Source organism: Ruegeria sp. D3 (genome assembly GCF_056534465.1).
Map to the genome: position 1 here is coordinate 1 of NZ_JBQFPK010000004.1, position 113236 is coordinate 113236.

Annotated in this window: 113 protein-coding genes, 1 tRNA gene and 1 pseudogene (1 of these 115 cut by a window edge); 61 read left to right on the forward strand and 54 right to left on the reverse strand. The window is 58.0% G+C overall.

The window, feature by feature from the left end; all coding sequences use genetic code 11:
- Positions 1-74 precede the first annotated feature (74 nt).
- A tRNA-Gln gene (locus ACR0DX_RS06880) sits at positions 75-149 on the reverse strand.
- A gap of 282 nt (positions 150-431) precedes the next feature.
- Between ACR0DX_RS06880 and ACR0DX_RS06885 the strand changes: the two genes are divergently transcribed.
- Positions 432-1340: a haloalkane dehalogenase gene (locus ACR0DX_RS06885; protein ID WP_170352254.1), complete on the forward strand. Its 909-nt coding sequence runs from the start codon at positions 432-434 to the stop codon at positions 1338-1340.
- 18 nt (positions 1341-1358) lie between these two features.
- On the opposite strand, the gene ACR0DX_RS06890 is transcribed toward ACR0DX_RS06885, so the two are convergent.
- Positions 1359-1850 (reverse strand): SH3 domain-containing protein, encoded by a 492-nt coding sequence (locus tag ACR0DX_RS06890; protein WP_170353108.1) that lies wholly within the window; start codon positions 1848-1850, stop codon positions 1359-1361.
- A gap of 168 nt (positions 1851-2018) precedes the next feature.
- Here ACR0DX_RS06890 and ACR0DX_RS06895 point away from each other — a divergent pair, with 168 nt between their 5' ends.
- From ACR0DX_RS06895 to ACR0DX_RS06910, 4 genes are all read left to right on the forward strand, one after another.
- Positions 2019-3005, forward strand: a complete 987-nt coding sequence (locus ACR0DX_RS06895; protein ID WP_170353109.1) for a 2-hydroxyacid dehydrogenase — start codon at positions 2019-2021, stop codon at positions 3003-3005.
- A 43-nt stretch (positions 3006-3048) separates the two neighbouring features.
- The gene (gene ggt / locus ACR0DX_RS06900) at positions 3049-4842 is read left to right on the forward strand and encodes a gamma-glutamyltransferase (protein WP_170352255.1); all 1794 of its coding nucleotides are present in this window, start codon (positions 3049-3051) and stop codon (positions 4840-4842) included.
- 24 nt (positions 4843-4866) lie between these two features.
- Complete coding sequence (locus ACR0DX_RS06905; protein ID WP_170352256.1) at positions 4867-6264, forward strand: FAD-linked oxidase C-terminal domain-containing protein; 1398 nt, start codon at positions 4867-4869, stop codon at positions 6262-6264.
- Between the two features lie 134 nt (positions 6265-6398).
- Positions 6399-8906: a GcvT family protein gene (locus ACR0DX_RS06910; RefSeq protein WP_170724373.1), complete on the forward strand. Its 2508-nt coding sequence runs from the start codon at positions 6399-6401 to the stop codon at positions 8904-8906.
- Positions 8907-9083: 177 nt separating this feature from the next.
- Here the strand turns inward: ACR0DX_RS06910 and ACR0DX_RS06915 are convergent, their stop codons facing one another.
- Both ACR0DX_RS06915 and ACR0DX_RS06920 read right to left on the reverse strand, forming a co-directional pair.
- Positions 9084-9737, reverse strand: coding sequence for a DUF938 domain-containing protein (locus ACR0DX_RS06915; RefSeq protein ID WP_170352258.1), 654 nt, complete (start codon positions 9735-9737; stop codon positions 9084-9086).
- On the reverse strand, positions 9737-10801 hold the full coding sequence (locus ACR0DX_RS06920; RefSeq protein ID WP_170352259.1) for an FAD-dependent oxidoreductase: 1065 nt from the start codon (positions 10799-10801) through the stop codon (positions 9737-9739). The genes ACR0DX_RS06915 and ACR0DX_RS06920 overlap by 1 nt, the downstream gene beginning before the upstream one ends.
- A 121-nt stretch (positions 10802-10922) precedes the next feature.
- On the opposite strand from ACR0DX_RS06920, the gene ACR0DX_RS06925 reads away from it, so the two are divergent.
- A complete protein-coding gene (locus ACR0DX_RS06925; protein WP_353393475.1) occupies positions 10923-11315 on the forward strand; it encodes a hypothetical protein in 393 nt (130 codons plus the stop codon).
- Positions 11316-11318: 3 nt separating this feature from the next.
- Entirely contained in the window at positions 11319-12551 is a 1233-nt protein-coding gene (locus ACR0DX_RS06930; protein ID WP_170352260.1) for an HlyD family secretion protein, read from the forward strand.
- Between the two features lie 40 nt (positions 12552-12591).
- On the opposite strand, the gene ACR0DX_RS06935 is transcribed toward ACR0DX_RS06930, so the two are convergent.
- From ACR0DX_RS06935 to xdhA, 10 genes are all read right to left on the reverse strand, one after another.
- On the reverse strand, positions 12592-12960 hold the full coding sequence (locus tag ACR0DX_RS06935) for a ribbon-helix-helix domain-containing protein (protein ID WP_170352261.1): 369 nt from the start codon (positions 12958-12960) through the stop codon (positions 12592-12594).
- Between the two features lie 16 nt (positions 12961-12976).
- Positions 12977-13291: a muconolactone Delta-isomerase family protein gene (locus ACR0DX_RS06940; protein WP_170352262.1), complete on the reverse strand. Its 315-nt coding sequence runs from the start codon at positions 13289-13291 to the stop codon at positions 12977-12979.
- A gap of 26 nt (positions 13292-13317) precedes the next feature.
- The gene (locus ACR0DX_RS06945; RefSeq protein WP_170352263.1) at positions 13318-13713 is read right to left on the reverse strand and encodes a VOC family protein; all 396 of its coding nucleotides are present in this window, start codon (positions 13711-13713) and stop codon (positions 13318-13320) included.
- Between the two features lie 203 nt (positions 13714-13916).
- Positions 13917-14990: a BMP family ABC transporter substrate-binding protein gene (locus ACR0DX_RS06950; RefSeq protein ID WP_170352264.1), complete on the reverse strand. Its 1074-nt coding sequence runs from the start codon at positions 14988-14990 to the stop codon at positions 13917-13919.
- Between the two features lie 34 nt (positions 14991-15024).
- Positions 15025-15945 (reverse strand): ABC transporter permease, encoded by a 921-nt coding sequence (locus tag ACR0DX_RS06955; RefSeq protein WP_170352265.1) that lies wholly within the window; start codon positions 15943-15945, stop codon positions 15025-15027.
- The gene (locus tag ACR0DX_RS06960) at positions 15945-17027 is read right to left on the reverse strand and encodes an ABC transporter permease (RefSeq protein WP_170352266.1); all 1083 of its coding nucleotides are present in this window, start codon (positions 17025-17027) and stop codon (positions 15945-15947) included. The genes ACR0DX_RS06955 and ACR0DX_RS06960 overlap by 1 nt, the downstream gene beginning before the upstream one ends.
- A gap of 38 nt (positions 17028-17065) precedes the next feature.
- Positions 17066-18583 carry an ABC transporter ATP-binding protein gene (locus ACR0DX_RS06965; RefSeq protein WP_170352267.1) on the reverse strand — a complete coding sequence of 506 codons (1518 nt, stop codon included), beginning with the start codon at positions 18581-18583 and terminating at the stop codon, positions 17066-17068.
- The gene (xdhC, locus tag ACR0DX_RS06970; protein WP_480845598.1) at positions 18580-19515 is read right to left on the reverse strand and encodes a xanthine dehydrogenase accessory protein XdhC; all 936 of its coding nucleotides are present in this window, start codon (positions 19513-19515) and stop codon (positions 18580-18582) included. The genes ACR0DX_RS06965 and xdhC overlap by 4 nt, the downstream gene beginning before the upstream one ends.
- Positions 19515-21917 (reverse strand): xanthine dehydrogenase molybdopterin binding subunit, encoded by a 2403-nt coding sequence (gene xdhB, locus ACR0DX_RS06975; protein WP_170352269.1) that lies wholly within the window; start codon positions 21915-21917, stop codon positions 19515-19517. The genes xdhC and xdhB overlap by 1 nt, the downstream gene beginning before the upstream one ends.
- Positions 21914-23272: a xanthine dehydrogenase small subunit gene (gene xdhA, locus ACR0DX_RS06980; protein ID WP_170352270.1), complete on the reverse strand. Its 1359-nt coding sequence runs from the start codon at positions 23270-23272 to the stop codon at positions 21914-21916. The genes xdhB and xdhA overlap by 4 nt, the downstream gene beginning before the upstream one ends.
- Positions 23273-23615: 343 nt before the next feature.
- On the opposite strand from xdhA, the gene dnaE reads away from it, so the two are divergent.
- From dnaE to ACR0DX_RS06995, 3 genes are all read left to right on the forward strand, one after another.
- Positions 23616-27116 carry a DNA polymerase III subunit alpha gene (gene dnaE / locus ACR0DX_RS06985; RefSeq protein ID WP_170352271.1) on the forward strand — a complete coding sequence of 1167 codons (3501 nt, stop codon included), beginning with the start codon at positions 23616-23618 and terminating at the stop codon, positions 27114-27116.
- Between the two features lie 77 nt (positions 27117-27193).
- Positions 27194-27406 (forward strand): YMGG-like glycine zipper-containing protein, encoded by a 213-nt coding sequence (locus ACR0DX_RS06990; protein ID WP_170352272.1) that lies wholly within the window; start codon positions 27194-27196, stop codon positions 27404-27406.
- A gap of 8 nt (positions 27407-27414) precedes the next feature.
- Positions 27415-27777 carry a hypothetical protein gene (locus tag ACR0DX_RS06995; protein WP_480845604.1) on the forward strand — a complete coding sequence of 121 codons (363 nt, stop codon included), beginning with the start codon at positions 27415-27417 and terminating at the stop codon, positions 27775-27777.
- 4 nt (positions 27778-27781) lie between these two features.
- On the opposite strand, the gene ACR0DX_RS07000 is transcribed toward ACR0DX_RS06995, so the two are convergent.
- Entirely contained in the window at positions 27782-27976 is a 195-nt protein-coding gene (locus ACR0DX_RS07000) for a SlyX family protein (protein ID WP_170352274.1), read from the reverse strand.
- Between the two features lie 124 nt (positions 27977-28100).
- Here ACR0DX_RS07000 and hisS point away from each other — a divergent pair, with 124 nt between their 5' ends.
- The 3 genes from hisS to hisG are packed head-to-tail and all read left to right on the forward strand — an operon-like array spanning position 28101 to position 31366.
- The gene (hisS, locus tag ACR0DX_RS07005) at positions 28101-29588 is read left to right on the forward strand and encodes a histidine--tRNA ligase (protein ID WP_170352275.1); all 1488 of its coding nucleotides are present in this window, start codon (positions 28101-28103) and stop codon (positions 29586-29588) included.
- A 3-nt stretch (positions 29589-29591) separates the two neighbouring features.
- Positions 29592-30680 carry an ATP phosphoribosyltransferase regulatory subunit gene (locus ACR0DX_RS07010; RefSeq protein WP_170352276.1) on the forward strand — a complete coding sequence of 363 codons (1089 nt, stop codon included), beginning with the start codon at positions 29592-29594 and terminating at the stop codon, positions 30678-30680.
- Positions 30677-31366, forward strand: a complete 690-nt coding sequence (hisG, locus tag ACR0DX_RS07015) for an ATP phosphoribosyltransferase (protein ID WP_170352277.1) — start codon at positions 30677-30679, stop codon at positions 31364-31366. Before ACR0DX_RS07010 ends, hisG begins: the two co-directional genes overlap by 4 nt.
- Here hisG and ACR0DX_RS07020 read toward each other — a convergent pair.
- Positions 31363-31794 carry a DUF1489 family protein gene (locus ACR0DX_RS07020; RefSeq protein ID WP_170352278.1) on the reverse strand — a complete coding sequence of 144 codons (432 nt, stop codon included), beginning with the start codon at positions 31792-31794 and terminating at the stop codon, positions 31363-31365. The genes hisG and ACR0DX_RS07020 overlap by 4 nt on opposite strands.
- Positions 31795-31923: 129 nt before the next feature.
- Between ACR0DX_RS07020 and ACR0DX_RS07025 the strand changes: the two genes are divergently transcribed.
- Positions 31924-34206, forward strand: a complete 2283-nt coding sequence (locus tag ACR0DX_RS07025; RefSeq protein ID WP_170352279.1) for an adenosylcobalamin-dependent ribonucleoside-diphosphate reductase — start codon at positions 31924-31926, stop codon at positions 34204-34206.
- 553 nt (positions 34207-34759) lie between these two features.
- Here ACR0DX_RS07025 and ACR0DX_RS07030 read toward each other — a convergent pair.
- From ACR0DX_RS07030 to ACR0DX_RS07050, 5 genes are all read right to left on the reverse strand, one after another.
- Complete coding sequence (locus tag ACR0DX_RS07030; protein ID WP_480845609.1) at positions 34760-35455, reverse strand: SDR family oxidoreductase; 696 nt, start codon at positions 35453-35455, stop codon at positions 34760-34762.
- A 10-nt stretch (positions 35456-35465) separates the two neighbouring features.
- Entirely contained in the window at positions 35466-35975 is a 510-nt protein-coding gene (locus ACR0DX_RS07035; RefSeq protein ID WP_170724369.1) for a nuclear transport factor 2 family protein, read from the reverse strand.
- 60 nt (positions 35976-36035) lie between these two features.
- Complete coding sequence (locus tag ACR0DX_RS07040; protein ID WP_170724368.1) at positions 36036-36989, reverse strand: alpha/beta hydrolase; 954 nt, start codon at positions 36987-36989, stop codon at positions 36036-36038.
- A gap of 113 nt (positions 36990-37102) precedes the next feature.
- Complete coding sequence (locus tag ACR0DX_RS07045; RefSeq protein WP_170352283.1) at positions 37103-37990, reverse strand: helix-turn-helix domain-containing protein; 888 nt, start codon at positions 37988-37990, stop codon at positions 37103-37105.
- Between the two features lie 50 nt (positions 37991-38040).
- Positions 38041-38937: a LysR family transcriptional regulator gene (locus ACR0DX_RS07050; RefSeq protein WP_170352284.1), complete on the reverse strand. Its 897-nt coding sequence runs from the start codon at positions 38935-38937 to the stop codon at positions 38041-38043.
- Between the two features lie 141 nt (positions 38938-39078).
- Here ACR0DX_RS07050 and ACR0DX_RS07055 point away from each other — a divergent pair, with 141 nt between their 5' ends.
- Genes ACR0DX_RS07055 through ACR0DX_RS07065 form a run of 3 tightly spaced genes read left to right on the forward strand, consistent with a single transcriptional unit; the run spans position 39079 to position 40911 of the window.
- Positions 39079-39984, forward strand: a complete 906-nt coding sequence (locus tag ACR0DX_RS07055) for a nuclear transport factor 2 family protein (RefSeq protein WP_480845612.1) — start codon at positions 39079-39081, stop codon at positions 39982-39984.
- On the forward strand, positions 39981-40583 hold the full coding sequence (locus ACR0DX_RS07060) for an NAD(P)H-dependent oxidoreductase (protein ID WP_170352287.1): 603 nt from the start codon (positions 39981-39983) through the stop codon (positions 40581-40583). Before ACR0DX_RS07055 ends, ACR0DX_RS07060 begins: the two co-directional genes overlap by 4 nt.
- A 25-nt stretch (positions 40584-40608) precedes the next feature.
- On the forward strand, positions 40609-40911 hold the full coding sequence (locus ACR0DX_RS07065) for a nucleotidyl cyclase domain-containing protein (protein ID WP_170352288.1): 303 nt from the start codon (positions 40609-40611) through the stop codon (positions 40909-40911).
- Between the two features lie 353 nt (positions 40912-41264).
- Here the strand turns inward: ACR0DX_RS07065 and ACR0DX_RS07070 are convergent, their stop codons facing one another.
- Together ACR0DX_RS07070 and ACR0DX_RS07075 are read right to left on the reverse strand one after the other, a co-directional pair.
- Entirely contained in the window at positions 41265-42986 is a 1722-nt protein-coding gene (locus ACR0DX_RS07070) for a phosphoenolpyruvate hydrolase family protein (protein ID WP_170352289.1), read from the reverse strand.
- Entirely contained in the window at positions 42983-43666 is a 684-nt protein-coding gene (locus ACR0DX_RS07075; protein ID WP_480845615.1) for a phosphoenolpyruvate hydrolase family protein, read from the reverse strand. Before ACR0DX_RS07075 ends, ACR0DX_RS07070 begins: the two co-directional genes overlap by 4 nt.
- A 149-nt stretch (positions 43667-43815) precedes the next feature.
- Here ACR0DX_RS07075 and ACR0DX_RS07080 point away from each other — a divergent pair, with 149 nt between their 5' ends.
- The 9 genes and pseudogenes from ACR0DX_RS07080 to ACR0DX_RS07120 form a co-directional block, all read left to right on the forward strand.
- Positions 43816-44682 (forward strand): branched-chain amino acid ABC transporter permease, encoded by an 867-nt coding sequence (locus tag ACR0DX_RS07080; RefSeq protein WP_170352291.1) that lies wholly within the window; start codon positions 43816-43818, stop codon positions 44680-44682.
- A complete protein-coding gene (locus tag ACR0DX_RS07085; RefSeq protein WP_480845617.1) occupies positions 44679-45647 on the forward strand; it encodes a branched-chain amino acid ABC transporter permease in 969 nt (322 codons plus the stop codon). The genes ACR0DX_RS07080 and ACR0DX_RS07085 overlap by 4 nt, the downstream gene beginning before the upstream one ends.
- Before the next feature lie 27 nt (positions 45648-45674).
- Positions 45675-46913 carry an ABC transporter substrate-binding protein gene (locus ACR0DX_RS07090; protein ID WP_170352293.1) on the forward strand — a complete coding sequence of 413 codons (1239 nt, stop codon included), beginning with the start codon at positions 45675-45677 and terminating at the stop codon, positions 46911-46913.
- Complete coding sequence (locus ACR0DX_RS07095) at positions 46904-47677, forward strand: ABC transporter ATP-binding protein (protein ID WP_170352294.1); 774 nt, start codon at positions 46904-46906, stop codon at positions 47675-47677. The genes ACR0DX_RS07090 and ACR0DX_RS07095 overlap by 10 nt, the downstream gene beginning before the upstream one ends.
- Entirely contained in the window at positions 47667-48383 is a 717-nt protein-coding gene (locus tag ACR0DX_RS07100; protein ID WP_170352295.1) for an ABC transporter ATP-binding protein, read from the forward strand. Before ACR0DX_RS07095 ends, ACR0DX_RS07100 begins: the two co-directional genes overlap by 11 nt.
- 11 nt (positions 48384-48394) lie before the next feature.
- Entirely contained in the window at positions 48395-49603 is a 1209-nt protein-coding gene (locus ACR0DX_RS07105; protein WP_480845620.1) for a Tm-1-like ATP-binding domain-containing protein, read from the forward strand.
- A gap of 1 nt (position 49604) precedes the next feature.
- Positions 49605-50465 carry a phosphoenolpyruvate hydrolase family protein gene (locus tag ACR0DX_RS07110; RefSeq protein WP_170352297.1) on the forward strand — a complete coding sequence of 287 codons (861 nt, stop codon included), beginning with the start codon at positions 49605-49607 and terminating at the stop codon, positions 50463-50465.
- A gap of 52 nt (positions 50466-50517) precedes the next feature.
- Entirely contained in the window at positions 50518-50916 is a 399-nt protein-coding gene (locus ACR0DX_RS07115) for a cupin domain-containing protein (protein ID WP_170352298.1), read from the forward strand.
- A gap of 237 nt (positions 50917-51153) precedes the next feature.
- Positions 51154-51606 (forward strand): annotated as a pseudogene (locus ACR0DX_RS07120) (transposase); the annotation flags it as partial.
- A 365-nt stretch (positions 51607-51971) separates the two neighbouring features.
- On the opposite strand, the gene ACR0DX_RS07125 reads toward ACR0DX_RS07120, so the two are convergent.
- Positions 51972-52418, reverse strand: coding sequence for an Lrp/AsnC family transcriptional regulator (locus ACR0DX_RS07125; protein ID WP_170353111.1), 447 nt, complete (start codon positions 52416-52418; stop codon positions 51972-51974).
- 521 nt (positions 52419-52939) lie between these two features.
- Between ACR0DX_RS07125 and ACR0DX_RS07130 the strand changes: the two genes are divergently transcribed.
- The 7 genes from ACR0DX_RS07130 (at position 52940) to rpsD (ending at position 59750) form a co-directional block, all read left to right on the forward strand.
- Entirely contained in the window at positions 52940-54034 is a 1095-nt protein-coding gene (locus ACR0DX_RS07130; protein ID WP_170352299.1) for an aromatic ring-hydroxylating oxygenase subunit alpha, read from the forward strand.
- Between the two features lie 19 nt (positions 54035-54053).
- Positions 54054-54488: a lactoylglutathione lyase gene (gloA, locus tag ACR0DX_RS07135; protein ID WP_170352300.1), complete on the forward strand. Its 435-nt coding sequence runs from the start codon at positions 54054-54056 to the stop codon at positions 54486-54488.
- Positions 54489-54492: 4 nt separating this feature from the next.
- A complete protein-coding gene (locus ACR0DX_RS07140) occupies positions 54493-54891 on the forward strand; it encodes a cupin domain-containing protein (RefSeq protein WP_170352301.1) in 399 nt (132 codons plus the stop codon).
- A gap of 102 nt (positions 54892-54993) precedes the next feature.
- On the forward strand, positions 54994-56433 hold the full coding sequence (locus tag ACR0DX_RS07145) for a glutamine synthetase family protein (protein ID WP_170724362.1): 1440 nt from the start codon (positions 54994-54996) through the stop codon (positions 56431-56433).
- 15 nt (positions 56434-56448) lie between these two features.
- A complete protein-coding gene (locus ACR0DX_RS07150; RefSeq protein WP_170352303.1) occupies positions 56449-57465 on the forward strand; it encodes an alpha/beta fold hydrolase in 1017 nt (338 codons plus the stop codon).
- A 950-nt stretch (positions 57466-58415) separates the two neighbouring features.
- Positions 58416-58910, forward strand: coding sequence for a hypothetical protein (locus ACR0DX_RS07155; protein ID WP_170352304.1), 495 nt, complete (start codon positions 58416-58418; stop codon positions 58908-58910).
- Positions 58911-59129: 219 nt separating this feature from the next.
- Positions 59130-59750 carry a 30S ribosomal protein S4 gene (gene rpsD, locus ACR0DX_RS07160; protein ID WP_170352305.1) on the forward strand — a complete coding sequence of 207 codons (621 nt, stop codon included), beginning with the start codon at positions 59130-59132 and terminating at the stop codon, positions 59748-59750.
- 88 nt (positions 59751-59838) lie between these two features.
- On the opposite strand, the gene ACR0DX_RS07165 is transcribed toward rpsD, so the two are convergent.
- Both ACR0DX_RS07165 and ACR0DX_RS07170 read right to left on the reverse strand, forming a co-directional pair.
- A complete protein-coding gene (locus ACR0DX_RS07165; RefSeq protein WP_170352306.1) occupies positions 59839-60732 on the reverse strand; it encodes a hypothetical protein in 894 nt (297 codons plus the stop codon).
- Positions 60733-61026: 294 nt separating this feature from the next.
- Positions 61027-61488 carry an Lrp/AsnC family transcriptional regulator gene (locus tag ACR0DX_RS07170; protein ID WP_170352307.1) on the reverse strand — a complete coding sequence of 154 codons (462 nt, stop codon included), beginning with the start codon at positions 61486-61488 and terminating at the stop codon, positions 61027-61029.
- 102 nt (positions 61489-61590) lie between these two features.
- On the opposite strand from ACR0DX_RS07170, the gene ACR0DX_RS07175 reads away from it, so the two are divergent.
- The 4 genes from ACR0DX_RS07175 (at position 61591) to ACR0DX_RS07190 (ending at position 65886) form a co-directional block, all read left to right on the forward strand.
- A complete protein-coding gene (locus tag ACR0DX_RS07175) occupies positions 61591-63006 on the forward strand; it encodes an aminotransferase class V-fold PLP-dependent enzyme (RefSeq protein ID WP_480845629.1) in 1416 nt (471 codons plus the stop codon).
- Positions 63007-63071: 65 nt separating this feature from the next.
- Positions 63072-64157 carry a histidinol-phosphate transaminase gene (gene hisC / locus ACR0DX_RS07180; protein WP_170352309.1) on the forward strand — a complete coding sequence of 362 codons (1086 nt, stop codon included), beginning with the start codon at positions 63072-63074 and terminating at the stop codon, positions 64155-64157.
- Positions 64154-65074 carry a prephenate/arogenate dehydrogenase family protein gene (locus ACR0DX_RS07185; RefSeq protein ID WP_170352310.1) on the forward strand — a complete coding sequence of 307 codons (921 nt, stop codon included), beginning with the start codon at positions 64154-64156 and terminating at the stop codon, positions 65072-65074. Before hisC ends, ACR0DX_RS07185 begins: the two co-directional genes overlap by 4 nt.
- Entirely contained in the window at positions 65071-65886 is an 816-nt protein-coding gene (locus tag ACR0DX_RS07190) for an extensin family protein (protein WP_170352311.1), read from the forward strand. The genes ACR0DX_RS07185 and ACR0DX_RS07190 overlap by 4 nt, the downstream gene beginning before the upstream one ends.
- A 6-nt stretch (positions 65887-65892) precedes the next feature.
- Here the strand turns inward: ACR0DX_RS07190 and ACR0DX_RS07195 are convergent, their stop codons facing one another.
- Entirely contained in the window at positions 65893-66513 is a 621-nt protein-coding gene (locus ACR0DX_RS07195) for an FkbM family methyltransferase (protein ID WP_170352312.1), read from the reverse strand.
- Positions 66514-66765: 252 nt separating this feature from the next.
- Positions 66766-67767: a DUF2125 domain-containing protein gene (locus ACR0DX_RS07200; protein ID WP_170352313.1), complete on the reverse strand. Its 1002-nt coding sequence runs from the start codon at positions 67765-67767 to the stop codon at positions 66766-66768.
- 67 nt (positions 67768-67834) lie between these two features.
- Here ACR0DX_RS07200 and ACR0DX_RS07205 point away from each other — a divergent pair, with 67 nt between their 5' ends.
- The 3 genes from ACR0DX_RS07205 to ACR0DX_RS07215 all read left to right on the forward strand — a co-directional run bounded on the left by ACR0DX_RS07205 (position 67835) and on the right by ACR0DX_RS07215 (position 71297).
- The gene (locus tag ACR0DX_RS07205; protein ID WP_170352314.1) at positions 67835-68365 is read left to right on the forward strand and encodes a gamma-glutamylcyclotransferase; all 531 of its coding nucleotides are present in this window, start codon (positions 67835-67837) and stop codon (positions 68363-68365) included.
- A gap of 70 nt (positions 68366-68435) precedes the next feature.
- On the forward strand, positions 68436-69614 hold the full coding sequence (locus ACR0DX_RS07210; protein WP_170352315.1) for a biopolymer transporter ExbB: 1179 nt from the start codon (positions 68436-68438) through the stop codon (positions 69612-69614).
- A 3-nt stretch (positions 69615-69617) separates the two neighbouring features.
- Positions 69618-71297 (forward strand): peptidoglycan -binding protein, encoded by a 1680-nt coding sequence (locus ACR0DX_RS07215; RefSeq protein ID WP_170352316.1) that lies wholly within the window; start codon positions 69618-69620, stop codon positions 71295-71297.
- Positions 71298-72099: 802 nt separating this feature from the next.
- Here ACR0DX_RS07215 and clpA read toward each other — a convergent pair.
- Both clpA and gloB read right to left on the reverse strand, forming a co-directional pair.
- Positions 72100-74424: an ATP-dependent Clp protease ATP-binding subunit ClpA gene (gene clpA, locus ACR0DX_RS07220; protein WP_170352317.1), complete on the reverse strand. Its 2325-nt coding sequence runs from the start codon at positions 74422-74424 to the stop codon at positions 72100-72102.
- A 175-nt stretch (positions 74425-74599) separates the two neighbouring features.
- The gene (gene gloB, locus ACR0DX_RS07225; RefSeq protein WP_170352318.1) at positions 74600-75367 is read right to left on the reverse strand and encodes a hydroxyacylglutathione hydrolase; all 768 of its coding nucleotides are present in this window, start codon (positions 75365-75367) and stop codon (positions 74600-74602) included.
- Positions 75368-75429: 62 nt separating this feature from the next.
- Between gloB and ACR0DX_RS07230 the strand changes: the two genes are divergently transcribed.
- The 7 genes from ACR0DX_RS07230 to ACR0DX_RS07260 all read left to right on the forward strand — a co-directional run bounded on the left by ACR0DX_RS07230 (position 75430) and on the right by ACR0DX_RS07260 (position 81804).
- Positions 75430-76164 (forward strand): methyltransferase domain-containing protein, encoded by a 735-nt coding sequence (locus ACR0DX_RS07230; RefSeq protein WP_170352319.1) that lies wholly within the window; start codon positions 75430-75432, stop codon positions 76162-76164.
- Positions 76165-76476: 312 nt separating this feature from the next.
- On the forward strand, positions 76477-77037 hold the full coding sequence (locus ACR0DX_RS07235; RefSeq protein WP_170352320.1) for a F0F1 ATP synthase subunit delta: 561 nt from the start codon (positions 76477-76479) through the stop codon (positions 77035-77037).
- On the forward strand, positions 77038-78576 hold the full coding sequence (atpA, locus tag ACR0DX_RS07240) for a F0F1 ATP synthase subunit alpha (RefSeq protein WP_170352321.1): 1539 nt from the start codon (positions 77038-77040) through the stop codon (positions 78574-78576).
- A gap of 12 nt (positions 78577-78588) precedes the next feature.
- On the forward strand, positions 78589-79467 hold the full coding sequence (locus ACR0DX_RS07245) for a F0F1 ATP synthase subunit gamma (RefSeq protein ID WP_170352322.1): 879 nt from the start codon (positions 78589-78591) through the stop codon (positions 79465-79467).
- Between the two features lie 20 nt (positions 79468-79487).
- Positions 79488-80912, forward strand: coding sequence for a F0F1 ATP synthase subunit beta (gene atpD / locus ACR0DX_RS07250; protein ID WP_170352323.1), 1425 nt, complete (start codon positions 79488-79490; stop codon positions 80910-80912).
- A gap of 12 nt (positions 80913-80924) precedes the next feature.
- Positions 80925-81335: a F0F1 ATP synthase subunit epsilon gene (locus ACR0DX_RS07255; RefSeq protein WP_170352324.1), complete on the forward strand. Its 411-nt coding sequence runs from the start codon at positions 80925-80927 to the stop codon at positions 81333-81335.
- A gap of 118 nt (positions 81336-81453) precedes the next feature.
- Positions 81454-81804, forward strand: a complete 351-nt coding sequence (locus tag ACR0DX_RS07260; protein ID WP_170352325.1) for an H-type lectin domain-containing protein — start codon at positions 81454-81456, stop codon at positions 81802-81804.
- 16 nt (positions 81805-81820) lie between these two features.
- Here ACR0DX_RS07260 and rpiB read toward each other — a convergent pair whose 3' ends face one another.
- Both rpiB and ACR0DX_RS07270 read right to left on the reverse strand, forming a co-directional pair.
- Positions 81821-82270, reverse strand: a complete 450-nt coding sequence (rpiB, locus tag ACR0DX_RS07265; RefSeq protein WP_170352326.1) for a ribose 5-phosphate isomerase B — start codon at positions 82268-82270, stop codon at positions 81821-81823.
- Positions 82271-82329: 59 nt separating this feature from the next.
- The gene (locus ACR0DX_RS07270) at positions 82330-83349 is read right to left on the reverse strand and encodes a ribose-phosphate pyrophosphokinase (RefSeq protein WP_170352327.1); all 1020 of its coding nucleotides are present in this window, start codon (positions 83347-83349) and stop codon (positions 82330-82332) included.
- A 108-nt stretch (positions 83350-83457) separates the two neighbouring features.
- On the opposite strand from ACR0DX_RS07270, the gene ACR0DX_RS07275 reads away from it, so the two are divergent.
- Positions 83458-84060: a 2-hydroxychromene-2-carboxylate isomerase gene (locus ACR0DX_RS07275; RefSeq protein ID WP_170353112.1), complete on the forward strand. Its 603-nt coding sequence runs from the start codon at positions 83458-83460 to the stop codon at positions 84058-84060.
- 8 nt (positions 84061-84068) lie between these two features.
- Complete coding sequence (locus ACR0DX_RS07280; RefSeq protein ID WP_170352328.1) at positions 84069-84863, forward strand: alpha/beta fold hydrolase; 795 nt, start codon at positions 84069-84071, stop codon at positions 84861-84863.
- Positions 84864-84875: 12 nt separating this feature from the next.
- Here the strand turns inward: ACR0DX_RS07280 and ACR0DX_RS07285 are convergent, their stop codons facing one another.
- The 8 genes from ACR0DX_RS07285 to ACR0DX_RS07320 form a co-directional block, all read right to left on the reverse strand.
- The gene (locus ACR0DX_RS07285; RefSeq protein WP_170352329.1) at positions 84876-85910 is read right to left on the reverse strand and encodes a threonine aldolase family protein; all 1035 of its coding nucleotides are present in this window, start codon (positions 85908-85910) and stop codon (positions 84876-84878) included.
- The gene (locus ACR0DX_RS07290) at positions 85910-86383 is read right to left on the reverse strand and encodes a YcgN family cysteine cluster protein (RefSeq protein ID WP_170352330.1); all 474 of its coding nucleotides are present in this window, start codon (positions 86381-86383) and stop codon (positions 85910-85912) included. The genes ACR0DX_RS07285 and ACR0DX_RS07290 overlap by 1 nt, the downstream gene beginning before the upstream one ends.
- On the reverse strand, positions 86380-87312 hold the full coding sequence (locus ACR0DX_RS07295; protein ID WP_170352331.1) for a bifunctional riboflavin kinase/FAD synthetase: 933 nt from the start codon (positions 87310-87312) through the stop codon (positions 86380-86382). The genes ACR0DX_RS07290 and ACR0DX_RS07295 overlap by 4 nt, the downstream gene beginning before the upstream one ends.
- Before the next feature lie 47 nt (positions 87313-87359).
- Positions 87360-87803 (reverse strand): MaoC family dehydratase, encoded by a 444-nt coding sequence (locus ACR0DX_RS07300; protein WP_170352332.1) that lies wholly within the window; start codon positions 87801-87803, stop codon positions 87360-87362.
- A 100-nt stretch (positions 87804-87903) separates the two neighbouring features.
- On the reverse strand, positions 87904-88779 hold the full coding sequence (locus ACR0DX_RS07305) for a TIGR01459 family HAD-type hydrolase (protein WP_170352333.1): 876 nt from the start codon (positions 88777-88779) through the stop codon (positions 87904-87906).
- A gap of 106 nt (positions 88780-88885) precedes the next feature.
- Positions 88886-89962, reverse strand: a complete 1077-nt coding sequence (locus ACR0DX_RS07310) for a DUF389 domain-containing protein (protein WP_170724358.1) — start codon at positions 89960-89962, stop codon at positions 88886-88888.
- Positions 89963-90092: 130 nt separating this feature from the next.
- Entirely contained in the window at positions 90093-91013 is a 921-nt protein-coding gene (locus tag ACR0DX_RS07315; RefSeq protein ID WP_170352335.1) for a manganese-dependent inorganic pyrophosphatase, read from the reverse strand.
- Positions 91014-91113: 100 nt separating this feature from the next.
- Positions 91114-92094 (reverse strand): TraB/GumN family protein, encoded by a 981-nt coding sequence (locus tag ACR0DX_RS07320; protein WP_170352336.1) that lies wholly within the window; start codon positions 92092-92094, stop codon positions 91114-91116.
- Between the two features lie 137 nt (positions 92095-92231).
- On the opposite strand from ACR0DX_RS07320, the gene ACR0DX_RS07325 reads away from it, so the two are divergent.
- From ACR0DX_RS07325 to ACR0DX_RS07350, 6 genes are all read left to right on the forward strand, one after another.
- Complete coding sequence (locus ACR0DX_RS07325; protein ID WP_170352337.1) at positions 92232-92906, forward strand: DUF2161 family putative PD-(D/E)XK-type phosphodiesterase; 675 nt, start codon at positions 92232-92234, stop codon at positions 92904-92906.
- A 152-nt stretch (positions 92907-93058) separates the two neighbouring features.
- Positions 93059-93346 (forward strand): co-chaperone GroES, encoded by a 288-nt coding sequence (gene groES, locus ACR0DX_RS07330; RefSeq protein ID WP_170352338.1) that lies wholly within the window; start codon positions 93059-93061, stop codon positions 93344-93346.
- Between the two features lie 57 nt (positions 93347-93403).
- Positions 93404-95044: a chaperonin GroEL gene (gene groL / locus ACR0DX_RS07335; RefSeq protein WP_170352339.1), complete on the forward strand. Its 1641-nt coding sequence runs from the start codon at positions 93404-93406 to the stop codon at positions 95042-95044.
- 184 nt (positions 95045-95228) lie between these two features.
- A complete protein-coding gene (locus ACR0DX_RS07340; RefSeq protein WP_170352340.1) occupies positions 95229-96071 on the forward strand; it encodes a DMT family transporter in 843 nt (280 codons plus the stop codon).
- 38 nt (positions 96072-96109) lie between these two features.
- A complete protein-coding gene (locus ACR0DX_RS07345; protein ID WP_170352341.1) occupies positions 96110-96883 on the forward strand; it encodes an alpha/beta fold hydrolase in 774 nt (257 codons plus the stop codon).
- Positions 96880-98031, forward strand: a complete 1152-nt coding sequence (locus tag ACR0DX_RS07350; RefSeq protein ID WP_170352342.1) for an alpha-D-ribose 1-methylphosphonate 5-triphosphate diphosphatase — start codon at positions 96880-96882, stop codon at positions 98029-98031. Before ACR0DX_RS07345 ends, ACR0DX_RS07350 begins: the two co-directional genes overlap by 4 nt.
- Before the next feature lie 60 nt (positions 98032-98091).
- On the opposite strand, the gene ACR0DX_RS07355 is transcribed toward ACR0DX_RS07350, so the two are convergent.
- The 4 genes from ACR0DX_RS07355 to ACR0DX_RS07370 form a co-directional block, all read right to left on the reverse strand.
- Positions 98092-99159 (reverse strand): 5-(carboxyamino)imidazole ribonucleotide synthase, encoded by a 1068-nt coding sequence (locus tag ACR0DX_RS07355; protein ID WP_170352343.1) that lies wholly within the window; start codon positions 99157-99159, stop codon positions 98092-98094.
- A gap of 3 nt (positions 99160-99162) precedes the next feature.
- Positions 99163-99918 (reverse strand): NAD(P)-binding domain-containing protein, encoded by a 756-nt coding sequence (locus ACR0DX_RS07360; protein WP_170352344.1) that lies wholly within the window; start codon positions 99916-99918, stop codon positions 99163-99165.
- Positions 99915-100400 carry a 5-(carboxyamino)imidazole ribonucleotide mutase gene (gene purE, locus ACR0DX_RS07365; RefSeq protein WP_170352345.1) on the reverse strand — a complete coding sequence of 162 codons (486 nt, stop codon included), beginning with the start codon at positions 100398-100400 and terminating at the stop codon, positions 99915-99917. The genes ACR0DX_RS07360 and purE overlap by 4 nt, the downstream gene beginning before the upstream one ends.
- A 65-nt stretch (positions 100401-100465) precedes the next feature.
- Positions 100466-100690 carry a YdcH family protein gene (locus ACR0DX_RS07370; protein WP_170352346.1) on the reverse strand — a complete coding sequence of 75 codons (225 nt, stop codon included), beginning with the start codon at positions 100688-100690 and terminating at the stop codon, positions 100466-100468.
- On the opposite strand from ACR0DX_RS07370, the gene ACR0DX_RS07375 reads away from it, so the two are divergent.
- The 5 genes from ACR0DX_RS07375 (at position 100689) to ACR0DX_RS07395 (ending at position 103322) form a co-directional block, all read left to right on the forward strand.
- Positions 100689-100835: a hypothetical protein gene (locus tag ACR0DX_RS07375; RefSeq protein WP_170352347.1), complete on the forward strand. Its 147-nt coding sequence runs from the start codon at positions 100689-100691 to the stop codon at positions 100833-100835. The genes ACR0DX_RS07370 and ACR0DX_RS07375 overlap by 2 nt on opposite strands.
- Positions 100836-100853: 18 nt before the next feature.
- Entirely contained in the window at positions 100854-101267 is a 414-nt protein-coding gene (locus tag ACR0DX_RS07380; protein ID WP_058280036.1) for an Hsp20 family protein, read from the forward strand.
- A 5-nt stretch (positions 101268-101272) separates the two neighbouring features.
- A complete protein-coding gene (locus ACR0DX_RS07385) occupies positions 101273-101497 on the forward strand; it encodes a DUF1150 family protein (RefSeq protein ID WP_170352348.1) in 225 nt (74 codons plus the stop codon).
- A gap of 80 nt (positions 101498-101577) precedes the next feature.
- Positions 101578-102462: a PhzF family phenazine biosynthesis protein gene (locus ACR0DX_RS07390; protein WP_170352349.1), complete on the forward strand. Its 885-nt coding sequence runs from the start codon at positions 101578-101580 to the stop codon at positions 102460-102462.
- Complete coding sequence (locus ACR0DX_RS07395; RefSeq protein WP_170352350.1) at positions 102462-103322, forward strand: glycosyltransferase family 10 fucosyltransferase; 861 nt, start codon at positions 102462-102464, stop codon at positions 103320-103322. The genes ACR0DX_RS07390 and ACR0DX_RS07395 overlap by 1 nt, the downstream gene beginning before the upstream one ends.
- A gap of 51 nt (positions 103323-103373) precedes the next feature.
- Here ACR0DX_RS07395 and ACR0DX_RS07400 read toward each other — a convergent pair whose 3' ends face one another.
- From ACR0DX_RS07400 to trxB, 4 genes are all read right to left on the reverse strand, one after another.
- Positions 103374-105092: a bifunctional sulfate adenylyltransferase/adenylylsulfate kinase gene (locus ACR0DX_RS07400; protein ID WP_170352351.1), complete on the reverse strand. Its 1719-nt coding sequence runs from the start codon at positions 105090-105092 to the stop codon at positions 103374-103376.
- 217 nt (positions 105093-105309) lie between these two features.
- Positions 105310-106980 (reverse strand): adenylate/guanylate cyclase domain-containing protein, encoded by a 1671-nt coding sequence (locus ACR0DX_RS07405; RefSeq protein ID WP_170352352.1) that lies wholly within the window; start codon positions 106978-106980, stop codon positions 105310-105312.
- Positions 106981-107040: 60 nt separating this feature from the next.
- On the reverse strand, positions 107041-107499 hold the full coding sequence (locus ACR0DX_RS07410; protein ID WP_170352353.1) for an RES family NAD+ phosphorylase: 459 nt from the start codon (positions 107497-107499) through the stop codon (positions 107041-107043).
- A gap of 3 nt (positions 107500-107502) precedes the next feature.
- Positions 107503-108444 carry a thioredoxin-disulfide reductase gene (gene trxB, locus ACR0DX_RS07415; protein ID WP_170352354.1) on the reverse strand — a complete coding sequence of 314 codons (942 nt, stop codon included), beginning with the start codon at positions 108442-108444 and terminating at the stop codon, positions 107503-107505.
- A 227-nt stretch (positions 108445-108671) separates the two neighbouring features.
- On the opposite strand from trxB, the gene ACR0DX_RS07420 reads away from it, so the two are divergent.
- Positions 108672-109172, forward strand: a complete 501-nt coding sequence (locus ACR0DX_RS07420; protein ID WP_170352355.1) for an Lrp/AsnC family transcriptional regulator — start codon at positions 108672-108674, stop codon at positions 109170-109172.
- 116 nt (positions 109173-109288) lie between these two features.
- Here the strand turns inward: ACR0DX_RS07420 and ACR0DX_RS07425 are convergent, their stop codons facing one another.
- The 6 genes from ACR0DX_RS07425 to lgt form a co-directional block, all read right to left on the reverse strand.
- On the reverse strand, positions 109289-110065 hold the full coding sequence (locus ACR0DX_RS07425; RefSeq protein WP_170352356.1) for a Hint domain-containing protein: 777 nt from the start codon (positions 110063-110065) through the stop codon (positions 109289-109291).
- Between the two features lie 2 nt (positions 110066-110067).
- On the reverse strand, positions 110068-110226 hold the full coding sequence (locus ACR0DX_RS07430) for a hypothetical protein (protein ID WP_170352357.1): 159 nt from the start codon (positions 110224-110226) through the stop codon (positions 110068-110070).
- Between the two features lie 173 nt (positions 110227-110399).
- On the reverse strand, positions 110400-110528 hold the full coding sequence (locus ACR0DX_RS07435) for a hypothetical protein (protein ID WP_280635732.1): 129 nt from the start codon (positions 110526-110528) through the stop codon (positions 110400-110402).
- 271 nt (positions 110529-110799) lie between these two features.
- A complete protein-coding gene (gene pgeF, locus ACR0DX_RS07440; RefSeq protein ID WP_170352358.1) occupies positions 110800-111558 on the reverse strand; it encodes a peptidoglycan editing factor PgeF in 759 nt (252 codons plus the stop codon).
- Positions 111555-112622: an SAM-dependent methyltransferase gene (locus tag ACR0DX_RS07445; protein WP_170353113.1), complete on the reverse strand. Its 1068-nt coding sequence runs from the start codon at positions 112620-112622 to the stop codon at positions 111555-111557. The genes pgeF and ACR0DX_RS07445 overlap by 4 nt, the downstream gene beginning before the upstream one ends.
- Positions 112619-113236: the 3' portion of a prolipoprotein diacylglyceryl transferase gene (gene lgt / locus ACR0DX_RS07450; RefSeq protein ID WP_480845652.1), read on the reverse strand. 270 nt of this gene lie beyond the right edge of the window; 618 of the gene's 888 nt are visible here — the last part of the coding sequence; its start codon lies beyond the right edge, outside the window; it ends in the stop codon at positions 112619-112621. The genes ACR0DX_RS07445 and lgt overlap by 4 nt, the downstream gene beginning before the upstream one ends.

The following is a 113236-nucleotide window of genomic DNA, read 5'->3' on the forward strand; positions in this document are numbered from 1 at the left end:
CTGGGGCATAAACGGGGGCATTTCTCGGGTATAACTGAACCAAGTGCCTAGTCTCGTTCCATGTTCTGATGAACTGGCTGGGGTGGTAGGATTCGAACCTACGATACACGGTACCAAAAACCGCTGCCTTACCACTTGGCTACACCCCAACGGTGAGGCGCTATCTACGATTGTTGTCTGGGGGGTTCAAGTCCTTTCAGGCAAAAAATCAGCTCAGGTTAAAATATTTTTTCAAACCTGAGCAGCCGCCATACTGGGGCCTTCAGGACAGCATTAAAGGGATCGCTTTTTCAAGGCTCGTAGCCCTCAAGCTCTAGAAGATCGCCGCAAAAACGGTGTGCTCGGAAACCGCTGCTAGGCATTGTGATGTGACAGGCGACCTAAGTGCGTGCCATTCATTTAAATAGCCCATCATAAAAAGTAGGTGAAAGATGAAATATCTGCGCACACCAGACGAACGTTTCCAAGAATTGTCGGACTACGATTTCACTCCGCATTATACACAGATCGACGACACTGAAGGCGGGTTTATGCGAATCCACCATGTCGACCAAGGACCGCAAGAGGCCGCGCCTGTCTTGATGATGCATGGTGAGCCAAGTTGGTCATACCTGTACCGACATATGATTAAGGGATTCGTTGCGCAGGGTCATCGGGCGATTGCACCGGATTTGATTGGCTTTGGGCGGTCGGACAAACCGACCGAGCGCGACGATTACACCTATGCGCGCCATGTGGCCTGGATGGGAGAATGGCTTCGCAAAACGGATCTACATAACGTTACGTTGTTCTGTCAGGACTGGGGCGGTTTGATCGGCCTGAGACTATGGGCAGAAATGCCGGACAGATTCGCACGTATTGTGGTTTCGAATACGGCTTTACCCACTGGTGATCAGCCAATGGGTGAGGCGTTCGAAAAATGGCGGACATTCAGTCAGACTGTCCCGGTTTTTCCGGCAGGTGGCATCCTTCAAGGCGGAACCGAGACGAGCTTGTCCGACGAGACATTGGCAGCCTATGACGCTCCGTTTCCCGATGAAAGCTACAAAGCCGGAGCGCGCCAGTTCCCCATGCTTGTTCCCGCGTCACCGGACGATCCGGCCGCTGGACCCAACAGGCAGGCTTGGGAGGTGATACAGGGACTTACAACACCGGTTCTTACGGCCTTTGGTGCAGATGACAAAGTCATGGCAGGGATCGATCAGATATTCCAAAAACTGTGCCCCGGCGCCGCGGGACAACCGCATGTCGTGCTGCACAAGGCAGGCCACTTTCTGCAAGAGGATGTTGGCGTCGAACTGGTAAAGCTGACCTGCGATTTTATTGAAAGGACGTCCTAGTTACCGGAGCATGGCGGATCATTCGCGAACTTCACCGGGGTCTACTCCCCAAAGATTCGACTTGAGTGTCCAGCCTTTGTAACCACCGGCTGAGATCCGACACCAGTCAATGGTGCAACTGCCCAGCCGGGCAACAACTCCGGCCTCGAACTGGGCGCTGACCGGTGAGTTCGGATCGGGGTTGGTGTATACGGGCAGCATTTCGGATTCGATCAAAACCGTCCGTACGCCTGACAACAAAGCATAGTGTACCCAGCCACCGGCTCCGTCGCGATCCTGAACCTTCCGCCAGTTTCCGAATTCGGCCGTCACCTGCAAGGGCATCCCACGCCGTTTGAAGACCCAGTCGATTCGATGTGTCAAAGACGGGCCGCGCCGCACATTTCCCTCGGCCGCCTTCATCGAGACGAAACGCGGCAGCGGCAGGTTTGTGACTTGGCCGCGTTTATCCTGTGCAGCTGCGCTTGACGCGCAAATTCCTATCAGGATCACGCTTATCAGCGCCGCTATTCGGCGTTTTGCGGGTAGAATACCACTCACTGACGGTCTGCTCTTGTGCCTGTTGATCTTGTTTCGAAAAAAGGTGGTTTCAATGCCCTTGGGGTTCTTGTGCCCCGCCTTTTCCTGCGCCACGATGCCATGGCGCGCGAAGTTTTGCAAAGCAGTGGGAGTGCACAGGTGCCAAGAGAACGTCTGAGTGTTGTCGTTACGCGACGGTTGCCCGAGGCGGTGGAAACGCGATTGAGCGAACTGTTCGATGTTCAGCTGCGTACCGACGATGCCCCCATGACCCGAGATGAGCTTGTCGCCGCGGTCAAAGAGGCAGATGTGCTGGTTCCCACCATCACCGATACAATCGACGGCGGGCTGCTGGGGCAGGCGGGTGAGAACCTGCGTCTGATCGCCAACTATGGTGCAGGGGTCGACAATATTGATGTGGCAACCGCCCGCCAGCGGGGCATTCTGGTGTCCAACACTCCGGGTGTGCTGACCGATGATACCGCCGACATGACTATGGCGCTGATTCTTGCCGTGACGCGTCGTATCCCCGAGGGGCTCTCGGTGATGCAAAAATCCGAATGGGATGGATGGGCTCCTAATGCGTTGTTGGGCGGCAGAATCGGTGGGCGCCGTCTGGGCATCCTTGGTATGGGCCGGATCGGTCAGGCCGTAGCGCGGCGGGCCAGCGCCTTTGGGATGCAGGTGCACTACCATAACCGCCGCCGGCTACGGCCTGAAACGGAACAGGAGCTTGAGGCAACCTATTGGGAAAGCCTTGACCAGATGGTTGCGCGGATGGATGTGATTTCTATCAACTGCCCGTCTACACCGTCCACTTTTCACCTGATGAACGCGCGGCGGCTGAAGCTGATGAAACCCTCGGCGGTGATCGTGAACACTTCGCGCGGCGAGGTGATCGATGAGAACGCTTTGACCCGGTTGATCCGCTCGGGCGAGATCGCCGGGGCCGGTCTGGATGTGTATGAGCACGGCACCGATGTGAACCCACGCCTGCGGCAATTGTCCAATGTCGTGTTGCTGCCTCATATGGGGTCCGCGACATTGGAAGGCCGGATTGAGATGGGCGAAAAGGTCATTATCAATATCAAAACATTCGAAGACGGCCACCGCCCACCGGATCAGGTGGTTCCTGCCATGCTCTGACGCATCACGCAGGCTGGTTGCTTTTATTTTCTAGGAGGACACTATGAAACGAAGTCTGATTTCAGGATTGTTATTGTCCGTCATGGCCTTTGTTGGCCCGGCCATAGCGCAAGAAGCAGCCGACACCGCCGCGCCCGAAGGCGGTTCGACCGGGCAGGTGCAGGGCCTGACCGAAGAGGTCATCGCCGCACTGGAAGCCAAGCTTGCGGGCGAGCCGGTCACTTCGGAAAACTGGATGGTCGCCGCAGCGAACCCGCTGGCAGTTGAAGCTGGGGCCAAGGTTTTGCGGGCCGGAGGATCAGCCGCCGATGCGATGGTTGCCGTTCAGGTAGTACTGGGTCTAGTTGAACCTCAGTCGTCGGGCCTTGGGGGCGGTGCGTTCCTGGTCTGGTATGATGCCGCAACCGGTAGGATAACCACGTTGGATGGCCGTGAAACGGCTCCGTTAGAGGCAAACCATCGTCTGTTTCAGGATGAAAATGGCGAGCCGCTCAAGTTCTTCGATGCTGTTGTCGGCGGCTTGTCTGTCGGAACACCAGGCACCCCGGCACTGTTGGAAGAAGCGCATCGCCGCTGGGGCCGCAGCCCATGGCCCAGCCTTTTTGCAGACGGGATCACACTGGCTGACGACGGATTCCTGGTTTCGCCCCGGTTGGCAAGCCTTGTTGAAAAGGACGCCGAGCGACTGTCACGTTTTCCGGTGACGGCCTCGTATTTCCTGCCGGATGGCAAGCCGCTTGAGCAGGGGCAGCGTCTGGTGAATCCGGACTATGCTGACACGCTGCGGACGCTTGCCAGCGAAGGCTCGGCTGGCTTCTATGGCGGAGAGATCGCCGCCGGGATCGTTAGCACCGTTCGCGGGGCCGAAGGCAATCCTGGTGTATTGTCGGGCATCGATCTGGCGCTGTATCAGGTGATTGAACGTGAACCGGTCTGCGCGACCTATCGCGCCTACGAGGTCTGCGGGATGGGGCCGCCATCTTCGGGCGCGCTGACAGTTGGGCAGATCCTGGGCATGTTGGACGGGTATGATCTGGCCGAGTACGGACCAGAAGATATCAATACCTGGCGTCTGATCGGAGATGCCTCGCGGCTGGCTTTCGCTGATCGCGGCCGCTACATGGCCGATCACGACTTTGTCCCGATGCCGACACAGGGGCTGGTCGACCCCGGCTATCTGTCCGAACGCGGAGAGCTTTTGAACACAGATGGTGCTTTGATCGACGCGAAACCGGGTAACCCGGCCTTCGATCATGCATCAAACTGGGCAGATGACGTGTCGATCGAGCTGCCATCGACATCGCATATTTCGATCGTGGATCAATACGGCAATGTCCTTTCGATGACCACGACCATTGAGAATGGGTTTGGATCCCGTCTCATGACCAACGGGTTCTTGTTGAACAACGAATTGACTGACTTCTCGTTCAAGACCCACAAGGATGGTGTGCCAATTGCCAATCGGCTTGAACCGGGCAAGCGGCCCCGGTCTTCGATGAGCCCGACAATCGTAATGCAGGACGGTAAACCGGTTCTGGCCATCGGCTCGCCCGGAGGCAGCCGGATCATCGGCTATGTCGCCAAGTCGATCATCGCGTGGGCAGACTGGGATATGGATGTCCAGCAGGCCCTGTCCTTGCCGCATCTGGTCAACCGGTTCGGCACCTATGACGTGGAACAAGGCACCGCAGCCGAAGGGTTCACGGATGGTCTGACCGCACTGGGATACGAGGTTAATCCGCGCGACCTGACCTCGGGGTTGCACGCGATCGAGATCGGCGACGTTCTGATTGGTGGCGCGGATCCAAGACGTGAAGGCATTGCGCTGGGCGAATAACCCAGCGCCTAAATAAGGAGCAGCATGGTGCAGGTAGTTGCGTTGCCCCGGAATGAAAACGGGATCCAAACGGTTGTCGGAATTCTGAAACAGAAATTCGGCGACCGGTTGCAAACCGGTCAGGCCATTCGTGAACAGCATGGCCACACGACGACCTGGATTGAAAACCAAAGCCCCGACGCCGTTGTTTTTCCGCATTCTACCGACGAAGTGGCCGAGATTGTCAAAGCCTGCGCCACACACAAGGTTCCGGTGATCGCGTTTGGCACGGGAACCTCGCTTGAGGGGCATGTGAATGCGCCTGCCGGAGGAATTTCGGTTGATCTGACACAGATGAACAAGGTGCTGGCCGTGAATGCCAGCGATCTGGACTGTGTCGTGCAACCCGGTGTCACGCGCGAAGATCTGAATACCCATCTGCGCGATCAGGGCCTGTTCTTTCCAATCGATCCCGGCGCGAATGCGTCGCTGGGTGGAATGGCGGCCACGCGCGCCTCGGGTACGAACGCGGTGCGCTACGGTACGATGAAGGATAATATCCTCAGCCTTGAGGCCGTGATGCCCGACGGGCAGATCATACGTACCGGCCACCGGGCCAAAAAATCCTCGGCCGGGTATGATTTGACCCGTTTGCTGATCGGCGCCGAAGGCACGCTGGGCATCATTACCGAGATCACGTTGCGACTGCAGGGCATCCCCGAGGTAATCTCCTCGGCGCGTTGTTCTTTTCCAACCGTCGATGCGGCCTGTCAGGCTGTGATGATGACCATTCAATACGGTGTGCCTGTTGCCCGTATAGAACTGCTGGACGAGATGTCGGTGCGCGCCGCCAATGCCTATTCCGGGCTGACCCTGCCGGAATCGCCGCTGCTGTTGCTTGAGTTTCACGGCTCGGAACACGGTGCCGTCGAACAGGCCGAGACCTTCGGTCAAATCGCTGAAGAATTTCAGGGTACGGACTTTACTGCGACCACGACCACCGAAGAGCGGAACAAGCTGTGGCAAGCCCGGCACGATATGTATTGGGCAAGCCTGCAGCTTCGGCCGGGCGCGCGCGGAATCTCCACCGATGTCTGCGTTCCGATCTCGCGACTGGCCGAGTGCGTCACGGCCACGCAGGATAAGGCGCAAGAGCTGGGCTTGATGGCCCCCATGGTTGGGCATGTCGGAGACGGCAACTTTCACACCTTGTTGCTGATTGACATGGACAATGCCGATGAGGTCGTAAAAGCCGATGGTTTTGTGGGTTGGCTCAACGATCTTGCGATCTCGATGGAGGGTACCTGCACCGGAGAGCATGGAATCGGTCAGGGCAAGCGTCCGTATCTGGTCAAAGAACTGGGTGAAGCCACTCGTTATATGGCAGCCATTAAGGCGGCGCTGGATCCCGACAACATCATGAACCCCGGCAAAATTCTGTAGCTGCTTCACTTCCATTTGAGTGAATGCGCCACCAAAGGTCGGTTTTGCCCTTTTTTGCGTCGGCTGGACTTCGCGCTGAGACGCAGGCTTGGGCATAAACCTTGCCAAACAGACTCAATCCGGAGAGCGGGCGAATGAAAACCCAAGTCAAAGCACTGGTTGTCGGCGGCGGTGCCGTCGGGACCTCGATTGCATACCACCTTGCCAAGGCAGGCTGGGACGATGTGATGCTGATCGAACGGGACGAGCTGACATCTGGTTCTACGTGGCACGCAGCGGGCTTGTTGCCGCTGTTCAACATGTCCTATGCGACCACCCACATCCACAAGTACTCGGTCGATTTCTACAAGACGCTTGAAGAAGAGACCGGCCTGAACGCGGGCTTTGCCGTGGTCGGCAACCTTCGCATGGCGCAGACGCAAGAGCGTATGGACGAATACATGCTCTATGCCTCGACCGCCGAGACCTGTGACGTGGCTTATGAATGGCTGACACCCGAGCAGATCAAGGAACGCTGGCCGCTGATCGAAACCTCGGACCTGAAGGGCGCGATCTATCACACCGAAGATGGCTATATTAACCCCGCAGACGTAACGCAGGCGATGGCCAAGGGTGCCCGTCAGCGCGGAGTTGATATCGTCCGAAAACTGCAGGCCGATGCCTTCCATTGGAACGGCACCCACTGGGAAGTCACCTGCACCAAGATGGTTGAAAAAGGTGGCAACCTTGTCGAAAGCGACGAGCAGGTGGTTATCACGGCCGAACATGTCGTGACCGCATCGGGTAACCACGCACAGCGCACCGCCAAGATGCTGGGCATCAAGATGCCTGCGATCCCGGTCGAGCACACTTTTATCGTCATGGACAAAGACCCCGAGCTGGTCAAATGGCGTGAAGCCGGTAACCCCGAACACCCTGTTGTTCGTGACGCTGACAACGAGTCCTATGCGCGAGAGGAACGTGGCGGCTGGATTTTGGGTATCTACGAACACGGTGCTCCCGCGCGCTTTGAACATGGCGTGCCCGACAGCTTCCGTGCTGACCTTTTCCCGCTGGATCTGGACCGGATCGCGGATCAGTACATGGCGATGGCTGAGCGTGTGCCGTCCTGCGCCGAATCCGGCCTGAAAGACGATTTTAACGGCCCGATCTGCTATACCCCCGACGGCAACCCGCTGGTTGGTCCGGCTCCGGGCCTGCGCAATATGTGGCTGGCCGAGGGCTTCTCGTTCGGGATCACTGCTGCAGGCGGCACTGGCTATTACCTGGCGCAGATGATGGTTGACGGCGAAGCCGAGATCGACATGGCCTCGCTGGACCCCAAACGGTATTCGTCGAACTGGATGACCACCGAATTCGCGGCGCGCAAGAACGAAGAATGCTATGAGCACGTCTACATCCTGCACCACCCCGACGAAGAGCGTGAAGCCTGCCGTCCGCTGCGTACTGTTCCGGCCTATGACCGCCAGAAAGCGCGCGGTGCTCAGTTTGGCTGGGTCAACGGCTGGGAACGTCCGAACTATTTTGGCCCCGTCGATGCGCCTGATAACTTCGACAAAGAAAGCCGCAGCTTCCGTCGCGGTGGCTGGTGGAAACACGCCGTGGAAGAAGCCAAGGCGATCCGCGAAGGCGTGGGCCTGATCGACGCGTCGGCCTTCACCAAGCACGTCGTCAAAGGCCCCGGTGCGACTCAGTTCCTGGATTGGTTCACCTGCAACAAGCTGCCCAAGGTCGGTCGCATCAACCTGACCTACGCGCTGACCTCGCATGGGACCACCCGCACCGAATACACCATCGTTCGCAATGGCGAGAACAACTACTACATCGTCTCTGCCGGTGCCTGGACCGAGTATGACGCGGATTATCTGCGCAAGGCGGCCGAGGACAAGATGGAGGAGTTCGGTTACATCGAGATCCAGGACGTGACCACCCAGTGGGGCGTCTTCGCCATCGCCGGACCCAAGTCGCGTGACGTTCTGAAAGAGGTCATCAAAGACGCCGATCCGGAAACCGCATTGTCCAACAAACGCTTCCCGTGGCTGTCGGCCCGTCAGATCGAGCTGGGCATGTGCCCGGTCAACGCGATCCGCGTGGCCTATACCGGCGAACTGGGTTGGGAACTGCACCACCCGATCGAGATGCAGAACTATCTGTTCGACCTACTGGAAAAAGCCGGTGAGAAACACGGTATGAAGCTGGTCGGCGCCCGCGCCCAGAACTGGCTGCGTCAGGAGAAATCCTATCGCGCCTTCGGCACCGAGCTGGGTCGCGATGCAACCCCGCTGGAAGCCGATCTGCCGCGCTTTGTCGACCTGTCGAAAGACTTCTACGGCAAGGCCAAGCTGGAAGAGACCGGTGTGCGCGTGAAGTGCTGCACTCTGCTGATTGACGGGCCGGACGATGCGGACCCGTGGGGCCGCGAGGCGCTGTATACGCCGGAAGGTGAACGCGTGGGCCGTCTGACCTCGGGCGGTTATTCGGTCGCGTTCGAGAAATCTATCGGCATGGGCTATGTGAAGCCTGAGCTGGCGGTCGAAGGCACCAAGCTGCAAGTTAAAATACAGGACAAGCTGTGGGATGCGGTTGTGACCTGCGACAGCCCATATGATCCAAAGAACGAAACCATCCGAAAGGACGGTTAATACAGAGTATCAACTCGGGCGGCGCAAAAAATGCGCCGCCTGAAAAATCCGATTTGGCAGGTCAGGCGTTTTCGGTCAGAGAAAGCCGTGAATTACTGCAGAAGCTGTAGGCTCGTGTGATAGGATAACCCAGCCTAACGGGGTAGCAGACACACCGGCAACAGGTTTGGGTTTCGATCAGAGGCCAGGCTTTTCCACTACAAACGCCAAATTGTTTGCAGGCATCTCAATGGTTTTCACAAGGGTGAGGCCCTGTTCCAGCATACACCCGATAATGTCTTGATCGTTCTTGTACCCGATTTCCGTATCTTGTTGCACCAACGCGTCATGGAACCGTTGGTCACCATCACTGGTCAGTTGCCCTGATCGCATGAAAGGCCCGTAAAGGATAAAGCGTCCGCGTGGATTCAGGGCCTTAGCAGCCTCAGTCAGAATGGTTTGAGTTTCCTGCCAGCTGATCAGATGCGTCAAGTTGATCAGGACAATCAGGTCGCGTTCACCATACTCTTCATGCCACCCCGCTGCCGTTGCATCCAATTCCACAGAGTTGGCAATATTGGCATGCTCGGCAGCATACGTGTCGATGCTAGAGCGCCGCTCTGGCTCAATTTCAGTCGGTTGCCACACCAAACCGGGCAGTTTTCGGGCGAATGCGCTGACGTGCTGCCCTGTGCCACTGGCAAGCTCCAGCGCTTGGCCAGCGGTCGGAGCCCATTCCGCAAGTAGGTCTGATAAGGCTTCGGTGTTGCGGGTGGCCGCCGGGGCGATCATTCGGGCGCCCTCGGCCTGCGTTGCAACACTGGCGTTTGCGGGAAGGGTGCGTTTGCTCATTATCGGAACCTGCAGGGCTTTAGGGCGTTTACACTGTCTGCGTCTAAGTCAGAGGTCGCGCCAGTTACCAAATCTGCAACCAGCTTAGACGCGGCGGGCGATGTCTGGAACCCATACCCGCCCTGACCGGCAGACCAGATAAATGTCGGCTCGGACGGTTCCGGCCCCAGAACCAATGTGCCGTCCGGGGCAAAGCTGCGTAGCCCAGCCCAGTTGGCCTCAAGCCGGGTAACGGGTTCAGTCATCATTTCTTCGTACCGGGCCAGCCCTTCGGCAAGGATCATGTCGTCCGCATAGGCGTCATGTGGCGGTACAGGGGTCGCCTCGGACGGAGAGACGATCAGACTGCCTGCGTCTGGTTTGGCATACCACCCTTCGCCTGCACCCAGCATCATGGGCCAATCTCGAACATCGTAGCCACCCGGAGCTGGAATGCGTGCCATCGATCGTCGCTTAGGACTGATACCAACCGGCGCAATCCCAGCCAAAGCAGCGACCTCGTCGACCCAGGGTCCGGCGGCATTGATGACAAGGCACGCTTCGTAACGATGTTGGCCGTCAACCACCCAGTTCTTGTGTTTTTTCAGGGACGTGACACGGTTTTTGGTCAGAACCTCTCCGTCATTGCGGCGAATGGTTCGGGCGAAATCCTGCATCAAACGGTCGGTGTCGATGTCGAATGCGGCGTCGCTGATCGCCGCGTTGCTCAGGACCTCTGGGTTCAGGATAGGCACACGCGAAACTGCGTCCGAGTTGGAGATAACTTGCATTGAAAGGTCGCTGACATCGCGGTCAAAGGCCTCTTGCTGCGATGCGTTGGCAACCATCATAAGACCGCGTGGGGTAAGATACCCACCTTCGTGCAGAAACCCGGCGCTGGCCCGGTTCAACGCGACAACCGATGGAGGGCCATAGCTTTCCTCGAACATGGCGGCCGAGCGGCCAGAGGCATGGTACCCAAGGGCGTCTTCGGCCTCGAGCACAGCAACTTTACCGAAAGCAGAAAGGCGCGCCCCGGTGCTGAGGCCAGCTATCCCTCCACCGATGATGAGGAAATCTATCATGCCGCTTGAATCCTTGAAAAAAAACGCACAGACGGGGCAAGCCGCGCAGCGCATACTAAGCAGGCTTGAATTTGGGCATCAACCCATCCAAACACGTCATATACAATTATAGGAGGGCAGGGTGACAGCCGCAGATTTACACCCAATGGCCACGGGACATATTCCGCACTACGTGGTCCAGGCGGATGGCAGTGATTATCTTTTGACGTTCATGTTCGTATTTACGGTCGGTGTGATCATCTTGATTGGTGTGGGGTATTTCACGCTGCATTCGATTCCGGAAAAAATCGCACACGAATCCAATCATCCCCAGTTTCAACTGGTTGGTATTCTTGCCCTGCTGGCTTTGTTTACTCATAACGGCTTGTTCTGGATTGCCGCCATCTTGGTCGCCGGTTTTCAATTTCCCGACATAGGTGCGCCATTGCGTGCGATTGCCGACGCGATCCGATCTTTGGGGCCGCAGCGTCAGGATCCACCCGTGCCCCAGTCGCCCGAACATCAGGAGCAATAAGATATGCTTGAAACGCTGATGTGTGCACTGGTCACGGTGCTACCGGATTATTTGTTCCGTCGCTTTGTCCAAGGCAAACGGATCGGGCACGAGATTACCCTGTTCACCATGTGGTATGAGTTGCGCTGGGGTCTGACCACCTGCGCCATTCTGGCGCTGACCGTGATCACTACGCTGTTCTATTTTCACCCTGCCAGCAAGACAGCAGCGTCTTACTTTCGTACGGTAACAATCCTGCCGCAATTGGGTGGACGCGTCGCCGAGGTTTATGTGACCAACAACCAGCTGGTTGTTGCTGGACAGCCTATTTTCCGAATGGAAGATTTTACCCAAACGGCAATGGTCGAGGCTGCCCATGCGCAGATCGCGCAGGTTCAGGCCTCTTTGAAAGTGGCCGAGACCGATCTGGCCGAAGCGACTGCCGGAATTGCGGGTGCCAAGGCCTCGCTGGATCAGGCGATTGAGGACCTTGAGCGTAACACGACTCTGCGCGACGAAGGGTCCAGTGCCGTGCGTCTGGCCGAAATTGACCGGCTGGAAAACATCGTGGCTGAACGCGAAGCCAAACTTGTGGCTGCAGAGGCGAAACGAGCCGCTGTTGTTCAACAGATCGAAGAGCTGATCCCGGCACAGCTTGCCAGTGCGAACGCGCAACTGGACGCGGCCCTGACCGAGTTGGACAAGACCGTTGTTGCCGCAGGTGTGACAGGTCGGATCGAGCAATTCGGCCTGCAGGTCGGCGATTTCGTAAGCCCCCTGTTGCGCCCTGCGGGCATTCTGGTGCCGTCGCATTCGGGGCATGATCGGTTTCAGGCCGCGTTCAACCAGATGTCTGCACAAGTCATCAAGCCCGGCATGATTGGCGAGTTGGGTTGTATGACCAAGCCCTTTACCGTCATCCCAATGGTCGTGGTGCAGGTTCAGGACGTGATCCCATCGGGGCAACTGCGCCCGTCCGACGAATTGCGTGACGTGCAGGCCAACACCTACCCTGGCTCGATCCTTGTTTACATGGAACCGCTCTACAAAGGCATGGCTGATGACATCCCTCCGGGCAGCAACTGTTTGGCGAATGTCTACACCAGCAATCACGAGAGGCTGGAGCATGAAGATCTGGGCTTCTGGCATGCAGCGTTCTTGCACGTGGTCGATACGATCGGTGTGGTGCACGCAGCGGGTCTGCGCTTGCGGTTGATCCTGATGCCTGTGAACACTCTGGTTCTGAGCGGGCATTAACGACAAATTCGCTACATGGTTACAGAGACGCCCCAAAACATCATAGTTTTGGGGCATTCTCGGCGCGGGCCTTTTGTTCAAGTGACAGAATATCTTGGGCTGGAAGCAAAGACAGGTTGACGTGTGCTTCAAGCGGGATCAGACCGCGTAGTTGCAAATCAAGATACCGCAAACAACAGACCCGCAAGAATGACGTAAAATTACCTACATCATGCCCTGCATCCAGGCTTTCATTGTATAGCCTGTGCAACAGTTGGGGCACGGTAAGCTCATCCCTCTCGCTGACGGTTTCAAGCGTACGCCAGAAGAGCTCTTCCAGGCGCACGCTGGTGACCATACCTTCCATTCGGAATGAACGGGTGTGAGAAGCCCAAAGCGCCGGATCGGCATCGATAAACAACTGGCACATTGGGTTCCCCTTCGCTTCAGCGTCCCAGCCGCTCTTTGACGTCGGCCGCGAAGTCTTCGTATCGACGCAATGACTTCACCTCGACCTTAACATGATGACCCATTTTCTGCATGATGGGCAGATCGAACAGAATCCTGTCCAGAGTATCTGGATCTTCGACATCGACGATCGCCGTCACTTTGCGTTCACCGACAACCTTCCACAAGTCTTTGACGACGCCCGCCGACTTCGCGCCCAAGGCGGCTTCGGCCTCTTCTGCCCAGACTCCCAGCAGACCTTGCTGGGCCATCGTAGCATCGTATTCAACGTTGAAATTCAGTTGATAAAGCATGTTTTCCTCCGAGTTTTTTGACGCGTTTAGATAAAGCGACCACCTTTTTCGATCACTTCGATTTGATAACCGTCGGGGTCCGACACAAAGAAAAACCGCGCTACGCGCGTTCCTCCGGGACGGAAATCCACGATGTCTTTGGGATGGGCTCCTAGATCACGGATGTGACCATGCATGGCGTCCAGGTCATCGACGACAAAGGCGATGTGACCGTATCCATTACCCAGATCATAAGGTTCACTACGATCTTTGTTTATGGTCAGTTCTAGCTCGAAATCGGAACCTTCCGAAATCATGTAGATCAGGGTAAAGCTTTCAAAGTCGAGCCGATCCTTAACCTTCAGATCAAAAGCTGTCTTATAAAACGTCACGGCCCGGTCTTCATCGATAACCCGGATCATGCTGTGTGCAAGTTTTGCCATCTGCGCACCTCCTGCGGCTTTGTACCGGGCAGAGAACGCGAAGTGGTATTATAGGACTAATACAACCCTGAATTTTTGCTGAAGAAGGCATGCAACTCGGTTGATGGTTGCCGCCCTCAAGGCCAAAGTACACGTCAAAAGCAGACCAAGAAAAAAGGCCCGCAAATTCCGCGGGCCTTACAAGTATTCGCTGAGATACTGGTTTACTGCGGAATTTCGCCTTCCAGCCCTTCAACGTAGAAGTTCATGCCAGCCAGGGTACCGTCATCGGCTGTTTCACCGTCCGCCAGCCAGTCGCTGCCGTCCTGCTTTTTGATCGGGCCGGTGAAGGGGTGGTATTCACCTGCAGCCATTGCGGCTTTCAAAGCCAGCGCCTCTTCCTTGACATCAGCAGGTACCGCGTCGGAAATCTCGCCGATAGCGACCATGCCTTCGCGGATACCGTCCCAGGTGTTCGCGCTTTCCCATGTGCCGTCCATCACAGCCTTGGTCCGTGCGATGTAGTAGGGTGCCCAGTCATCAATGATTGACGAGACGCGCGGGAAGGGGGCGTATTCGCTCATGTCAGATGCCTGACCGAAGGTGACCACGTTGCCCGCTTCTTGTGCGGCGGCCTGCGGTGCGGTCGAGTCAGTGTGCTGCAGGATCACGTCAGCGCCCTGTTCGATCAGTACGGTGGCGGCGTCAGCTTCTTTTGCGGGGTCAAACCAGGTGTAGGCCCAGATGATCTTGAACTCGACATCCGGGTTTACGGCTTTAGCGTGCAGATAGGCCGAGTTGATGCCGCGGATCACTTCAGGGATCGGGTAGGATCCAATATAACCGATGATGTTCGACTTAGTCATCTTACCCGCTATGTGACCCTGAACCGCGCGGCCTTCGTAGAAACGCGCCGAATAGACCGAGACGTTTTCGGCGGTTTTATAGCCGGTCGCGTGCTCGAACTTCACGTTCGGGAATTTCTTGGCAACGTTGATGGTCGGGTCCATGTAACCAAACGAGGTGGTAAAGATCAGGTCTGCGCCTTCCAGCGCCATCTGCGTCATTACGCGCTCGGCGTCGGGGCCTTCTGGGACGGACTCGACAAACACGGTTTCAACCTTGTCGCCAAACTCTTCTTCAACGGCCAGACGACCTTTGTTGTGTTCGTAGGTCCAGCCGCCATCGCCGACTGGGCCAACGTAAACGAAGCCGACCTTTGTCTTTTCGTCGGCCATCGCTCCCGAAGCCAGCCCGAGCGCCATGGCGGCGCTTGCCAAAAGTGTAGTGAATTTCATGTGGTACTCCCCAAGTTGGTTCAGTTGGCCCCGTCTAGTGCGAGGCATGGAAGGTCCGGCCCAGTGAGGCAGGTGCGCTGCTCTTGTCGGCCGAAAGGATCACAAGCACAAGGATCGTGATGATGTAGGGCGACATTGCCAGATACTCGACCGGAATGGCAACGCCCGCCGCCTGCAAATTGAGCTGCAAAACGGTGATACCGCCGAACAAATAGGCACCCAGCAATGCACGCCACGGCTTCCAACTGGCGAACACCACCAGTGCAAGGGCGATCCAGCCAACCCCGGCGGTCATGCCCTCGGTCCATTGGGGCACACGGATCAGGCTGATGTAGGCTCCGCCCAGGCCCGCACAAGCTCCGCCGAACAGGATCGCCATGACGCGGATCTTGATGACCTTGTAGCCAAGCGCGTGCGCGGCATCGTGGTTTTCCCCGACCGCGCGCAGGATCAGACCGACACGAGTGTACTTTAGCGTAGCCCAAACCGCTGCAGTCAAAGCGATGCCGACATAAAGGATAGGGTCGTGCTGGAACAGGATAGGACCGATCACCGGAATATCGCTGATCACCGGAATATGTATATCTCCCATGCTCGGGGGTTTGACGCCTACATAGCTTTGCCCCATCAGAGCGCTAAAGCCGAGTCCGAACAGGGTCAGGGCAAGACCGCTGGCGACCTGGTTGGCCAAAGCCACCTGTGTCAGCACCACAAACAATAAAGACAGAACCGCGCCGCCAATGGCTGCCGCGATAAAGCCCAGCCAAGGTGACCCGGTCTCGACCGAGATCGCAAAGCCACTGATCGCGCCGACGATCATCATGCCCTCGACGCCAAGGTTCAAAACGCCTGCTTTTTCAACAACCAGCTCTCCGATCGCGGCCAGCAGCAGGGGGGTTGCGGCCACCATCAAAGAGGCGACCAGAAGGACGGGGTTAATTTCACCAAGGTCCATTACGCCACCTCGCTACGTGCCGCACGGATGCGGTAGTTTGTCAGAAGATCGAAAGCCAGCAGGAAGAACAGAAGCATCCCCTGGAACACCTGAATTGCAGCGGCCGGCAGGCCCAACTGAGACTGCGCGATTTCACCTCCGATATAGGTCAGCGCCATCAAGCCGCCGGCCAGCAGGATACCCACCGGGTGCAGACGGCCAAGGAAGGCCACAATGATCGCGGTGAAACCGTAGCCTACGTTGAAGTCGATGCTGACCACGCCCGAAGGGCCTGAGACCTCGAACATCCCCGCCAGACCGGCCAGAGCGCCGGACAGGCCCAGACAAAACAGGATCAGACGGGCCGGGTTCACACCGGCAAACTTCGCAGCGCGCGGAGCTTCACCGGTCAAACGGATGTGAAAGCCCAGCATGTGCCGGTTCAGAAGGACATAGGAAAAGATCACTGCGATGAGGGCTGTCACGACGCCCCAGTGCATCCCAGATCCCGCGATCAACTCGGCATTATGCGCACTGTCATAGGATTGCAGATTACGCGACCCGGGAAAGCCAAACCCCTCGGGGTTTTTCAACAAGCCAAGCGACACCGAGGCCAGCATCTGCTCGGCAACGTAGACCAGCATCAGCGAGACAAGGATTTCGTTGGTGCCAAAGCGAACCTTCAGAAAGGCCGGGATCATCGCCCAGAGCCAGCCACCGAATGCCCCCGCGATTACCATGATCGGAAAAATGTAAAACGCGTCCAGTGGGTAAAAGGCCAGACCCGCACCGGCCCCAAATATGGCGCCCATGATATATTGCCCCTCGGCCCCGATATTCCATATGCCGGCACGGAAACCCAGCGACAGACCAATAGCGATCAGCACCAAAGGCGCCCCTTTCACCAGCAGCTGCGGGCGGTAATAGAATGCAAACTCACCGAACAGGGGTTCCCAGAAAATGGTGCCGATGGCCTCGATCGGGTTCTTCCCTAGAATGGCGAACAGCAGCCCGCCGAATACCATTGTCGCCAACACCGCGACCAAAGGGGTGGCATAAGACCACGCCTTGGACGGCTGTGGCCGTTTCTCCAACACAATCATCCGCTCATACCCCCGTTTTCGTCTTTTTCTGTAATAGCTTAGACATGGGCTACCTCCATGCCATGCGCGCCGCCCATCATTAGGCCAATCTCATCCACGGTAAGGCCCGTAGTTGGTCGAGGCGCGCTGAGGCGACCTTCGTTGAGGGCGGCGAAACTGTCGGAAATCTCCATCAGTTCATCCAAATCCTGACTGATACAGACAACCGCCGTGCCCTTGGCTGCTAAATCCAGAATGGCCTGCCGGATCGACGCCGCAGCTGCCGCGTCCACGCCCCAAGTCGGTTGATTCACCACTAACACATCCGGGTTTTGTAGTACCTCGCGCCCAATCACGAATTTCTGCAGATTGCCGCCGGACAACGAGCGCGCGGCGTTTTCCGGGCCTGGCGTGCGCACGTCGAAGGCGCTGATGATCTTTTCAGCGAAACTTTTGGTCTCGGCCCATTTCAGGAAGCCATTGTTTTCTAGACCTTCCCGAACCGATCCAGTCAGTAAGGCATTTTCCGTAAGGCTCATGTCCGGTGCTGCCGCATGACCCAGACGTTCCTCGGGCGCGGTTAGAACGCCCAGTTTGCGACGCGTAGTAGGTCCCAGCAAGCCGATGGGCTGACCGTTGAACTTAATCGCATCAGCTGCGGTGGTGATTTCGCCCGACAGAACGCCCAGTAATTCATCTTGCCCGTTGCCTGCGACACCCCCGATGCCCAGAACCTCGCCCTTGCGGACTGTCATGTGAACGTTGCGCAGCGCAGTGCCGAACTCGGACGGCGAAGGCACGGATAGCCCGCTGACATCCAGAGCGACTTCGCCGAAGTCACGCCCCGACCGTTCGGGCGTTTGCAGGGTTGAACCGACCATCATCTCGGCCATGTCCCGCGCTGATGTCTCGGCCGGAACGCATTCGCCCACATTCTTTCCCAGACGCAGAATTGTGGCGTGGTCACACAACGTGCGGATTTCTTCCAGCTTGTGCGAGATATAAAGGATCGAGGTGCCTTCGGCCCGCAATTTGTTCAGCGTTTCAAATAGGATTTCGACCTCTTGCGGGGTCAAAACGCTGGTGGGTTCATCCATGATCAGCAGCTTGGGGTCCTGCAGCAGACAGCGGATGATCTCGACTCGCTGGCGTTCACCTGCCGACAGGTCGCCGACGGTGCGATACGGGTCCAGCGGTAAGCCATAGGTTTCGGATACTTCGCGGATACGCGTGGCCAGATCGCTCATCTTGGGCGGGTTTTCCATCCCCAGCGCGATGTTTTCGGCCACGTTCAGCGCGTCAAACAAGGAAAAATGCTGAAACACCATCGCGATCCCGTCGGCCCGGGCCGCGCGGGGTTCCGCCGGAGCAAAAGGCTGGCCGCGCAGCAGCATGGTGCCGCTGTCGGGTTTCACCAGCCCATAGATCATCTTGACCAGCGTGGACTTGCCCGCGCCGTTTTCGCCCAACAGGGCGTGTACTTCGCCTTCGCCGATATCAAAGGACACCTGATCATTGGCCACGACGCCGGGATAAGCCTTGGTCAGCCCTTGCAGACTTAAAAGTGGAGTGGTCACGCGCTCTGGTCCTTCTTCAGTTCGTTCTGCCAAGCCGGGCGCAGTAGTTGCGCGGCGACGCCAATGGCGATCATCTGCGGGTGTTTGCCCAGACCGGGATCGCCAATCGGGCAGGTGATCTGCCTGATCCGTTCGGGGGAATGGCCAAGGGCTGTCAGCCGCGACCGGAATCGCGCCCATTTCGTAGCCGAGCCGATGAGGCCAGCAAAGCCAAAACCATGTGTCAAAAGGCGATTACACAGTTCCAGGTCCAGATTATGTGAATAAGTAAGCACAAGATGCTCGGCATCGGGTGGGGCGTGCTGGACCAGAGCGGCGGGTTTGGGCGTTGGAATTGGGGTGACACTGGTCGGGATCTGCATGGGAAAGCGATCCGGTCCGGTGTCGACCCATGTGATTGCAAGATCGGGCAGGGGCGACAGCACATCAACCAGCGCCCGCCCCACATGGCCTGCGCCCCAAATCCATAGCTGCCGGGTCGGTTTGTGAACGGGTTCGACCATCCAGTCGTCGATCAATTGCGGCTCGGGCGCAACGCCCTGCGCGCGGGCTACGGCCAGCAGGCGCTTGACCGAAAGTGGCATATCGCCGCCTGACGGGGCACGTGCGATGACTGTCTCATCCAGCGCGTCCAACGCGTGTTGGTCGTAAACCTCGCTCAAAAGCGAGACCGCCCCTCCGCAGCATTGGCCCATATCGGGGCCAAGCGCATGGTGGGTCAGTCGCATTGGGACGGACTGCGCCCGTGCGGCGAGCGCTGCCTGATGCTCCAGCGTACCGCCCCCGATCGTGCCGGACTGACCGTCCGCCCAAACCAGCATGGCGGTGCCGACCTCGCGCGGGGACGAGCCTTTGATGGCAGCGATGACCACGCGGGTCACGCGCCCGTGAATCTTGACCGCCTCCTGCAGAGCTTCAAGGTCAAATCCCATCAGTTGCCGCCTTTCATCCGCTGGACACCGCGCCAGAGTTCCTCTGCCGTGGCGGGCGCGTTCAGGGCCGGGTAGCCATCCCCGCTGGCCGCCACTGCGTTCGACAGGGCCAACCACGCAGAAATACCTAGCATGAAGGGCGGCTCACCAACCGCTTTGGACCGATAGATCGTGTCCTCGTGGTTCTCGCCATCCCAAAGCGCGACGTTGAAGAAATCGGGCCGGTCGGAACAGGCGGGAATTTTATAGGTCGACGGCGCATGGGTGCGCAGGTTGCCCTTGCCGTCCCAGACCAGTTCCTCGGTCGTCAGCCAGCCCGCGCCCTGCACATATCCTCCCTCGACCTGCCCGATATCCAGCGCCGGGTTCAGCGAGGCTCCGGCATCATGCAGGATATCGGTGCGCAGAATGCGGTTTTCGCCGGTCAGAATGTCCACTGCGACCTCGGTGACAGACGCGCCGTAGGCAAAGTAAAAGAAAGGTCGCCCTCTGCCTGCGATCCGGTCCCATTCGATCTTAGGGGTCTTGTAGAAGCCGGTCGCCGACAGGCTGATGCGGCCCTGATAGGCCAGAGCGGCGGCTTCGGCGAAGGTATAGCGTTCCTCGCCAACTAAGACATGCCCATCCGCGAAGGTCACAGTCGCGGGATCGGCCTGGTGCCGTTCGGCCAGATAGTCCGTCATCCGGTCACGGATCGTGTCACAGGCGGCTTTCACAGCCATCCCGTTCAGGTCACTGCCCGAAGACGCCGCCGTGGCCGAGGTATTCGGCACTTTGGCGGTGTCGGTGGCGGTGATCTTGACCATCTCCAGCGGAATGCCGAACCGCGATGCGGCCACTTGCGCGACCTTTTGGAACAGGCCCTGTCCCATCTCGGTCCCACCGTGGTTCAGGTGGACCGAGCCATCCTGATACACATGCACCAGTGCGCCCGCCTGATTGAGGTGGGTCAGCGTAAAGGAAATCCCGAATTTGACCGGCGAGAAGGCGATACCCTTCTTTATAACGCCGTTCTTCGCGTTCCACTCGGCGATGGCGGCCTTGCGAGCGGCATAGTCGCTGGATTTCAGAAGCGCTTCGGTCATGCCGTGCAGTTCGAAATCGCTGACCTCCATACCGTAAGGCGTGGTGTTGCCGCCGGCGGGTAGGGGACGAACGGGGGCATTCCCGGTTTCCACAGCACCTCGGCTGGTCAGGTCTTCGTGCGGGTCGGGATGACCCAGTGGTTTCGCCTGCAGCGGCTGATCGGCCACTTTATGCGCAGGCTCGTAGTAGTTGCGGCGACGCAGCTCGACCGGGTCCAGCCCAAGCGCGTGCGCGGCGTGATCCATGACACGTTCGATCCCGACCATGCCCTGCGGCCCGCCGAACCCGCGATAGGCGGTCGCAGATTGGGTGTTGGTCTTCAGACGATGGCTTTCAATCCGAGCATTCGGCAGCAGATAGGCGTTGTCCGAGTGCAGCATCGCGCGGTCGGCGACGGGCAGGGACAGGTCCTGTGCCCAGCCGCAGATGACGTAGTGATGGAAGGAGACGCCCTGAACATGGCCGTTCTCATCAAACCCAGCTTTGTAGGCGATGCGGAAGGCGTGGCGCTTGCCGGTGATGATCATGTCATCATCGCGGTCGTATCGCATCTTGCAGGCCTTGCCGGTGGCGCGGGCGGCGATGGCGCAAGCCACCGCCAGAGCGTTGCCCTGACTTTCCTTGCCGCCGAACCCTCCGCCCATCCGACGGGTTTCGACCCGCACGGCGTGCATGGGAACGCCCAAAGCATCAGCTACCTTGTGCTGAATCTCGGTCGGGTGCTGGGTCGAACTGTGGACCAACATATCCGCGCCCTCATTCGGGACGGCCAGAGCGGCTTGGCCCTCCAGATAGAAATGCTCCTGCCCGCCAAGTTCGAAACTGCCTTCGATCACATGGCGCGCGCTGGCAATGGCTGCGTCCGCGTCGCCCTTGGCATAGATGCGGGGGCCGTCCTCGAACCGGCTGTCGGCGGCCAGCGCCTCTTCGATGGTCAGGATCGGTGTGTCTTCGGCATAGTCGATTTTGCCCAGCCGTGCGGCCTTGCGGGCGGCCAGATGGCTGGTCGCCACCACCAGAAACACCGGCTGGCCGATATAATGGACCGTGCCGTCCGACAGCAGCGGCTCATCATGGATCGAGGGCGAGACATCATTGGCAAAGGGCAGGTCATCCGCCGTCATCACCTGCACCACACCCTCGGCGGCTTTCACCGCCGACAGGTCCATCGCGGTGATCGTGCCCTTGGCAATCGGGCTGAGGCCAAAGGCCAGATGCAGCGTGCCTTTGGGCGTTGGGATATCATCCACGTATCGCGCAACGCCTGCGACATGCAGCGGGGCTGCGTCATGGGGGAGGGGTTTGGTCACGCTCATGCCGTCACCTTCAGTACGTCGGTCACTTCGCCTTGATCTTCGAGGAAATACCGCTCCAGCATCGCCTTGGCGGTTTCTAGACGATAGGTGGCCGAGGCGCGCATATCCGTGAGTGGTTGGTAATCGTCAGCAAAGGTGGGCAGCGCGGCCTGAATGGTCGCAGCGGTCCAGGGTTTGCCGATCAATGCGGCCTCGACATGGGTGGCCCGCTTCGGAATGCCCGACATGCCGCCAAACGCAATGCGCGCCTGGCTAACGATGCCGTCCGTGACGGTGATGTTGAAGCAGCCACACACGGCTGAGATATCCTGATCGAACCGCTTGCTGAGCTTGTAGCATTTCAGGCGATCTGGCTGGCGGAGGAAGCTGACCGCCTCGACAAATTCTCCGGGCGCGCGGTCCTGTTTGCCGTAGTCGATGAAGAAATCTTCGAGCGGGATCGACCGGCGTGTTTCGCCTTTGCGCAAGTGCAGAGTTGCACCAAGGGCGATCAGGGCGGGCGGGTTGTCTCCGATGGGGGAGCCGTTGGCGATATTCCCGCCCACGGTGGCGGCGTGGCGAACCTGCACGCTGGCATAGCGGCGGATCATTTCGGCGTAGGAGGGGTGGAGATCGGCCAGCGCCGCGCCCATCCGGTTCATGTCGACCATGGCCCCGAGGCGGATTTCACCTTCGGTGATAGTGATGTTCTTGAGGTCGTCGCAGCGGTTCAGGAAAATCACCGGGTCCAATTCGCGCAGCTGTTTGGTGACCCAGAGGCCCACATCGGTCGCTCCGGCAATCAAGGTGGCCTCCGGGTGATCTGCGTAGATCGCGGCCAGTTCGTCCGATGACGTGGGCAGCATTGGTTGGGCATCGGCATCCACGGGCGCGTCCTTGACCCAGACTGGTACAGGCATTGCCTCGATAGCCGTGGCGGCGCGGATGATCGGGGCATAGCCCGTGCAGCGGCACAGGTTCCCGGCCAGTTGCGTGTCATGGTCGGTCGCGCCATTCGCGTGGCTGGCGACCATCGACATGACGAAGCCCGGTGTGCAGAAACCGCATTGCGATCCGTGCAGATCGACCATCGCCTGCTGCACAGGGTGCGCCTCGCCATTCGGACCGCTTGCGCCTTCGACGGTGCGCAAGGCCTTACCGTGCAACTGGGGCAGGAACAGGATGCAAGCGTTTAAAGCCTTAGCACCGCCTTCATCTGTCACCATCACGGTGCAAGCGCCGCAGTCGCCTTCGTTGCAGCCTTCCTTGGTGCCGGTCAGGCCGCGATCCTCGCGCAGCCAGTCCAGCAGGGTGGCGGTCGGATCGACATCCGACAGCTCCACTGTCTCTCCGTTCAGAAGAAACGTGATGTTCATGCGTGAAACCCGTCGCCTTACCCGGTTGCGCCCCTGCGGCCCTCCTTCGATGCGACGTAGAAAGAGTGGCGGGCGAATAGCTTGCCGTCAGATGTTAGAAATAGCTCACCCGATCTGGCAAGAAAAACTGCCTGTGGGATGTACCATTACACCGGATGGCGATGTATTTGAAATTGGTGTCTACCGCACAGAGCTTTGAAATTAAAGTGTTTTGCCTTCTTGGGGCATTGCTGCTGCCGAAGCACCTTCTGGAAAAGCCGAATAATCTAAGCTGATTTTTTAGGCATTCCATCTATGCGGTTCCCGCTTTTGCCGCGCGCCTAGCTGGGATAGCTTGGGCTTCATGAGCAGCACTCCTCGATTCATCCACCTTCGTGTTCACACAGAATATTCCCTGCTGGAAGGGGCCGTGCGGCTCAAAAAGCTGCCTGGCCTGTGTGAAAAGGCCGATATGCCCGCCGTCGCCGTTACTGACACCAATTCGATGTTCTCGGCGTTGGAGTTTTCCGTGACCGCCAGCGGGGCCGGCGTGCAGCCGATCATGGGCTGTCAGGTCGATCTGACCTACCTGCAAGCGCAGCCGGGGGAAAAGCCCAAAGCTCCCGCGCCGCTGGTGCTACTGGCGCAGTCTGAGGTGGGGTATGAGAACCTGATGAAGCTGAGTTCCTGCCTTTATGTGGACAAGGGCGGGCAGTTGCCGCAGGTCACATTGGAGGAGTTGACGGATCGCTCGGACGGCTTGATCTGCTTGACCGGTGGGCCGGACGGGCCTGTGGGGATGCTGCTGCAACAGGGCCAGCGCCCAGCGGCTGAGGCTTTGGTGGATCGGCTGGCCGGGATGTTCCCGGATCGGCTGTATGTCGAATTGCAGCGCCACCCGGGCGAGGGTGGCCAGCCCGAGGCCGAACGCCTGACCGAGCGTGGCCATGTCGAGATGGCCTATGCCAAGAACCTGCCTCTGGTCGCCACCAATGACGTCTACTTCCCGACCACCGACATGTATGAGGCGCATGACGCGCTGATCTGTATCGCCGAGGGCGCCTATGTCGACCAACAGGACGGCCGCCGCCGCCTGACAGCCCAACACTATTTCAAGTCGCAGCAGGAAATGGTGACGCTGTTCGCCGATTTGCCCGAAGCGATTGAGAACACGGTCGAAATCGCCAAGCGCTGTGCGTTCATGGCTTATCGCCGCGATCCGATCCTGCCGAAATTTGCCGATGATGAAGTGGCCGAACTGCGCCGCATCGCCAATGAGGGCCTGCAGAAACGTTTGGCCGTGATCCCGCATGCGGTGACGCCCGAGGAGTATCAGGAACGGCTGGATTTTGAGCTTGGCATTATCGAAGGGATGGGCTTTCCCGGCTACTTCCTGATCGTTGCCGACTTCATCCAATGGGCCAAAGATCACGACATTCCGGTGGGGCCGGGGCGGGGCTCGGGTGCGGGCTCGCTTGTGGCCTATGCGCTGACGATCACCGACCTTGATCCGTTGCGGTATTCGCTGCTGTTCGAACGGTTTCTGAACCCGGAGCGGGTCTCGATGCCCGACTTCGATATCGACTTCTGCATGGATCGCCGCGAAGAGGTGATCCGCTATGTTCAACAGAAATATGGCCGCGACAAGGTGGGGCAGATCATCACCTTTGGTGCGCTGCTATCCAAGGCCGCTGTGCGTGATATCGGGCGGGTGCTGCAGATGCCCTACGGGCAGGTGGACCGCCTGTCCAAGATGATCCCGGTCGAGGGCGTAAAGCCTGTTTCCATCGAAAAGGCTCTGAAAGACGAACCCCGCCTGCGCGAAGAGGCGCGGAACGAAGAGGTGGTGGACCGGCTTCTGACCTATGGCCAACAGGTCGAGGGGCTGTTGCGTAACGCTTCGACCCACGCGGCGGGGGTGGTGATTGGCGACCGGCCTCTGGACGCGCTGGTGCCGCTGTATCAGGATCCGCGATCCGACATGCCTGCGACCCAGTTCAACATGAAATGGGTGGAACAGGCCGGGCTGGTTAAGTTCGACTTTCTGGGCCTGAAGACGCTGACCGTGATTCAGAACGCGATGGATATCATCTTCAAGTCCGGGCGGCCTTTGCACATCGCGGCGGATGGCACGGAACTCTATGAACCCGCCGATGGGGCCGAGAACCAGATCAATGCCATCCCGCTGGACGACGAGGCGACGTATAAGCTCTATTCCGCCGCCAAGACGGTGGCGGTGTTCCAGGTGGAATCCTCGGGCATGATGGATGCGCTCAAGCGCATGAAGCCGACCTGTATCGAGGATATTGTCGCCCTTGTGGCGCTGTATCGTCCCGGCCCGATGGAGAACATACCGACCTATTGCGAGGTCAAGAACGGGTTGCGGAAAATTGAATCCGTGCATCCGCTGATCGACCATATCCTTGAGGAAACACAGGGCATCATCGTTTACCAGGAACAGGTTATGCAGATCGCTCAGGTCATGGCTGGGTACTCCCTTGGTGGTGCCGACCTGCTGCGCCGCGCGATGGGTAAGAAGATCAAAGAGGCGATGGATGCCGAACGCCCCAAATTCGAAAAGGGCGCGGGTGAAAACGGCGTGGATGCCAAGAAAGCCAGCGAGGTTTTCGACCTGCTGGAGAAATTCGCCAATTATGGCTTCAACAAATCTCACGCGGCGGCTTATGCGGTGGTCAGCTACCAGACCGGCTGGCTGAAGGCGAACCACCCGGTCGAGTTCATGGCTGGTGTCATGAACTGCGATATCCACCTGACCGACAAGTTGGCCGTCTATTTCGAAGAGGTCCGCAAAGGGCTTGAGTTGCCCTATGTGCCGCCCTGCGTGAACCGATCTCAAGCGACCTTCGATGTGGTGAACGGAGAGCTTGTCTATGCGCTGGGCGCCTTGAAAAACGTGGGCGTTGAGGCGATGAACCTGGTGGTCGATGGTCGCGCGGAAAAGCCCTTTGTGAACCTGTTCGATTTCGCCCGCCGGGTTGATCTGAAAAAGGTCGGCAAACGCCCGTTGGAAATGATGGCGCGGGCGGGCGCGTTCGATCAGTTGGACAAGAACCGCCGCCGTGTGTTCGAAAGCCTTGATCCGCTGGTGCAGTATTCGGCGGCGATCCACGAACAGAAGAACTCGAACCAAGTGTCGCTGTTTGGTGAGGCGGGCGATGACCTGCCCGAACCGCGCCTGTCGCCCACGCCCGATTGGTTGCCCGCAGAACGGCTGAGCGAGGAATTCAAGGCCATCGGCTTTTACCTCTCGGGCCATCCGCTGGACGACTATATGCCTGCGCTGAAACGCAAGCAGGTCATGACGCTGGACGAGGTGACGGAAAAGGCACGTTCGGGTCCGTTCATCGCCAAGATGGCCGGTGTTGTTGCCGGTCGGCAGGAGCGGAAATCGGCGCGCGGCAACCGGTTTGCCTTTGCGCAGCTTTCGGACCCCAGCGGTGCGTATGAGGTCACGCTGTTCTCGGAAACGTTGGAGAAATCGCGCGAGTATCTGGAAACTGGCGCGCAAGTTGTATTAACCGCCGAGGCCACAATGGAAGCTGATCAGCTGAAACTGCTTGGCCGCTCTGTCGGCCCGGTGGATACGGTAGTGGCCGAGGCGGGTGCGACCGGCCTGCGCATCTTTGTGGACGAGGAACAGGCCCTGCCTACCGTGGCCAAAGTGCTAGAGGACGCGGTTGGCGCGGCCAAAAACGCCGCGCGCGGGCCTATCCAATTGCTGCTGATGGCGCCCGGATTGCCCGGCGAGGTCGAGATGGATCTGGGCCAGAACTTCCCCATCAATCCGCAAATTAAAGGCGCGATCAAATCGCTGGAAGGCGTGATGTCGGTCGAGGAGTTCTGACCCCGCCTTTTGTTGCCAGACACAATCCCTCGGGCTAGGCTGGCTTTGGTCGGTTTCGGGCCAAAGGAGGGTTTGACATGGTGATTTTAGGTCTCGGGTTCAGAACTGTTGCGCTTGCTGCTGTGGCGTCCTTGGCATTTGCCTCGGCAGGGGTGGCTGATGACAAGAAGAAAAAGCAGACAATCGAAGGTGCGCTCATCGGGGCCGGTGTCGGGGCGTTGGTCGGAGACGGCAAGGGCGCAGCAATCGGCGGCGTAGCTGGTGCGATCATCGGGCATAACTGGAAATGAGAGCCATGATGAACACCTCCAGACTGATCCTAAGCGCCGTGCTCTTAATAACGCCAACTTTCGCTGCGGCGGATGAGGCGGCTGAACAGATGGTGCAGGATGCATTGCCAGTGATGCATTATACCTGCGCGTCGATTGCCGAAGAGGCAGACGGAGACGAAGCCTTTGTCGTAGAGGTCGTCGGGAAAATGACGGCCCTGTCGCTATATAACCGTCAGATCAATATCGAAGATCACGCAACGACCGATGAGGAAAAGGCCCAATTGCGTGAAGCCTTCATAGCGGCGCTTTCCGAAGGCTGCGCTGCGGACAAGAACGCTCTTTTGGGAGGTGTGGTCGACAATGCGGTGAAAATGACGCTGGGGTTATAAGCAGTCAGTAATGCGGCGGGCGTTCGTCTCCGAACACGACCCCACCTGATCCTTCCTGCGCCCGTTCAGCCTCGCGCTGCAACAGCATCTCGACACGCCGGGTCAGGCGATCGATCTCACTCTGTTGGGTTGTAACGACTGTGTTCAGCTCTTCGACCGTGCGGGTCAGGTGGGCGATCTGCTCTTCCAGATGCTGCATGGGGCTCTCCTTTGAGCGTGGTCATAGCGGCGCTTTGACCTCAACACCAGTGAAAGCGCGCCTTGCCCCGATGCGGGCCATGGGATAGACCGCGCGCGGAACATGAACCGCAAGGACGCCCCACATGGCCAAGCCCAAGAAACAGCCCCGCCCCAAGGCCGTCACGCCGAAAGGGTTCCGCGACTATTTCGGCCAGGAAGTCTCGCAGCGCACCGAGATGCTGCGGACGATTGCGGATGTCTATCATCGCTACGGGTTTGATGCGCTGGAAAGCAGCGCTGTGGAAACCGTCGAGGCGCTGGGCAAGTTCCTGCCCGACGTGGATCGCCCGAATGAGGGCGTATTTGCGTGGCAGGAGTTTGACGAGGGCGGCAACGGTGACTGGATGGCACTGCGCTATGACCTGACCGCGCCACTGGCTCGTGTCTATGCGCAGCACCGCAATGATCTGCCGACGCCTTATCGCCGCTATGCGATGGGGCCGGTCTGGCGGAATGAAAAGCCGGGGCCGGGGCGGTATCGTCAGTTTTATCAATGCGATGCGGATACGGTGGGCACGGCCTCGATGGCGGCAGATGCCGAGATTTGTGCCTTGCTGTCGGACACGTTGGAGACCGTGGGTATTCCGCGCGGCGACTATCTAGTGCGGGTGAATAACCGCAAGGTCCTGAACGGTGTGTTGGAGGCGATGGGTCTGGGCGAAGACGCGGCCGCCCGCGACAACGTCCTGCGCACCATCGACAAGTTCGACAAGATCGGCGAATCCGGTGTGCGTGAGTTGCTGACCACAGGCCGACTGGATGCCTCGGGCGCGTTCATCGACGGTGTAGGCCTCAGCGATGATCAGGCCGAGCCAGTGATTGCCTTCCTGACCTCGAAGGCTGCGGATACCGCCGGAACACTGGCCAACCTGCGTGCTGCCGTGGGCGACAGCAAGATCGGCGCGGATGGGATTGCCGAGTTGGAACAGATCGGCGCTCTGCTTGATGCGGGCGGCTATGGTTCGGACCGGATCGAGATTGACCCCTCGGTCGTGCGGGGCCTAGGGTACTATACCGGCCCGGTTTATGAGGCCGAATTGACCTTTGAGATTTTCGACGAGAAAGGCCGTAAGCGGCAGTTCGGATCGGTTTCGGGCGGAGGTCGCTATGACGATCTGGTCAAACGGTTTACCGGGCAGGAAGTGCCTGCGACCGGCGTGTCCATTGGTGTCGACCGGTTGCTGGCCGCCCTGCGCGAAAAGGGCCGGATAGCGGCGCAGGCCACCGGCCCCGTGGTTGTGACCGTGATGGACCGCGACCGTATGGCCGATTATCAGGCCATGGTGGCCGAGCTGCGAAATGCGGGCATCCGGGCCGAGGTCTATCTGGGCAACCCCAAGAACTTTGGCAATCAGCTGAAATACGCAGACAAGCGGAACTCTCCCATCGCGGTGATCGAGGGGGGCGATGAAAAGGCCAGTGGGATCGTGCAGATCAAGGACCTGATCCTTGGGGCCAAGATCGCCGAAAGCGCCACGCTTGAGGAATGGAAAGAACGCCCCAGCCAATTCGAAGTGCCGCGTAGCGATCTGGTCGCCAAGGTACGCGAAATTCTGGACAGTCAGGACTGACCCATGCCCAACCGTTCCCAGATACAAGCCCGCGCTGCGATGATGCGCGTGAGGTTCGAGGCCGCAGGCGCACAGGTCGTGGACCCTCCGCTGCTGCAACCGGCCGACACGCTGCTGGACCTTTATGGTGAGGATATCCGCGCGCGTGCCTATGTGACTACGGACGCGCTGCGGGGCGAGCAGATGCTGCGCCCGGACTTCACCCTGCCCGTGGTGCAGATGCACATGTCCGACGGGGCCGAGCCTGCCCGATACACCTATTCAGGCGAGGTATTCCGCCGTCAGGAGCATGACCCTGATCGCTCGAATGAATACATTCAGGTCGGCTACGAAGTGTTCGACCGCAACGATCCTGCAGGCGCGGATGCTGAGGTGTTTTCGCTGTTCGCGCTGCAATTGCGAGGGCTGCCTTTGCGCGCGGCGACCGGGGATATCGGCATCCTGACTGCCGCTGTCGAGGGCCTTAAGACCACGGACCGGCGCAAGGCGGCGCTGATGCGGCACTTGTGGCGGCCTCGTCGCTTCCGGGTGCTGCTGGACCGCTTTGCCGGTCGCAAACCGGGACCTGAAGGGCGCGACAGCCTGTTGGATGCGGAAAATCCGCTGGATCCGGACATCCCAATGATCGGCAAGCGCCGTGCCTCCGAGATCGAAGCGCGGATCGCTGCCTTGCGCGAAGATCGCGACACACCGCCTATCTCCGACAACGAACTGGTTGGGCTGGAAACCCTGCTGAACGTGCGTGAGACCATGCCCTTTGCGTTGGAACAGCTGCGCGACGTGGCGGTGGATCTGCCGCAGATCACTCCGGCGCTGGACCGGCTTGAAGCGCGGATTGCCTCACTGCAGGCCCGTGGCGTGGATGTGGAACGTCTGGATTTCGAGGCCGCCTATGGCCGCACCTCGATGGAATATTATGACGGGTTTGTCTTTGGCTTCTATGCCGAAGGCCGCCCTGATCTGCCCCCAATCGCAACCGGAGGGCGCTATGACGCGCTGACGCGGCAGTTGGGGAACGGGGCCGAAATTCCGGCGGTGGGCGGTGTCATCCGCCCCGACCTGATGCTTGAGATCGAGGAGGACGCGCGATGAGCCTGAAACTGGGCGTGCCCTCGAAGGGCCGGTTGATGGACAAGACCTTTGGTTGGTTCGAAAAGCGCGGCATCACTCTGTCGCGCAGCGGATCGGACCGGGAATATGCGGGTAAGGTCGAGGGCATCGACGGGGTCTCTCTGATCCTGCTGTCTGCTGGGGAAATCCCGCGCGAACTGGCCGCCGGGCGCATTCATCTGGGTGTCACCGGCATTGATCTGGTGCATGAAAAGCTGCCCCGCTGGGAACAACAGGTTGAGGAGATCTCGCAGCTTGGGTTTGGCAAGGCCGACCTGATCATCGCGACACCTGCTTGCTGGGTTGATGTAGACACGCTGGATGATCTGGACGCGGCGGCAGCGGCGTTTCGCAAGACCCACGGGCATCGGCTGCGGATTGCCACTAAATACCACCGGTTGGTGCGCGAGTTCCTGACCGATGCGGGAGTTGCCGATTACACTCTGGTCGATAGCCAGGGCGCGACCGAGGGCACGGTGATGAATGAGACCGCCGAGGCCATTGCCGATATCACATCTACCGGCGAGACGCTGCGAGCGAACCACCTCAAAATCCTGACCGACGGGATGATCCTGCAATCGCAGGCAACCCTGTGGCGCAGCCGGGTGGCGAAATGTGACCCCGAGACAAAGGCCACGCTGAACGCATTGCTGGATCGTCTGCGCTAAAGCACGCCGATCTCGGCCAGCGCACGGTTCAGATCGTCGGGCAAGGCATCGTCCTGTTCGCGCCCTTCCGGCAGGTCGGCGGGGGTGTCCTCGGGTTTGAGATAGCGCCAGCCCTGAAATGGGCGTTTGAGCGCCGTCTGGGTGCGATAGACCTGCGGGTCCAGCACGATGGCGCAACGGCGAATGCCGTCCTCGCCCCGGACCTCATCCAGACGCAGGATGCGCTGACGGCATTGGATTACGCCCTTGATCACCCAATAGATTGATCCGCCATTCAGAATTTCGGCCTCGCGCTTTGGCCACATGCGGGTGACATGGCGCGGGCAGCCGTCCTCGTAAAGCGGTCTGCGACTGTCCTGCCACGCCATCAGCGTATCAACGCTTTCCGATCCGACGGACAGTTTGATGAGGTTTACATACTTATCCACAGCTTTCCCACAGAGTCGTCCCAAGGCCCACCTTTATATTGTAGCTCGCTATGCGACGTCATCAAGGTGTTGTGGTTTGGATGTGAATTGCGGTAATCTGGATACCTCTTTCAAAACAGGGAATCACCAATGAGCCGCTTTGCCGCCCCCATCGCCGAGCAGATCTGGGACATGAAATACCGCTTTAAAGAAGCGGATGGCACGCCCATCGACCAGACGGTCGAGGATAGCTGGCGACGCATAGCCCGCGATCTGGCGCGGGTCGAGGATGACGCGGCCCATTGGGAAGATAAGTTCTACGCAGCGCTGGAAGATTTCAAATATCTGCCCGCTGGCCGCATCACTGCGGGTGCAGGTACAGCGCGTCAGGTGACCCTGTTCAACTGTTTCGTCATGGGCACCGTGCCCGACAGCATGGGCGGTATCTTTGACATGCTGAAAGAGGCCGCGCTGACCATGCAGCAGGGTGGCGGGATCGGGTATGATTTCTCGACCATCCGTCCGCGCGGGGCCGATGTCAAGGGCGTGGCGGCGGATGCTTCTGGCCCGTTGTCGTTCATGGACGTCTGGGACGCGATGTGTCGGACGATCATGTCCGCAGGCTCGCGTCGTGGGGCGATGATGGCGACTATGCGCTGCGATCACCCTGATATCGAACAGTTCATCACAGCGAAATCTGACCCCGCGCGCCTGCGCATGTTCAACATGTCGGTTCTGGTGACGGATCCGTTCATGGAGGCCGTCAAGGCCGATGGCCCGTGGGAACTGGTCTTTGGTGACAAGGTTTATCACACAGTTCAGGCACGCGATCTGTGGAACAAGATCATGCAGGCCACCTATGACTATGCCGAGCCGGGTGTGATCTTCATCGACCGCATCAACAAGGCCAACAACCTGAGCTATGTGGAAACCATCGCCGCGACGAACCCGTGTGGCGAGCAGCCCTTGCCGCCTTATGGTGCGTGCCTGTTGGGTTCGATCAATCTGGCGCGACTGGTGGCGGACCCGTTCGGGGATACGGCGCATTTGGATGAGGCCGCCTTGCAAGAGCTGGTCGCTACGGCTGTGCGCATGATGGACAATGTTGTGGACGCGTCGAAATTCCCGCTGGCCGAGCAGGAAGCCGAAGCACAGGACAAGCGCCGGATTGGGCTGGGCGTGACCGGGTTGGCCGATGCGCTGCTGATGTTGGGTTTGCGCTATGGGTCAGACGAAGCGGCGCGTCAGACGGAACGCTGGTTGCATGCGATCGCCCGCGCCGCCTATCTGGCCTCGGTCGATTTGGCGAAGGAAAAGGGCGCGTTCCCGCTGTTTGACGCCGAGAAATACCTGGCCAGCGGCACCATGCAGCAAATGGATGAAGACGTGCGTGACGCGATCCGCGAACACGGTATCCGCAACGCGCTGCTGACCTCAATTGCGCCGACAGGGACGATTTCGCTCTATGCAGGGAACGTGTCTTCGGGGATCGAGCCGGTCTTTGCCTATGCCTACACGCGCAAGGTGCTGCAGAAGGACGGTTCGCGCACCGAGGAAGAAGTAGTAGATTATGCCGTGCAGATGTGGCGCGACAAATTCGGCGATGTAGCTTTGCCCGATTATTTTGTGAACGCGCAGACGCTTTCCCCGTCTGACCACGTTAAGATGCAGGCCGCCGCGCAGAAATGGATCGACAGCTCGATCTCGAAAACCATCAACTGCCCTGAGGATATCAGTTTTGACGCCTTCAAGGATGTTTACATGCAAGCCTGGGATCAGGGCTGCAAAGGTTGCACGACCTACCGCCCCAATGACGTGACCGGGTCGGTTCTGACTGTCTCCGAGAAGGACGACAAGGTGCCGGGCGAAAGCGCCGATGCACCGCATGAGGTCGACGGGGGCGAGGTGGTTTACATGTCCGAACCGCTGGACCGTCCGCAGACCCTGGAGGGGTCGACCTACAAGCTGAAATGGCCCGACAGCGAACACGCGATTTATCTGACCATCAACGATATTGTGATTGGCGGTCGTCGTCGTCCGTTTGAGGTGTTCATCAACTCCAAGAACATGGAACACTACGCCTGGACTCTGGCGCTTACGCGGATGATCTCGGCCGTGTTCCGTCGTGGAGGAGATGTGTCCTTTGTGGTCGAAGAGCTGAAAGCCGTCTTTGATCCACGCGGCGGTGCGTGGGTTAAAGGCAAGTACATCCCTTCGATACTTGCTGCGATTGGCGGCGTGATCGAGCAGCACCTGATCAATATCGGTTTCCTTGAAGGCGAGGGCATGGGGCTGAAATCAGATCCGCAGGCGCAGGTCGTCAATATGGATGCTCCGCGTGGCAAAGCGTGCCCGTCCTGCGGGCAGTTCGACATGGCAATGATCGAAGGCTGCATGACCTGCCGCAGTTGCGGCCACTCTAAGTGCGGATAAAATTTAGACTGCTGTGGAAATGCGAAAATCAGCGTCTGTTTGCAATCTAACCAGCTAAAACTGCAACTTTGATCGTCAAAACTTTGCCACTGCATTTGAGGCAGTGGCAATTTCAACGAAACCGGGTTGTTTTGCGGAATATCTGCGCCTTGGCGCGCGCTCCGCACAAAGCTGGCGTGCGAAAGGACGCATTTTTTGCGCCGGTTTGGGTTTCGTCCGGGCACGAAGGGGTGGACGGGCCGGTATCCAGATATGACTTTCTTGCTTCGTCCGACCTAACGGCTGGTTAGCCCTGGGTTCTTGAAAGCAGGGAAACTTTGCACCCGATGCACACCGCGCTCAGTCTAACCGACCTTAATGTCATCGCGCAGGCGGCTCGCCGTAATCTGGGTGTCGCGATGTTGCCTTTGGACATGGTAGACCGTGAGTTGCACTAGCTGCAGGTCACAGGTGCCACACCTTTGACGCGGGATTTGTTCGCCGTCTATCCCAACCGCCGCCTGTTGCCAGCGCGGGTCAGGAAGCTGATTGATTTCATGACGCCCGGCTGAACCTACCACTCAATTGCGACGCCATCGCGAAAGAACCCTCCGGTCGGACCGTCATTTGGCAAGGTAGCCGCCCAGACAACACCCTTGGCGCCCTCGGAAACCGGACGCCCCCCGCCGCCCATATCCGTGGCAACCCAGCCGGGACACACGGCATTGACGAGAATGCCCTGAGGTTTCAGCGCTGCAGCGGTTTTGATGGTCAACGCGTTCAGAGCCGCTTTGGAAACGCCATAGCCCGGCGTTCCGGTGGACATACCGGTCAGCGACCCCGCTCCAGAGGACACGTTGACGATCCGGGCATCCGTTCCTCGTTTTAAAAGTGGCACCGACGCAATCGTGGTATCCCAAGGGCCGAAAAGGTTCGTATCAAACGCTTGACGCACCCGGTCAAGATCGGCGAGGTGGACCTCTTGGTCGGTGTCATAGTCCACGCCCGCATTGTTCACCAAGACATCAAGGCGGCCGTAGACCGATTCAACCATCAAGAAGAAGGCAGCCGCGACAGAGTCCGGACTAGAGACATCCAGTTGCAAGGCTTCCGCCCCATATCCGATTTCATCCGCAGCAGCTTGCCCTTTTGCCAGATCGCGTGCACTGATCAGAACCTTCATCCCATAGTCATGGGCCAATTGCCGTGAGACTTCTTTGCCGATACCGCGATTGGCGCCGGTCACGAGTGCGATGCGCTGGCTGGTCATGGTCCTTCCTTCAATTCGCTTCAGCGGCGCGCTGGCCGGCAATAGCCACAAGCCCACGGTCACCGGATTCCCAGATTGCCGTCATGGTCATCGATGTGACAAGCCAGCGGTCGTATGATTTCTCAAGCTCATAGTCATAGCGGCCACCCAGCACCCACAATCCGTCATCAAGACGATGGGTTGCTGTGAAATCAGCCTGTGCCGTAGCGGCTGTATCGGTCAGAGAGGTGATGGTGTGATTGGTCACCATATGATGCGTCGCGTCGAAACCGGGCAAGAAAGCGGACCAACCCGCCACAAGCTCATCTGCGGGTTGCGTAACCGCGTCTCCGCCCCAGAGGCTGGTGTAATCCGTCGTGACGGTATCGGCAAACGCGCCGCGCACACGGGTCCAGTCGTGGCGGTCAGCGCCTGCCGCGATGTCGGTAATGGCGGTCGAGATATCGGCTTGCTGCTCGGCAAAAGCTGCGGTTCCGATCATAGAGACGGCTGCCAGGGTCGATGTAAGTTTTCTACGCATGAGGATGCTCCGAATAGTTGAGGGTGGACGCCGAACGATTGCTCGGCGTCCCGACAGGTCTTAGTTGCTTGAACTGGCTCGGAAGTGGTCAGCGACGGTGTCGGCTGCGCGGGTGACATCCTCGGGATTGTCGTAGAAGTCGAACTGGGTCACATCCTCCAGCCATTGCGCGGTCGCCTCGCCTTCGAAGCCGGCAAGGAAGGTCTGAACGCCCTGTGGGATCGCCGCGCTTTCCGAGTGCACAATGGCCAGCGGTTTATCCAAACGCTGCGGATTGTCGGCGGGATGATAGGTCAGCCAGCCTTCCCAGCCCGCATTGTTCCACTTGTCGTCATATTCCGGGATCGCGCCACGGTCGGCCTCATAGTAGTATCCGCCGATTGGCATCAGCACGCCCTCGGCACCCTCTGGGCCTGCGGCAGGAATGATCTGGCCGCCAGCGGCCTCGGCGGCATGGGACACTTCAATCAGCCCTGCGACACCTTCTGCACCGCCATAAACCGCCTCAACGATCTGGGCGTTCTGCAACCAAGGTGCAACCAGACCCAGCCGCTGAACCAGCGGATTGCCAGAGACTGCATCGACCATGTACCCGGCCGAGGCGCAGATCCCCAGGCCGTTGATGTGATCGGCGTCCACCTCGGGCAGGGTCGCGACGAATGCGATCGCTGCTTTAATATCCGATGTCTTCGCCTCTGGGCTTTCGACAAAGCGCACTTTGTTCGGCAGATCACCCGATTTGCCCCAACCGCGGAAATCAAAAGTGAAGGCGGCAAAGCCGCGCTCGGCCATTTCTCGGGCATAATTCGCAGGCATCTGTTCCTGAACCGAGGTCCAGGCCCCGGTCACGACGACGGTGGGCAGCGGTTCAGATCCGCGCTCTTCCGGCAGGTACAGCGTGCCGGACAGCAAAGCGCCTTCGTTCTCGAAAGTAACGGTGCGGGTTTCAACCTGCGCAACAGCGGCTGTCGAAGCCATCAATGCAGCGGCGGTGGTCAGAGCGAGGGTGTTCATAGCGGTATCTCCCAAAATTTGTCTGGATGGGCACAAGCCCGATGACACCTGAGATACGTTGTCGTAAGCAGGGATACTTGCACCGGACTGCCGCGTTTTTGAAAGATCCTGCTTTAGGCAACATTCGCCGCGCGGAAGGCGCGCGGGGTCTGGCCCACCACCTGTTTGAAACTGCGTGTGAAATGCGCCTGATCTGAGAAGCCACAGGCCAAAGCGATATCCCCCAGGGGGCGAACTGGGTCTTCGATCATCTTCATCGCCTGCTCGACCCGGTAGGCCATGACATATTGCATAGGGGTCGAGCCCAGCGTTTCCTTGAAAACCCGCGCAAAATGCGAAGGGCTCATACCCGCCTCAGAGGCCAATTGATCGACGGTGATTGTCTGATCCAAACGGTCCTGTACATAGGACAGCACCCGTTGATAGTGCTGCGAGGTAAAGCGCGAGGACAGCTCAACCTCTTCGGCGCGGCGTTTGCCGTATTTCTGTAGCAGTTTGACGAGAAACACCCTGCTCATAGCTTCAAACATCACGGCTGAGGACATGTCGTCCGTTGCCAGCGCATCGCGCAGAATGACACCTGCGGCACATAGGTCAGGATCGGAAAACTGCGGCAGATCGCGAAACTGTTCAGGTGCCAGCAGTATACCCAGCTCAGACTGCGCAAAGTGCTGGACCTTGTCCGGATGCAAGGTGATTACGATCACATCGGACTGCCCGTACCACCGCCATCCCGACCGCATACCTGCCGGGGTCACGATGACCTCGTCCTTGCAAAAGGTGAAATCCCGCAGCGTGCCATCCCGCCAGTTTTGCACGCGATGCCCCTTCTCCTGCAGGTTCAGAAGGACGTGGTGTTCTGCAAACACCTCCTCTGGCATCCGATCAGGTTCGGCCCGAAAATACCGCACTGACATCAAACCAGCCGCCGAAGGGCGCTGCATCGCATCACTGTTCAGCAACGGTTCTGACGGATAGATATCAGCGTATCTTAGGGGCAAGGACGGCTCCGGCTGGCAATATTCGATATGTGGGGTCTGCGCGCGCAGGGTCAAACGCTTTGCTGGCGCTTTATGTGGTCGATGAACAGCCTCAGGGGCATCATGGATTTATACTCACGCGGGAAATACATGAAAATACCGGAGGTGGGTCCCAAGTGGTCGTCCAGAACCGGTTGCAGCTCTCCTGCAGAGATCTGGGGGTCGACATAGGCCTTGAATGTATAGGCGAGGCCCAGCCCTCGTTTGGCCAGATCGACGGAGGCTGGAAGGGCGTTTGCGATCAGATTGCCCTGCACATCGACGTCATACCCTCCCTCACTCGATTGAAAACTCCATGGCGCAATCTGGCCCGAGGATTGGAACCTGTAGCGGATACAGGTATGCCCCAGCAGATCACGCGGCGTTTCCGGGGTGCCCCGAGCCGCCAGGTAGTCCGGGCTGGCGACGACAACCACCGGAAGTGGCGGCGTCAACCGCACCGCCACCATGTCCTGCGCCACACGATCCCCCAGACGAAATCCGGCATGCAGCTCCTCGCCAAGTATGTCTGACAGTGCATCCGTCAGCGACAGTTCCAGTTCGATCTCGGGATATGCGGCGCAAAAACTCTTGAGGATCGGACCGACATAGAGGTGATAGGCAAATTCCGGCATCGCCAGCTTCAACGTGCCCCGCGCGGCGTGACCGGTGCTGCGCGCGCTTTCGACGGCTTCCGAGAGTTGATCAAAGGCCGGCCCCGCACCGCGGATCAGGGCGCGCCCGGCTTCGGTCAGGCTGATGGATCGCGTTGTCCGAATGAACAGCGCAGTGCCCAGCTGCTCTTCCAGTGCTCTCAATTGATGGCTAACGGTCGATGGCTTGATACCCAGCGCCTCGGCCGCAGCACGTAGCGATCCGTGACGCGCGATGGCGGTAAAGATTTCAAGCGTGGCGAGTGGCAGGCGCATGGAGACCCCGAACAGAGCTATTATTCGATCTTATACATGAAAGAAGTGCCAACAGGGTGAATTATCACGTCATGCCGGGATTATTATCTTCGTCTCACCGCAGCCCAACAGGCTGTCACCATGAATTCAGGAGGACACAAGATGAACACTCTGACCAAAGTTGCTGCCCTCACCGCTGCTCTGATCACAGGAGAGACCGCCATGGCCGCATCCCCAGAAGACAATATCAAGGTCGTGCAGGACTTCTTCGCCGCCTACGGCGCCAGTGATCTGGACGGCATCGCAGCCGTGATGGACGAGAACGTCAAATGGCACATCCCGGGCCGCCACCCCCTGTCTGGAACCAAGACCGGTCGGGACGAGGTATTGGCTTTTTTTGAACAACTGGGTGCCGCTGGTTTTCAGGCAGAACCCATCTATTTCGGGGCCGACGAAACCCATGTGGTTGATATCCACCGCGGCTGGTCGAACGCCGACGGCAAACCGAATGTCGATACGACCTGGGCGCTCGTCTACCGGATCGAGAATGGCAAGATCGTCGAGGCAACCAACCTGTCCGCCGATCAGGATGCGGCAAACACGTTTTCTGGTCCCAATACTCGCTGGCTCCGGTCCCTGAGCGACTGGCCAAGTAAACCATCGACAGGTATTCAAGTGACCGATTTCCCCGAAATCCGCGGTTTTATCGCCGACTGGTTTGCCCGGTTCGACAGGCTGGATCCGATCGACGCGTTCCTGCCTGACCTCCACCCAGACGTGGACTGGGACATGCTTGATGTCGATACCACACTCACCGGGCATGATCGCGTGCGTGCTTGGTATCGTGGCGTGCTTGAAACCTTGCAACGCCCGACCGAGCATCACGTTAGCAAGATCGCAATCAAGCCCAATGCGGCACAGTTCGAAGTTCTGTTTCGCGCCACGACCGTTGCTGGAGACCGGATTGAAGCCCGCGTTCACGAAAACTGGCGCTTTGAAAAACGATCCGATGGCCGCCCCCTGATCACCCATTATTCCGCACAACTCCTGCAAGAGGCTGACACATGAAAACCCTCGTCCTCACCGCTCACCCTGACCTGAACAACTCGCGCATCAACCGCGCTTGGTTTGACGCTCTTTCAGAGGCCACCGACGTGACAACGCGTGATCTGACCGCCATTGGCGGCGGCGAGATGCGTTTTGATATCGAAGCCGAACAGGCCCTCTTGCTGGCCCATGACCGGATCGTGTTCCAGTTTCCATTCTACTGGTATTCCGCACCCCCGGTGATGAAAGCCTGGATGGATCAGGTGCTGAACTATGGCTTCGCTTATGGGCCGGGCGGTGATCAACTGACGGGCCGTGAGTTCCTCATCCTTGTTTCGACCGGAGGCCCCGAGCACAGCTATCACGCAGGCGGATACAACAACTTTACGATGGCTGAGTTTCTGAAACCGTTCCAACAGACGGCGAACCTGGCCGGAATGACCTATCTAAGGCCTTTCGTGGCCCACGGGATGGCAGTGGCCTCTCAGCAGCAGATCGACGAGAACGTGCCCCATATGTTGGCCTATTTGAGCGACCCCGAACTGGATCCCAAGGTGAGACAGGCCCGTTTGCTCAAACAATTGGAAGACGACCCCTCACTAGCAGCGGCGGTAAGCTAAGGTTGATCCATCCTGCGCCGGGCAGGTGGGTGAGTATTTCGAGGTGGTCGTGTCAGCCATCCGAGAACAAGGCGGTGACGTTCTCAAGTTCATGGGGGGCGGCCTACGTGCTGTTTTTAAAAATGATGACGAGGCGGAAGCCTCGTTCAGATTTGCGGTTTGGGCGGCAGAACTCGGCCTGACCAACCTGTGCGACCACAACGATACAAACGCCGAAAAGGAAAACGAGCCAATCGAGTTCGTCGTCGACATTGACTTCGGTGGCGTCACCTTCGGCAACATCGTCAGCCCTGATTGTTTGGGCTTCACGGTCATCGGCAGGCTGTGAATGCGGCCAGTCGCGTTCAGGAACTGTGCAAGAAACTGGACGAAAAGATACTGCTGGCGCATAGCGTCTCAAAACGCATGACACGAAGTATGCAGTTAGTTGGCTATCATTCTATTCGCAGTTTGCTTGAGGAGTCCTTTGTCAGGGATTTTGGGATAAATGCCGGCCTGAGTTAAGAGAGTATCTGCCGCATCTGGATGGATCGACTATGCGGCGGTTTTGCGGTGAAGCAAGCGCCGGGTTTCGATGGTTTCTCGTTTGATCCTTTCTTGTCGTTTTGGATTGGTATGCCCGCGTTCGATCTAGACATCGGCAGGCGTGAGGTTTTTTAGCTTTTGTAGTAACTGTGCAGATTACCCCTGCAAGCTGTGCTTTTTGATCTTGTTGTAAAGCGTGCGGGTGGTCATTCCCAGTTCCTTTGCAGTTTGTGCCCGACGGAAGCCATTGCGGGCCAGAGCCTCGGCGATCCAGTCGCGTTCGGAGACCGGGGTGCCAACCAGAGTTTCCTGGATAGGGGGAACAGAAGTCGAAGCGGGTTTGCGGTGCAGGAATTCAACATCTTTCAGGCTGATTGTCGAACCATCGGATTTGCGGACCGCCCGCTGGACCGCAAAATACAGCTCTCTGACGTTGCCGGGCCAGTCATGTTCCAGCATCAGGCGCAGCGCAGCGTTCGAGAATTTCGGCGTCTCACTGGTCACCTGTCGTCCGATATGCAGCGCGAGTTCGGGAATATCGTCGATGCGTTCGCGCAGGGGCGGCAGCGTGATTTCGTGACCAGAGATCCGGTGATACAAATCCGGACGAAAGGTTTTGTTTTCGACGGCATCCAAAAGGCCCGGCGATGACGTGGCAATGATCCTGGCCTCTGCTTTTCGCAGCGTGTGATCCCCGATCCGCTGGACCATCTTTTCATCGGTGAATTTCAGAATTTTGCCCTGATGATCCGGGCCAAGGGCCGTGATCTCGTCAAAGACGATGGTACTGCCGGATGCCTGCTCTAAAGCCCCGCGCTGACTGCTTGTTCCGCCAAATGTTCCCGCAGCCTTACCAAGCAAATGAACGCCACCTTCCGGCCCATCCAAAGCAGGACAGTCCACGACCACAAGCTGCCGTCGGGCCGAGGGACCAGCCGCGTGCAAACGCTGAGCCGCCCGGCTTTTGCCGGTGCCGGTTTCGCCGATCAGCAAAACCGGGATGTCTTCATAAGCCAGATCGTCTAGTTCCTCGCGGATCATCTGCATCGTGTAGGATGACCCAACCAGATCATGCGCGCTGCTTGAGGCGACGGTAGCGATGCGCGACAAGCTTGGAATAGCCGTAAAGCCCTTGGTAACTTCGTTGAGCGTTTGTTCGACAGGCAACCGATCCAGTGTCGACCCGGCCACGAAACCCTGCACGCCGCAAATCCGAGTGATCGCCAACGCCTCTTCGGGCGAGGTGATTGGCCCGCCATGGCAGAGTTTGGCGACCGAGGCTGGAACGCCCTCCAGCACACGTTCGATCTGTGCCGCTGCAGTTTCCAGCGTCAGATGGGTGTTCACGCCAGTATCGCCGCTGGTGAAGCCGATATTCACGCAAATGGCTGTTGCGCCAACATCAACCATTCTGCGGGCCTGCGCGTTGGTCTGAACGTAGACAAAGGACTCCATTCCGGCTTTTATCGCTTCTTCGACCAACGTGATTTCACGTTCAAGCCCCAGCCCCTCGCGTTCGATCAACGCGCCCAAACGACCATCAATCAAGGTGGTCGAAGGGAAATTGCATACGCCCGCAAAGCCCAGATCACGGGTGCGCTGAACCAGCTCGGCGATATCCTGATTGGGGTCGCTTACGGAAAGACCCGCGAACAGAGGTGCCGAACACCGCCCCAGCATTTCACGCTCGGCAAACTCAAAAACCCAGTCATTGGCGGCGCGCACCGGCAGGAAGCTGACCAGCGATGACGCGCCCTGCACCCGAAAGCGGCCGGCATTGAGCGCCAGAAGATAATCCGCACCGGCTTTGTCAGCTGCTTTCGCTGTCAGCCCTGAACCAACAACCGCACCAAACAGGAAGCTTTTGGGGTGTTTCATGATGTGCCCGTCTCCAGCCAGACCAGACCGTCCACGGCCAATGTGCCAAGTGGAACCGAATCTTCGTGCCAGGCAGAGGTGTAAGCAAGGATCGAAACGTCCTTGGCCTCGGCCCGGATTGCATCGATCAGACGCTGGAGCGACCCCAGCACCATGGCGCCGCTTTCTTCACTCCTGACGTCAAGGATACCGGGATGTAACACCAACCGTGTCAGCCCTGCCCTGAGGGCGGCCCGGGCCTGATCCAATGAAAGAAAGAAAGCCATCGCCTGAAAACCGGCCTCCTGCGCCCGGGCGAGGAAATCATATTCGAATTCGGGGGATGCGGGGATCGTCGACATAGATTGCCGAAGTGTGCCGTCCAGTAAAATGGATGACGGCCAGTTTGTAACTCCCAGGTACCCGATCTCGTGCAATCGCCCGAACATCGTCGCCTCGGAGCCAAAGGGATCGCTAGCGAGAAGAGCAGCCCAGTCGCCCTGTCGATGATTTTCGCGAACCTGGCGGTTGTGATCCATGCGGGGCATCACAAATGCCAAATCCGTCTGCGGAGGGGTCAGCCCATGCAGTGCCGGGCAGAAGATCCGGTTACTTTGATCTGGGGTTTCGGTTCTTGAACCAGTAAGTGCCATTTTGATCATGCGGTCATTTAGGAAGAAATCGTCGGAAATGAGAAGCATTTTCTGTTTTTTTCTTATTAAAGTGTGTTTCCAGTGAATCGAAACGTTATAAAGCATTGATTGTAAACATTTATTTTTTCGTGCTTTCACTTATGGTATTGGCCGCTTTTCCGAAACTCATGTCATGGTTTCCGTCAACGGGAGGAATCATGACACTATTTTTAATCGTCACCCTGAACGGGTTGACGCTTGCCGCGCTCTATTTTTTGGCGGCCAGCGGCTTCAGCCTGATCTTCGGGTTGATGCGAACCGTAAACATGGCGCATGGGGCTCTGCTTATGCTGGGTGGCTATGTCGGTTACAGCATCGTTGATGCGACAGGGTCGTGGGGCTTGGGCGTGGTCGGCGGAGGGCTGGCCGCCGCATTGGCCGGGGCTATCGTTCAGGCCGGAGTGCTGGGGTGGATGCAAGGCGATGAACTGCGTCAGACGCTCGCTTCCATAGCAATCTCGATCATCATGGCGGATTTGATGCTGTGGCATTGGGGTGGGCTGACGTATCAGGTCGAACTCCCCGAGGCTCTGGCGGGTGGTCAACGCCTGCCGGTGCTGGGGGTAGGGTACGCAAATATACGTCTGGCCCTGATGGCTTTCGCGCTGGTGACCGGAATTGCCCTTTGGTTTCTCATCCAAAAAACACGCTTCGGTGCCATCATTCGCGCAGGCGTTGACGATCAGGACATGCTGCGCGCGATTGGTTATCCGATCAACCGCATCTTCATTCTTGTATTCGCCCTTGGCGGCATGCTGGCCGGTATGGCCGGAGTGGTGGCCGCCAGTGCATTGTCGATTGCGCCCGGAACGGATCTGCAATTCCTTTTGTCATCGCTCGTGGTGGTGATCGTCGGGGGCATGGGGTCGATCGGCGGGGCTGCGTTGGGTGCGCTGCTGGTCGGACTGGCCGAGCAATACGGTCTGGCCTACGCGCCCACCTACGGCGTGGTTTTCACCTTTGCGATCATGGTGCTGGTTCTGGCGGTACGGCCGCAAGGCCTGCTGGGAAAGGCCGAGCTATGAGGCACGCGCTGATCCTGATCCCGCTGCTGGCTTTGCCCTTAGTGCTAAACGATTTTTGGCTGACGCAAGTGGCCACCCGGTCGCTGATCCTTGGGATCATGGCGCTGAGCCTGAGCTTTCTGGCCACCTATCTGGGCGTCGTGTCCTTTGCGCAGGCCACCATGGCCGGGATCGCAGGCTATACCATCGCCTATTTCGGACCCAATAGCGTGGGGATCGGGGTGCAGCTGCCGTTCTGGGTCTCGATCCCGTTGGCGCTGTTGCTGGCCGTGGTGTCCGGGGGGCTGATCGGTCTGATCGCGCGCCGGTCGCGGGGGATCTATGCCATCATGATCACGTTGGCGATTGGGGTGGCGTTCTTCTACTTCACCCGCCAAAACTATACGCTGTTTAACGGTTGGACCGGGTTTTCCGGTGTCCGCGCACCCGAGATCGGCGGCCTCAGCTTGCGCGATCCGCTGGCTTTGTACCTGCTGTCGCTGGGTACGGCTGTGCTGGCGTTGGCGCTGGTCAGCGGCTTTGTCCGCTCGCCTCTGGGCCTGACCATTCAGGCGGTGCGTGATGCGCCGGGGCGGGTGCTGGCGCTGGGGATTTCCGTCACAACACCCATCATGGCCGCCTTTGCCTTTTCCGGTCTGCTCGCCGGGGCAGGGGGCATTCTGAACGTCTGGTATCAGGAGCGGATCTCATCCTTTTCGGTGGGTTTGGGGCCGATCATCGACATCCTCATCGTCGCCGTCATCGGCGGTCTGCTCCACCCGGCAGGTGCGTTTGTGGGCGCGGTGGTCTTTGTGCTGCTGGACACGTTCGCCGTCGACCTGATCGACCGGGAACGGTTCAACACGCTGATCGGCGTTGTGCTGCTGCTGATCGTGATCGTGGCCCCGGGGGGGCTGCAACAATTGGCAAGCGACTGGATGGCTCGGTTGCGCCGTCCAGAAGTCAAAGAAAAATCAACTGTCTGAGCACACTCATAGGGAGGAACCTAAGAAATGAATAAGCTCAAAATGGCTGCATCCGCGCTCGCGCTTTGCGCAATGGCGGTCCCGGCATCTGCCGAGGAAGTGAAAATCGGCGTGATCTCAATTCTCGAAGGCGCGTTTGCCGCCTTGGGTCAGGACGGGATCCGCGGTGCGGAACTGGCGGTTCTGGAAACCGGTGGAGAGGTCGACGGCAACACAATCGAAGTCATCACCATGTCGTCCGACGCCAGCCCCGACAGTGCCGTGAACGCAGCCCGCAAACTGATCGAGCAAGACGGGGTGGACATCATCGTCGGCCCGCTGTCCGGGTCCGAGGGTCTGGCCCTGCGCGATCTGTCGAAATCCTATCCCGGCGTGACCTTCCTGAACGGATCGAGCGCGGCACAGGATACAACCCTGCGCGACAGTTCTGACAACTTCTACCGCTTTGGCGGCGACGGCGCACAGTGGATGGTCGGCGTAGGCGACTACGCCTTTAATGACATGGGCTACAAAACCGTAGCCGTCATCGCCGAGGACTATTCCTTCCCCTACACGCAGGTTCTGGGTTTCATGACCGAGTTCTGCGAGGCGGGCGGCAAGGTGCCCGAGAAGTTCTGGACGCCGATTGGCAACAAGGATTACTCTTCGGTCGTCTACTCGATCCCGCAGGATGTCGACGCGCTGTTCGTGGCGCTGGGTGGCGCGGATGCGGTCAACTTCCTTACGCAATACAGCCAGGCGGGCGGCGACAAGCCGATCATTGGCGGCTCGATCACCATCGACCAGTCCATTTTGGACAGCAAAGGCCCGTTCAAAAAGCTGCTGGTGGGTGCGCCTGCGGGCACGCCGACCGTTGGCGATTATGACGGCGACGAATGGAAAGCCTTTACCGCCAGCTACACCGAAGCCTTCCCCGATGGCTTCTCGGCCCCCTCGATCTTTGCGCATCACTATTACATGAGCGCAAAGGCCGCGATGCTGGCGCTGGATGAGGTCGATGGCGACCTGTCCGACAATCAGGCGGCCTTCCGCGCGGCGCTCAACGACCTGACCTTTACCACCCCCACTGGAGGGACCATGCGGCTGGACAAGAACCGCAATGGCGTGATCGACAACTTTGTCACCGAGGTTTACGAGCGTGACGATGGCACGCTGGGCAACCGCGTGGTCAAGGTTGTGCGCGACGTGGATCAGCTGCTGGGACAGGACGAAGAGGTATTTCTGGCCTCGGGTCCGGTCAGCCGGGACAACCCCTCGTGCCCGTAAACCACGCACATAACACCGCCAATGCCCTGGAGGTCCGGGGCATTGGCAAACGCTTTGGCGGGTTCTGGGCGGTTCAGGATATCGACCTGACCGTCCGCCCCGGCGAGCGGCGCGCGATCCTCGGGCCGAACGGGGCGGGCAAGACCAGCCTGTTCAACGTGCTGACAGGGGATACCAGCGCCACGGCCGGTTCGATCACGCTGTTTGGCGACAGCGTCACGCGCGAGCCGATCAACAAAAGAATTCAACGCGGGCTGCGCCGCACCTATCAGCACGCCCATCTGTTCAACGGACTGACCGTGCGCGACACGTTGTTTCTGGCCGTGGCCGGGCTGCGCGGTAGTTGGCGGCAGGTGCTACCCCTGCGCGCCAGCGATGCTCGTCTGGCCGAGGCTGAGCGTCTGGCCGAAGTGGCAGGCGTGGCGGATGTGCTGGACCGCGAGACCTCGGAACTGAGCCACGGTCAACGGAGGCAGCTTGAGATCGGGATTGCGCTGTCCGAAAACCCTAAGATTTTGCTGCTGGACGAACCGGCGGCGGGGTTGTCGCCAGCCGAGCGACCCAAGCTGAGCGCCTTGCTGATGTCGCTGCCCAAGGATGTGACCGTGGTGCTGATCGAACACGACATGGATATCGCGCTGCAGACCTCGGAGAGTGTCTCGGTTCTCTACAACGGGCGGATGCTGGCCGAAGGGTCGCCCGACGACATCATGCGCAACGAGGACGTGCATCGCGTCTATATCGGAGGCGCCCATGGCCACTGACCTGCTGGAAATCCGCGGGCTGGACCTGCGCTATGGCTCAAGCCACGTGCTGCATGGGGTCGGCCTGAATGTCTCGGACCGCCCGCTGGGTATTCTGGGGCGCAACGGGATGGGCAAGACCAGCCTGTGCAATGCGATCATGGGCTTGCATCCGCATTCGGCCGGGGAAATCCGGTTCGACGGCATCGATATGACCGGTCTGCCGCCTGAGAAACGCGCGCAGATGGGGATCGGCTATGTGCCGCAGGGGCGGCGGGTCTTCCGGTCCTTGACGGTCGAAGAGCATCTGCGGATCGTTGAACGCAAGGGCGGCGCGTGGTCGATGGATCGGGTTTATGAGACGTTCCCGCGCCTGAAAGAACGCCGTCGCAATCTGGGTGACAGGCTGTCGGGTGGTGAACAACAGATGCTGGCGATTGGTCGTGCGCTGCTGCTGAACCCGCGCCTGATGGTGCTGGATGAGCCGACCGAAGGGCTGGCCCCGGCGATCGTCTCGGACGTGATTGATCTGATCGAGTTGATTGCAGGCGAAGGCATCGCGGTGTTGCTTGTCGAACAGAACATGCACGCGGCCCTGGCCGCCGTGCAGGATGTGGCCATCATGGTTGGCGGAGAAGTGGTCGAGCGGATGACGGCGCAAGCGCTGGAAAGCGACCCAGCGATGCAGAAACGCCATCTGGGGCTGGAACCCGGGCAGTCGGGCTAAGGGAGGGAAGGATGACAAAAAGAGCTTACGTGATCGGCACCGCCGACACCAAGGGGCCGGAACTGCGTTATGTGCGTGACCTGATCGACGCGGCGGGGATGGAAACCGTACTGGTCAATGTCGGCACCAAAGGCGGCGAGACCGGCGTGGATGTGACCGCCGCCAGTGTCGCCGCGTGTCATCCTGACGGTCCCGCGGCGGTGTTCGTGAATGATCGCGGGCAGGCCGTGACCGAGATGTCGCGCGCGCTGAGCGCCTTTGTACTGGGCCGCGATGATCTGGGCGGTATCATTGGGCTGGGCGGCTCGGGCGGCTCGGGGATCATCGCACCCGCGATGCAGGCCCTGCCCATCGGCGTGCCCAAGGTGCTGGTATCCACGTTGGCCTCGGGCGATGTCTCGGCCTATGTGGGAGCGTCGGATGTGAACATGTTCCATCCGGTGACGGATGTGTCGGGGCTGAACCGCGTGTCTCGGCGGTTGCTGGGCAATGCGGCGCACGCGCTGGCGGGAATGATGGCGAACGACGTGCCTGAAAACACCGATGACCGCCCCGCGCTGGTTCTGTCGATGTTCGGCGTCACCACGCCCGCCGTGCAGGCCATCACGGAAGGGCTGGCCGATGACTACGATTGCCTTGTCTTTCACGCTACCGGCAGCGGTGGTCGTTCGATGGAGCAACTGGTCGATCAGGGCGACGTGACCGGCGTGCTGGACATCACCACCACCGAGATTTGCGACCTGATCGTGGGCGGTTTCCTCAGCGCGGGTGAGGAGCGGCTGGACAGTATCGCGCGTAGCAAACTGCCCTATGTAGGTTCGTGCGGGGCACTGGACATGGCGAATTTCTGGGCCCCCGACACAGTGCCCGCGCAGTTCAAGAACCGGAACTTCTATCACCACAACGCGCAGGTCACCCTGATGCGTTCGACGCCCGAAGAATGCGCGCAGATCGGCGCGTGGATCGGCAACAAGCTGAACGCCTGTGACGGCCAGGTCCGGTTCCTACTTCCGTTGCGCGGGGTCTCGGCGCTGGATACCGAGGGCGGGGCCTTTCACGACCCAGCGGCAAACGAGGCGCTGTTTCAGGCGCTGCGTGACACGGTGAACCAGACCCCCAACCGGCAGCTGGTCGAGCTTGACATGCACATCAACGATCCCGCCTTTGCCGAGGCCGCGATCAGCAATTTCAAAGAAATCTACACCAAGAAGGATACCTGATATGGCAGTCACTGGACGCGCAGACATCCTCGGCCGCTTGCGGGCAAAGATTGCCGCTGGCAAGGTCATCACCGGCGGCGGGGCAGGCACCGGCCTGTCCGCCAAATGCGAAGAGGCCGGCGGCATCGATCTGATCGTCATCTACAACTCGGGCCGTTACCGCATGGCCGGGCGCGGATCGCTGGCGGGCTACATGTCTTACGGCAATGCCAACGAGATTGTCGTCGATATGGGTCGCGAGGTACTGCCCGTGGTCAAGAACACGCCTGTTCTGGCCGGGGTGAATGCCACTGATCCCTTCTGCATCATGGACAAGTTTCTGGACGATCTGGCCGCGATGGGCTTTGCAGGGGTGCAGAACTTTCCCACCGTCGGCATCATTGACGGCCGCTTTCGGCGCGAGCTTGAGGCGACCGGCATGTCTTATGACATGGAAGTCGAGATGATCGCCAAGGCGCACGAGCGCGACCTGCTGACCACGCCCTATGTGTTCAGCGCCGCCAACGCGGCAGAAATGGCCAAGGCGGGCGCGGATGTGATCGTGGCGCATTTCGGCCTGACCACCGGTGGCGCCATCGGGGCTGGGGACAGCGCACCTGACATTGCCGAATGCGCGCGGCTTTATAATGAATGGGCCGCCGCTGCGCGTGCCCATCGCGATGACCTGATCTTCATCTGCCACGGCGGTCCCTTGGCCGAGCCCGAAGATGCGCAGAAATTCCTGAACCTCTGCCCCGATTGCCACGGCTTCTATGGTGCGTCATCCATGGAGCGCCTGCCGACTGAACGCGCAATCACCGAACAAACCAAGGAGTTCGGAAGACTGACCCGTGGTGCCGTGCGATCGGAAGGGGCCGCCTGAAGACCTGAACCTGCGCTGCGATCGCATAACTGAAAAACATCGGAGAACATTGATGACCGGAAAATTCATGCTGTCCGCAGAAACGCCGCAAGAGGTGCTTGACTGGGGCAAATTGCGGTGGATGAGCAACCCGCCCGCGACCGGGGCAGGGCAACTGACAGTGATCGAGGTCAGCGTTGCGCCTGGGCATGGTCACGACTTTCACAAGCACCCTGACCAGGAAGAGGTCATTTATTGTGTCGCCGGAAAAGTCGAGCAATGGCTGGGTGAAGAAAAGCATGAAATGGGACCGGGGGATTCGGTTTTCATCGGCGCGGGCGTTGTCCACGCGACGTTCAATATCGGCGACAGCGACGCGACTCTATTGGCCATTCTGGGGCCTTGCGTCGGAGAGATGGGGTATGAGATCGAAGATGTCGCCGATCAGGCCCCCTGGAACGGGTTGCGTTAGGTTCGTTTAAAAACAAACCGTCAGCTAAATTAGCATAAGCCTGCTAGCCAAAAACTCTAGATTCGCCAATCTGGCCTAGACGCTGGGTGGCGACTGGAAGATTGGTTTCTCTTTTGGGTGAGATCAGTGTTGCTTGCCCGGGTTTGCGTGGTTTGGTCCTCAGGGTCTGGACAGGCTTTGTTACACAAATCGCCGTCAGGGATTCACTGTGTAAATCCAGCATGATAGCTAAGGCGCGTGAGCAGTTGGCCTACGTCGAGGTGCAAGACCACGAATTGGTCGGCTTACAAAGATGCACTGAAGCAGCGCGGATCGCTGTCGATCTGATTTGATCCGCAGATGGTGTCGGTGCGGCCACCAAGCGGAGGGCGCGGATGCCTTTTCCAATCATAGATGCGGTACTCCAAGCCTGCCTGACCTTGAAGGTGCTGTTCGGAGTGCTGCCCCCGGCGAGCGACTGCGTTTGTTGCGAGCCTTTTGCGGCGGGTCGAACTGGATTAGGACGTGCCGGATTTCAGCACTCATTGTCGTCGTCAGAGAACGCCGAACGTGAGCCTTCTGTATCGCGGTTGGGCCGGCCCGCTGCACTCCTTCATCGCCAGCACTGGCACCAAGGCCGAGGGTCAAGGTGAGTGGAATGCGCGCAAGCGTGGCTGCCGCAAGATACATATCGGCATCGACGAAGAAACGTAGGAAGTCTGGGTGATGGAGGCCCTAGGAAAAAACTGTTCAGGGAAAAGGGAAATTCTGTCCTTCAAAGGATTTGCGCAACAAAGCCGTTTGCATCCGGACGAAGATACGGTGGTAATCGGAGTTAGGTTTGCGAAATTCTGGGCAATCTCTGAACTAGGGTGTCGTCAAAAGACGTTACCCGACAGTTCTTGGAGGATCGTCGAAGCTCACATTGAAGCGAGAAGCACGTGGGGTTCCATTGCGAAGTTAGGAGGACAGATTGCTCAAGTCATCGAGGTATTAAGCTTGGCTCTGATCACGTAACAAAAATTACATTTGTGACTATTTCGCTGTGTTAGTTTTGCCGATCGACTTCTTGCTGATCACTCCTGCAGATTCTGCTTTAGCAGGAACTGGTTTTTGAAATTCTTCAACCCCGGCATAACGTCGGCATTGGCAATATCGTCACTCGCGTGGATATCAAACTCCAGAAAGTCCTTCAAAGCGTCATCATCGTCGCTAACCAGTTCGATTATTAGGTCATAGCGACCCGCGACCCACAGGATAAAGACAACGCGTGGGTTCTTTTCAAGCCGCTCGGCAACTTGCCTTGGAGTCACGCCGGTTGCAACGTTCAACCCAATCATCGCGTCAGTAGTATATTCTGTTGCCACCGGATCCGACATCGCGACAATCCGAAGCATATTGTTGTCTCGCAGCCCGCTCACCCTGTTGCGTATGGTTCCTTCCGACACATCCAACTGTTGTGCAATTTCAGAAAAAGCCATTCGGCCATCCTGTTGCAAAAGACGGATGATCTGCTGGTTCAAATCATCATTTGGCGATCGAATGCTCTGAGTAGCACGCGCGTTCGATTGCTTTTTGACTGACATAGGCTTGACGCTCGATTGCTGTATTCGCAGCCATGATTACGAAAGAGCATCGATATCCGCAATTCTCCTTGGTGAATTCTGTGGAGGGAAGTGTGAAAAACGACATACATCTGATCTCCTCGTCACAATTGACCAGCGCAGGATTGCGGAATGATAGCCGGATTTTCCGTTGATTCATTTTGATTTTGCGATTCCCGTCGCTTTGTCATGCGGAAATTTCGAATTTCGTATCATGATGCCGTTTTTTGACAAGATACCTTCTGATCCTTGCTCAACACTGAAAGATAATGGCGAATATCGAAGCGCATAGGTGTGAGTAGTACGGTATTCGTAATTTCAAGCCCTGAACCCGACGCGGCAGGAGAGAGCCTGAAAACAGGCAACCCGCGGGAAACTGTGAATTCATGCACACGCCGTTGGAAAAGTGGGTGCTGCTGTCAGTATCGAAAGGAGGACAAATGACAATAGCCGAGCAGAACACGCAGGCTGCTTTTGGTGGGCCTCGGCACGGCCTGACCGCCGACGCTTACCGCAGCGAAGACTTCTGGCAGCGGGAATGCCAGACGGTTCTGGCCAAAAATTGGGTGTTTGTCGGGTTTGCTCATCAGATGAACAGCCCAGGAGATGTACTTCCCATCACTTGTGCCGACTTGCCACTTCTGGCGGTACGCGGTCGTGACGATGACATACAGGTGTTTCACAATGTCTGCTTGCACCGCTGCATGACACTGGTCGACAAGCCCAAGAATGTCGGGAAGCTAATCCGCTGCCCGTATCATGCTTGGGCCTATGATCTGGATGGTCGCCTGCGGGCTGCGCCACACTTTGCGGGTACCGGCAAGCAAGAGTTCGACGGTTTTGACATCAAAGAGCAACGATTAAAACCCGTGCGCACTTATGTCTGGCACGACTGGATATTCGTCAATCTGGATGGGAACGCTCCTGATTTCGAAGACTATGCCGCACCTCTGATCAACCAATTGGAAGGGATTGACTACAGCAAGTTGGAGCCCATTGGACTGCTCGATTTTGGTGAGATCGACACCAATTGGAAGCTTATAATGGAGAACTTTATCGAGCCCTACCACGTTCAGTTTGTTCATTCCTCAACTACCGATCAACCGTTGGAAAATCACTATACGATCATCGATGGCACCTGCATCGGCAGCGCGGTGGACCTTGAGGAAGAGTTGGGCACATCGGACAGTTTGGGTGTTAGCTCAAGGTATCTGACTCTTTATCCCAACTTCATTTTGGGCCGCTATTTCCCAGATCAGCTGGGTGTCTATCTCAATGTGCCCGTCGGTCCAGGAAAGATGCGCCAATACCGAGCGCTTTACACCACGGAAGGCCAAGACTTGAGCGCCAAAGAAATAGAGGCCCTCAGGAACCTATGGTGGGATGTCCACAAAGAAGACCACGAGATGGTTGAACGCATGTTCGAGGGCCGAAAGTCCCCGGTGGCCAAGGATGGGGGCCTGTTGTCACCTGCCTGGGAGGACAGCGTGCGCGCCTTTCAGGATTTGATCGAGCGTGACGTGGCAGGCGCCTAAATAAGGAGGATCAAGACCAATGAGCAACTCTATATCCAAGGGGTTTCGTCTGGCCCATACGATGATGCGGGTCACAGACATGGAAAAGTCTCTGGACTTCTATTGCGGAATTCTGGGTATGGAGGTGCTGCGGCGTACTGATTATCCCGAAGGTAAATTCACCAACACGTTTATCGGTTACGGGCCGGAAGCCGAGTTTCCCACACTGGAGCTAACCGCCAATTGGGACCAGGACACGCCTTACGACAAGGGCAATGGTTGGGGCCATATCTGCATTGAAACTCCGGATGTTTACGCCGCCTGCGAGCAGCTGTCAGCCGCTGGGGTAAACATCACTCGCCCGCCAGGGCCGATGAAGAATGGCACGAGGGTTATCGCCTTCTGCGAAGATCCTGACGGTTACAAAGTCGAATTGAACGAATCCATACTGAAACACTTGGCGCAGGAAGGCTGACCAAATGGGTGATACACCTCAACTTTTCAAATTCGACCTGGTGCAGAAACGCTACGACGCGATGGGCGACAGCGATACATACATTAAACCGATGGTGACCAGCGAGTTCAGCAAGTCGATGTGCGGCGGCATCAACGTACTCAATAATATCAAGGTGCCTTGGGACTTGACATGTGACGAGATCATCTACTGCCTTGAGGGCACTTTTCGACTGGTCTGCGACGGTGAAAGCTATGTCTGCAACCGTGGTGACGTGCTGTTTGTCCCGAAAGACAACCACATCTCATACGAGTCGGATGGCAAATGCGTGATCTTCTATGCTGCTTATCCTCACAACTGGAAACAGCTTGCCGGGATTACACAAGTTCCGGGTATCGACCCAGACGATTTCGTCCCGGGTTAAGCGCCTTGTGCGTTGAACGACAGGACAAGCAAAACAAGTGCCAACACCGGGGGTCGCCCTTGGTGAACTAAGTCTGATTGCCATTCGATTGGAGGATGCCAAATGCCCAAGGACAATGCAAACGCCCGAATCTACTATGAGTCATTCCACGAGGCTGTAGAGCGGAACCGTCCGCGTATTCCTGAAGTTCAGCAACGTTTGGAAAAGGCAGGCGTCAAGTATGTGATGGCTGCGTGGATCGATTTGCATGGTATTCCCAAAACCAAACCCGTCCCGATGAGTGATTTCGAACCGCTGTGTCTTGGGAAAGGGCCCCAATTCGCAGTGCATTCTATTTCTTACGTACCCGAACTCAGCCCTGCCGATAGCGATCAGGTGGTGGTGCCGGATCTCGATGCAGTCTACGTTTGTCCGTGGGACACATCGATGGCAATCATTTTCTCTGATCTGTATTGGGAAGATGCGCCTTACAATGTTTGCCCGCGTCAGGCCCTGAAGCGCGCCATGCAAGAAGCTGCGCTGGAGGGGTACACTGGTTATGCCGGGGTCGAACCTGAGTTCATCGTGATGAAGTACGACGACGCTGGCCACCCGGTAAAGGCCTTTGACGACGACCCTGCAATCGGTGTCCGACCACGCCGCCAGGCTTTTGGATATGATGTTGAATACTCGATCGACTCGATGGCGTTCCTGAAAGACATGATCGACATCATCGAAGGTCTGGGTTGGAACCTGCATGACGTGGTCGCAGAGGGTGCGTATTCACAGTTCGAACTGGATTTTCACTATACCAACATGCTGGAGATGTCCGATCGCCTGGCCTTTCTGCGGATCACTTTGAAAGAGGTGGCCAAAAAGCATGGGATGTTCGTGACCTTTATGCCGAAACCGACAGTGGGTGACTGGCGATCTGGTGCGCATATCAACATGTCAATGCAACATGATAGCCGCCCGGGTGAAAACATTTTTGAAACACCCGAAGGTGAATGGAGCGATGAAAGCCGTTGGGCCGTTGGCGGACTGATGAAGCATGCCGAAGCTATCACGGCTATCACTTGCCCAACCGTGAACTCCTATAACGGGTTGGTGCCTCGTGTTGGTGGGTTTGAAGGCGGCACGGTCACCTGGGCCCCGACGAATATTACTTATGGTTTCAACAATCGCTCGGCCCAGTTTCGCCTGCCGCAGAGCCGACATTGTATCGAAAATCGCGCGTGCGACATGACCATGAATGTCTATCTGGCAATGGCGATGCACCTCAGTTGCGCTGTTATGGGGATCAAGCACAGGATCAACCCGGGCAAGCCGACAGATTTTGACCTTTATTCGAAAACTGAAAATGAGCTTTCCGAGCTGGGAATCCGCCGGTTGCCGCGTACTCTTTTCAATGCGATCGAGGCTTTGCGGCACGACACTATGGCGGAACATGTGATGGGTCCCGTGATGCGTAAATCCTACCTGGAATACAAGAATGATGAGTGGGAGCGTTATCATCAATCGGTCACCGACTGGGAAGTTCAGGAATACCTAAGGCTCTACTAAGTCGGGAAGCATGAGATGATACCCGAATTTCAGATTTACGAGTTGGGTGACCTTCCTCTTTTGTCGGGCGAAGTACTGAAAGAGGCCAAGCTCGCCTATCAAACTTATGGCACGGTGTCTGAGACTGGCGACAACGTCATCATAATGCCGACCTTTTACACCGGTACAAATTCCCGAAACGAAGGTTTCTTTGGCCCAGGGCGGGCGATCGATCCTGCGCGGCATTTCATCATTAGCCCAAACCTGTTTGGCAATGGTCGTTCGTCGTCACCATCGACTGCGCCTGCGCAACAGAGCGGCCCTCGCTTTCCGCTGGTGCAGATGTGGGACAACATCGCTGCCCAACACCGATTGATCCGAGATCACCTTGGGATCGAAAAAATTGCTCTTGTCGCGGGTTGGTCAATGGCAGGTTGTCAGTCTTACCAGTGGGCGGCGCAATACCCGGATATGGTGCGGGCAATCCTTCCATTCTGTGCGTCGGCCAAAACCTCGCCTCATAATTTCGTCTTCCTCGAAGGCGTCAAGGCGGCCCTTTGCGCGGATCAAAATTGGAATGGCGGTAACTATGTCAATCCACCCGAAGCGGGGCTGAAGGCATTCGGTCGAGTCTATGCAGGATGGGCTTTTTCTCAGACCTTTTTTCGCGAAGGGCTTTATCGGCAACTTGGCTTTCAAACCATTGAGGAGTTGTTGCGGGATTGGGAGCTAGACCATGTACTGGGCTGGGACGCCAACGATCTGTTGGCCAAGCTGGCGACTTGGCAAGCTGGCGACGTCTCTATCGGACCGCTTTACAACGGGGATTACAAATTGGCATTGGGTGCCATCAAAGCTCGTGCCATTTTGATGCCTTGCGCGCAGGATCTCTATTTCCCACCAGAGGACAATGAAATCGAGGCCAGCCTCATGCCGAATGCCATCTTCCGTCCCTACCATTCGCCTTGGGGCCATTGCGCTGCTAACCCAGGAAATGATGTAGGCTTCACAGCGCAGTTGGACGCCAACATTCGTGAATTGCTAGGCGAATAGAGCGCGCTGGCACCGGTTGTTCCAAAGGTTTGCGACACATCCCGGCAAAGCGCCAAACGTTGGGATCGCTGCGATCCACAACAGAGATTCTTGTTTCTTTCAGTCGGTCTTCGGGTTTCAGCCCCAGTTCTACTGCGGTGCCGCACAACACTTGCAAGCTTGTTGAGGTTTTGGATTTCGTGTGCACAGGCATCGCATAGAAGACAACTACAGTAATCAGAAACCAAAACACAAATTTCAGGCATTGCACGTCCTCGCGGACCTAGGCGAAATATGACTGCAAAATCCAAACGGCTTGTGGGGGTGCAGAGCTTCCGCAAAAAACGGGCCGCACAGTTGAATGGTAACACAGCTACATTGGGGCCGTGCAAGCTCAGGAAACACTTTTCAATGGCTGGAAGCGGCAGAGATAAGGGTGTCTTTGCCCGAATGATGGTAGGCTTTTCCGAATATCACTGTGCAGAGTGGACTGTTATTTTCAATTCTACCTACCTAAAGGCACAGCGACCAGCTTGAGCATCGAAAAAGGTGTATGCGGGCGGCTGATGATCAGACAAAAGGCGAAATGAATACTAAACTGAATGTTGTCGGCGACAGCTGGGGGCGACACCCGGCGCTTACATTCTGTGCCTTCGTTGGCAAAGCAATACGGTTTGCATCCAGCTACACTTAGGCGAGCAGCTTCTCCGCGAGGGTTAGTTGGAGGAACGAAACCAAATCGCCGCTTCATCATAGCCAGATTCTGAAGCGTTCTCGGGCGGCACACTGATGCCGGATTTGACAACAATTTAGGGTTTGCCAGCGGGATAGTTTCTCTGCAGATCCGAAATTATGATTCTCAATAGCAACAACTTTATGAACGTTACATTAACGTCTCTTTTCTGCCCGAATTATGGCTGATAAGAACGTCCACGTGAGCAGTGATTTGTTTCTAAGTGCAGGCGGTAAAGATGAGAACCGGACAAAGCGGTCGTGTGGCCATTTCGTGGGCGCAAACAGAATTGGATGGTCTTGAAGGGGCGCCATTGTCGTTCATGGCTGTAGGGGCAGTGTGGTCGTGGCGGGGACATATTCTCTGCGTTGAAGATTTCACAGACACGGCGAAGGGCTTGCGTTCTCGGCTGCCGGATCACTTTATCTCTGAACAAGAGCTGGATGGTGACGCGTTAGGCGTAATTGTTCTGACAAATGGTGCGCAACAGTATTCAGCTTTATTGCACAGCGTCGGCACCCTGGGCGATCCGGTTCTTGTGTTCGAAAATGGATTGCCTACGCGTGAACAAGAATTCTGGGTCGACGAGGTGATCGAGATCAGGGTTGCCAATGATCAATCCACGGGTACAGCGGATACCGTTATTGCATTTCCGACGCGACCCAGCATGGCTTCTGACATTCACCCAGTCCCGCGTTTGCCAGCGGTGAATGCTGCTCAGGCAATGGACTGAGCGACATCGCAGTTTTTGCGTCCGAAAAATCACATCTTCTCATGCTCCACGTGTTGACTCTGCCTGAGCTGGGGATATAAGCGCGGCTTCATTGGTGTTGGTGGCCCCCGCAAGGGGATGCCTGTCATGGGGGAAACCTCAAGAGGACAACGCCCTTCATAGTAGGCGTCTGCTCCCTTCACGGGGGAACGCCTTCGACCACAAAGAAGGAGATCAGCCGTGACGAAACGCACGTCTGCCAAGCACAAAATCGACCGCCGGATGGGCGAAAACATCTGGGGTCGTCCGAAATCCCCGGTCAACCGTCGTGAATACGGCCCCGGTCAGCACGGCCAGCGCCGTAAGGGCAAATTGTCGGACTTCGGTCTGCAGCTGCGCGCCAAGCAGAAACTGAAGGGCTACTACGGCGACCTGACCGAGAAGCAGTTCCGTCGCATCTACGCCGAAGCCGAGCGTGTTAAGGGCGACACCGGTGAAAACCTGATCGGCCTGCTCGAGCGTCGTTTGGACGCCGTTGTATACCGCGCCAAATTCGTGCCGACCGTGTTTGCCGCACGTCAGTTCGTGAACCATGGCCACGTCAAAGTGAACGGCAAGCGGGTCAACATCCCCAGCTACCGCGTCAAAGAAGGCGACGTTATCGAAGTGCGCGACAAGTCCAAACAACTGGCTGTTGTTCTGGAAGCTGTTGCACTGGCCGAGCGTGATGTTCCCGACTACATCGATGCCGACCATTCGAAAATGACCGCGACCTTCGTGCGCGCCCCGGGTCTGAGCGATGTACCTTACCCGGTCATGATGGAACCGAACCTGGTCGTCGAATTCTACGCGAAGAACTAATCTTCGCCGATACAGTTTATAAAAAAGGCCGCGATCTTCGCGGCCTTTTTTGTTTCCTACACTGTTCTTGTTCAGAACGTGTCCGCTATCAAACGATATGCATGAAGAAATCGGCAGCGGATACTTCGACGTCTGCTTTGGCAGAAGTGCCGGTGTCAAAAGTGTCATCGGTAATTACGTCGATGTATTCACCTTCACCTGGCCCGAACTCGCCGCCGTTGTTACCCGCTTTGATTGTAAGGCCGAGTATGTCGCAATCACCAAAGTCGGTCTTGTCGAGATATTGCTCCAGCTCTGCGACAGTGATTTCGTTAACACCATCGCCAAAATCGTCGATCTTGAACTTGATGACCTCGTCCTCGCAATCGAGGTAAAGGACAATGTTAGAGATGTCCTTGTCGACAGTAATACACTGTTCAATCTCATACATCAGGTCGTCGACGGCACCACTTTCGTCAAAAGTGACCACAAGCTGCGATACATCTTCGAATTGGCTAAGATCAACAGTGCCGACTTTACCGTCAGAGCCGTCGCCTTCGGCCGCAATGACGATGACCCCAAGCGAGTTCCCCTCGCTATCAAAGGCTTCGAATTGCGCACCACCTTCGAACGCATCGACCAATGCGATACTGGTCAGGTTCACTGGTGTGTTGAAGTCAAACGTCAGCGTTCCGCCGCCTGCTTCGTCGTCAGGATCCGAGGAATCCCCGTCTTCGGAAACGATCAAAAGATTCCCCTGAGAGACTGTCGCCAAGTCAGTGTCGCCACCAGTTGGATTGGCGCTGTCAAAAATCATGGCTTCGTTTGAAATCCCTGACGGAGAGTTTGAAACACCCGTTACTGTGAAATCGGCAAAAACAAATTGATCTCCGGTATCACCAGCCAGCAACAGGCCGTCGTCATCACTTTCAAAGTCGATTGTCCGAGTCTTGGTGGACGACGTGATCGTCGCCATAGAATTAGGGTTACTATTCTTGGGCATGGCCCCCTCCACATTTAACCAAAACAAAACCACACGCAGAAGCTAAAGGACAAAAAGCCAAACAGCCTTACTGTCCACCTACGCGCGGCATACGCCCATGAGGTTCTAGCCTTTAGGAAATCGCCCCCAATTCCCAGTGCGAATTCTCGCTTTTATCTTTTGGTCCTGAAACACCAGTATCATACACGAGTTTGTGACATTCTCAAGAAAATGAGTTTTTTACCTAATTTGACTGCTTTTAATGCGTCGAATCTGCCGCGAAAGTTGCTTTTTTAAAGCGAATAGTCTGCTGCCCTAGATCGGTAACGGCCGTCCCTCGGCAATCGCTTCCATAGCGAAATAGGACGTGACACTGTCCAGCTCGACCTTTTCGATCAGGCGCTGATAAACCTTGTCGTAGGACGCCATGTCTTGGGTTACGACTTTCAGCTGATAGTCGTAGTCCCCTCCAATGCGATGAAAGTCTACAACTTCTGGAATTGTAAGTACGTGACTGCGAAATGCTTGCAGCCAGTCTGCTGAATGATGCCGGGTGCGCAACATAACAAACACCACAAGGCTTAGGCCCAGTTTTTCTCGGGCGATCCGTGCTGTCGAGCCAATGATGACACCGCTTTCGTTCAACGCTTTCAAGCGCCGCCAACACGCGTTTTGGGACAGCCCGACGCGATCGGCCAGCTCTCGCTGGGACAGCGTGGCATCTTTCTGTAGTTCGCGTAGAATGCCTTGATCAATCTGATCTAAATTTTTCATCATTATTAATCATATGACACAATATGAGATGAATAAATCCAAAAATATGTGAAGTTTATTGATCAAATACCAATCATATTGATGGCACAACAAGGAGCCTGATCTATGACCCTGTCCCATTTCCGCTCGACCATCCAATCCGCTAACTGCATCTCGACCCTGCGAGGCGGATTGATTGGTGAGAACGTTATGATCCCGGGTCTGAACGGGGACGTGCCGCTTGTGTATGCGGATTATGTCGCGTCGGGCCGCGCATTGCGGCAAGTCGAGGATTTTGTGGCCGAGCATGTGTTGCCGTTTTATGCCAACAGTCACACCGAAGCTTCCTATTGTGGGTCTTACATGACCCGCCTGCGCCGCGAGGCGCGGGCCGAGATTGCCCGTGTCGTTGGTGCCAAGGAAGAGGATGCGGTGATCTTTACCGGATCCGGCGCCACCGCGGGCCTCAACCGGCTGGTCAGCCTGATGGGAGTGAACGAGGCAGACCGGCCGGTTGTGTTGTTGGGGCCGTACGAGCATCACTCGAACATCCTGCCATGGCGCGAAAGCAAGGCGCGGGTGATTGAAATTCCCGAAGCGCCGGGCGGTGGTGTCGATCTGGAAGTGCTAGAACGTATTCTGTACGACCATGCCGCGTCGGATCTGATCATCGGGTCGTTTTCGGCCGCCTCCAATGTAACAGGCATTATCACCGACCCTGATCCGGTGACACGGATTCTCAAAGCGCATGGCGCGCTTGCCGTATGGGACTACGCCGGAGGCGGACCCTATCTGCCGATGAGCATGGGGCAGGGCGATACGTGCAAGGATGCAATTGTGGTCTCTCCGCACAAGTTTCCGGGCGGGCCGGGGGCCTCGGGTGTGTTGGTTGTTAACCAGAATATGGTGACGCGCCGCAGTCCAAGTTGGCCGGGCGGTGGGACTGTCAGCTTTGTCTCGCCATGGCGGCATGACTACAGCACCGATCTTGCAACGCGAGAGGAGGCCGGAACGCCGAACGTCATTGGTGATATCCGCGCGGCTTTGGCCTTTATCGTCAAGGACACGGTTGGAGAAGATGAGATCGCCGAGCGTGAGGCGCGCTATAACCGTATGGCGATCGCGGGTTGGGGGAATAATCCTAACCTGACGCTTCTGGGTTCCGAAAACGCGCACCGGTTGCCTATCTATTCATTCCTGGTGCGAGATAACGCGGGGAATCCGGTACACCAGCAGCTCTTCACGCGGATGTTGAGTGATATCTATGGAATACAAGCGCGTGGTGGCTGCGCGTGTGCTGGGCCGTATGCGCACCGTCTTTTGGAAATCGACCAGTCGACTTCGGATGAACTACACGCGGCGCTGTCTGCTGGGGAAGAGATGAAAAAGCCTGGCTGGGTACGTCTGAATTTCTCGTATTTGATGAGCGAGGATACGGTTCGCTTCATCATCGACAGCGTCAATGATCTGTCGCGGCGCACATCAGAGTTTGCCCCGTTCTACAGCGCCGACCCGGCGACTGCCCGCTTCAAAGCGGCGTGACGGAATTGCCGCTTTTCTCAACGCGTTGAGACAGGTATGAGGGGCTCCAATCAACGGAGCCTCTTATGACCAAGATTACCCCGCAACCCGGCATTATGGACATCGCGCTTTATCAGGGCGGTCAGTCGCATGTGGCGGGGGTTGCGCATGTGATCAAGCTTAGTTCCAACGAAAACCCTTTTGGTCCAAGTCCCAAGGCGATCGAAGCCGTGCGCGACAGTGCCGCCACCCTGCATCGCTATCCCAGTACGGACCACGCGCCTCTGCGCGACGCAATCGGTGCGCGCCACGGACTGGACCCGGCACGGATCATCTGCGGTGTGGGGAGCGACGAAGTGCTGCAGTTCGTCGCCCAAGCCTATGCCGGGCCGGGGGATGAGGTCATCTATACCGAGCACGGGTTTTCCATGTATCCGATCATCGCGCGGATGGCTGGCGCGACACCTGTGATGGTTCCTGAAAAGGATCGCCACGTCGACGTGGACAACATCCTTGCCGCCGTCACCGGTCAGACACGGATCGTGTTCGTGACCAATCCGGGTAACCCGACCTCGACCATGATCCCTGAAAGTGAGCTTGTGCGGCTGGCCGAGGCTCTGCCCGACAGTTGCCTGATGGTAATCGACGGGGCCTATGTCGAGTTCGTCGATGATTTTGATGGCGGAGCGTCCATCGTGGATCGGTTCGACAATGTGATCATGACTCGGACGTTCTCGAAAGTGTACGGTCTGGGTGGGATGCGCGTCGGCTGGGGCTATGCCGCGCAGTCGATCATTGATGTGCTCAACCGAGTGCGGCAGCCGTTTAACTTATCACTGGCCGCTTTGGCGGCGGCCGAAGCTGCGGTTAAGGACGAAGAGTTCCTGTCTCACTGTCAGGCCGAAAACGCGCGCCTGCGGGTGTGGTTGTCCGACGAACTGGCCAAGATCGGCGTGCCTTCGGATGCGTCCTGCACCAATTTCATCCTCGCCCGGTTCACCGATCAGGCCGAAGCTGAGGCTTGCGATGACTATCTGAAAACCCAAGGTTTGATCGTGCGGCGTGTGGCGGGATACAACTTGCCAAATGCGCTGCGCATCACAGTCGGCGATGAAGACGCGTGTCGCCGGGTCGTTGAAGCTATCACCGCATTCAAAGAGGGCGCAGCATGAGCCAGGTTTACGATCGTGTTGCCTTGATCGGGTTGGGCCTGATTGCTTCATCCATGTTCTGGGCGATCAAACGCGCCGGGCTTGCTGGCGAAGTGACGGGGTATGCGCGGTCTGCCGAGACGCGCGAAATCGCGCGGAAGATCGGCCTGTGCGATCGGGTTTGCGATTCAGCGCAAGAGGCGGCCAAGGGCGCCGATCTTGTCGTTCTTTGTGTGCCGGTTGGTGCGATGGGGGCGGTTGCTGCAGACATCGCGCCTGTTCTGAAGCCTGGGGCGACCGTGTCTGATGTGGGCTCGGTGAAACGACATGTGATCGAGGCGGTATCGCCCCATATTCCTGATGGCGTGCATTTCATTCCTGCCCACCCGTTGGCCGGGACCGAGCATTCCGGGCCCGAATCCGGTTTTGCTGAACTGTTCGACAATCGTTGGAACCTGCTGGTGCCGGTCAAGGGGTCTGACCCTGACGCTGTGGCGCGGTTGCGCGCCTTGTGGGAGGGCATGGGTGCCAATGTCGATGAGATGGATGCCGATCACCACGATTTGGTGTTGGCGGTGACGTCTCATGCGCCGCACCTGATCGCTTATACTATGGTTGGTGTGGCCGATGATCTGCGTCGGGTGACGGATAGCGAGGTCATTAAGTACTCGGCCGCAGGTTTTCGGGATTTCACGCGCATCGCGGCCTCGGATCCGACCATGTGGCGCGACGTGTTTCTAACCAATAAAGACGCGACGCTGGAAATCCTTGGACGTTTTACCGAGGAGTTATTCGCCCTGCAACGCGCCATCCGAACCGGCGATGGAGAGCAGCTTTTCGACTATTTCACCCGCACTCGGGCGATCCGTCGTGGGATTATCGACGCTGGCCAGGATACTGATGCGCCGGACTTTGGGCGAGGAAAGACAACCTCATGACGCTTAAGGTATTGCTGATCGGATTGCTTGCGCTCGGCGCAACGACGGTTCCTGCGGCGCCTTTGGATCAGTCCCTGGTCCCCCTTTCGCGCCCTGCAGAAAGTATTGTTTTAGCCTATGCGCAGCCGACCAGATTGCGCCCTGCCATGCGTCCGGAATCCGCTCAGGTTATCGCTACCGCTGCGCGGCCACTGGATTTGCCGTCGCTTGGACCGGATACATCGTTGATGCCTTACAAGCGGCCCAAGGCGGTCGAACAACAGGCGTTGTTCAAAAAGCGCAAACTGCGCAAAGGCTCGGTCTGTGGTGATATTGCGATTCAGGGCAAGGCCGTTGGCAAGGTTCCGGGTAGGATCAAAGCCTGTGGGATCAAGGATGCCGTGCAAGTCACGTCGGTATCGGGGGTTGCGCTTAGCAGACCTTCTACGATGGATTGCGGCACGGCAATCGCTTTGAATGAATGGGTGGACAAATCCGTCAAGCCAACGTTCCGGCGTCGCGGACCCGTGGTCGAGCTGCAAGTTGCTGCGCACTACGCTTGCCGGACGCGAAACAATCGCACGGGTGCAAAAATCTCGGAACACGGCAAGGGGCGCGCGATTGATATCTCAGGTTTCAAGATGGCCGATGGTGAGGTGGTGACGGTTTTAAACGGATGGCGCAAGAACCCTTCAAAAAAGCAGTTGACCAAGATCTGGCGCAACGCGTGTGGGCCGTTTGGAACAGTGCTTGGTCCGAATTCGGATCGGTACCACCGCGACCATTTCCATCTGGACACGGCCCGGCACCGGCGTGGGCCTTACTGCCGCTGACCGAGCTTATTTTCTTTTGTCGAACGCCAGAAGGTCCGTCTGGCCCTGTATTGCGTCGAACGATTGCGCCGTTAGTGGTGTAGGTTGGCGGCCAAAATCGATGACGTGTTCATAGTGATCGAACAGAAGGTCACGCAGTTTTTTATTGTGAGCAGACGACTCTGAAGGGGTATATTCGAGGAACACTGCCGGGCGACAGGTTTGTAGCGTCTTCAATACCCCTTCCAGCACTTCAAGCTCGTGCCCTTCGACATCAATCCATATCAAGGAAAGATCTTTGAAAGGCTCACTGTACTGTTCAAACAAGCGGTCAACCGTGGTGATATCAACTACTATCGCTTCATCGGAGTGATCGCCAATCCTTGATCCGCCCCTATTCATTTCGTTTGAAACGAAAGGCAATTGGCCGGAGGTGCTGGATGCACCCACTTGGAGATGCGTGACGCGGTCGCCCAGATTGTTGAGTTTTATGTTCCGCGTTAGCAGGTCATAGTTTTGTGGATCAGGCTCCAACGCAATGACATGCGTGCATTCAAGGTCACGGAAGAAATAGACAGTATGCGTTCCGATATTTGCGCCAATTTCAAGAACCGTACTAGCGCTCAGCGCAGCGCCTTCCTGTTTCAAGTAGTTTGAAAGCGCACTTAGAACCCTACGGCCGTATTCACCGCCTTAGGTGATCTGTTCTCCTATGACGTCATGTGGGTAGTAGATCAGGCAGTGATCCTGCATCTGGCGGAAAAAAACGACATCGTCTTTCCAGAGATCGCGCAAGATGGCGTTTCGAACCTTTTCAGCGCCCAGCGGGACGGTTTGTTGGACAACGCGGTTTTCAGACCCATATTCGACGCCCCTTGGACAGATTTAAAGCAGAAGTTGTTAGCGTAGGATCAAACGCGGTGCAGGCCCGATTGGCAAGGGGCCGAGCGCGACAAAGCCGTCGCGGAAATTAAGCTGCAAGTCCAGTGCGTTGGGGTTGCCGCCTAGGCCCGCCATGAAGTTTAAGGCACGGGTTACCGGATCAACCGCCTGATCGGGCAGGGCGCCTGCTGCATTGGCCATGGCAATCATATCGCGCCAGTTTTCTGCCTTGATTGCGATCTCGCCGGTGGGGATGCCTTGGGGGTCAACGTCCAACTCTCCGGCAGCGAACAAGCGCAGCGCGCCCCATTTCATCTCGGCCAGACGGAGTTCAATGTTCACGGGTTGCGGCCTGCTCAGTTCCAGCGCGGACCGGTCCCAAGGTCTGTCGAATGTTGCACGCATGTCCAACTCGAGCGTTTCGAAGGTCTGCGGCAGTGTGGTGGCTGATCGCATCAGCGCGCGCAACTCATCCCCGGGCATGAAGGCATCAATGCGAGCGCTGATCATGTATGTTTCGGGCGTCTCAGTCTGCTCCATTACAAGCGCCAGGGTTTCGCCTCCGGCCAGGGCCTCGGAATTGTCGGCGACCGACCATGCTCCGGCTGTCAGGGCCATCTTTTCCAGGACCAGCGCAACACCGGGCTGAAGCTGTAGCTCAGCTTGCATATCAGCGGCTTGAATGGCCGATGTCTGATCAAAATAGGACAGCCGTTGCGGCGTGTCGGCAAAACGCAAAACCTGTCTGCCGGGCCAGATTGCGGGGCTTTGGAATTGAATCCAATCGGCGCTCCAGGCGGTGCCGTTGAACGGGTCGGCAAGCGCGGGACTGCTCAGGCGTGTTACGTGGCTCAACGGGTATCCGGCTGTTGTGACCTCAGCGAACTCGGCTTGCCAGCCCTGTTCTTGCTGCGTGTCGAACCAAGTCGTGATCGCGTTTCGCAAGCCGATGCCGGCGACGAACCAGTAAGCGCTCCAGATCACAGTTATGACAATGATGACTCGTATCAGCCCGCGCATGGCAGTTGGCCCTTTTTCCCACCTCAAATTTGATGTTTATAGGCGCAAACGGGCAAGGACCAGAGTTATGACGATGTGGGTTTTCGGATATGGGTCGCTGTTGTGGAATCCCGGCTTTCCTGTGGCCCGCAGTGAACGCGCGACTTTGATCGGCTACGCACGCTCATTTTGCATGAGTTCGATTCACCATCGCGGTACCGAGGATGAGCCGGGCCTTGTTCTGGCGCTGGATGAACAAGACGACGCACAGTGCAAAGGGTTGGCTCTTGAGGTTCAGGCAGGCCACGAAGATCGCACCTTACAAGAGCTGCGAGAGCGCGAGTTGATATCTTCCGCCTATGTCGAAAAGATGCTGGATGTGCATTTGGAAACCGGTGACACGGTCAATGCGGTCACTTACGTGATCGAAAAAGACCATGTGCAGTATTGCGGGGGAATGCCTTTGGAAGAGCAGGCCCAGATCATCGCACACGCCGTTGGTGGTCGGGGGCCAAACACTGAATACCTTTATAACACTGCCGAACATCTGGCCGAGATTGGCCTGCACGATGCCGATCTTGAGTGGTTGGCGCAACGCGTGCGTGACATTACCGCATAAACCCTTGGCGTAACCGGCGGATTTTCGCTAGATTTATCCTCAGAGCAGCTAAAGACCGGGAACCACGCGCATGGCGCAGGCACATCAAAGCGCGAGACCGCATTTCTCGCAACCCATTCGTCAGATCGTAACGATGTTGGTTGCGATTGCACTGGCGGGTGGCGGAGTTTTTATGGCTCTGCCCTATGTTCTGCCTGTTTTCTACGCCAACCCTTACCTGAACGGGTTCATTCTGCTGGTATTTGGCATCGGCGTATTGGCCTGTTTTTATCAGGTGACACAGCTGATCGGCTCGGTTCGTTGGATCGAAGCCTTCGTCGGTGGCGTCGTACGCGAAGACGCTCGGACCCCGCAGCTCTTGGCCCCTCTGGCGTCGCTGCTGCGGGAACGTGGGGCGCGGTCTCAGATCAGCTCTAGCTCGACCCGGTCCATTCTGGACTCGGTAGCAGAACGGGTTGAAGAAGAACGCGAGATCACGCGTTACATCACCAATGTTCTGATTTATCTGGGTCTGCTGGGCACTTTCTTTGGTCTGGCGACAACTGTTCCGGCCATTGTTGACACGATCCGCAGCCTAAACCCCCAAGAAGGGGAAGAAGGGCTGGCTGTCTTCAACCGCCTTATGGTCGGGCTCGAGGCGCAGCTGCAGGGTATGGGCGTGGCCTTTGGGTCATCGCTTTTGGGTTTGGCCGGATCGTTGATCGTCGGCCTGCTTGAACTGTTTGCAGGTCACGGGCAAAGCCGGTTCTACCGCGAGTTGGAAGAGTGGCTGTCGTCAATCACCCGAGTCGGGTTCGCTTCTGGTGATGAAGGTGGGGCTGAACTGGCGGTTCTTACCCCTGTTCTGGATGCAATGTCCGAACAGATGAATGCGTTGCAGGATCTTTTCGAAGCGCAAGAGGCCGACCGCGCATCGGTGTCCGCCAACCTGAATCAGCTGGTCAGTTCGATAGGTGAAATGAACATGCGCCAGTCCGAGGCCGAAGGGGTCACAGCCGCGCTGGAACGCGTTGCTCTGGGACAGGATGCCTTGTTGGACCACATGCGCGAGCAAGGCACTGGCGATGGGATCGATGCCGAAAGCCGCATGCGCCTGCGGTCCATGGATGTTCAGTTACTTCGTATTCTCGAAGAAATCTCGGCGGGTCGCCAGGAAAGCATGAGTGAACTGCGCAAAGACATTGAACTGTTGGTCAAGGCTTTGACCTTGCCACGGGGCGCCGTTCGCACCACTCCGGACGGAGAATAACCCATGGCCCTGTCTCGCCGCACAGGTCAACGGTTTCAGGGCTCTGTCTGGCCAGGCTTCGTGGATGCGATCACTGGGCTGTTGATGGTGCTGACCTTTGTCCTGACCATTTTCATGGTCGTGCAATTCGTTCTGCGTGAAACGATCTCGGGTCAGGAAGATGAGCTGTCTGCCTTGTCTGGCGAGGTTGCCGCGTTGGCCAACGCGCTGGGTTTGGAAGAGCGTGAGAACAGTCGGCTTGAGGCGCGGTTGGGAGCTTTGAATTCGACCTTGTCCCAAGTCGAAGGCGAACTTGTTGATGCTCAGTTGCGTCTCACTAAATTTGAAGATCAGGTCGCTGCGCTTCTTGCAGATCAGGAACGCGCGCGCGGGGCCATCGCGTCGCTGGAGTCGGAACGTGAGACCCTGTTGACCGAACAAGAAGCGTTGAACCTTGCCCTTGCCCAAAGCCGTTCGGAAATTGACGCACAGGCCGAGGCCGCGCGTCTGGCAGCCGCGCGACGTGAGGCGCTTGAGGCACTTGTTGCTGATCTCGAACAAAGCGGCACGGCCCAAGAGGCATTGATTTCCGAGCTCGAAGAGCAGCTAAGCGCAGAAGAAACCGCCCGATTGGCCGAGGCAGCAGCGGCAGAAAACCTGCGAAACCGGCTTCAGGATGCGGATGCGGAACTGACGGCCATGACGCTTGCGCTAGAGGCGCAAAGGAAAGAGGCCGAGGATACGCTTACCCTTCTTGCGGCGGCGCAAGCCGCCAAAGCAGAGTTGGAGCGTCAGTTCGGCGAGTTGAATACTGAGGAGTTGCAAGCCCAGCTTGAAGCTGCCTTGGCTGCGCGCACGCAGGCCCAGACCGAAGCGCAGGAGCAGCGCACGCTAGCAGAGGAAAGAGCTGCGCTGCTGGCCGTCGCGCGCGAAGCGATCTCGGCAGAACAGGCGGTTTCCGCAAAAGCGCAGCGCCAAACCGCGCTGCTGAATCAGCAGATGGCCGCCCTCCGTAACCAGCTGGGCGGTTTGCAAGCCTTGCTGGACGACTACGAAGAGCGAAACGCTGCCGCCGACATCCGCATTCAGACGTTGGGGCAGGATCTGAACGCTGCACTTGCCCGTGCGGCCTCGGAAGAGCGCCGCCGCCGACTTCTGGAAGAGGCTGAGCGCGTCCGGTTGGAAGCCGAAGCCGAAAAGCTTTCGGGTCAGAACGAAGAACTGGCTGCTCAGGCTGAGGATTTGCAGCGCTATCGCTCGGAATTCTTCGGCCGGCTCCGGGATGTTTTGGGGGATCAGGAGGGTGTTCGGATCGAAGGCGACCGCTTTGTGTTTTCGTCCGAGGTTTTGTTTGATACCGGCTCGGCCGTTCTGTCCCCCGCAGGCCAGCTTGAGGTCGCAAAAGTTGCCAACATCCTGCGGACCGTGGCAGCCGAGATCCCAGAAGGTCTGAACTGGGTTATCCGGGTCGATGGTCATACCGACAACGTCCCACTGGCAGGATCAGGTCGTTATCGCGATAACTGGGAACTTAGCCAGGGCCGCGCGTTGTCGGTCGTGCTGTATATGGTCGAAGCGCTGGGTATCCCACCGAACCGCCTGGCGGCCAACGGGTTTGGGGAGTTTCAGCCTGTAAACCCGGCGGACACGCCAGAAGCCCGCGCCCAGAACCGCCGGATCGAGCTGAAACTGACCGAACGCTGATTGTGTATCTCTGATTTGGGACGGTCTGAACCTACGCTAAAATAGCGGCGTAGTCGCATGGAAAAGGCCACGCGCATCCCTATATTATGTACCCTAGGTTGAACGGGTAGGGATCGTGAAAGCAGGCGTTTCGGAACTTCTCTATATTGTTGATAGCGCACTAAGCGCTCCTTACCGTCGTGTAACAAGGTGCGAAATGCGCTGTGGGGCCGCGGTTTGGCTCAAACGGATCGAGCGTTCGGGTCCACACCTTTGGGCTGTGAAGGGGTTGCCCGGGCAAGCTTTTGATAGGGACCGGCGATCGCATCGCTTCCTGCGCAGTTGCGGAGTTCCCGTTCCGGCGGTTCTTCTGGAAAGTGACAGCTATTTTGTAGTCGCAGACGCAGGGCATAGTTTGAGCGCCTTATGCGGCGACCCGCTTGTAACCAAAATGGAGAAATTGGCGGCCTGCAGTGCGGCCGGGAAAGCGCTTGCGCGTCTGCATGCAGCGGATCTGGCGCATGGGCGCCCCGCATTTCGGGACATGTGCTGGGACGGGCGCAGAATACGCTTTATTGACTTCGAATATTTCGATCCAAGCCAGGCCGGATCGATTAGAAAAGCCCGAGATATTGGCATCGCGCTTTTGTCTGCCCTTTCTCAAGGCGGTGAAGGCGTACGTTATGCCCGTTCGTTTTTGTCAGCGTATCGCTTGGCTCGCAGGAAGAGGTCGAAGCCGTATTTAACACCGCTATGGGATCAACCGAGACAACGGTGCAATGAAAAACCCGCCGTATTGGGCGGGTTTTTCTTTTCTCATCGATCAGTCGGCTGTGAGCAAGGGTGGTTTGTCGCCCGGTATGCGGGGCTGATCGGGGCCCAGAATTTCCAGGTTCAGATCGCCTTTCTTGACCGAAACGCGGACCACGCCGCCCTTGGCCAGCTTGCCGAATAGCAGCTCCTCGGCCAAAGGCTTCTTGATGTGTTCCTGAATGACGCGGCCCAGCGGGCGCGCACCCATCTTGTCGTCATACCCTTTGTCCGCCAACCATTCGGCGGCCTTGGGTGTCAGGTCAAAGGTCACATTGCGGTCCATCAACTGTGCCTCGAGTTGCAGCACGAATTTCTCGACAACTTGAAGGATGACCTCTTTCGGCAGCGGCGCGAACGAAATCACCGCGTCCAGACGGTTGCGGAATTCCGGTGTGAAGGTCCGTTCAATCGCAGCGGTATCTTCGCCTTCGCGACGGTCGCGTCCAAAGCCGATCGCGGCCTTGGCTTGCTCCTGAGCGCCCGCGTTCGAGGTCATGATCAGCACAACGTTGCGGAAATTCACCGTGCGGCCGTTGTGGTCCGTCAACTCACCATGATCCATAACCTGCAACAGGATGTTGAAGACGTCCGGATGCGCTTTCTCGATCTCATCCAGCAGCAGCACGCAATGCGGATGCTGGTCAACCCCGTCAGTCAGAAGACCGCCCTGATCGAACCCGACATAACCCGGAGGCGCACCGATCAGACGAGAAACGGCGTGTTTCTCCATGTATTCAGACATGTCGAAACGCAGCAGTTCTACACCCAGCGTATCTGCCAGCTGTTTCGCCACTTCGGTTTTACCCACACCGGTCGGACCTGCGAACAGGTAGTTACCGATGGGCTTTTCAGGTTCACGAAGGCCCGCGCGCGCCAGTTTGATTGCGCTGGACAACGCGACAATGGCGTCGTCCTGACCGAACACCACCCGTTTCAGCGAGGTCTCAAGGTCTTTTAGAACCTCGGCATCGTCTTTGGTGACGTTCTTGGGCGGGATGCGCGCGATCTTGGCGACCACGGCCTCAATCTCTTTCACGCCGATTGTTTTGCGACGCTTGCTTTCCGCGACCAAATGCTGAGCTGCACCGGCCTCGTCAATAACGTCGATAGCCTTGTCAGGCAGTTTGCGGTCATTGATGTAGCGCGCCGACAGTTCCACCGCCGTTTTGATCGCGTCCGCAGTGTATTTGATCGCGTGATGCTCTTCAAAATACGGTTTAAGGCCGCGCAGGATTTTCACGCTGTCCTCGACCGAAGGCTCATTCACGTCGATCTTCTGGAACCGGCGGCTGAGCGCGCGGTCCTTTTCGAAATGCTGCCGGAACTCTTTGTATGTGGTCGAACCCATCGTGCGAAGTTTACCGCCCTGTAGGGCAGGTTTCAGAAGGTTCGACGCATCCATTGCGCCGCCCGAAGTGGCTCCTGCGCCGATGACTGTGTGAATCTCGTCAATGAACAGCACGGCATCGGGATGCTCTTCCAATTCGGTTACGACTGCTTTCAGTCGCTCTTCGAAATCACCGCGATAACGCGTGCCCGCCAGCAAAGCGCCCATATCCAGCGAATAAATCGTGGTTTCGGACAGCACATCGGGCGCTTCGCCCACGACGATTTTATGGGCCAAACCTTCGGCGATAGCGGTTTTCCCCACGCCCGGATCACCCACCAGCAGCGGGTTATTCTTGCGGCGACGGCAAAGCACTTGAATGCAACGTTCAACTTCATCCGCGCGGCCAATCAGCGGATCTACGTCCCCTGCACGGGATTTGGTGTTCAGATCAACGCAGTATTTGCCAAGTGCGCTTTCCTTCTGCTCACCTTCGCCAGCAGAGGGTTGCGTTTCGTCCTCGACCTGATCCGCGCCCGAGACCGATCGGCTTTCGCCGTAAGCTGGGTCTTTGGCGACGCCATGTGCGATAAAATTCACCGCGTCATACCGTGTCATGTCCTGTTCTTGCAGGAAATAGGCCGCGTTGCTTTCGCGTTCAGCAAAGATCGCAACCAGCACGTTTGCGCCCGTGACCTCGGTCCGGCCCGAGCTTTGAACGTGGATGGCGGCGCGCTGGATCACGCGTTGGAAAGCGGCCGTTGGCACAGCCTCGGACCCGTCGATATCTGTAACCAGATTAGACAGGTCTTCGTCGATGAATTCGACCAGAGTGCTGCGCAGCTCATCCAGATCGACGCTGCAGGCTTTCATAACTCGGATCGCGTCCGGTTCTTCCAGCAGCGCCAGCAGCAGATGCTCTAGCGTGGCGAATTCGTGTCGCCGTTCGTTCGCAGCCGCAAGGGCCGCGTGAATGGCTTGTTCTAATGTGCTCGAGAATGAAGGCACGCGGGTGCTCCTCTGTCTTGGGTCGGAAGGGGCGCGGGCTTTTGGCCGGATCCCCATCCCAACCGTGTCCTCATACTATTAGAGTTTGGTTGATCATGGCCCGGCTTCAAGGGTTTTCTTTCACTTGACAGTCACATTTATTGTGACCGTGGCCGTGAAGCGGGTGAAATAGGCATTAAAACCTGTCTTTTCTAGCCCGAATTTCTGCAAATACCGCAGCGGGTTCAGCGCCCGACATCCCTAAATGCGCTTGAATCGCCGGATCAGCGGCGCGCAGAAACGGATTTGTGGCCTTTTCCAGCGCCAAACTTGACGGCACCGTAGGTTCGCCAGCGGCACGGACGCGGTCGATATCCGCCGCGCGGTCGCGCAGCGCGGCATTGTCTGGGTCGACGGTCAGAGCGAATTTGGCGTTGGATTGCGTATATTCGTGACCCGAACACACCAGAGTATCGTCGGGCAAAGCGGCCAGCTTGGATAATGAGTCCCACATCTGCGGGGCGGTTCCTTCAAACAGGCGACCACATCCCAAAGCCATCAAACTGTCGGCGGTAAATACAACGGCGCTTTGCGGCATATAGAATGCGATGTGTCCAACTGTATGGCCCGAGACATCCAGCACCTGAACCGGCTCTCCGCCCAGCTCAAACGTATCGCCATCGCTGACTTGTTGATCCAATGGCGGTAAGCGGTGCGCGTCCGCAGCGGCCCCTATGACTTTGGCGGGATGCTTTTCCAGAATGCCGGGCAACCCGTCCACATGGTCAAAGTGGTGATGCGTCAGTAACACGTGGCTGAGTGTCCAGCCGCGCTGGTCCAGCTGGGCCAGAATGGGGGCAGCCTCTGGCGCGTCGATCAATGCGGTGTTGCCGCTTGCGGCGTCATGCGCCAGAAAAGCGTAGTTATCGCTGAGACATGGGATGGTGACGATCTCAAGAGGCATGGTCTTTTGCCCTTTCGTTGCTAGACTGCGCCGAAGCTAAGCCGATTGACCGGGTGTCCGCAATGCATCTTGATGTGCAGGATCTTAGGAATTTCTACTACCGCAGCACATTGGGGCGTGCGGCGCAGGCGGCGATCCGGGGCCGGTTGATCGCGCAATGGCCCGAAGCCAAGGGCCAGACGGTCGCCGGGTTTGGCTTTGCCGTACCCTTGCTGCGCCCCTATCTGGCAGATGCTCGGCGGGTGATTGGGCTAATGCCCGGGCCGCAAGGCGTGATGCCATGGCCTGCGGGGATGCCCAATGTTTCGGTCTTGACGGAAGAGACGATGTGGCCGATTGAGACCGGGCACGTGGACAAGCTGGTGGTGATGCACGGGCTTGAGACCTCGCAGCGGCCAAGCGAGCTATTGAATGAATGCTGGCGGGTACTGGGCCCCGGAGGGCGCGCGTTCTTTATTGTGCCCAACCGCGCGGGGTTGTGGTCGCGGACGGACCGGACGCCGTTTGGCTTTGGACGCCCTTATTCAGCGACGCAGTTAGAAAACCAACTTCGGGCGCATCATTTTGAACCGGAAAGCCATTGTTCAGCATTGTATTTGCCGCCGTCATTCCGCCGATTTTGGCTCAAGTCGGGTAGTTTGATTGAAAAAACGGGTCAGCGGATTCCCACGGTCATGGCCGGAGGCGTCTTGATGGTCGAAGCAACTAAACACATCCGGCCTCCAAGCGGCAGCGTCACAAAGGATCCTGTTCGTCGGCCGATCAAGGCGTTGGACGGTTTGCTGAAGCCCGCCTAACTTTTGTCCACTTTTGGAACTCCGCCAAGCGAAGAAAATGCGGGAAAATGGTCACAGGAATCGCAAAAACCTACACTTTCGTAACATTTTTAGCCCCTTCCAACCGGACAAAAGGGTCGCACCCTGCGTAACCCCATGAAATCAAACATTTTGTGGATAAGCCTGCCCTCGTGATAATATGTTGCGAGCTGGGTTCGGCTCTGCTACATCCCCGGTGATTTTGATCCCCGACCGTATGGCCGGGGTTTCTTCACGCCCCCGGGGTAGCTGCCGCAACGCGAATTCGGGGCCTCAAATATCGGAAGGGTGGACGTGTCCGAACCAGCTTCGATTTCCACAGGCATTGCCGAGCGCTATGCCACTGCGATTTTCGAGATCGCGAAAGAGAATAAAGACCTCGCAGGTCTGGAGACCGGAATTAACGATCTGGCAGCAGCATTGGGCGACAGCGCCGAACTGCGTAACTTGATCGCTTCGCCTCTGGTTTCGCGCGCCGAACAGGAAGGTGCCATTACAGCAATCGCTGACAAGATGGGCCTGAACGCGATACTGCGTAATACGCTGGGTCTGATGGCGCAAAAACGCCGCCTGTTTGTCGTGCCGCAACTGGTGCAGGTTCTGCGCGACATGCTGGCCGAAGAGCGTGGCGAAGTGACCGCCGATGTCGCCTCGGCCAAGGCGCTGACCAAGACACAGATGGAAAAACTGTCCAAGACGCTGTCCGAGCGTGTGGGCAAGACCGTGACAATCAATGCGACCGTTGATGAAAGCCTCATCGGCGGTCTCGTCGTTAAAGTGGGCTCGAAGATGATCGATAGCTCGATCCGTTCGAAGCTGAACTCCCTACAGAATGCAATGAAAGAGGTCGGATAAATGGGAATCCAAGCTGCAGAGATTTCTGCAATCCTGAAGGACCAGATCAAGAACTTTGGTCAGGAAGCAGAAGTGGCCGAAATCGGCCGCGTGCTGAGCGTCGGTGACGGGATTGCCCGTGTATACGGCCTGGACAATGTGCAAGCCGGTGAGATGGTCGAATTCCCCGGTGGCATCATGGGCATGGCCCTGAACTTGGAAAGCGACAACGTCGGTGTCGTTATCTTCGGTTCTGACCGTGACATCAAAGAAGGTGACACCGTCAAGCGCACCAACTCGATCGTGGACGTTCCGATCGGTGACGAACTTCTGGGCCGTGTTGTTGACGGTCTGGGCAATCCGCTGGACGGCAAAGGCCCCATCAACGCTTCCAAGCGTGGCGTTGCAGACGTCAAAGCCCCTGGCATCATCCCGCGTAAATCGGTGCACGAGCCGATGGCAACCGGCCTGAAATCGGTTGACGCGATGATCCCGATCGGCCGTGGTCAGCGTGAGCTGATCATTGGTGACCGTCAGACCGGTAAAACCGCCGTTGCTCTGGACACCATCCTGAACCAGAAAGTCTACAACGACGCAGCAGGCGACGACGAGTCGAAGAAACTGTACTGCATCTACGTGGCTGTTGGGCAGAAGCGTTCGACCGTTGCACAGCTGGTGAAGAAGCTGGAAGAATCCGGCGCGATTGAATACTCGATCGTTGTGGCCGCAACCGCGTCTGACCCGGCGCCGATGCAGTTCCTGGCGCCGTACTCGGCGACCGCGATGGCCGAATACTTCCGCGACAACGGCCGCCACGCGCTGATTATCTATGATGACCTGTCGAAACAGGCTGTGTCCTATCGTCAGATGTCCCTGCTGCTGCGTCGTCCGCCCGGACGTGAAGCCTATCCTGGTGACGTTTTCTACCTCCACTCCCGTCTGCTGGAGCGTTCGGCGAAGCTGAACGAAGATTTCGGCGCAGGCTCGCTGACCGCTCTGCCGGTTATTGAAACCCAAGGTGGCGACGTTTCGGCGTTTATTCCGACCAACGTGATCTCGATCACCGATGGTCAGATCTTCCTGGAAACCGAACTGTTCTACCAGGGCATCCGTCCTGCTGTGAACACCGGTCTGTCGGTTTCGCGTGTGGGCTCCTCGGCTCAGACCAACGCGATGAAATCGGTTGCTGGTCCGGTTAAACTGGAACTGGCTCAGTACCGCGAAATGGCTGCGTTTGCGCAGTTTGGTTCGGACCTCGACGCCGCAACCCAGCAGCTGCTGAACCGTGGTGCGCGTCTGACCGAGCTGATGAAACAGCCGCAGTACTCGCCGCTGACCAACGCGGAAATCGTCTGCGTCATCTTCGCGGGCACCAACGGTTACCTCGATAAGATCGACGTCTCGGACGTCGGCCGCTATGAGGCCGGTCTGCTGGCGCACCTGCGCGGCAAGCACGCCGACCTGCTGAAATGGCTGACAGACGAAGATCCCAAGATCAAAGGTGACGCGTCCGATAAGATCAAGGCAGCGATCGACGAATACGCCGCGACCTTCGCGTAACGGGGGGTTCCGATGCCTAGTCTGAAGGACCTTAAAAACAGGATCGAGTCGGTCAAGTCGACCCGCAAGATCACCAAGGCCATGCAGATGGTCGCGGCTGCAAAACTGCGCCGCGCCCAGGAATCTGCCGAAGCCTCGCGCCCTTATGCCGAGCGGTTCAATGCCGTGATGGCGGGGCTGGCGGCTTCGGTCGGGGGCAGCGACAGCGCCCCCAAGCTGCTCCGTGGTACGGGCAGCGATGATGTCCATCTGCTGGTTGTGATGACAGCTGAACGCGGCCTGTGTGGCGGCTTCAACTCGAACATCGCCAAGCTGGCCCGCCAAAAGGCGGAAGAGCTGCGCGGCAAAGGCAAGACGGTCAAGGTTCTGACCGTTGGCAAGAAAGGCCGCGACGCGCTCAAGCGCGATTTGGGCGATCTGTTCGTTGGACATGTCGACCTGAGCGAGGTCAAGCGCATTGGCTATGCCAACGCGCAGGACATCGCCAAGGACATCCTGTCCCGCTTTGACGGGGCTGAGTTCGATGTTGCCACGATCTTCTACTCGAAGTTCGTCAACGTCGTGACCCAGATCCCGACGGCACAGCAAATCATCCCCGCATCGTTCGAGGACGAAGCGGCAGGTGACGACAGCGGTGCCATCTTCGACTACGAGCCCAGCGAAGAGGCCATTCTGGCCGACCTGCTGCCCAAGGGGGTTGCCACCGCGATCTTCTCGGCTCTGCTCGAAAACGGAGCGTCTGAACAGGGTGCACGGATGTCCGCAATGGACAACGCGACACGCAACGCGGGCGAAATGATCGACAAGCTGACGATCCAGTTCAACCGCTCGCGTCAGGCCGTGATCACCAACGAGCTGATTGAAATTATTTCCGGCGCCGAAGCGCTGTAGAGACATACCGGAGACGAAACATGGCGAATGCAAAAGGCAAAGTCACACAGATCATCGGGGCCGTCGTCGACGTCCAGTTCGATGACGCACTGCCTGAAATTCTGAACGCGCTGGAAACCACCAACAACGGCAAGCGCCTGGTGTTGGAAGTTGCTCAGCACCTGGGCGAAAACACCGTCCGCACCATTGCGATGGACGCGACCGAAGGTCTGGTCCGCGGCGAGGTTGTGACCGACACCGGCGCACCGATCTCGGTTCCGGTTGGCAACGCCACCCTGGGCCGCATCCTGAACGTGGTCGGCGAGCCGATCGACGAAAAAGGCCCGGTTGAAGCAACCGAGGCCCGCGCGATCCACCAGCCCGCGCCCGAGTTCGCGGAACAGTCGACCGAGTCGGAAATCCTTGTGACCGGCATCAAGGTTGTGGACCTGCTGGCCCCCTACGCCAAAGGCGGTAAGATCGGCCTGTTCGGCGGTGCTGGCGTTGGTAAAACCGTTCTGATCATGGAACTGATCAACAACATCGCAAAAGTGCACTCGGGCTTCTCGGTGTTCGCGGGCGTTGGTGAACGGACCCGTGAAGGCAACGACCTGTATCACGAAATGATCGAATCGAACGTCATCAAGCCCGACAACCTGTCGGAATCGCAGGTGGCCCTGGTCTACGGTCAGATGAACGAACCTCCGGGAGCGCGTGCGCGTGTTGCTCTGACCGGCCTGACACTGGCCGAGCAGTTCCGCGACCAGTCTGGTACCGACGTTCTGTTCTTCGTCGACAACATCTTCCGCTTTACGCAGGCGGGTTCCGAGGTTTCGGCTCTGCTGGGTCGTATTCCTTCGGCGGTGGGCTACCAGCCGACGCTGGCCACCGACATGGGCGCCCTGCAGGAACGCATCACCTCGACCAAGTCGGGCTCGATCACCTCGGTGCAGGCCATCTACGTTCCCGCGGACGACTTGACCGACCCCGCGCCGGCAACATCGTTTGCTCACTTGGACGCAACCACCGTTCTGAACCGTGCGATCTCGGAAAAGGGTATTTACCCTGCTGTTGACCCGCTCGACTCGTCCTCGCGTCTGTTGGACCCCGCGATTGTGGGTGAAGAGCACTACGCGGTTGCGACCGACGTTCAGCAGATCCTCCAGCGCTACAAGTCGCTGCAGGACATCATCGCCATCCTCGGCATGGACGAACTGTCGGAAGAAGACAAACTGACCGTGGCCCGTGCCCGTAAGATCGAACGCTTCATGTCGCAGCCGTTCGACGTTGCACAGGTCTTCACCGGCTCGCCGGGCGTTCAGGTTCCTCTGGACGTGACCATCGCGTCGTTCAAAGCTGTTGTCGCTGGCGAATACGATCACCTGCCCGAGGCGGCCTTCCTGATGGTTGGCGGCATCGATGAAGTGATCGCCAAAGCGGAAAAGATGGCCGCAGAAGCCGCCTAAGGAGTATCCCTGATGGCAAACACGATGCAATTCGACCTCGTCAGCCCCGAGCGGAGCCTAGCTTCGCTTGAGGCCACCGCGGTCCAGATTCCCGGCGCGGATGGGGACATGACGGCGATGCCCGATCATGCCCCCACCATCACGACGCTGCGCCCCGGTCTGCTGAAGGTTGAGGCACCTGCAGGAGCCAGCGAATACCTGGTCACCGGCGGGTTTGCCCAGATCAACGGCGACGGCCTGTCGGTTCTGGCTGAAAAGGCTATCCCGGTTGCCGAAGTGACCCGGTCACATCTGGACGACCTGATCGCGGAAGCCCGCGCCTCGCACGAGGCCGCAAAGTCTGGCGACGATCAGTCGATCGTAGACGATGCAGCCAAGCTGCTGGCCGACATGGAAGCGCTTGGAACGCATATGAGCCTGTAACGGCTTGTTGCAAATGGATCATTAGAAACGGCCCTGCGACAGTAGGGCCGTTTTTTTGTCGTGATTTCATCATGAAGCCGAATTAGATTTCGGGAATTGATAAAGAACAGACAATAAAATGAAGACGTTTCGAACCCATCCTATTGGTATCGACCAAGGCGAGACCGTGGTGTTTTCCGAATTTTCCAACGGCGGTGACATGTGGACCGGCAACGGTACGCGCGAGAGACGCTCGGCTGTGACGTTTCGCCAGCCGTTCCGATCTGCGCCGGTTGTTCAGATCGGTATATCCCTATGGGATGTGGACACAACCTCGGCGTTGCGGGCCGAAGTGAAGGCCGAAAACACTACGAACGAAGGATTCGACGCAGTGTTCCGCACTTGGTCAGACACGCGAATCGCACGGATTAGGGTGACGTGGACCGCGATCGGCGAGGTTGCGCATGAGGATGATTGGGACATCTCCTGATGCCCGTGTTCAAGAGTCAGTCAGTTGATGCTTCGATCATTCCGACGCGGGTCGCGTGACGGCCACCTTCGAACTCGGCACCAAGGAAAGCGGCGACAATGTCCAGCGCTTGCCCTTCACCGACGACACGCGCGCCGATGGACAGCATGTTGGCGTCATTGTGCTGACGGATCATCCGGGCCGAGAATGCGTCAGAACACACGCCACAGCGTATGCCGGGCACTTTGTTTGCCGCCATCATGATGCCCTGTCCGGTGCCACATAGAATAATGCCCAGCTGACAATCGCCGGATGCGACGGCTTCGGCTGCGGCTTTGCCGTGGATGGGATAGTGCGTGCTCTCGGGTGTCTTCGGCCCGATGTCCACGACCTCCCATCCGAGGTCAGCGACATGCTTGGCGACGGCCTGACGCAGATCGATGGCGGCATGGTCGCTGGAAAGAACAATACGTTTTGCGGCTGTCACGGGACGCTCCTGCCTGTTGGGATGGTGCGAAAAGGGTGGCCGCGCGCCACCCTTGTCAATCAGTCCATGTGGTACATGGATTCGTAGATCGGGGTCAGGGTCTTGTCCTCGAACAAGGACGATACCGAGGTGCCGTTCCAGATGTTCAGGATTGCCTGTGTAAAGATCGGCGCGGTCGGCACAATCCGGATATTCTTGGCTTTGGCGACCTCTTTGGTGGGTTGGATTGTGTCGGTCAGAACCAGAGACTTCATGACTGAGTTTGTCACACGTTCCACCGCTGGGCCGCTCATGACGCCGTGGGTGATATAGGAATGCACCTCTTTCGCGCCGTTATCAAGCAGCACTTGAGCCGCCTTACACAGAGTTCCGGCGGTATCGCACATGTCGTCCACGATTAGGCAGATCTTGTCTTTGACGTCGCCGATCACGGTCATCTCGGCCACTTCGCCCGCCTTTTCGCGGCGTTTGTCGACGATCGACAGCGGCGCCTCAATCCGTTTGGCCAACTCTCGGGCGCGGGCTACGCCGCCGACATCGGGAGAGACGACCATGATTTCGTCCATCTGGTCCTTGAACTGGTTTTTCACATCCAGCGCAAAGATCGGCGAGGCATAGAGGTTGTCCACCGGGATATCAAAGAACCCTTGAATCTGCGCGGCGTGCAGGTCCATGGTCAGAACCCGCTCGATCCCGGCCCCGGTCAGCATGTTGGCGACCAGCTTGGCGGAAATCGGCGTGCGCGCCTTGGTGCGTCGATCCTGACGGGCATAGCCGAAATAGGGGATCACGGCGGTGATCCGCTGCGCGGACGAACGGCGCAGTGCATCGGCGATGATCAGAAGCTCCATCAGGTTGTCGTTTGCCGGGTTCGAGGTCGGCTGGACGATGAACATATCCTCGCCGCGCACATTCTCGAACACTTCGACGAAAATCTCACCGTCGTTAAAGCGTTCGACGCGCGCATCGACGAGGCCCTGATCGACGCCGCGATACAGGCTCATGCGGCGGGCAATGGATTCGGCAAGCGGAAGATTGGCGTTCCCAGCGATCAGCTTGGGTTCGTGGAGTGTCGGCATCGGCTGAAGTCCCCGGGCAGCAATGGCAAATGTGACAGATTCGTGATGTTGACACCGCTTACCACGGCCTTACCGTCCAGCAAAGACAACGCAGCGGAGAAAGTGAACATGGCCACCATTGACTACTATTTTGCGACAATTTCGCCCTTCACCTACTTGGCCGGAACCCGGCTTGAAGAGGTCGCGGCAAAGCACGGCGCGACGATCAACTACAAGCCGCTGGATATCATGGCGCTGTTCGGACGCACCGGGGGAACTCCACCGAAGGACCGGCACATTTCGCGCATCGAATACCGGGCGCAGGAACTGCAGCGGCAAGCCAAGAATCTGGGGATGGAGTTCAACCTGAAACCTGCTCATTGGCCCACGAATATGGCACCGTCCTCTTACGCTGTGATCGCCGCCGCCAAGGACGGCTCGGGTGATGTCGGACAGCTGGTTCATTCCATTCTTCGCGCCTGCTGGGCCGAAGAAAAAGACGTCGCGCAGGACGAAGTGATCCGTGAATGCCTGTCTTCCGCAGGGTTCGATCCCTCTCTGGCCGATAGCGGCTTGCTGGTCGGGGCCGATACCTATGCCGCCAACCTTGAGGAGGCCGTAGACAAAGGCGCGTTTGGTGCGCCGTTCTATATTACCGAAGATGGTCAACGGTTCTGGGGACAGGATCGGCTAGAGGACCTGGACCGTCATCTGAGCGAGATGAAAGGGTGAAGGATTTGATGCCGTCGGTTCACGTCAGAACCTTAGGGCAGGGCGAGCGCAAAGTGCTGGCCCTGCATTGCACGATTGCTCACTCTGGGGCGTGGGCAGGGTTGGTGGGCGTGTTGGGGGATGACGCGACATTTGTCGCGCCCGATATGCCCTCACACGGTAAGAGCCCCGATTGGAACGAACAGGGCGATCTGTTCGATTTGTTGACCGAACTGACTGTTGAGCAATTGACAGAGCCGATGGATGTGATCGGTCATTCCTTTGGCGCGATGATCGCGCTGCGCCTGGCGATGGAACACCCTGATCTGGTCCGCAGTGCGGTTCTGATCGAGCCAGTATTCTTTGCCGTTGCCAAGCAGGACGCGCCTGATTTGCTGGCGCAGCATGACCATGAGGCGCAACCTTATGCAAAGGCTTTAGCTGACGGTGATATGGAACTGGCCGCGCGCCTTTTCAACAGGATGTGGAGCACCGATGACAGCCCTCGCTGGCCGGACCTACCCGAACGGACCCGTGCCGCAATGACCCGCGGTGTGCATCTTGTTCCTGCAGTTAAAGATGATTTGTTCGAGGATAAAAAGGGCTTGCTGGCCCCCGATATGATGAGCCGCGCAAATATGCCCATTCTGTTGGTCAACGGGTCACGTACACATCCCGCGATGCCCGCGATCTGTGAAGGGCTGCAACAACGTCTGCCCAATGCCTCGGGCTGTGTCATTGAAGGGGCAGGGCACATGGCCCCGATCACGCATGCTCGAGACATGGCGCGCGTGATACCGGATTTCTGGGATGGGCAGCCTTAGGAAGTGCTGACCTTACAGTAGTGCGACGAACTGGTCGATCTGTTCAGGGCTGATCGACCAGTCGCAGACCAAACGACAAGCAAGCGGCTCTGCGTCATCGGCCCCGTCCAGCTCTCCGCCCCACAGATGATAGACTGCACCCGCGTCGTGCAATTGCTTGTGCCGCGCGCGCGAGAATTCGGCGAAGATCATGTTTGCCTGCGGTTGATGCAGGAAAGAGGCCCCCTTGGCCCGCAGCCCGTCAGCCAGACGTGCGCAATTGTCATTGGCCTGACGCGCCATCTGCAACCACAGATCATCCTGCAGATAGGCGGCCATCTGAGCCGACAAGTACCGGTGTTTCGAAAACAGATGCGCGCCACGTTTCCGGCGCAGCTCGAATTCCCAGGCTTTGGTCTCGTCGAAAAAGACGACCGCCTCGACCCCCATCAGTCCGTTCTTTGTGCCGCCAAAGCTGACCGCATCAACACCCGATTTCCATGTCATCTCGGCCGGAGAACAGTTCAGCGCGACCAGCGCATTGGTGAACCGCGCACCGTCCAGATGCACTGGCAGGCCGTATTCCTTGGCAACACCGCACAGCGCCTGCAACTCTTCCAGCGAATAAACCGAACCTCGCTCGGTCACCTGCGTGATCGAGACTGGCCCGCGTTGCGGCCCATGTACGCCGCGTGTCTCTTCGGCCAAAATCGTTGCACGCAGCGCATCCGGGGTCATCTTGTCACCACCGGGCACCAGCGTCAGCTTGGCGCCGCTATAGAATTCCGGCGCGTTGCACTCGTCTTCGTGGATATGCGCAACGGGGGAACAAAACACGGTGTCCCACGGGTTCGCCAGAGTCGACAGAGCCAGCGAATTTGCCGCCGTCCCGGTCGCCACCAGATAGACAGCTGCCCCCGGCGCTTCAAAGATACCACGGATACGGTCGCGCACCTCGTTCATCAGCGTGTCGGCCCCGTAGGCCATCTGATAGCCCTCATTCGCGGCGCTCAACGCGGCCATCACTTGCGGGTGAACCGGCCCGGAATTGTCAGAGGCGAAATACATCAGTTGGGCTCCTCGATGATATAGTCTTCCCACTCTTCCATGGGGGTTTCGAACTCGGACACCGTGCGCCCCTGAACCGAGACCCCGGCGGCGTGTACGCTGTCGGGCGTACCAGATATCAAAGGGTGCCAGTCGTAAAGGGGTTTGCCCTCCCACAGCAGCCGATAGGCGCAGGTCTGGGGCAGCCAATAGGCGTGTTCGTCAATATTGCCGGGCGTCATCACGATGCATTCCGGCACGAATTGGTGGCGGATGTCGTATTGGGTGCAGCGGCAGGTCTCATCGTCCAGCAGACGGCAGGCAACGCAGGTCAGGGCAACCTCGCCCGTATCTTCGTCTTCCAGCTTATTGAGGCAGCATTTACCGCAGCCGTCGCACAGCGCCTCCCACTCACGCTGGTTCATCTTGGTCAGCGGTTTGCGTTCCCAGAACTGTTTGCCCAGCCCGTTGCGGTCAATCGGGTCGGTGGTCATAGCGCTGCCAGTAGCGCACGGGCCTTTTCGCAATCTGCATCCATCTGGGTGATCAGCCCGTCCAACCCGTCAAACGTCATCTCGGGGCGCAGGTATTCGACCAGACCAACCGAGAGCGTCGCGCCATAAAGATCGCCCGAGAAATCGAACAGGAACGTCTCGATATTGGGCACTTCGCCGTTGAACATCGGCCTCGTGCCCACCGAGGCCGCACCGTGATAGCTGCCCTGATGCGGGCCATCCAGCACATCAACCAGCACCGCATAGACGCCGAACTTCGGAGGGTGTAGCCCCTCGATCGACATGTTGGCGGTGGGATAACCCAGCTCGCGTCCGCGCTGTTCGCCGCCAATCACCTCGCCCTCGATCCGGTGCCAGTGGCCCAGCATCGCGGCGGCATCCCGTGGGCGACCTTCCGACAGCGCAGTACGGATCGCGGTCGAGGACACAACGTTTTCCGACCGCTCCATCAAGGGGGCGATGGTGACGCCAAAGCCCATCTGGGCCCCGAAGCGCACCAGATCATCGGCGGTGCCGCTGCGGCCTTTGCCGAAACAGAAATCGGCCCCGACCACCACATGCGACAGCCCCAGCCCGTCACAGATCACATTGCGTGCGAATTCTTCGGGCGTCAGCCCGGCCAGCGCCGCGTTGAAGGGCAATTCATAAAGCTTCTGCACTCCTAGTTTCTGCAACCGATGCGCGCGGGCATTGCCGCGCATCAGGCGAAAGGGCGGGCTGTCGGGCGCAAAATATTCGCGCGGGTGCGGCTCGAACGTCATCACACCCAGCGGCGCGTCGGGCGCGGCGTTACGTGCCAGCTCGATCACTGAACGGTGGCCGATATGAACGCCATCAAAGTTGCCGATGGCCACACTGGCACTACGGTCCTGAGGCTCGACAAACTGGAAATCCCGAATAATGCGCATAGCGCCTGCCTAGCGGGACTGCGAGGCAGGTTCAAGGGTTTGAGACGTCAGTCGAACTTGCGCGATGGTGCCAGCACCATGGCCTCGCCCATCAACACCTTTTTGCCGTCCACCGCACAGTGGCAATCCAGCTTGACCCGTCGCTTGGCAAAGTCGATGTCGATCACCTTGACCTCGGCGTAGACCATGTCACCGGGGCGAACGGGGGCCAGGAATTTCAGCGACTGCCCCATATAAACTGTGCCGTGGCCCGGCAGTTGTTCACCGATCACGGCCGAGATCAGGCCGGCCGTCAACATCCCGTGGGCAATGCGCCCCTCAAAGATTGTGTCGCGGGCATAGTCGTCATCTAGATGCACGGGATTACGGTCGGTCGAGACCTGCGCGAACATTTCGATATCCTCGTCCGTCACCACTTTGCGCAGGTGGCGGGTCATGCCCATTTCGATGTCTTCAATACAGATCGTGCCGCGCGGAAGATTGTCCAACATGTCACCCTCACTCGATTTCAGTGGGCAACAAAAAAACCAAAGTCACCCAAGTTGGGTAACTTTATTACTTCGCAACTGCAGAAAATCAAGTCTTTTCTGACTAACGTAGCCGTCCGATCGTATAGGTGGGGTTGATGTTTTCCCTTGCGATATAATCGGTTAAGGACTCGTGGTGCGGATGGTGCGACGTTTTGGTTTCCGCCGCAGCCAGTCCGCCCGAAATGAACAGAGAATCAATCCCCTCACCCATGCCCCCCAGAATGTCGGTATGTGGGCCGTCGCCGATGACCAGAATATCCCCATCCGAGATATCGTGACCCAGCTCCTGCAGCCGCCGCCGCGCCAGATCATAGATCGGCGGATGCGGCTTGCCGAAGTAAAGGCTCTCGCCCCCCATCTCGGTGTAGAGCTTGGCCAAAGCGCCCGCACACCATTCCCGAACCTCGCCCCGGTCGACCACGATATCTGGATTGGCGCAGAGAAGTTTCATGCCCTTCTGCTTGGCATAAAGGAAATCCGCGCGGTTGACGTCAGGGTCGGCCATTGGATCGAATGGTCCACAGCAGACAATCCCTTCGGCCTGATCCAGTGGCACACGCTCGATTTGAATTGGGTGGTGCAAAATCTTCAGTGGCTCGAAAAAGCCAGCATCGCGCGCCCATTCTCCCATGAAGTAAACTTTTTCGCCTACAGCGCCTCGAAACATAGCTGAGCGCGCCGAGTCTCCGCTTGTGGCGATCGTATCATATGCATCGTTGGGAACGTTGAATTGTTCCAGTTGCTCGGCCACCCCCGCGCGGGGCTTGGGCGAGTTGGTGACCAGAACAACAATGCCCCCTTTGGCGCGATAACCTTGAAGCGCTGCCACGGCTTCGGGATAGGCGGTTATGCCGTTATGCACACAGCCCCAGAGGTCGACAAACAGCGCTTTGTAGCGATCGGAGATTTCATCAAGTTTGTGAATAATCTGAGTCATTGAGCTGCCCCCGGGGGTCTGGAGTCGAAGTTGTGCCAGCTATGTCAAAGCTTCGGTCTTTTGACCATCCCAGCTGCAAATTTTCTGAATGAATAGCCGTATGCGATCAGTTGTCTTCAATGATTTCCTCGACGTCTGGTGCCTGTTGAACGTTTTCAGTGCCTAGAATGACCTGGGCACCGATCCTGTTCTGAAAGCGAACGACAACCAGATAACCCGGCCCCAACTCGTTGCGCAGCACGTCGACTAGGGGGTTCTCGCGCAGGCTTTCCGGCAGGAGGCCTGCGATTGAAGACACCTTGAACGCGGCTTCAATTGGCAGGTCAACGATCAGCCAGATATCGGCTTGCTTGCGTTGAGCGTTGACGTCGACGCGAATAATCTCGACCGAGACTGGGTCAGCCCAATCGCGAATTGTCTGCGCCAATTGCGCTTCGGTCCGGGTTTCCAGATAGCGGTTATATGTCGACTTGCCCAATTGAATGACAACGAAGGTCAAGAACGCCAAGGTCACAACGACGCTGGCAGTAAAGTTCAGCTTGCGACGCCCCTTGCTGAAAACCACCGAACGAGCAGCGTACACGATGTAGACCGCGCAAGCCGATAGGATGATCGCCCCAAGGTTTGTTGCGAACAGCAAGCCGGCCTCATAAGCTTCAGCGGCTTCTTCAAAATACATCAATACCCCCGAGGCGGATAACGGGGGCACCAAAGACACGCCGATCGCAGCACCTGGCAGCAGGCTAACTTCTGATCGATTTATCTGCACATACGCTCCGGCGACGCCAGCCGCCAAGGCAACGATCAGATCTTCAGTTCCGGGATCGGTACGCGCCAGAACCTGATCAGGGATCAGAATTCCGCGGGGAACATCGGCGATATAGACAAGAAACCAGGCCAGAAAGACGCAGATAACTGCCGCCCCGCTTACAATCAGGGCAAGCTTGAACGCACGTCCCAGCCACCCCATAACCATCGAGGCAGCTATGCCCAGTATCGGTGTCATCAACGGTGCGACCAACATGGCGGCAATCACCACTGCGCCTGAATCGCGAAGCATCCCCATGGTCGCGATCACAACCGACAGTGTCAAAAGCATCGCAAATCTGCGCCAATACGCCGCTCGGTCATGCCCTTCGAACCGAAGGATGTCCCTGGTGGTGCTGAATTTTCGTTTACTCATTCCTGCGACCAAGACCCAAGCAAGACTATCCGCACCAGACTATCAACGGATACGCTCTATGCAAAATCTTGTGTCTTAACGAAAAAAGGCGCCCCGATACAGGCGCCTTTTGTTTGTGGTGCAACGAAGATCACACTTTGAGGTTGGGGATGATCTGCTTTTTCCGGCTCATGATTCCGGGCAGAACCACGGCGTCACCGTCTACTGACGCACCAAAGCTCTTCTCGGCCACGCCTTTCACAAGGGCATTGGGCACAAGCAGGGTGGCTTCTTCGTTGAGGATGTCGACGACAAACAGCAATACCTGATCAACGCCGTCTTCCTTGGCAACATCCACCATCGACGCTGCCAGGCTGTCTTTGCGGTCCAGAACGACGCCCGGAGCGGTGGTTTCCAGAACTGAAACGCGGAATTTGGTGCCGTCGACTTCGTATTCCTTGCTGTCCATGCGGATTAGTTCGGCGTCCGAGAACGAGGATACGTCCGATTTTGCCGCGAACATGTCAGCAGCATAGGCCGAGACGTCCAGACCCAGCTCAGCCGCCAGTTTCTCGGCCACTGCGCGGTCATGCGCGGTGGTGGTAGGCGAGCGGAACTCCAGAGTGTCCGACAGGATGCAGGTCAACGCTGCGCCTTTGACGGCGTCGGGCATTTTGGCCGCGTCGTCGCCCATCAGGTCAACCATGATGGTCGCGGTGCAGGCCAGCGGGCGCACGGTGATGTCGATGGGGCCTTTGGTTTCCAGACCGCCAACCAGTTTGTGGTGGTCGATGATGGCGCGAATGTCGGCGTTGTTGACGCTGGCGGGCAGTTCGGCGGGGTTGTTGGTATCAACGATGACAACTGGCGCGTCCGCGTCTACGTCTGCGATGATGCGCGGCTTGGGCAGGCCCCAGCGCTGCAGCATAAAGGCGGCCTCGGTGTTGGGTTCACCCAGCAGCACGGGTTCGGCCTGTTCACCTTTGACTTCGTTCAGATACCACGACCAAAGGATCGGAGAGCCGGTGGAATCGGTGTCGGGGGATTTGTGTCCAAATACGAGGGTTGTCATGTCTGCGTCCTGAGGAAGGTAAATTTGCGCGCCTTATAGGGTGGTCCGACGCGCTTGTCACCCGCCCCTGCGTAAACTGCGACGAAGGGTAAATTTTGCCTTAGAACGGCGCGCGTTCCAAGGTGTAGCCAGCTTGTTGCAATTGGTTCAGAAGGCCGAATTCGTCAGCAAGATGCCCCGCGCCAACGGCGATGACTGCTGTTTGGTCCTGAATATTCAGAATATGCTGCATCCAGTTGTTGTTGCGCCCGACGAGCAGCTGATCTTCAAAGCTGCCCCATTCCTCGTCAAAGACATCCTGTGACAGGCCCGAAGTCTCGAGCCCCTGTAGGCGAGCAAAGTGAAGAATCTCGCCGTGTTTTTCCTCGATATAGGCGTTAACCATCGTGGCAAGCTGATCTTCGCTGCTCTCAAAGGCGCTGGCCATTCGCACCAGGGACTGAACCTGCTTTTCCAGCGGATGTTCATTGAACATCGCCATCAGGTCTTCGATTTCTTCCAGTGAGTACTGAGGTTTCCCGAGTTCAATAGCCAGATCAGTCAGGCGTGCATCCATGCCATAGCTGGCATCTTCGTCCTGGGTCATACATGGCGGAACACCCAACATCATGCTCAGGAACCATGGGCGCATTTTGGCGGCCATCCAGCCGGGGATGCCTCGATCAGCCAATCCGGTGGACAGGGCGGCCCAGTCTTCTTCAGACATCAGGTCAATCAGAGTTGGGCCCGAAGTTATCAGAACAGGGCTGAGGTCTTGGGCAAGCTGTTGCTCGAATCCGTCCATCTTGTCCTTGGTAACTTCGAAATAGAACGCGTCCGCGTCGGACAGGGCAGGGGCCAGACGTTCCATAACGGCGTCCATGCGTGGATCATTCGTGTGCAGTGTTCCGATCATGTGCAGCACTGTATCGCCTTTGGTCGCGATCCAGTGGTTGCCTTCAGAAAAAGGGGTACCGCTTACCGCCTTATCAAGCTGCACCCGCATGTCCGCAGAAAGATCCGGCCGGAGGTCTCGCCCTTCGCAGGCCGCATGGGCTGCCAAAGGAAAAAACAAAAAAGCAACAAAGAACAAGAAACGCATCAGGATCATCCCGTATTAACTCGGTACGTATATGTGGCGCGACCTTGCCTTGGCCAAGTGTTGGGTTCAAGCAAGTTGAACAATTGTCGGCGTTTTCTGTGTCTGGCATTCCACAATAAATCACTTAGCATGCCGCCATGGACCGTGAGCAGGATCTCTATCCCCCCATAAAAGCGCTGTTGGAGCGTCAGGGTTATACCGTCAAGGGTGAAGTGGGCGCGGCCGATATCGTGGCTGTGCGCGCAGGTGATGAGCCTGTTATTGTCGAGCTGAAACTGCGATTTACTCTGGCCTTGTTTCATCAGGCGGTGGCGCGGTTAAGGGTTACAGATCAGGTCTATCTGGGCGTGTGCAAGCCAACCGGGCGCAGTGCGCGTCGGGCACTTAAGGATAATCTCGCCATGTGTCGACGTTTGGGGCTGGGCTTGATCACCGTTCGCGCGGATGGGGCAGTTGAGGTGCAGTGTGATCCGGGTCCTTATACCCCGCGCAGGAACAAAGCCAAAGCGGCGCGACTGCTGCGCGAGTTTGATCGGTTGGAGGGTGACCCAAATGCGGGCGGGGCTACGCGGCATGGGATTGTCACTGCCTATCGTCAGGATGCGCTGAAATGTGCGGCTCATCTGGTGGAATGCGGAGCGACCAAAGGAGCCGAGGTTGCCAAGGCAACGGGTGTGGCTACCGCCACCCGCCTAATGCGAGAGAACCATTACGGCTGGTTTGAAAAGGTCGACAAGGGTGTTTACGCCCTGACCGATGCCGGACAAGAGGGTCTGAAACACTGGGCTTACAGTTGGGATCAGCCCGAATAGCGACTGCTGTTCAAAAAATCCTTCACGGCTTGTTGACTCGGGGAATTGCACCCCCTAGCTATGCGTCGTTATCACTCGACAAGCATGAGTGCTAACGCCCCGCCAATCGGCGAGGGGAGGATTAACAACTTTGAGCCCAAGGAGCTGCAAAGATGGCATTGAAACCGCTTCATGACCGCGTGCTGGTTCGCCGTACCGAAAGCGAAGAAAAAACCGCAGGCGGCCTGATCATTCCTGACAGCGCAAAAGAAAAGCCCAGCGAAGGCGAAGTCGTCGCAACCGGCGAAGGCGCACGCAAGGACAGCGGCGAGCTGATCGCAATGGCTGTGAAAGCTGGCGACAAGATCCTGTTCGGCAAATGGTCGGGCACCGAGGTTCAGGTCGACGGCGAAGAGCTGCTGATGATGAAAGAAAGCGACATCATGGGGATCATCGAGTAAGGCCCTCGCGCTTCACTCTGATCTTCATCTACAACTAATTTCTCAAGGAGAAACGACATGGCTGCAAAGGACGTCAAGTTCGACACCGATGCCCGTAACCGGATGCTGGCAGGCGTAAACATCCTGGCCGACGCGGTTAAAGTGACCCTGGGCCCCAAAGGCCGCAACGTGGTTCTGGATAAATCCTTCGGCGCACCGCGCATCACCAAAGACGGTGTTTCGGTTGCCAAGGAAATCGAACTGGAAGACAAGTTCGAAAACATGGGCGCGCAGATGGTGAAAGAAGTCGCCAGCCGCACCAATGACGAAGCCGGTGACGGCACCACCACCGCAACCGTTCTGGCCCAAGCCATCGTGCGCGAAGGTCTCAAGCAGGTTGCTGCTGGCCTGAACCCGATGGACCTGAAGCGCGGCATCGACCTGGCAACTGCCAAGGTTGTTGAAGGCATCAAAGACGCCTCGCGCGAAGTCAAAGACTCGGCAGAAGTTGCTCAGGTTGGCACCATCTCGGCCAACGGCGAAGCCGAGATTGGCCAGCAGATCGCAGACGCGATGCAGAAGGTTGGCAACGAAGGCGTCATCACCGTCGAAGAAAACAAAGGTCTGGAAACCGAGACCGATGTTGTCGAAGGTATGCAGTTCGACCGTGGCTACCTGTCGCCTTATTTCGTCACCAACGCAGACAAGATGATTGCAGATCTGGACGACTGCATGATCCTGCTGCACGAAAAGAAACTGTCCTCGCTGCAGCCGATGGTTCCGCTGCTGGAACAAGTGATCCAGTCGCAAAAGCCGCTGCTGATCATCGCGGAAGACGTTGAAGGCGAAGCGCTGGCGACTCTGGTTGTCAACAAACTGCGCGGCGGCCTGAAAATCGCTGCTGTCAAAGCACCGGGCTTCGGCGATCGCCGCAAAGCCATGCTGCAGGACATCGCGATCCTGACCGGCGGTCAGGTCATCAGCGAAGATCTGGGCATGAAGCTCGAGTCCGTCACCATGGACATGCTGGGCACCGCCAAGAAGATAGAAATCACCAAAGACGAAACCACCATCGTCGACGGTGCTGGCGAGAAAGCCGAGATCGAAGCACGTGTTGCTCAGATCCGCACTCAGATCGAAGAAACTTCGTCGGACTACGACCGTGAGAAGCTGCAAGAGCGCGTTGCCAAACTGGCAGGCGGTGTTGCTGTTATCCGTGTCGGCGGCATGACCGAAGTTGAAGTGAAAGAACGTAAGGACCGTGTGGACGATGCTCTGAACGCGACCCGCGCTGCTGTGCAGGAAGGCGTTGTCGTCGGCGGTGGTGTTGCTCTGGTTCAGGCCGGCAAAGCACTGGAAACTCTGGAAGGTGCAAACGCTGACCAGAACGCCGGTATCAACATCGTTCGCAAAGCAATCGAAGCGCCGCTGCGCCAGATCGCTGAGAACGCAGGTGTTGACGGTGCGGTCGTTGCGGGCAAAGTCCGTGAATCCGGCGATGTATCGTTCGGCTTCAACGCGCAGACCGAAGAATATGGCGACATGTTCTCGTTCGGCGTGATTGACCCGGCCAAAGTTGTCCGTACCGCGCTGGAAGATGCCGCATCGGTTGCTGGTCTGCTGGTCACCACCGAAGCGATGGTTGCCGACAAGCCCCAGAAAGACGCACCCGCTGCAGGCGGCATGCCCGACATGGGCGGCATGGGCGGCATGATGTAAGCACGTCGAATTCGCCCCGGCGAATTGTGACGAGCCCGAAAGGCGCTTGGCTAAAAGGCCAAGCTGCCGGAAGGGAAGCCGCAGAGCTTAGGAACGGGGTCGCCTTTGGGCGGCCCCGTTTCGTTTCAATCCTCGCGCCAGATTGTGAATGTGCAAACGGCCCTAAACCCATTATGCGGTTGATATGAAACTGTTCCTGTTGACGGCCCTAACCATGGTTGCCTTTGCGGCCAACTCGATCCTCAACCGGCTTGCCATCGACAGCGGGGCAAGCGATCCAGCCGGATTTGCCACTGTGCGCGTCCTGGCCGGGGCGTTGGTTCTGGCCGCGCTTGTTTTCCTCAAAGGGGGACGTCTGCCGCTTCGGAATATGCGGCGGATCGCAGGGGCAGGGTCATTGTCATTATATATGATCGGGTTTTCGATTGCCTATCTGACGCTGGATGCGGGGTTGGGCGCGTTGATCCTGTTTGGTGTCGTGCAGATCACGATGTTTGCCGTGACCTCTTTTACCGGGGCCCTGCCTACCGTGCGCCAGATCGCTGGCGCGGTGATCGCGCTGGCAGGATTGGCCTGGGTGCTTTGGCCCACAGATCAGGTGCAGGTCAGTCCGGTTGGCGCGACGCTGATGACAGCCGCCGGGATCGGGTGGGCGATCTATTCGCTGGTCGGTCGGTCCGAGCCGGATGCTCTGGCCGGGACTGCGGCGAATTTTGTGGTCGCTCTGCCGGTGACGACGTTGGCCTTGCTGACCGTTGGGGGCGATTGGCAGATGACTGGCACGGGATATGTGCTGGCGGCTGTGTCGGGCGGTGTCACCTCGGGGATGGGCTATGCGCTGTGGTACCGCGTATTGCCGCAACTGGCCCCGACCACGGCGGCGGTAGTGCAGTTGAGCGTGCCGATCATTGCCATTTTGGGCGGTGCGGTTCTGTTGGGTGAGGTCGCCAGCTTGCGCCTGATCTTTGGTGCGGCACTTGTGCTGGGCGGTATCGCGCTGGCTGTTCTGCGCCTGAAATCGCGCTAGGGGTTTCATCACTCGCGCTTAGGGCTTATCTGGCCGCTATGAGAGTTCTGCTGATCCTAATTCTGTTCCTTCTGCCGGTTGCGGCCCAAGCGAAATGCGTAGTGCTTTTGCACGGGCTTGCGCGGACCGAGGCGTCTTTTACCGTAATGGATCAGCTGTTCAAGGCGCATGGTTATACGGTTGTGCGACCGGGCTACCCCTCGACCGACTTGCCAATCCCGGACCTTGCGAATCAGACCCTGCCGGATGCGTTCGCGGCTTGTGGCGAGGATACGGTCAACGTGGTGGCCCATTCGATGGGCGGCATCCTGCTGCGCTATTGGCTGCAGGACAACATGCCCGAAAATCTGGGCCGCGTGGTCATGCTGGGCCCGCCCAACCAGGGCAGCGAATTGGTGGACGAACTTAGCGCCTATGAGGTGTTCGGCATGTTGAACGGCCCCGCCGGCCTTGCGCTGGGCACCGGCCCAGAGGGCCTTCCGCGCATGTTGCCGCCGGTGGATTTTGAATTGGGCGTGATTGCGGGCAAAGACACACTGAACCCACTGTTTTCCTCGATGATTGATGGGCCGGATGACGGCAAGGTTTCGGTCGAAAGCACCAAGGTCGCGGGCATGAAGGACCATATCGTCCTGCCAGTGACCCACACATTTATGATGAATAACCCGCGCGTAATGGCACAGGCGCTGCACTTCATCGAATTCGGTCAATTTGATCCTCAGATCACGTGGCTGGACGGGGTGCAGGATATCATCGACGAGATCTGCATCGGGCAGGATTGCTCCGAGCCCCAGTCGGAGCGTTCAGAATGACCGCCTTGAACCTGACCCTGACCGGCGCAGAGGTTCTGCTGTCGGAGGATGGCCTGATCCCAACCGACCTGTTCTTGGCGGACGGTCTGATACAGACGGATGCCACCGGGCGCCCTATTGATCTGTCCGGCTATCTGGTGCTGCCGGGCATCATAGACCTGCACGGCGACGGGTTCGAACGCCACATCGCCCCGCGCCGGGGTGCGATGAAACAGATGGACGAAGGCATCCTCTCGGTCGAGGCCGAACTGGCCGCCAACGGCATCACCACCGCCGTTCTGGCGCAGTTCTACAGTTGGGAGGGCGGCGTGCGCGGCCCAGCATTCGCGGGTCAGGTGTTTGATGCAATTGCCTCGGTCAAAGGCCGTGTGGTGACCGACCTGGTTCCCCAACTTCGGTTCGAGACGCATATGCTGAACGACTACGCCGGTCTGCCCGAAAAGATCGCCGCTTGGCGGGTGCCCTATGTGGTGTTCAATGACCACCTGCCGCATGACCGTCTGGCCGAGGGGCGCAAGCCACCGCGCCTGACCGGACAGGCGCTGAAAGCCGGGCGCAACCCTGACAGACACTTCGAGATGCTGCTGTCCATGCACGCCCGCAGCGCCGAGGTGCCCCCGGCGCTGGACGATCTTTGCGTGACATTGGCGGGGCAGGGCGTACGCATGGGCAGCCATGATGACGCCACATCCCAAACCCGCGCAGATTGGCGCGCGCGTGGGGCACACATCTCGGAATTCCCCGAAACGCTCGAGGCCGCCGAGGCCGCACGCTCCACAGGCGACCATATCATTCTGGGCTCACCCAACGTGGTGCGCGGCGGATCGCATAAGGGCAATGTCAGCGCGCTGGACCTGATCACGATGGGGCTGTGCGACGCGCTGGCCTCGGACTATCACTACCCAAGCCCGCGCCGCGCCGCGCTGATGCTGGCCAAATCCGGCTTGATGGATTTGGCCGGGGCATGGATGCTGGTCTCTACAGGCCCCGCGCGTGTGCTGGGCCTAACCGACCGGGGCACGCTGGCCCCCGGAAAACGCGCCGACCTGACCATTTTGGACAAATCCACCCATCGGGTTGCCGCCACAATGGCCGGGGGCCGGATCAGCTATATGGCCGGGGATATCGCGACCCGGTTCCTCAACTGATCCTCGCTTCATCTGGCTAAAAATACCTCCGCCGGAGGCATCGCGCGCCAGCGCGATTTCTCAGCGGACGATACAGTTGAAATGCCCCATCTTCCGGCCTGCCTTGACCTCGGCCTTGCCATAAAGATGTAGCGCCACGTCCCGTTCTTGCGCCAGTTCAGGCACACGGTTCATGTCGTCGCCGATCAGGTTCTCCATCACCACATCCGAATGCCGCTGACCGTCACCCAAAGGCCACCCGGCCACCGCGCGGATATGCTGCTCGAACTGATCCACCGCGCAGCCATTCTGTGTCCAATGGCCCGAATTATGCACCCGTGGCGCGATCTCGTTCACGATCAGACCCTGCGGCGTCACGAACAGCTCAACCCCCATCACGCCCACATAGTCCAGTGCGTTCAGGATATTGGCTGCCAACAGCACCGCATCCGTGCGTTGCGCCGGACGCAGACGAGCGGGCACCGTCGTCGTGTGCAGTATGCCATCGCGGTGAACATTCTCACCGGGATCAAAACAGGCGACCTGCCCATCCAACCCGCGCGCCGCGATGATCGAGACTTCGTGGCTGAACTCCACAAACCCCTCCAGGATCGCAGGGGCGCCCGCCATATCGGCCAGTGCAGCCTCGGCATCCTCAGGGGTGCGCAGCCGGGCCTGTCCTTTACCGTCATAGCCAAAGCGGCGGGTTTTCAGGATCGCGGGCGTGCCGATCTGATCAATCGCCGTTTTCAGGCTATCCAGATCGGTGATATCCGCAAAAGGCGCGGTTTGCAGACCTAGCCCTTGCAGAAAGTTCTTCTCGGTCAGGCGGTCCTGACTGACCCGCAGCGCCTCGCGGCCCGGACGGATAGGGCGATGGGATTCCAACAGGTCCAGCGCTTCGGTGGGGATGTTTTCGAATTCATAAGTGATGACATCGACGGACTCGGCGAAGGCGCGCAGGGCGTCGACATCGTCATAGGCTGCCGTGGTCACCCGGTCGGCCACCTGACCGGCGGGCGGGTTGGCACCGGGTTCAAAGATATGGGTCACAAACCCCAGACGGGCCGCCGCCACGGACAGCATCCGCCCTAGCTGTCCACCACCGAGGATACCAATCGTGTTGCCGGGTACAAGCATGTCGGTCATTGTTCAGGTCTCCAACCGTTTGCCGATTGCCGTCAGGGCGTCGCGCAGCGCCTTGTGGGCCTTGTCCGTTTGCAATGCCTGCGTCATCTGCAAGCTCAGAGTTCCGTCTGTTGCCAGCGCATCGCGTTCTGCAGCAAGCCTACCCGCCCGATCCTTTTCCGTGGACGCAAGAAATCCTGCTATCAACTGAGTCGTATAGAACTCGGCTCCGTCAGCGTCACCAGTCTGTTCGGCTAGCCATTTCGAGCCGGTTGCCAACAAGTCCAGAACACCGGGAACCATCGCGCAGATCGCAAAATGGGCATTTAACGAGGCTTCATTTGCGACTTTAACAACCGGGTTCTCGGGTGAGACCAAATTGGCCAACAACTGATCGTTTCCAAAAGCTGCCATGGGGCAGCCGCCTTTTTCTAAAAAGCCCAGAGGGATTGTTTGCACGAAATCCTTCGCCGGAGTGCAAAGCGATCTGAGGTCCACTTCGGACACCGCCGCCATAACCGATACGATCCGATGATCGGGGCGAAAGCTCAGAGGTTCGAGCACATCAAGCGCGGCTTGAGGCCGAAGGCACAGAAACACGACGTCGGATTGGTCGATCACTGATTGCGGGTCGCCGACGGTTGCGTTGATGTCGGCCTTCAGCGCGGCTGAGACAGTGGTATTACGCTCAGTCACATAAATCTCATGCCCCTTGCGTGCCAGCAACCGTGCAATCGGCGCTGCTATATGGCCAGTTCCAATGAACCCGACGCGGCTCATCCTTGCGGTTCTTCCGGGATCGAGGCTGACAGGGCATCGCGCCACGCGTCCAGACGACCCGCCAAGGCGTCGTCCTGCAGTGCCAGAATGCCGGCTGCCATCAGGCCCGCATTGGCCCCCCCGGCGGCGCCAATCGCCATGGTTGCCACCGGAAACCCTTTGGGCATCTGGACGATGGAATAAAGCGAATCGACGCCCGACAGCGCCCGCGTCTGCACCGGAACACCGATCACGGGCACGCGGGTTTTCGACGCCATCATGCCGGGCAGATGTGCTGCCCCTCCGGCACCGGCGATGATCACATGCAGACCACGCGATACGGCGGTCTTGCCATAGTCCCACAACCGGTCCGGGGTGCGGTGGGCGGACACGATGCGCTTTTCATAGGCTATGCCCAATTCGTCCAGAATATTGGCGGCTTCTTTCATCGTGGGCCAGTCCGACTGGCTGCCCATGATGATCCCCACTTTCACGTCGCTCATCCGCTTACTTCCCTGCGTGCCGAAAGAGCGCGCACTATAGCCAAATCCGCATTCGTGGCAATGTGTCAGGCGATGATATCGGGGGTCAGGCGGTCTTCGATCAGACGGATGATGTCTTTCAGCCGCAATTTCTGCTTTTTCAAACGCTTGATGGTCAGTTGGTCGGCCGTACCGGTGCCTTGAAGTGCCTCAATCGCTTCGTCCAGATCACGGTGCTGGCGGCGAAAAACCTCCAGCTCGACCCGCAGAACGTCATCAGTTTTCATCGAAAGATCGGTGGGGGCGTTCATGGTCGACTCAGTGGTTATTGTGGTGCTTGTCACACAAGATAGTGTGTCAGGGTTTATCCTGCCAGACCTTGTGGACATCTGGCTACATTCCCATATTCTATTCTACGCGGTTGCCAGAACGGGGCCGCACCACACGTCGCTTTGACAATAAAGGACGAAATACGTGTCTAAACTTACCTTGGGCTCATACCCGCATCTTTTGGGGTTCGAGCAACTGGAACGCCTTTTGGAACGGTCTGCAAAGGCCGGAAATGAAGGATATCCGCCCTACAATATCGAACAGACCTCGGACTTTTCCTATCGGATCACGCTGGCCGTGGCCGGGTTTGCCGAGCAGGATTTGTCGATCACCATCGAGGATCGCCAACTGGTGATCCGGGGCCGTCAACGCGACGACAGCGAGGGGCGCATATTCCTGCATCGCGGCATCGCGGCGCGTCAATTCCAGCGCATGTTTGTGCTGGCCGACGGAGTCGAGGTGGGCGAGGCGATCATGGAAAATGGTCTGCTGCATGTGGATCTGACCCGCGCTGTGCCAGAAACCGTGGTGCAAACGATCAACATAAGAAAGGGGTAAGAGCAATGAATACGCCGATTGAACTGAACGCCGAGGGCGACCGGATCGTCTATGTCAAAACGGTTGAAGTCGCCGATTTGCCAGAAGAAATGCGCGAGCAGGCAGGCGATCTGGATCAGATATATGCCGTCCATGACTCGGATGGGCAACGGCTGGCTTTGGTCGCCGACCGTAAGCTGGCCTTCAACCTCGCGCGCGAGCATGACTTCTCGCCGGTGGCCGTGCACTGACACGGCCCTTTGGGCGTTTTCCTCGTGACATCCGACGCTGACCAGGCGAGATATGCCTTGTAAAGCAAAGGGTCCGAGGAATGAGCTGGTTTGATTTTGACTGGGTAGATGCCTTTACCGATCTCGCTTTTGGGGGCAATGGGTGCGCAGTCGTGCATGGCGGCGCTAGTTTGTCGGATGCAATCTGCATGGCCTATGTGCAAGAGACGTCTTTGGTTGAATGCACCTTTACCGGGCCTTCTGACATCGCTGATATCCGGGTTCGCTACTTTCTGGCCAGCCGCGAGATCCCCTTTGCCGGGCACCCAACCATTGCGACCGTGGCCGCTATGCGGTCGCGCGGGATAATTGACGGCGACAGCCTGACGCTTGAGACGGGCGCGGGCCTCGTCGATATCCGCCTGAACGGTGACGAGATCGAGATGACTCAGGTCGCACCGCAATTTGGCGCCGAGGTGCCGGATGATTTGGTGGCCTCCGCGATCGGCCTGTCCGCAGATGCCATCACTTCACCGCCGCAATTCGTGTCTACCGGCTTGCCGTTCTGCATCACCGTCCTGCGTGATCACGCGGCGCTGCGGGCCGCGAAACTGGCCGAGGGACCGCTGCGTGAGGTCGCGGCTATGGCTGGGTTCTCGGGTTCGGATATGGCCGAGCCGTTTCTGGTTACGCTGCAAGGCGCGACCGAAGGCGGGGACACGTTTTCGCGCTTGTTGCTGGCGCCGCCCAGCCCGCCCGAGGACCCGTTTACCGGGTCCGCCACCGGTGCGATGGCGGCCTATCTGTGGAAGCACGGTCTGATGGAGAAAGACAGCTTTGTTGCCGAACAAGGCCATGACATGGGCCGCCCGGGTCAGGCCACCGTTACGCGTGTTGGCCCGCCGGAGGCAATGACCGGTATAAAGGTGGCTGGGAGCGGCCATGTGCTGATGCGTGGGCAGGTCAATCTGCCGGAGGGAAATTGATGTCTGAGCCCGCAATTGCGATTCTGCCCTATGGGCACCGGTTGGGGCCGAAACTGAGCTCGGTTCTCCTCAGCGATCTGATCTGGCCCGAGGGTTGCCCGGATCGTCTGACTGGCAAAACTGTCGGGGATCTTGAACCAACCGATCATCTGATAATGTATCCCAATTCCACCGTGCATCTGCGGTTGCGCCGGGGTACCCGCGCGCAGATTTCGCTGATGATGGGGGAACCCTCGGCCATCCACGCAAAACACGACCGGATGTTGCGCTGGACATGGCTTCGGTTCTTTCGTGTGCTGACCTTCCATGACGTCCTGCTGCAAGGCATCCCGAATGCGGTCTTTCTGCCCTATGGCGTCACCATGGTGCCGGACTGGCAGGAATTGTCCGTCGAAAAGACCAAATCCTGTTCGCTGATCGCCTCGGCCAAGCGCGATCTGGAAGGTCACCAATTGCGTCATGCGGTCATCGACTGGGTGCGCGAGACGGGCGCGGATGTCGATATCATGGGTCGTGGTTATATGCCGTTTGACCAGAAATCCGACGGGCTGACCCCGTATCGCTATTCTGTGGTGATCGAGAATGTGCGGGAACGGAATTATTTCTCGGAAAAACTGACGGATGCGATCCTGTGCGCCACTGTTCCGATCTATTGGGGCTGCCCGAATATCGGGGATTTCTTCGACACATCAGGCATGATCCTGTGCGAATCCGAGGCCGATATTCACCGCGCCATTCAAACGGTCTCACCCGAGGACTACGCTGCGCGCCTATCGCATCTACAGGCGATCCAGCCCAAGGCGGCTGAATACGGTGATTTCGAAGCCCGCGCCGTTGCGGCCATTCGCGCCGAGCTCTGATCACAAAAAAGGCCCCCGCAGCGCGAGGGCCTGTTTCATGTGGCGGTCAGGTTAAGTCGCTGCAATCAGACCCATGCTTTCAAGCTTGAGCAGCACCTGATGGGCGCAGTTGTCGACCTCGACATTCTCGGTCTCGACGCTCAGCTCCGGGTTCTGGGGCACATCATAAGGGTCCGAGATGCCAGTGAATTCCTTGATCTTGCCTTCACGCGCAAGCTTATACAGGCCCTTGCGGTCACGGCGCTCGCATTCTTCGATGCTGGTCGCAACATGGACTTCGCAGAAGGCACCGAATTGCTCGATCTCTTCGCGAACGGCACGACGGGTGGTTGCGTAGGGCGCGATTGGGGCACAAATGGCGATGCCGCCGTTCTTGGTGATTTCCGACGCCACATAGCCGATGCGACGGATGTTCAGGTCGCGGTGTTCCTTCGAGAAACCGAGTTCCGACGACAGGTTCTTACGAACGATATCACCGTCCAGCAGCGTCACGGGGCGGCCGCCCATCTCCATCAGCTTGACCATAAGCGCGTTGGCGATAGTCGATTTGCCGGAACCCGAGAAGCCGGTGAAGAACACGGTAAAGCCCTGCTGGCTGCGTGGTGGTTTGGTCTTGCGCAACTCGGCCACAACCTCGGGGAAGCTGAACCATTCGGGGATTTCCAGACCTTCGGCCAGACGGCGGCGCAGTTCGGTACCCGAGATGTTCAGGATGGTGACGTCATCCTTGTCCGCGATTTCGTCATTGGGTTCGTATTGGGCGCGTTCCTGCACATAGACCATGTGTTTGAAGTCGACCATCTCGACTCCGATCTCGTTCTGGAACTGGCGGAACAGGTCCTGCGCGTCATAGGGGCCATAGAAATCTTCACCGGCCGAGTTCTTGCCGGGGCCCGCGTGGTCGCGGCCCACGATGAAGTGGGTGCAGCCGTGATTGGCGCGGATCAGCCCGTGCCAGACCGCCTCGCGGGGGCCTGCCATCCGCATGGCCAGATTCAGCAGCGACATCGAGGTGGTCGAGGCCGGATATTTGTCCAGAACAGCCTCATAACAGCGCACGCGGGTAAAGTGGTCGACGTCGCCGGGCTTGGTCATGCCGACAACCGGATGGATCAGCAGGTTGGCTTGGGCTTCCTTTGCGGCACGGAAGGTCAGCTCCTGATGGGCGCGGTGCAGCGGGTTACGGGTTTGGAACGCAACGATGCGGCGCCAGCCCAGCTTGCGGAAATAGGCGCGCAACTCGTTCGGGGTGTCGCGGCGGGCGCGGAAATCATAGTGGACGGGTTGCTGGATGCCGACCACAGGTCCACCCAGATACACCTTGCCTGCGGTGTTGTGCAGATAATTCACGGCTGGATGCGCGTCGTCATCCGCGCCGAATACCTTCTCGGCCTCGCGGGATTTGTTCGGGGTCCAGCGGTCGGTCACGGTCATGGTGCCGAGGATGACGCCTTCCTGATCACGCAGGGCGATGTCCTGACCCAGCTCGATTGACTGGGCGAAGTCTTCGCTGACGTCCAGCGTGATGGGCATCGGCCACAGGGTACCGTCGGCCAGACGCATGTTTTCAACGACGTTGTCGTAATCGGCTTCGGACAGGAAACCCTTAAGCGGGTTGAACCCGCCGTTCATCAGCAGTTCAAGGTCACAGATCTGGCGCGGGCTCAGGTCCCAACTGGTCAGGTCAGCGGCTTCTACTTTCAGCTTCTGCGCCGAGTCGTAGGAGACATAGAGTTCTGGGATAGGGGCCAGATTGCTTAACATCGTCATCGGAATACTCTTGTGTAAGGGCAGTTTTGCCCGTGATTCATAGGTGTTTAAGGGGCGTTTGCCCCGATGATCAGGTGAAGTCCATATACATTCATGAAACAAAGGACGATATGCGCGGTTTTCGCTCGGATTGGAAGAATTTTCCACATTCAAATGCAAATGCCGACTGCGGTTCTTCGAATTGTCGGCAATTGGGCAAGTTCTAGGCCATGTGTTCCTAAGCAGCTATCCTAAGCGCCAGTAAGGTGGCGTTTCTTACCGGTAACGCAGGAATCGGGCGAGAAACCCCCCTTAGTTTGAAAGACTGTAGCCCCGTTTCGTCACCGTCATATCCGGCCGCGCGCAGAAGGTCCTCTGAGACCAAAAGCTCGACGCCCAGAGTTTTGGTCTCAGCCTCTAGCCGGCTGGCAACATTGACCGCGTCTCCGATAATGGTGCGTGTCGCTGTTCCGGCGGCACCGATTTCGCCCAGAACCAGATCACCCAGATGCAACCCCATGCCTATGCGAATATGCGAGCTGCCTTCTGCGTTGAGTTGCTTGTTGAATCGTTCCAGTGCGCGGCTGACATCTGCTGCGGCCATCAAACCAGCACGGGCGGAACTTGCGGGGTCGGCGGTTTCGAACACGGCCAAAAGACCATCGCCCATGTATTTGTCGACCACCCCACCTTCGGCAGTGATCGCAGGAACGATCGCGTCAAAAAAACGGTTCAGAAGGAAGACAATATCATAGGGCAGCTGTCCCGTTGTGCGCGACGTAAACCCACGCATGTCCAGAAACAGAACGGCAAGCTGACGTTCCTGGCCCTGGCTGGCATGTGCGCGGTTTCGAAGGCCATCAGGACGAAACATTCGAAAGGCCGTAATCGGCTGAGTCGGGCGGATTTGGCAAGCCAGCCGCGCGCCTTTGGGCGCCCGTACTGCGGCAAGGCTGCGGGCTTCAACTTCGCTTGGAGCCGGAAGCTCTGCCGCACCGTCTTCGACAATGACTCGGCACGTGGTGCAGCGGCCTTTGCCACCGCACAGGGCCGTATGTGGGATGCCATTGGCCTGCGATATCTCAAGCAGGGTCATGCCTTTTTCAGCGACGACCTCAGGTCCTTCGACATATGTAACGCGGACCGAATGTCTGCGACGTAGAAGTTTGCGTCCTGCAAACACGGCCAACGAAACACCCAGAGCGATCCAAAAGGCCAATAGCGCATTGTCCTTGACGCTAAACAGAGCCTGAAATTCTTCGGGTGACGGCCAATTGTAATGCTCGATATATTGGTCGCGTAGAAACGGGTCGCCGAAATCGGCCCAAATCCGCCGCCCTTCTGTCAATAGTCCCGCCATCGCAAATGACGGGACGAACACGGCCAATCCGATCAGATAGGGGACTGTTTTGGGCCACCATTTGGCCAATCGCAGCCACATATGAAGACCAATGCAGCTGTGCACCCAAACGACCAGCAAGAGCATGCTTTGCATCCAGATAGCCGAGCTTGGCCACATCAGCGCGATGATGTATCCCATCTCGTCGTTCACGTTGAACACCTCGTGCGCGTAACGTGTGTGAACGATATGCGCGATCAGTTGCAGCGGGATCAGCAATCCCAGAACAATCTGCAATGCCATGCTCAGCGGCATTTTTAGTGTTTTGCGTTGACTGATCGAATAGAGCGCCAGACCCGAGTGAATGAACAAAGCGGCATAGAGCAAGGCGCTGCCGATGTCGTGACGGGTGAAAGCGTGGCGGCCGTCTTGCATTCCGTGCAGGTAATCGGTGTGGAACAGACCCAAGCCGATATTGATGAAGTGCAGGAATGCAAACGCGAACAGGATCAGGCCACTGCCAATCCTCAGCCGGGTTATCCACCCGCCTTGCCACAATACGCTCTTCACTTCAGGTCACCTGTGAATTCTTGCCTTGTGCCCCGAGTCTGATACGGGCGCGCGGGCGGGTCAAGAATAAGCAGGTACCCAGGTTTCTGACGGGGCATCGACGCAAATAAGCCGGGCACTGGTACGGAACAGAACCACATGGCTGAGCTGGGGCCGTGATCGAGAGCTATAGATCATGCCATCGGCACCTAGAGCTCGGGCCTTATCCGAGAATTGCCAGGTTGGAGAACGCCCGCAGGCCTTTGCAATGTCTTGCCAAACGATGGATGCTTCGGGCTGACCTCTCAGGTCGACAAGACGTGCCTCTGTGATCCTTGCACGTTGCAGGATTCGCGGTGGGTCATCGCGCGATACATAGCGACGTATCGCGACTTCGGCCCCTTCGGCGCTGAGAGATGCATAAAGCGCGGTCTGACCTGCATAGTGAAAACGCCCCTCTGGCGCCCGAGCGGGGACCAAAGGGGCGTCTGAATGTGTTCGAAACAGAATTCTCCAGACCGGGCCGGAGAATTCTATCATTGGCTAGTCCTGCTCCGCCAGGAACCGCTCGGCATCCAGCGCTGCCATGCAGCCCATACCGGCGCTGGTAACGGCCTGACGATAGATGTGGTCAGTTAAGTCACCGGCGGCGAATACGCCTGGTATCGAAGTCTCGGTAGAACCCGGCTTGGTCACGACATAGCCACCCATGTGGGTTTCAAGCGTGTCCTTGACCAGCTCATTCGCAGGGGCGTGCCCGATAGCAATAAACACCCCCTTACAGGGAATCTCAGAGAGTTCACCGGTTTTCACGTTCTTGACGCGCACGCCCTCAACGCCCAAAGGCGCATCGGTGCCAAGCACTTCATCCAGCTCGTGGAACCAAAGCGGTTCAATCTTTTCGTTTTTCATCAGGCGGTCCTGCAGGATTTTCTCGGCCCGCAGTTCGTCGCGACGATGGATCAGGGTGACCTTGCTGGCAAAGTTCGTCAAAAACAGAGCTTCTTCCACGGCAGTGTTGCCGCCGCCAATGACAACGATTTCCTGTCCACGATAGAAGAACCCATCGCAGGTGGCACAGGCAGAGACACCAAAGCCTTTAAACTTGTCCTCGGACGGCAGCCCAAGCCATTTTGCGCGTGCACCGGTCGCCAGAATGACTGCATCAGCTGTATAGGTCGTGCCGCTGTCGCCTTTGGCAGTGAAGGGGCGTTTGCTAACGTCCAGATCGCTGATGATGTCACCGATGATCTCACATCCCATTGCCTTAGCATGGTCCTGCATACGAACCATCAGGTCGGGGCCTTGAACCTCTGTGTCGCCGGGCCAGTTCTCGACCTCTGTGGTGGTGGTCAACTGACCGCCGGGTTCAATACCCTGCACCAGGATCGGTTCCAGCATTGCGCGGCTGGCATAAACGCCCGCCGTGTATCCGGAGGGCCCCGATCCTATGATTAGAACCTTGGTGTGTTTCGTTTCGGACATGGTACCCCCAACTCGATCTGCCTGATGTGGGCGCGTGGCCCCTTGGCGACTGGATATAGCGACCCGATGGCGGTGCTTAAAGCCCCTTCCTGACAGAGAACCGCTATGCATTACGCGAATGGCGCCCATTAATAGGGCGTTTAAAATAAAGAATATTGCGCTGACGCGAAAGATTATTGCGCATCTTCTGGGTGCTGATATAACAACCGAAAAATCAGGAGCATTTTATGGTCGCGACACGGCTGGATGAGATTGACCGCAAAATTCTGGCGGAATTGCAGGCAGACGGTCGAATGACCAATGTCGAACTTGCGAAACGTGTCGGCATTTCTGCGCCTCCGTGTTTGCGGCGCGTCCGTACGCTTGAGGAATCCGGCCTGATCCGCGGTTACCACGCCGAAGTGAACGCGCGAGAGTTGGGATTCGAGGTTCAGGTCTTTGCCAGCGTTGGTTTGGAAAGTCAGGCCGAGACCGAACTGAGCGCCTTCGAAGAACGGTGCCGCGACTGGCCCTTGGTCCGCGAATGCCACATGCTGAATGGCGAGGTTGATTTCATCCTGAAATGCGTCGCCCCTGACCTTAGCAGTTTTCAGCGGTTCCTGACCGGCGATTTGCTGACCACCCCAAATGTGGCCAGTGTTAAGACATCGCTTGTGATTCGAGGCGCTAAGGACGAGCCCGGTGTGCCGTTCGATGTTCTGGAAGAACGCATGAACCGGATGGCCTGAAGCGCATCCGTTTATGTGCGGAACAACATGGCGGAAGAATCGCTGTAACGATCAGGAACAGCACCCAACCCAAAAGAATCTGCATAAAGCCCCCACTCTGCAGCACTGACAAAAATTTACGCTGTGATCGCGTCCACCTCTCCGTCGCCAGCACGCGGCATCAGCAGCGGACCAAAATCATTCAGCGAATCGGCATGCGCGAACAGGTTCAGGTAGATCGAGCGCAAGGAATGGCTGATCATCCGAACTGCATTGACACCGGGATGATACGTCTCGAACTGCAGCCCGTCGATCTTGATCACAGAATGGCGCTTGAGACAGATATGGAACAGTTCGATCGGCGTTGGCGGCAGGGTTTCGACCACGCTCATTCCGTCCTGAAATTCGTGAACCGGGGTCAAAACGGTCTCATTGCCGTGCAGATGGCGCAGGTGGGACGGGGTTCCAACCAACCGCGCCGCTGGGCCCGCGATAACGCCTGAAAGAGGTTTCTGCATCCCGAATGTGTCGGCCATGATCCGCGTCAGAGGGCGAGTCCGACCTCGGGAATCCTCGCGTCCGGGAACCAGGGTCACAGAGCCTTTCCATAGCACAGTCTGAGACGAGCCATCCTGCGTCAGTACAGTATCACCGGGCAGCAGGTCCTCAATCGCGAGCGGGCCGGTTTCCGTCTCAATTAAAGATCCTCGGGTAAAGGCGCAGAATGCGTCCTCGAACATCGGCAAAGCGGGCGCGATATGGCGGGTCTGAGAGATATCGCCATTTGGCAGCAGCGCGCTCACTTCATAGCGCCGCAGTTGCGCCTTTGGTTTGTCCCTTGGCGCATCCCGCAGCATCGCCGAAGTATCGACGGCGTTTTTGGCCGCGCGCGAAAGCGAATGTGGAATAGGCATTTTTATTCCGTCCCTTCTATCATCCGTGCAGACAGGTTGAACCCTCCGTACAGGCCCGTCTGACCGATCTTTTTCTTTGTTTTGAATGAAAGGGCGACCTCAGGGCGAGCGTCAAACCGACGTCGCAACGTGATGGTATTCAGCACACCTTTGGTCAACATCTTGACCCCCCAGACAAACTCACAACAACGTCGGCGAAAATTACCCACGCACACAACACCCCTGAACCTGACCGCGGAAAATACCTGCGGCAGGTCACGCATCGGGCCGGAGCACCCCTCCGATGCGCGTCTTGGCCCCTGGAACCGGCAGCTTGGTACCCTGGGCGTCACGATCAGACCCGTTCCGCCAAACGACGGGCAACTCTGACCGAGTCGCTGGAAATGCTTTTCCACGGCATCTCCGGCGTCTTTTCGTTGGTCGCCGCGACAACGGCGCTCAGAAAGCGAGATTTTACCTTCATGATCTGGTCCTGCTCCTCTGGGGTTTTTGGGCCCCATTTCCCTTTGGGATGCCAATCTGACGCCATATTGAGGCAGCGATAAGGCTGATCCGGGATCAATTCAGGACAAAATGAAGGTTAGTAGCTCCTCTTTCTTCATACTGTCTCACACTGCTGGAGCATCGGCAGATAAACACCTGAGAGCGGACAATAAAACTCAACTTGTTACGACTCAGGTAGACACAAAGAATGTGGCAAAAAAGCGGCGAAATCGCCACAATTCAGTCTAGGTCTACAATTTGATTGCAGAAATAAGGCGTCCATAGTCCGCTTCTTTGGCGTGCGTAGATCGCCGGTAGGAATAGAATCTGTCGGGGTCTGAATAGGTGCAGTGCCGGGTCCATTCAGCTTGGCCTACGCCTGCCTGTCGAAGGCGATGCAAACCGTAAGCGGGAAGGTCAAATTGCAATCTGTCGCCTTCCCCATTTGCGAAGAAACGCAGGTTTTCTGGCGTTTCTGCGACGAAATCATCCAGGAACTCAGGCCCGACCTCGTATGCTTGTTGCGAAATCGACGGGCCAATTACAGCGACCGTGTTTTCGCGCTTTGCCCCCAGTTCTTCCATGGCGTCCAGAGTCGATTCGAGAACGCCGTCCAAAGCCCCGCGCCACCCTGCGTGGGCCGCGCCGATAACATTTGCGTGGGTGTCGGCAAAAAGAACGGGCTGGCAATCCGCTGTAAGTATGGTCAGGGCCAAGCCCGGAGTAGCTGTGACCACTGCGTCCGCGCGTGGACGCTCGCCGTTCATCGGTGCGTCAACCTTAACCACGGTCGGAGAATGCACCTGGTGTACGCCAATAAGCGCCTCGGGCTCGACCTCCATCGCCTGAGCTACACGCGCCCGGTTGATCGAAACAACCTCGGTCTGGTCTGACGAGCCATAGCCGCAATTCAAGCCGGAAAACACCCCTGATGACGCTCCGCCACGGCGGCTGAAAAAGCCGTGGCGTACGTCTGACAGCATGTCCGAGGTCAGTATTTCCAGTGTCATGGTTCCAGTCCCGGTGGAGGTGCCGCGTAAGAGGGGTAGAGTCCCAGTACTTTGAACAGGTTTCCCATTTCCTCGGGATGCGTCAACCTGCGATGTGCTGCCACCAGTGTATCAAGCTCGGACCCGCCGAGCGGTATGGCCAAAGCTTGCGCACGGGCGGTAATGCCAAGCCGTTCCAGAAACGCGCCCTGAGGGGTCAGGCGGGAATGGGCGCAACCGGCGGCACGTGCTGCCAGTGCAAGAGGTTCGAAATCCACATGCGCGGTCAGATCCGCCTGACCGGGTGTATCCAGCGGATTCACACGCTCATGCCCGCGCAGGGCCTGAAACGTGTCGCCCAGCGAATGCCAGTCGCCGTAGTCCACGATCAGACCGGCACCGCCGTGGCTGGCGATTCGAGCCGCGATGACGGTCAGGATGGGGATAGCAGCCGCGCAAAGCTCAACCAGATCGCCATCTTTCGTGTCTTGCAATCGGTCCGTCAGCGCAACCTGATCCGCTTGGGCCCCTAGCCCGAAGGTCAGCGATTCGCCCTCAGCCCCGATAAGGCGCTCGCGCCACGCCAGGCCGTCGCGGAGGAACTGGCGGATGGGCAGGGCGTCAAAGAATTCGTTGGCGACCAGAAACAAAGGCGCGTCGGGCAAGTCGGTGAGCGTTGTGATCCAGCGCGGTGCAAAATCCTTCAACGTTTCTGCCTGTATGTCGCGCAAGGTCGGTGAGGCTTCGAATAACACGATTTCAGCCGCATCATGGAACCCGTGAACCCCGCGTGTGGCCCGGAGGATGTCCGCCATCAGTGTTCCGCGCCCCGGCCCAAGCTCGGCCAGAACGAAGTGATCGGGGTGCCCCTGATCCATCCAGCTTTGCGCCAGACTTAGGCCGATTAATTCACCGAACATCTGACTGATTTCAGGCGCGGTGACGAAATCGCCCTGCACACCCAAAGGGTCGCGTGTGGTGTAATAGCCATACGTCGGATGCAGCAGGCATTCGGTCATGTAGTCGGCCACGGTCATCGGGCCGCCTTGCGCGATGCGCTCCAGCAGATGGTCAATCAGGCTCATCGCGCGTTTCGCGCGCGCAGCGCGAACCATAGGCCAAGCGCGATCATTGGCAGCGACAAGAGCTGCCCCATGGTCAGGCCATACCCGCCAATATGCCATGCCAGACCCAGAGGATTCCCGATCGAGATGAACTGTGCGTCGGGTTGCCGAAAGAACTCAACGATGAACCGGGACGCACCATACCCGGCCAGAAACACACCCATAACCAGTCCGGGTTTGCGCAGCGCGCCCTTGCGGTAGACCAGCCACAGCAGCGCGGCCCCCAGCAGCAACCCCTCCAGCGCGGCCTCGTAAAGCTGCGAGGGATGACGTGCACACATGCCAACCAGCACACCGGGGCAGTCTTGCGCGGCAGGGCCAGGGAAGATTACCGCCCATGGCACCTCGCTGGGGCGGCCCCAAAGCTCGGCGTTGATGAAGTTGGCCAACCGTCCCAGCAGTAACCCCGGCGGAACAGTGTGGGCAATGAGATCAGCCAGCGGCAGAACCGATATCTTGTGACGGCGCGCATAGATGTAAGAGGCAACAATCACCCCCAGCAGACCACCGTGAAATGCCATGCCACCCTGCCAGACTTTCAAAATGTCCGCTGGGTTCGCAAGGTAATAGGCCGG

Coding starts and splice junctions, on each gene's coding strand:
- ACR0DX_RS07060 (WP_170352287.1), top strand. CDS start 39,981: ATGAAAACCCTCGTCCTCACCGCTCACCCTGACCTGAACAACTCGCGC.
- ACR0DX_RS07150 (WP_170352303.1), top strand. CDS start 56,449: ATGATACCCGAATTTCAGATTTACGAGTTGGGTGACCTTCCTCTTTTG.
- ACR0DX_RS07410 (WP_170352353.1), bottom strand. CDS start 107,499: ATGATAGAATTCTCCGGCCCGGTCTGGAGAATTCTGTTTCGAACACAT.
- ACR0DX_RS07050 (WP_170352284.1), bottom strand. CDS start 38,937: ATGCGCCTGCCACTCGCCACGCTTGAAATCTTTACCGCCATCGCGCGT.
- ACR0DX_RS07245 (WP_170352322.1), top strand. CDS start 78,589: ATGCCTAGTCTGAAGGACCTTAAAAACAGGATCGAGTCGGTCAAGTCG.
- ACR0DX_RS07105 (WP_480845620.1), top strand. CDS start 48,395: ATGACAAAAAGAGCTTACGTGATCGGCACCGCCGACACCAAGGGGCCG.
- xdhA (WP_170352270.1), bottom strand. CDS start 23,272: ATGAACATCACGTTTCTTCTGAACGGAGAGACAGTGGAGCTGTCGGAT.
- ACR0DX_RS07255 (WP_170352324.1), top strand. CDS start 80,925: ATGGCAAACACGATGCAATTCGACCTCGTCAGCCCCGAGCGGAGCCTA.
- hisG (WP_170352277.1), top strand. CDS start 30,677: ATGAGCCTGAAACTGGGCGTGCCCTCGAAGGGCCGGTTGATGGACAAG.
- ACR0DX_RS07400 (WP_170352351.1), bottom strand. CDS start 105,092: ATGACGATGTTAAGCAATCTGGCCCCTATCCCAGAACTCTATGTCTCC.
- ACR0DX_RS07185 (WP_170352310.1), top strand. CDS start 64,154: ATGAGCCAGGTTTACGATCGTGTTGCCTTGATCGGGTTGGGCCTGATT.
- ACR0DX_RS07085 (WP_480845617.1), top strand. CDS start 44,679: ATGAGGCACGCGCTGATCCTGATCCCGCTGCTGGCTTTGCCCTTAGTG.
- ACR0DX_RS07280 (WP_170352328.1), top strand. CDS start 84,069: ATGCCGTCGGTTCACGTCAGAACCTTAGGGCAGGGCGAGCGCAAAGTG.
- purE (WP_170352345.1), bottom strand. CDS start 100,400: ATGAGCGACGTGAAAGTGGGGATCATCATGGGCAGCCAGTCGGACTGG.
- ACR0DX_RS07100 (WP_170352295.1), top strand. CDS start 47,667: ATGGCCACTGACCTGCTGGAAATCCGCGGGCTGGACCTGCGCTATGGC.
- ACR0DX_RS06940 (WP_170352262.1), bottom strand. CDS start 13,291: ATGCTTTATCAACTGAATTTCAACGTTGAATACGATGCTACGATGGCC.
- ACR0DX_RS07285 (WP_170352329.1), bottom strand. CDS start 85,910: ATGTATTTCGCCTCTGACAATTCCGGGCCGGTTCACCCGCAAGTGATG.
- ACR0DX_RS07315 (WP_170352335.1), bottom strand. CDS start 91,013: ATGACAACCCTCGTATTTGGACACAAATCCCCCGACACCGATTCCACC.
- ACR0DX_RS06950 (WP_170352264.1), bottom strand. CDS start 14,990: ATGAAATTCACTACACTTTTGGCAAGCGCCGCCATGGCGCTCGGGCTG.
- ACR0DX_RS07310 (WP_170724358.1), bottom strand. CDS start 89,962: ATGAGTAAACGAAAATTCAGCACCACCAGGGACATCCTTCGGTTCGAA.
- ACR0DX_RS07035 (WP_170724369.1), bottom strand. CDS start 35,975: ATGCGTAGAAAACTTACATCGACCCTGGCAGCCGTCTCTATGATCGGA.
- ACR0DX_RS07130 (WP_170352299.1), top strand. CDS start 52,940: ATGACAATAGCCGAGCAGAACACGCAGGCTGCTTTTGGTGGGCCTCGG.
- ACR0DX_RS07090 (WP_170352293.1), top strand. CDS start 45,675: ATGAATAAGCTCAAAATGGCTGCATCCGCGCTCGCGCTTTGCGCAATG.
- ACR0DX_RS07320 (WP_170352336.1), bottom strand. CDS start 92,094: ATGCGTTTCTTGTTCTTTGTTGCTTTTTTGTTTTTTCCTTTGGCAGCC.
- ACR0DX_RS06915 (WP_170352258.1), bottom strand. CDS start 9,737: ATGAGCAAACGCACCCTTCCCGCAAACGCCAGTGTTGCAACGCAGGCC.
- ACR0DX_RS07305 (WP_170352333.1), bottom strand. CDS start 88,779: ATGACTCAGATTATTCACAAACTTGATGAAATCTCCGATCGCTACAAA.
- atpD (WP_170352323.1), top strand. CDS start 79,488: ATGGCGAATGCAAAAGGCAAAGTCACACAGATCATCGGGGCCGTCGTC.
- ACR0DX_RS06935 (WP_170352261.1), bottom strand. CDS start 12,960: ATGTGCCAGTTGTTTATCGATGCCGATCCGGCGCTTTGGGCTTCTCAC.
- ACR0DX_RS07025 (WP_170352279.1), top strand. CDS start 31,924: ATGAGCCGCTTTGCCGCCCCCATCGCCGAGCAGATCTGGGACATGAAA.
- ACR0DX_RS07170 (WP_170352307.1), bottom strand. CDS start 61,488: ATGATGAAAAATTTAGATCAGATTGATCAAGGCATTCTACGCGAACTA.
- groL (WP_170352339.1), top strand. CDS start 93,404: ATGGCTGCAAAGGACGTCAAGTTCGACACCGATGCCCGTAACCGGATG.
- ACR0DX_RS07175 (WP_480845629.1), top strand. CDS start 61,591: ATGACCCTGTCCCATTTCCGCTCGACCATCCAATCCGCTAACTGCATC.
- ACR0DX_RS07350 (WP_170352342.1), top strand. CDS start 96,880: ATGACCGCCTTGAACCTGACCCTGACCGGCGCAGAGGTTCTGCTGTCG.
- ACR0DX_RS07200 (WP_170352313.1), bottom strand. CDS start 67,767: ATGCGCGGGCTGATACGAGTCATCATTGTCATAACTGTGATCTGGAGC.
- pgeF (WP_170352358.1), bottom strand. CDS start 111,558: ATGACACTGGAAATACTGACCTCGGACATGCTGTCAGACGTACGCCAC.
- ACR0DX_RS07030 (WP_480845609.1), bottom strand. CDS start 35,455: ATGACCAGCCAGCGCATCGCACTCGTGACCGGCGCCAATCGCGGTATC.
- ACR0DX_RS07155 (WP_170352304.1), top strand. CDS start 58,416: ATGAGAACCGGACAAAGCGGTCGTGTGGCCATTTCGTGGGCGCAAACA.
- ACR0DX_RS07055 (WP_480845612.1), top strand. CDS start 39,079: ATGAACACTCTGACCAAAGTTGCTGCCCTCACCGCTGCTCTGATCACA.
- xdhC (WP_480845598.1), bottom strand. CDS start 19,515: ATGGGATTTGACCTTGAAGCTCTGCAGGAGGCGGTCAAGATTCACGGG.
- ACR0DX_RS07360 (WP_170352344.1), bottom strand. CDS start 99,918: ATGAGCCGCGTCGGGTTCATTGGAACTGGCCATATAGCAGCGCCGATT.
- ACR0DX_RS07165 (WP_170352306.1), bottom strand. CDS start 60,732: ATGCCCAAGAATAGTAACCCTAATTCTATGGCGACGATCACGTCGTCC.
- ACR0DX_RS06920 (WP_170352259.1), bottom strand. CDS start 10,801: ATGATAGATTTCCTCATCATCGGTGGAGGGATAGCTGGCCTCAGCACC.
- hisC (WP_170352309.1), top strand. CDS start 63,072: ATGACCAAGATTACCCCGCAACCCGGCATTATGGACATCGCGCTTTAT.
- ACR0DX_RS07385 (WP_170352348.1), top strand. CDS start 101,273: ATGAATACGCCGATTGAACTGAACGCCGAGGGCGACCGGATCGTCTAT.
- ACR0DX_RS07040 (WP_170724368.1), bottom strand. CDS start 36,989: ATGAACACCCTCGCTCTGACCACCGCCGCTGCATTGATGGCTTCGACA.
- ACR0DX_RS07445 (WP_170353113.1), bottom strand. CDS start 112,622: ATGAGCCTGATTGACCATCTGCTGGAGCGCATCGCGCAAGGCGGCCCG.
- ACR0DX_RS07375 (WP_170352347.1), top strand. CDS start 100,689: ATGGTCGACTCAGTGGTTATTGTGGTGCTTGTCACACAAGATAGTGTG.
- ACR0DX_RS07260 (WP_170352325.1), top strand. CDS start 81,454: ATGAAGACGTTTCGAACCCATCCTATTGGTATCGACCAAGGCGAGACC.
- ACR0DX_RS07010 (WP_170352276.1), top strand. CDS start 29,592: ATGCCCAACCGTTCCCAGATACAAGCCCGCGCTGCGATGATGCGCGTG.
- groES (WP_170352338.1), top strand. CDS start 93,059: ATGGCATTGAAACCGCTTCATGACCGCGTGCTGGTTCGCCGTACCGAA.
- ACR0DX_RS06955 (WP_170352265.1), bottom strand. CDS start 15,945: ATGGACCTTGGTGAAATTAACCCCGTCCTTCTGGTCGCCTCTTTGATG.
- ACR0DX_RS07300 (WP_170352332.1), bottom strand. CDS start 87,803: ATGTTGGACAATCTTCCGCGCGGCACGATCTGTATTGAAGACATCGAA.
- ACR0DX_RS07080 (WP_170352291.1), top strand. CDS start 43,816: ATGACACTATTTTTAATCGTCACCCTGAACGGGTTGACGCTTGCCGCG.
- ACR0DX_RS06990 (WP_170352272.1), top strand. CDS start 27,194: ATGGTGATTTTAGGTCTCGGGTTCAGAACTGTTGCGCTTGCTGCTGTG.
- ACR0DX_RS07430 (WP_170352357.1), bottom strand. CDS start 110,226: ATGTTGACCAAAGGTGTGCTGAATACCATCACGTTGCGACGTCGGTTT.
- ACR0DX_RS07110 (WP_170352297.1), top strand. CDS start 49,605: ATGGCAGTCACTGGACGCGCAGACATCCTCGGCCGCTTGCGGGCAAAG.
- ggt (WP_170352255.1), top strand. CDS start 3,049: ATGAAACGAAGTCTGATTTCAGGATTGTTATTGTCCGTCATGGCCTTT.
- gloA (WP_170352300.1), top strand. CDS start 54,054: ATGAGCAACTCTATATCCAAGGGGTTTCGTCTGGCCCATACGATGATG.
- ACR0DX_RS07205 (WP_170352314.1), top strand. CDS start 67,835: ATGACGATGTGGGTTTTCGGATATGGGTCGCTGTTGTGGAATCCCGGC.
- ACR0DX_RS07190 (WP_170352311.1), top strand. CDS start 65,071: ATGACGCTTAAGGTATTGCTGATCGGATTGCTTGCGCTCGGCGCAACG.
- gloB (WP_170352318.1), bottom strand. CDS start 75,367: ATGCCTCTTGAGATCGTCACCATCCCATGTCTCAGCGATAACTACGCT.
- ACR0DX_RS06910 (WP_170724373.1), top strand. CDS start 6,399: ATGAAAACCCAAGTCAAAGCACTGGTTGTCGGCGGCGGTGCCGTCGGG.
- atpA (WP_170352321.1), top strand. CDS start 77,038: ATGGGAATCCAAGCTGCAGAGATTTCTGCAATCCTGAAGGACCAGATC.
- ACR0DX_RS07210 (WP_170352315.1), top strand. CDS start 68,436: ATGGCGCAGGCACATCAAAGCGCGAGACCGCATTTCTCGCAACCCATT.
- ACR0DX_RS06960 (WP_170352266.1), bottom strand. CDS start 17,027: ATGATTGTGTTGGAGAAACGGCCACAGCCGTCCAAGGCGTGGTCTTAT.
- ACR0DX_RS07355 (WP_170352343.1), bottom strand. CDS start 99,159: ATGACCGACATGCTTGTACCCGGCAACACGATTGGTATCCTCGGTGGT.
- ACR0DX_RS06885 (WP_170352254.1), top strand. CDS start 432: ATGAAATATCTGCGCACACCAGACGAACGTTTCCAAGAATTGTCGGAC.
- ACR0DX_RS07270 (WP_170352327.1), bottom strand. CDS start 83,349: ATGCCGACACTCCACGAACCCAAGCTGATCGCTGGGAACGCCAATCTT.
- ACR0DX_RS07145 (WP_170724362.1), top strand. CDS start 54,994: ATGCCCAAGGACAATGCAAACGCCCGAATCTACTATGAGTCATTCCAC.
- ACR0DX_RS07425 (WP_170352356.1), bottom strand. CDS start 110,065: ATGCCTATTCCACATTCGCTTTCGCGCGCGGCCAAAAACGCCGTCGAT.
- ACR0DX_RS07325 (WP_170352337.1), top strand. CDS start 92,232: ATGGACCGTGAGCAGGATCTCTATCCCCCCATAAAAGCGCTGTTGGAG.
- ACR0DX_RS06930 (WP_170352260.1), top strand. CDS start 11,319: ATGCTTGAAACGCTGATGTGTGCACTGGTCACGGTGCTACCGGATTAT.
- ACR0DX_RS07435 (WP_280635732.1), bottom strand. CDS start 110,528: ATGAAGGTAAAATCTCGCTTTCTGAGCGCCGTTGTCGCGGCGACCAAC.
- ACR0DX_RS06905 (WP_170352256.1), top strand. CDS start 4,867: ATGGTGCAGGTAGTTGCGTTGCCCCGGAATGAAAACGGGATCCAAACG.
- ACR0DX_RS07395 (WP_170352350.1), top strand. CDS start 102,462: ATGTCTGAGCCCGCAATTGCGATTCTGCCCTATGGGCACCGGTTGGGG.
- ACR0DX_RS06995 (WP_480845604.1), top strand. CDS start 27,415: ATGAACACCTCCAGACTGATCCTAAGCGCCGTGCTCTTAATAACGCCA.
- trxB (WP_170352354.1), bottom strand. CDS start 108,444: ATGTCCGAAACGAAACACACCAAGGTTCTAATCATAGGATCGGGGCCC.
- ACR0DX_RS07070 (WP_170352289.1), bottom strand. CDS start 42,986: ATGAAACACCCCAAAAGCTTCCTGTTTGGTGCGGTTGTTGGTTCAGGG.
- ACR0DX_RS07115 (WP_170352298.1), top strand. CDS start 50,518: ATGACCGGAAAATTCATGCTGTCCGCAGAAACGCCGCAAGAGGTGCTT.
- ACR0DX_RS07345 (WP_170352341.1), top strand. CDS start 96,110: ATGAGAGTTCTGCTGATCCTAATTCTGTTCCTTCTGCCGGTTGCGGCC.
- ACR0DX_RS07295 (WP_170352331.1), bottom strand. CDS start 87,312: ATGCGCATTATTCGGGATTTCCAGTTTGTCGAGCCTCAGGACCGTAGT.
- ACR0DX_RS07140 (WP_170352301.1), top strand. CDS start 54,493: ATGGGTGATACACCTCAACTTTTCAAATTCGACCTGGTGCAGAAACGC.
- ACR0DX_RS07340 (WP_170352340.1), top strand. CDS start 95,229: ATGAAACTGTTCCTGTTGACGGCCCTAACCATGGTTGCCTTTGCGGCC.
- dnaE (WP_170352271.1), top strand. CDS start 23,616: ATGAGCAGCACTCCTCGATTCATCCACCTTCGTGTTCACACAGAATAT.
- ACR0DX_RS07370 (WP_170352346.1), bottom strand. CDS start 100,690: ATGAACGCCCCCACCGATCTTTCGATGAAAACTGATGACGTTCTGCGG.
- ACR0DX_RS07215 (WP_170352316.1), top strand. CDS start 69,618: ATGGCCCTGTCTCGCCGCACAGGTCAACGGTTTCAGGGCTCTGTCTGG.
- ACR0DX_RS07000 (WP_170352274.1), bottom strand. CDS start 27,976: ATGCAGCATCTGGAAGAGCAGATCGCCCACCTGACCCGCACGGTCGAA.
- ACR0DX_RS07290 (WP_170352330.1), bottom strand. CDS start 86,383: ATGACCACCGACCCGATTGACCGCAACGGGCTGGGCAAACAGTTCTGG.
- ACR0DX_RS07230 (WP_170352319.1), top strand. CDS start 75,430: ATGCATCTTGATGTGCAGGATCTTAGGAATTTCTACTACCGCAGCACA.
- xdhB (WP_170352269.1), bottom strand. CDS start 21,917: ATGAGCGTGACCAAACCCCTCCCCCATGACGCAGCCCCGCTGCATGTC.
- hisS (WP_170352275.1), top strand. CDS start 28,101: ATGGCCAAGCCCAAGAAACAGCCCCGCCCCAAGGCCGTCACGCCGAAA.
- ACR0DX_RS07420 (WP_170352355.1), top strand. CDS start 108,672: ATGGTCGCGACACGGCTGGATGAGATTGACCGCAAAATTCTGGCGGAA.
- ACR0DX_RS07390 (WP_170352349.1), top strand. CDS start 101,578: ATGAGCTGGTTTGATTTTGACTGGGTAGATGCCTTTACCGATCTCGCT.
- ACR0DX_RS06945 (WP_170352263.1), bottom strand. CDS start 13,713: ATGGCAAAACTTGCACACAGCATGATCCGGGTTATCGATGAAGACCGG.
- ACR0DX_RS07275 (WP_170353112.1), top strand. CDS start 83,458: ATGGCCACCATTGACTACTATTTTGCGACAATTTCGCCCTTCACCTAC.
- ACR0DX_RS07075 (WP_480845615.1), bottom strand. CDS start 43,666: ATGCTTCTCATTTCCGACGATTTCTTCCTAAATGACCGCATGATCAAA.